Annotated in this window: 107 protein-coding genes and 1 pseudogene (2 of these 108 running past the window's edge); 45 read left to right on the plus strand and 63 right to left on the minus strand. The window is 74.7% G+C overall.

The window, feature by feature from the left end; translation table 11 throughout:
* The 3 genes in view from ACQPYN_RS21030 to ACQPYN_RS21040 are tightly spaced (at most 42 nt apart) and all read right to left on the minus strand, a layout consistent with a single transcriptional unit that may run on beyond the window.
* Window positions 1–350 carry the 5' portion of a hypothetical protein gene (locus ACQPYN_RS21030; protein WP_433027124.1) on the minus strand. Its footprint begins 61 nt before the window's first position, so 350 of the gene's 411 nt are visible here — the first part of the coding sequence; its start codon is at window positions 348–350; the stop codon falls past the left edge of the window.
* A complete protein-coding gene (locus ACQPYN_RS21035; RefSeq protein WP_433027127.1) occupies window positions 347–1,081 on the minus strand; it encodes an SDR family oxidoreductase in 735 nt (244 codons plus the stop codon). The genes ACQPYN_RS21030 and ACQPYN_RS21035 overlap by 4 nt, the downstream gene beginning before the upstream one ends.
* A 42-nt stretch (window positions 1,082–1,123) precedes the next feature.
* Entirely contained in the window at window positions 1,124–2,032 is a 909-nt protein-coding gene (locus tag ACQPYN_RS21040; RefSeq protein WP_433027130.1) for an RNA polymerase sigma-70 factor, read from the minus strand.
* Window positions 2,033–2,085: 53 nt separating this feature from the next.
* On the opposite strand from ACQPYN_RS21040, the gene ACQPYN_RS21045 reads away from it, so the two are divergent.
* The 3 genes from ACQPYN_RS21045 to ACQPYN_RS21055 all read left to right on the plus strand — a co-directional run bounded on the left by ACQPYN_RS21045 (window position 2,086) and on the right by ACQPYN_RS21055 (window position 4,287).
* Entirely contained in the window at window positions 2,086–2,544 is a 459-nt protein-coding gene (locus ACQPYN_RS21045; protein WP_433027133.1) for a MerR family transcriptional regulator, read from the plus strand.
* A gap of 167 nt (window positions 2,545–2,711) precedes the next feature.
* Complete coding sequence (locus ACQPYN_RS21050) at window positions 2,712–3,302, plus strand: hypothetical protein (protein WP_433027136.1); 591 nt, start codon at window positions 2,712–2,714, stop codon at window positions 3,300–3,302.
* 46 nt (window positions 3,303–3,348) lie between these two features.
* A complete protein-coding gene (locus ACQPYN_RS21055; protein ID WP_433027139.1) occupies window positions 3,349–4,287 on the plus strand; it encodes an EamA family transporter in 939 nt (312 codons plus the stop codon).
* A 42-nt stretch (window positions 4,288–4,329) separates the two neighbouring features.
* Here ACQPYN_RS21055 and cobN read toward each other — a convergent pair whose 3' ends face one another.
* Window positions 4,330–7,977 (minus strand): cobaltochelatase subunit CobN, encoded by a 3,648-nt coding sequence (cobN, locus tag ACQPYN_RS21060; protein ID WP_433027142.1) that lies wholly within the window; start codon window positions 7,975–7,977, stop codon window positions 4,330–4,332.
* Window positions 7,978–8,180: 203 nt separating this feature from the next.
* Here cobN and ACQPYN_RS21065 point away from each other — a divergent pair, with 203 nt between their 5' ends.
* Genes ACQPYN_RS21065 through ACQPYN_RS21075 form a run of 3 tightly spaced genes read left to right on the plus strand, consistent with a single transcriptional unit; the run spans window position 8,181 to window position 11,409 of the window.
* Entirely contained in the window at window positions 8,181–9,251 is a 1,071-nt protein-coding gene (locus ACQPYN_RS21065; protein WP_433027145.1) for a precorrin-3B synthase, read from the plus strand.
* Entirely contained in the window at window positions 9,248–9,922 is a 675-nt protein-coding gene (locus tag ACQPYN_RS21070; RefSeq protein WP_433027148.1) for a precorrin-8X methylmutase, read from the plus strand. Before ACQPYN_RS21065 ends, ACQPYN_RS21070 begins: the two co-directional genes overlap by 4 nt.
* A complete protein-coding gene (locus ACQPYN_RS21075) occupies window positions 9,919–11,409 on the plus strand; it encodes a precorrin-2 C(20)-methyltransferase (RefSeq protein ID WP_433027151.1) in 1,491 nt (496 codons plus the stop codon). The genes ACQPYN_RS21070 and ACQPYN_RS21075 overlap by 4 nt, the downstream gene beginning before the upstream one ends.
* 3 nt (window positions 11,410–11,412) lie before the next feature.
* On the opposite strand, the gene ACQPYN_RS21080 is transcribed toward ACQPYN_RS21075, so the two are convergent.
* From ACQPYN_RS21080 to ACQPYN_RS21105, 6 genes are all read right to left on the minus strand, one after another.
* On the minus strand, window positions 11,413–11,598 hold the full coding sequence (locus ACQPYN_RS21080) for a hypothetical protein (protein WP_433027154.1): 186 nt from the start codon (window positions 11,596–11,598) through the stop codon (window positions 11,413–11,415).
* A 12-nt stretch (window positions 11,599–11,610) separates the two neighbouring features.
* Window positions 11,611–11,901, minus strand: a complete 291-nt coding sequence (locus ACQPYN_RS21085; RefSeq protein WP_433027157.1) for a hypothetical protein — start codon at window positions 11,899–11,901, stop codon at window positions 11,611–11,613.
* On the minus strand, window positions 11,898–12,401 hold the full coding sequence (locus ACQPYN_RS21090) for an SRPBCC domain-containing protein (protein ID WP_433027160.1): 504 nt from the start codon (window positions 12,399–12,401) through the stop codon (window positions 11,898–11,900). The genes ACQPYN_RS21085 and ACQPYN_RS21090 overlap by 4 nt, the downstream gene beginning before the upstream one ends.
* Entirely contained in the window at window positions 12,398–12,748 is a 351-nt protein-coding gene (locus ACQPYN_RS21095) for an ArsR/SmtB family transcription factor (RefSeq protein ID WP_433027163.1), read from the minus strand. The genes ACQPYN_RS21090 and ACQPYN_RS21095 overlap by 4 nt, the downstream gene beginning before the upstream one ends.
* A complete protein-coding gene (locus ACQPYN_RS21100) occupies window positions 12,745–13,101 on the minus strand; it encodes a VOC family protein (protein ID WP_433027166.1) in 357 nt (118 codons plus the stop codon). The genes ACQPYN_RS21095 and ACQPYN_RS21100 overlap by 4 nt, the downstream gene beginning before the upstream one ends.
* A 72-nt stretch (window positions 13,102–13,173) precedes the next feature.
* Window positions 13,174–14,076 (minus strand): NAD-dependent epimerase/dehydratase family protein, encoded by a 903-nt coding sequence (locus tag ACQPYN_RS21105; protein ID WP_433027169.1) that lies wholly within the window; start codon window positions 14,074–14,076, stop codon window positions 13,174–13,176.
* A 55-nt stretch (window positions 14,077–14,131) separates the two neighbouring features.
* On the opposite strand from ACQPYN_RS21105, the gene ACQPYN_RS21110 reads away from it, so the two are divergent.
* On the plus strand, window positions 14,132–14,578 hold the full coding sequence (locus tag ACQPYN_RS21110; protein ID WP_433027172.1) for a MarR family winged helix-turn-helix transcriptional regulator: 447 nt from the start codon (window positions 14,132–14,134) through the stop codon (window positions 14,576–14,578).
* A 1-nt stretch (window position 14,579) separates the two neighbouring features.
* The gene (locus ACQPYN_RS21115) at window positions 14,580–17,363 is read left to right on the plus strand and encodes a DUF2232 domain-containing protein (RefSeq protein WP_433027175.1); all 2,784 of its coding nucleotides are present in this window, start codon (window positions 14,580–14,582) and stop codon (window positions 17,361–17,363) included.
* Between the two features lie 57 nt (window positions 17,364–17,420).
* Here ACQPYN_RS21115 and ACQPYN_RS21120 read toward each other — a convergent pair whose 3' ends face one another.
* The 5 genes from ACQPYN_RS21120 to ACQPYN_RS21140 all read right to left on the minus strand — a co-directional run bounded on the left by ACQPYN_RS21120 (window position 17,421) and on the right by ACQPYN_RS21140 (window position 21,017).
* Window positions 17,421–18,131: a cobalt-precorrin-6A reductase gene (locus tag ACQPYN_RS21120; protein ID WP_433027178.1), complete on the minus strand. Its 711-nt coding sequence runs from the start codon at window positions 18,129–18,131 to the stop codon at window positions 17,421–17,423.
* An 82-nt stretch (window positions 18,132–18,213) separates the two neighbouring features.
* The gene (gene cobM / locus ACQPYN_RS21125; protein ID WP_433027181.1) at window positions 18,214–18,957 is read right to left on the minus strand and encodes a precorrin-4 C(11)-methyltransferase; all 744 of its coding nucleotides are present in this window, start codon (window positions 18,955–18,957) and stop codon (window positions 18,214–18,216) included.
* Window positions 18,954–19,682 (minus strand): precorrin-6Y C5,15-methyltransferase (decarboxylating) subunit CbiT, encoded by a 729-nt coding sequence (cbiT, locus tag ACQPYN_RS21130; protein WP_433027184.1) that lies wholly within the window; start codon window positions 19,680–19,682, stop codon window positions 18,954–18,956. Before cbiT ends, cobM begins: the two co-directional genes overlap by 4 nt.
* Complete coding sequence (gene cbiE / locus ACQPYN_RS21135; RefSeq protein ID WP_433027187.1) at window positions 19,657–20,157, minus strand: precorrin-6y C5,15-methyltransferase (decarboxylating) subunit CbiE; 501 nt, start codon at window positions 20,155–20,157, stop codon at window positions 19,657–19,659. Before cbiE ends, cbiT begins: the two co-directional genes overlap by 26 nt.
* 47 nt (window positions 20,158–20,204) lie before the next feature.
* On the minus strand, window positions 20,205–21,017 hold the full coding sequence (locus ACQPYN_RS21140; protein ID WP_433027190.1) for a PaaX family transcriptional regulator C-terminal domain-containing protein: 813 nt from the start codon (window positions 21,015–21,017) through the stop codon (window positions 20,205–20,207).
* A 36-nt stretch (window positions 21,018–21,053) separates the two neighbouring features.
* On the opposite strand from ACQPYN_RS21140, the gene ACQPYN_RS21145 reads away from it, so the two are divergent.
* The gene (locus ACQPYN_RS21145; protein ID WP_433027193.1) at window positions 21,054–21,719 is read left to right on the plus strand and encodes a VC0807 family protein; all 666 of its coding nucleotides are present in this window, start codon (window positions 21,054–21,056) and stop codon (window positions 21,717–21,719) included.
* Here ACQPYN_RS21145 and ACQPYN_RS21150 read toward each other — a convergent pair.
* The 6 genes from ACQPYN_RS21150 to ACQPYN_RS21175 form a co-directional block, all read right to left on the minus strand.
* Window positions 21,704–21,895 (minus strand): hypothetical protein, encoded by a 192-nt coding sequence (locus ACQPYN_RS21150; RefSeq protein WP_433027196.1) that lies wholly within the window; start codon window positions 21,893–21,895, stop codon window positions 21,704–21,706. The two genes, ACQPYN_RS21145 and ACQPYN_RS21150, sit on opposite strands and share 16 nt — an antisense overlap.
* 61 nt (window positions 21,896–21,956) lie before the next feature.
* The gene (locus tag ACQPYN_RS21155) at window positions 21,957–22,427 is read right to left on the minus strand and encodes a PaaI family thioesterase (RefSeq protein ID WP_433027199.1); all 471 of its coding nucleotides are present in this window, start codon (window positions 22,425–22,427) and stop codon (window positions 21,957–21,959) included.
* A 47-nt stretch (window positions 22,428–22,474) separates the two neighbouring features.
* Window positions 22,475–23,383: an oxidoreductase gene (locus tag ACQPYN_RS21160; RefSeq protein ID WP_433027202.1), complete on the minus strand. Its 909-nt coding sequence runs from the start codon at window positions 23,381–23,383 to the stop codon at window positions 22,475–22,477.
* 54 nt (window positions 23,384–23,437) lie between these two features.
* Window positions 23,438–24,166: an esterase/lipase family protein gene (locus tag ACQPYN_RS21165; protein WP_433027205.1), complete on the minus strand. Its 729-nt coding sequence runs from the start codon at window positions 24,164–24,166 to the stop codon at window positions 23,438–23,440.
* Between the two features lie 63 nt (window positions 24,167–24,229).
* Complete coding sequence (locus ACQPYN_RS21170; protein WP_433027208.1) at window positions 24,230–24,592, minus strand: cupin domain-containing protein; 363 nt, start codon at window positions 24,590–24,592, stop codon at window positions 24,230–24,232.
* 193 nt (window positions 24,593–24,785) lie between these two features.
* Window positions 24,786–26,084 (minus strand): DUF418 domain-containing protein, encoded by a 1,299-nt coding sequence (locus ACQPYN_RS21175; protein ID WP_433038975.1) that lies wholly within the window; start codon window positions 26,082–26,084, stop codon window positions 24,786–24,788.
* Between ACQPYN_RS21175 and ACQPYN_RS21180 the strand changes: the two genes are divergently transcribed.
* Window positions 26,001–26,399, plus strand: coding sequence for an ArsR/SmtB family transcription factor (locus ACQPYN_RS21180; protein ID WP_420791810.1), 399 nt, complete (start codon window positions 26,001–26,003; stop codon window positions 26,397–26,399). The genes ACQPYN_RS21175 and ACQPYN_RS21180 overlap by 84 nt on opposite strands.
* 6 nt (window positions 26,400–26,405) lie before the next feature.
* Here ACQPYN_RS21180 and metX read toward each other — a convergent pair whose 3' ends face one another.
* Both metX and ACQPYN_RS21190 read right to left on the minus strand, forming a co-directional pair.
* Window positions 26,406–27,566 carry a homoserine O-acetyltransferase MetX gene (metX, locus tag ACQPYN_RS21185; protein ID WP_433027212.1) on the minus strand — a complete coding sequence of 387 codons (1,161 nt, stop codon included), beginning with the start codon at window positions 27,564–27,566 and terminating at the stop codon, window positions 26,406–26,408.
* Window positions 27,567–27,597: 31 nt separating this feature from the next.
* Complete coding sequence (locus ACQPYN_RS21190) at window positions 27,598–28,905, minus strand: bifunctional o-acetylhomoserine/o-acetylserine sulfhydrylase (RefSeq protein ID WP_433027215.1); 1,308 nt, start codon at window positions 28,903–28,905, stop codon at window positions 27,598–27,600.
* Between the two features lie 250 nt (window positions 28,906–29,155).
* Here ACQPYN_RS21190 and ACQPYN_RS21195 point away from each other — a divergent pair, with 250 nt between their 5' ends.
* On the plus strand, window positions 29,156–30,424 hold the full coding sequence (locus tag ACQPYN_RS21195; protein WP_433027218.1) for a cytochrome P450: 1,269 nt from the start codon (window positions 29,156–29,158) through the stop codon (window positions 30,422–30,424).
* 237 nt (window positions 30,425–30,661) lie between these two features.
* Here ACQPYN_RS21195 and ACQPYN_RS21200 read toward each other — a convergent pair whose 3' ends face one another.
* Window positions 30,662–31,462, minus strand: a complete 801-nt coding sequence (locus ACQPYN_RS21200) for a hypothetical protein (RefSeq protein ID WP_433027221.1) — start codon at window positions 31,460–31,462, stop codon at window positions 30,662–30,664.
* 312 nt (window positions 31,463–31,774) lie between these two features.
* Between ACQPYN_RS21200 and ACQPYN_RS21205 the strand changes: the two genes are divergently transcribed.
* From ACQPYN_RS21205 to ACQPYN_RS21230, 6 genes are all read left to right on the plus strand, one after another.
* On the plus strand, window positions 31,775–32,371 hold the full coding sequence (locus ACQPYN_RS21205; protein WP_433027224.1) for a TetR family transcriptional regulator: 597 nt from the start codon (window positions 31,775–31,777) through the stop codon (window positions 32,369–32,371).
* A 79-nt stretch (window positions 32,372–32,450) separates the two neighbouring features.
* Window positions 32,451–33,629 carry an alkane 1-monooxygenase gene (locus tag ACQPYN_RS21210; RefSeq protein WP_433027227.1) on the plus strand — a complete coding sequence of 393 codons (1,179 nt, stop codon included), beginning with the start codon at window positions 32,451–32,453 and terminating at the stop codon, window positions 33,627–33,629.
* A gap of 28 nt (window positions 33,630–33,657) precedes the next feature.
* Window positions 33,658–34,869, plus strand: coding sequence for an MFS transporter (locus tag ACQPYN_RS21215; RefSeq protein WP_433027230.1), 1,212 nt, complete (start codon window positions 33,658–33,660; stop codon window positions 34,867–34,869).
* 62 nt (window positions 34,870–34,931) lie between these two features.
* Window positions 34,932–35,360: a PPOX class F420-dependent oxidoreductase gene (locus tag ACQPYN_RS21220; RefSeq protein WP_433027233.1), complete on the plus strand. Its 429-nt coding sequence runs from the start codon at window positions 34,932–34,934 to the stop codon at window positions 35,358–35,360.
* A gap of 136 nt (window positions 35,361–35,496) precedes the next feature.
* Window positions 35,497–36,579, plus strand: a complete 1,083-nt coding sequence (gene sbnA / locus ACQPYN_RS21225; protein ID WP_433027236.1) for a 2,3-diaminopropionate biosynthesis protein SbnA — start codon at window positions 35,497–35,499, stop codon at window positions 36,577–36,579.
* The gene (locus ACQPYN_RS21230) at window positions 36,576–38,126 is read left to right on the plus strand and encodes an IucA/IucC family protein (RefSeq protein ID WP_433027239.1); all 1,551 of its coding nucleotides are present in this window, start codon (window positions 36,576–36,578) and stop codon (window positions 38,124–38,126) included. The genes sbnA and ACQPYN_RS21230 overlap by 4 nt, the downstream gene beginning before the upstream one ends.
* Before the next feature lie 43 nt (window positions 38,127–38,169).
* Here ACQPYN_RS21230 and ACQPYN_RS21235 read toward each other — a convergent pair whose 3' ends face one another.
* Together ACQPYN_RS21235 and ACQPYN_RS21240 are read right to left on the minus strand one after the other, a co-directional pair.
* Complete coding sequence (locus tag ACQPYN_RS21235; RefSeq protein ID WP_433027242.1) at window positions 38,170–39,504, minus strand: FAD-binding oxidoreductase; 1,335 nt, start codon at window positions 39,502–39,504, stop codon at window positions 38,170–38,172.
* 34 nt (window positions 39,505–39,538) lie between these two features.
* Entirely contained in the window at window positions 39,539–39,952 is a 414-nt protein-coding gene (locus tag ACQPYN_RS21240; protein WP_433027245.1) for a RidA family protein, read from the minus strand.
* Window positions 39,953–40,074: 122 nt separating this feature from the next.
* Here ACQPYN_RS21240 and ACQPYN_RS21245 point away from each other — a divergent pair, with 122 nt between their 5' ends.
* Together ACQPYN_RS21245 and ACQPYN_RS21250 are read left to right on the plus strand one after the other, a co-directional pair.
* The gene (locus ACQPYN_RS21245) at window positions 40,075–41,193 is read left to right on the plus strand and encodes a response regulator transcription factor (protein WP_433038977.1); all 1,119 of its coding nucleotides are present in this window, start codon (window positions 40,075–40,077) and stop codon (window positions 41,191–41,193) included.
* A gap of 151 nt (window positions 41,194–41,344) precedes the next feature.
* Entirely contained in the window at window positions 41,345–41,467 is a 123-nt protein-coding gene (locus ACQPYN_RS21250) for a hypothetical protein (RefSeq protein ID WP_433027248.1), read from the plus strand.
* Here ACQPYN_RS21250 and ACQPYN_RS21255 read toward each other — a convergent pair.
* The 6 genes from ACQPYN_RS21255 to ACQPYN_RS21280 form a co-directional block, all read right to left on the minus strand.
* Window positions 41,464–41,607, minus strand: coding sequence for a hypothetical protein (locus ACQPYN_RS21255; protein WP_433027251.1), 144 nt, complete (start codon window positions 41,605–41,607; stop codon window positions 41,464–41,466). The two genes, ACQPYN_RS21250 and ACQPYN_RS21255, sit on opposite strands and share 4 nt — an antisense overlap.
* Window positions 41,608–41,693: 86 nt before the next feature.
* Entirely contained in the window at window positions 41,694–43,112 is a 1,419-nt protein-coding gene (locus ACQPYN_RS21260) for a serine/threonine-protein kinase (protein ID WP_433027254.1), read from the minus strand.
* A gap of 79 nt (window positions 43,113–43,191) precedes the next feature.
* Window positions 43,192–44,082, minus strand: a complete 891-nt coding sequence (locus ACQPYN_RS21265; RefSeq protein ID WP_433027257.1) for a siderophore-interacting protein — start codon at window positions 44,080–44,082, stop codon at window positions 43,192–43,194.
* Window positions 44,083–44,253: 171 nt separating this feature from the next.
* On the minus strand, window positions 44,254–45,462 hold the full coding sequence (locus ACQPYN_RS21270; protein WP_328306143.1) for an amidohydrolase family protein: 1,209 nt from the start codon (window positions 45,460–45,462) through the stop codon (window positions 44,254–44,256).
* A complete protein-coding gene (locus ACQPYN_RS21275) occupies window positions 45,459–45,752 on the minus strand; it encodes a hypothetical protein (protein ID WP_433027261.1) in 294 nt (97 codons plus the stop codon). Before ACQPYN_RS21275 ends, ACQPYN_RS21270 begins: the two co-directional genes overlap by 4 nt.
* Window positions 45,739–46,173 (minus strand): Rieske (2Fe-2S) protein, encoded by a 435-nt coding sequence (locus ACQPYN_RS21280; RefSeq protein ID WP_433027264.1) that lies wholly within the window; start codon window positions 46,171–46,173, stop codon window positions 45,739–45,741. The genes ACQPYN_RS21275 and ACQPYN_RS21280 overlap by 14 nt, the downstream gene beginning before the upstream one ends.
* 57 nt (window positions 46,174–46,230) lie before the next feature.
* Between ACQPYN_RS21280 and ACQPYN_RS21285 the strand changes: the two genes are divergently transcribed.
* Complete coding sequence (locus ACQPYN_RS21285) at window positions 46,231–47,118, plus strand: LysR family transcriptional regulator (RefSeq protein ID WP_433027267.1); 888 nt, start codon at window positions 46,231–46,233, stop codon at window positions 47,116–47,118.
* Window positions 47,119–47,209: 91 nt separating this feature from the next.
* A complete protein-coding gene (locus ACQPYN_RS21290) occupies window positions 47,210–47,683 on the plus strand; it encodes a protein-tyrosine phosphatase family protein (RefSeq protein ID WP_433027270.1) in 474 nt (157 codons plus the stop codon).
* 9 nt (window positions 47,684–47,692) lie between these two features.
* Here the strand turns inward: ACQPYN_RS21290 and ACQPYN_RS21295 are convergent, their stop codons facing one another.
* Together ACQPYN_RS21295 and ACQPYN_RS21300 are read right to left on the minus strand one after the other, a co-directional pair.
* Window positions 47,693–48,598 carry a hypothetical protein gene (locus tag ACQPYN_RS21295; protein ID WP_433027273.1) on the minus strand — a complete coding sequence of 302 codons (906 nt, stop codon included), beginning with the start codon at window positions 48,596–48,598 and terminating at the stop codon, window positions 47,693–47,695.
* A 95-nt stretch (window positions 48,599–48,693) separates the two neighbouring features.
* Window positions 48,694–49,254: a TetR/AcrR family transcriptional regulator gene (locus tag ACQPYN_RS21300; RefSeq protein ID WP_433027276.1), complete on the minus strand. Its 561-nt coding sequence runs from the start codon at window positions 49,252–49,254 to the stop codon at window positions 48,694–48,696.
* Window positions 49,255–49,340: 86 nt separating this feature from the next.
* Here ACQPYN_RS21300 and ACQPYN_RS21305 point away from each other — a divergent pair, with 86 nt between their 5' ends.
* Window positions 49,341–50,240 (plus strand): oxygenase MpaB family protein, encoded by a 900-nt coding sequence (locus tag ACQPYN_RS21305; RefSeq protein ID WP_433027279.1) that lies wholly within the window; start codon window positions 49,341–49,343, stop codon window positions 50,238–50,240.
* On the opposite strand, the gene ACQPYN_RS21310 is transcribed toward ACQPYN_RS21305, so the two are convergent.
* Both ACQPYN_RS21310 and ACQPYN_RS21315 read right to left on the minus strand, forming a co-directional pair.
* A complete protein-coding gene (locus tag ACQPYN_RS21310) occupies window positions 50,200–50,553 on the minus strand; it encodes a hypothetical protein (RefSeq protein WP_433027282.1) in 354 nt (117 codons plus the stop codon). The genes ACQPYN_RS21305 and ACQPYN_RS21310 overlap by 41 nt on opposite strands.
* Window positions 50,554–50,725: 172 nt before the next feature.
* Complete coding sequence (locus tag ACQPYN_RS21315; protein ID WP_433027285.1) at window positions 50,726–51,052, minus strand: isochorismatase family protein; 327 nt, start codon at window positions 51,050–51,052, stop codon at window positions 50,726–50,728.
* 69 nt (window positions 51,053–51,121) lie between these two features.
* Between ACQPYN_RS21315 and ACQPYN_RS21320 the strand changes: the two genes are divergently transcribed.
* Window positions 51,122–51,253: a hypothetical protein gene (locus ACQPYN_RS21320; RefSeq protein WP_433027288.1), complete on the plus strand. Its 132-nt coding sequence runs from the start codon at window positions 51,122–51,124 to the stop codon at window positions 51,251–51,253.
* An 82-nt stretch (window positions 51,254–51,335) separates the two neighbouring features.
* Here ACQPYN_RS21320 and ACQPYN_RS21325 read toward each other — a convergent pair whose 3' ends face one another.
* Window positions 51,336–51,998, minus strand: a complete 663-nt coding sequence (locus tag ACQPYN_RS21325; protein WP_433027291.1) for a GntR family transcriptional regulator — start codon at window positions 51,996–51,998, stop codon at window positions 51,336–51,338.
* Between the two features lie 100 nt (window positions 51,999–52,098).
* On the opposite strand from ACQPYN_RS21325, the gene ACQPYN_RS21330 reads away from it, so the two are divergent.
* A complete protein-coding gene (locus ACQPYN_RS21330) occupies window positions 52,099–52,989 on the plus strand; it encodes an isocitrate lyase/PEP mutase family protein (RefSeq protein WP_433027294.1) in 891 nt (296 codons plus the stop codon).
* A gap of 7 nt (window positions 52,990–52,996) precedes the next feature.
* Here ACQPYN_RS21330 and ACQPYN_RS21335 read toward each other — a convergent pair whose 3' ends face one another.
* From ACQPYN_RS21335 to ACQPYN_RS21350, 4 genes are all read right to left on the minus strand, one after another.
* The gene (locus tag ACQPYN_RS21335; protein ID WP_433027297.1) at window positions 52,997–53,533 is read right to left on the minus strand and encodes a hypothetical protein; all 537 of its coding nucleotides are present in this window, start codon (window positions 53,531–53,533) and stop codon (window positions 52,997–52,999) included.
* On the minus strand, window positions 53,530–54,066 hold the full coding sequence (locus ACQPYN_RS21340) for a DUF305 domain-containing protein (RefSeq protein ID WP_433027301.1): 537 nt from the start codon (window positions 54,064–54,066) through the stop codon (window positions 53,530–53,532). Before ACQPYN_RS21340 ends, ACQPYN_RS21335 begins: the two co-directional genes overlap by 4 nt.
* A gap of 137 nt (window positions 54,067–54,203) precedes the next feature.
* On the minus strand, window positions 54,204–55,868 hold the full coding sequence (locus ACQPYN_RS21345) for a class I adenylate-forming enzyme family protein (RefSeq protein WP_433027304.1): 1,665 nt from the start codon (window positions 55,866–55,868) through the stop codon (window positions 54,204–54,206).
* Window positions 55,868–56,830: a cyclase family protein gene (locus tag ACQPYN_RS21350; RefSeq protein ID WP_345332883.1), complete on the minus strand. Its 963-nt coding sequence runs from the start codon at window positions 56,828–56,830 to the stop codon at window positions 55,868–55,870. The genes ACQPYN_RS21345 and ACQPYN_RS21350 overlap by 1 nt, the downstream gene beginning before the upstream one ends.
* A gap of 218 nt (window positions 56,831–57,048) precedes the next feature.
* Between ACQPYN_RS21350 and ACQPYN_RS21355 the strand changes: the two genes are divergently transcribed.
* The 4 genes from ACQPYN_RS21355 to ACQPYN_RS21370 are packed head-to-tail and all read left to right on the plus strand — an operon-like array spanning window position 57,049 to window position 62,002.
* Window positions 57,049–58,542 carry a class I SAM-dependent methyltransferase gene (locus ACQPYN_RS21355; RefSeq protein WP_433027309.1) on the plus strand — a complete coding sequence of 498 codons (1,494 nt, stop codon included), beginning with the start codon at window positions 57,049–57,051 and terminating at the stop codon, window positions 58,540–58,542.
* Between the two features lie 25 nt (window positions 58,543–58,567).
* On the plus strand, window positions 58,568–59,314 hold the full coding sequence (locus tag ACQPYN_RS21360; RefSeq protein WP_433027312.1) for a Crp/Fnr family transcriptional regulator: 747 nt from the start codon (window positions 58,568–58,570) through the stop codon (window positions 59,312–59,314).
* Entirely contained in the window at window positions 59,298–60,953 is a 1,656-nt protein-coding gene (locus tag ACQPYN_RS21365) for an acyl-CoA dehydrogenase family protein (protein ID WP_433027315.1), read from the plus strand. Before ACQPYN_RS21360 ends, ACQPYN_RS21365 begins: the two co-directional genes overlap by 17 nt.
* Entirely contained in the window at window positions 60,953–62,002 is a 1,050-nt protein-coding gene (locus ACQPYN_RS21370; RefSeq protein ID WP_433027318.1) for an alpha/beta fold hydrolase, read from the plus strand. The genes ACQPYN_RS21365 and ACQPYN_RS21370 overlap by 1 nt, the downstream gene beginning before the upstream one ends.
* 43 nt (window positions 62,003–62,045) lie before the next feature.
* Here ACQPYN_RS21370 and ACQPYN_RS21375 read toward each other — a convergent pair whose 3' ends face one another.
* A complete protein-coding gene (locus tag ACQPYN_RS21375) occupies window positions 62,046–62,663 on the minus strand; it encodes a TetR/AcrR family transcriptional regulator (RefSeq protein WP_433027321.1) in 618 nt (205 codons plus the stop codon).
* 64 nt (window positions 62,664–62,727) lie between these two features.
* Between ACQPYN_RS21375 and ACQPYN_RS21380 the strand changes: the two genes are divergently transcribed.
* Window positions 62,728–63,441 carry a DUF998 domain-containing protein gene (locus ACQPYN_RS21380; RefSeq protein WP_433027324.1) on the plus strand — a complete coding sequence of 238 codons (714 nt, stop codon included), beginning with the start codon at window positions 62,728–62,730 and terminating at the stop codon, window positions 63,439–63,441.
* Here ACQPYN_RS21380 and ACQPYN_RS21385 read toward each other — a convergent pair.
* From ACQPYN_RS21385 to ACQPYN_RS21400, 4 genes and pseudogenes are all read right to left on the minus strand, one after another.
* Entirely contained in the window at window positions 63,438–63,749 is a 312-nt protein-coding gene (locus ACQPYN_RS21385; protein WP_433027327.1) for an STAS domain-containing protein, read from the minus strand. The genes ACQPYN_RS21380 and ACQPYN_RS21385 overlap by 4 nt on opposite strands.
* Window positions 63,749–64,567 (minus strand): cobalamin B12-binding domain-containing protein, encoded by an 819-nt coding sequence (locus ACQPYN_RS21390; protein WP_433027330.1) that lies wholly within the window; start codon window positions 64,565–64,567, stop codon window positions 63,749–63,751. Before ACQPYN_RS21390 ends, ACQPYN_RS21385 begins: the two co-directional genes overlap by 1 nt.
* A 35-nt stretch (window positions 64,568–64,602) precedes the next feature.
* Window positions 64,603–64,854: pseudogene (locus tag ACQPYN_RS21395) on the minus strand (hypothetical protein); the annotation flags it as partial.
* Window positions 64,764–66,509, minus strand: a complete 1,746-nt coding sequence (locus ACQPYN_RS21400) for a PP2C family protein-serine/threonine phosphatase (RefSeq protein ID WP_433027332.1) — start codon at window positions 66,507–66,509, stop codon at window positions 64,764–64,766. The pseudogene ACQPYN_RS21395 and the gene ACQPYN_RS21400, both read right to left, overlap by 91 nt.
* A gap of 231 nt (window positions 66,510–66,740) precedes the next feature.
* Here ACQPYN_RS21400 and ACQPYN_RS21405 point away from each other — a divergent pair, with 231 nt between their 5' ends.
* Window positions 66,741–67,175 (plus strand): GlcG/HbpS family heme-binding protein, encoded by a 435-nt coding sequence (locus tag ACQPYN_RS21405; RefSeq protein WP_274187837.1) that lies wholly within the window; start codon window positions 66,741–66,743, stop codon window positions 67,173–67,175.
* A gap of 47 nt (window positions 67,176–67,222) precedes the next feature.
* On the opposite strand, the gene ACQPYN_RS21410 is transcribed toward ACQPYN_RS21405, so the two are convergent.
* Window positions 67,223–68,236: an ornithine cyclodeaminase family protein gene (locus tag ACQPYN_RS21410; protein WP_433027336.1), complete on the minus strand. Its 1,014-nt coding sequence runs from the start codon at window positions 68,234–68,236 to the stop codon at window positions 67,223–67,225.
* A gap of 209 nt (window positions 68,237–68,445) precedes the next feature.
* Between ACQPYN_RS21410 and ACQPYN_RS21415 the strand changes: the two genes are divergently transcribed.
* Entirely contained in the window at window positions 68,446–69,084 is a 639-nt protein-coding gene (locus tag ACQPYN_RS21415; protein WP_433027339.1) for an OmpA family protein, read from the plus strand.
* A gap of 1 nt (window position 69,085) precedes the next feature.
* Here the strand turns inward: ACQPYN_RS21415 and fdh are convergent, their stop codons facing one another.
* Window positions 69,086–72,379 (minus strand): formate dehydrogenase, encoded by a 3,294-nt coding sequence (gene fdh, locus ACQPYN_RS21420; RefSeq protein ID WP_433038979.1) that lies wholly within the window; start codon window positions 72,377–72,379, stop codon window positions 69,086–69,088.
* Between the two features lie 196 nt (window positions 72,380–72,575).
* Between fdh and ACQPYN_RS21425 the strand changes: the two genes are divergently transcribed.
* A complete protein-coding gene (locus ACQPYN_RS21425) occupies window positions 72,576–72,917 on the plus strand; it encodes a YrhK family protein (protein ID WP_433027342.1) in 342 nt (113 codons plus the stop codon).
* 6 nt (window positions 72,918–72,923) lie between these two features.
* Here ACQPYN_RS21425 and ACQPYN_RS21430 read toward each other — a convergent pair whose 3' ends face one another.
* The gene (locus ACQPYN_RS21430) at window positions 72,924–73,853 is read right to left on the minus strand and encodes an SDR family NAD(P)-dependent oxidoreductase (RefSeq protein ID WP_433027345.1); all 930 of its coding nucleotides are present in this window, start codon (window positions 73,851–73,853) and stop codon (window positions 72,924–72,926) included.
* 222 nt (window positions 73,854–74,075) lie between these two features.
* On the opposite strand from ACQPYN_RS21430, the gene ACQPYN_RS21435 reads away from it, so the two are divergent.
* Window positions 74,076–74,759: a hypothetical protein gene (locus ACQPYN_RS21435; RefSeq protein WP_433027348.1), complete on the plus strand. Its 684-nt coding sequence runs from the start codon at window positions 74,076–74,078 to the stop codon at window positions 74,757–74,759.
* 97 nt (window positions 74,760–74,856) lie between these two features.
* Here ACQPYN_RS21435 and ACQPYN_RS21440 read toward each other — a convergent pair whose 3' ends face one another.
* From ACQPYN_RS21440 to ACQPYN_RS21450, 3 genes are read right to left on the minus strand one after another with little or no spacing between them, the layout of a single operon-like run.
* The gene (locus tag ACQPYN_RS21440; protein ID WP_433027351.1) at window positions 74,857–75,873 is read right to left on the minus strand and encodes an NAD(P)-dependent alcohol dehydrogenase; all 1,017 of its coding nucleotides are present in this window, start codon (window positions 75,871–75,873) and stop codon (window positions 74,857–74,859) included.
* A 27-nt stretch (window positions 75,874–75,900) separates the two neighbouring features.
* A complete protein-coding gene (locus ACQPYN_RS21445; protein ID WP_433027354.1) occupies window positions 75,901–76,260 on the minus strand; it encodes a hypothetical protein in 360 nt (119 codons plus the stop codon).
* 28 nt (window positions 76,261–76,288) lie between these two features.
* Window positions 76,289–76,876 carry a superoxide dismutase gene (locus ACQPYN_RS21450; protein ID WP_433027357.1) on the minus strand — a complete coding sequence of 196 codons (588 nt, stop codon included), beginning with the start codon at window positions 76,874–76,876 and terminating at the stop codon, window positions 76,289–76,291.
* Window positions 76,877–77,003: 127 nt separating this feature from the next.
* Here ACQPYN_RS21450 and ACQPYN_RS21455 point away from each other — a divergent pair, with 127 nt between their 5' ends.
* Window positions 77,004–78,407, plus strand: coding sequence for an FAD-binding oxidoreductase (locus ACQPYN_RS21455; protein ID WP_433027360.1), 1,404 nt, complete (start codon window positions 77,004–77,006; stop codon window positions 78,405–78,407).
* 98 nt (window positions 78,408–78,505) lie between these two features.
* On the opposite strand, the gene ACQPYN_RS21460 is transcribed toward ACQPYN_RS21455, so the two are convergent.
* The 3 genes from ACQPYN_RS21460 to ACQPYN_RS21470 all read right to left on the minus strand — a co-directional run bounded on the left by ACQPYN_RS21460 (window position 78,506) and on the right by ACQPYN_RS21470 (window position 81,026).
* Entirely contained in the window at window positions 78,506–79,105 is a 600-nt protein-coding gene (locus ACQPYN_RS21460; protein ID WP_433027363.1) for a thermonuclease family protein, read from the minus strand.
* Between the two features lie 65 nt (window positions 79,106–79,170).
* A complete protein-coding gene (locus ACQPYN_RS21465; protein WP_433027366.1) occupies window positions 79,171–80,349 on the minus strand; it encodes a cytochrome P450 in 1,179 nt (392 codons plus the stop codon).
* Window positions 80,346–81,026 carry a TetR/AcrR family transcriptional regulator gene (locus ACQPYN_RS21470; RefSeq protein ID WP_433027369.1) on the minus strand — a complete coding sequence of 227 codons (681 nt, stop codon included), beginning with the start codon at window positions 81,024–81,026 and terminating at the stop codon, window positions 80,346–80,348. The genes ACQPYN_RS21465 and ACQPYN_RS21470 overlap by 4 nt, the downstream gene beginning before the upstream one ends.
* A 120-nt stretch (window positions 81,027–81,146) precedes the next feature.
* On the opposite strand from ACQPYN_RS21470, the gene ACQPYN_RS21475 reads away from it, so the two are divergent.
* Together ACQPYN_RS21475 and ACQPYN_RS21480 are read left to right on the plus strand one after the other, a co-directional pair.
* Window positions 81,147–82,145, plus strand: a complete 999-nt coding sequence (locus ACQPYN_RS21475; protein WP_433027372.1) for a zinc-dependent alcohol dehydrogenase family protein — start codon at window positions 81,147–81,149, stop codon at window positions 82,143–82,145.
* Window positions 82,142–83,158 (plus strand): phosphotransferase family protein, encoded by a 1,017-nt coding sequence (locus ACQPYN_RS21480; RefSeq protein ID WP_433027375.1) that lies wholly within the window; start codon window positions 82,142–82,144, stop codon window positions 83,156–83,158. Before ACQPYN_RS21475 ends, ACQPYN_RS21480 begins: the two co-directional genes overlap by 4 nt.
* Window positions 83,159–83,228: 70 nt before the next feature.
* Here ACQPYN_RS21480 and ACQPYN_RS21485 read toward each other — a convergent pair whose 3' ends face one another.
* Complete coding sequence (locus ACQPYN_RS21485; RefSeq protein ID WP_433027378.1) at window positions 83,229–84,437, minus strand: DDE-type integrase/transposase/recombinase; 1,209 nt, start codon at window positions 84,435–84,437, stop codon at window positions 83,229–83,231.
* Window positions 84,438–84,718: 281 nt separating this feature from the next.
* On the opposite strand from ACQPYN_RS21485, the gene ACQPYN_RS21490 reads away from it, so the two are divergent.
* On the plus strand, window positions 84,719–84,922 hold the full coding sequence (locus ACQPYN_RS21490; protein ID WP_274195636.1) for a hypothetical protein: 204 nt from the start codon (window positions 84,719–84,721) through the stop codon (window positions 84,920–84,922).
* Here the strand turns inward: ACQPYN_RS21490 and ACQPYN_RS21495 are convergent.
* Entirely contained in the window at window positions 84,885–85,589 is a 705-nt protein-coding gene (locus ACQPYN_RS21495) for a hypothetical protein (RefSeq protein ID WP_433027381.1), read from the minus strand. The genes ACQPYN_RS21490 and ACQPYN_RS21495 overlap by 38 nt on opposite strands.
* A 178-nt stretch (window positions 85,590–85,767) precedes the next feature.
* Here ACQPYN_RS21495 and ACQPYN_RS21500 point away from each other — a divergent pair, with 178 nt between their 5' ends.
* Window positions 85,768–86,304: a hypothetical protein gene (locus ACQPYN_RS21500; protein ID WP_433027384.1), complete on the plus strand. Its 537-nt coding sequence runs from the start codon at window positions 85,768–85,770 to the stop codon at window positions 86,302–86,304.
* Between the two features lie 30 nt (window positions 86,305–86,334).
* Here ACQPYN_RS21500 and ACQPYN_RS21505 read toward each other — a convergent pair whose 3' ends face one another.
* The 4 genes from ACQPYN_RS21505 to boxC all read right to left on the minus strand — a co-directional run bounded on the left by ACQPYN_RS21505 (window position 86,335) and on the right by boxC (window position 91,383).
* Window positions 86,335–86,511, minus strand: a complete 177-nt coding sequence (locus ACQPYN_RS21505; protein ID WP_433027387.1) for a hypothetical protein — start codon at window positions 86,509–86,511, stop codon at window positions 86,335–86,337.
* Window positions 86,512–88,128, minus strand: coding sequence for a benzoate-CoA ligase family protein (locus ACQPYN_RS21510; RefSeq protein ID WP_433027389.1), 1,617 nt, complete (start codon window positions 88,126–88,128; stop codon window positions 86,512–86,514).
* A gap of 140 nt (window positions 88,129–88,268) precedes the next feature.
* Window positions 88,269–89,696 (minus strand): benzoyl-CoA 2,3-epoxidase subunit BoxB, encoded by a 1,428-nt coding sequence (gene boxB / locus ACQPYN_RS21515; RefSeq protein ID WP_433027392.1) that lies wholly within the window; start codon window positions 89,694–89,696, stop codon window positions 88,269–88,271.
* Window positions 89,697–89,703: 7 nt separating this feature from the next.
* Complete coding sequence (boxC, locus tag ACQPYN_RS21520) at window positions 89,704–91,383, minus strand: 2,3-epoxybenzoyl-CoA dihydrolase (protein WP_433038981.1); 1,680 nt, start codon at window positions 91,381–91,383, stop codon at window positions 89,704–89,706.
* A 136-nt stretch (window positions 91,384–91,519) separates the two neighbouring features.
* Here boxC and ACQPYN_RS21525 point away from each other — a divergent pair, with 136 nt between their 5' ends.
* The 3 genes from ACQPYN_RS21525 (at window position 91,520) to ACQPYN_RS21535 (ending at window position 94,389) form a co-directional block, all read left to right on the plus strand.
* Entirely contained in the window at window positions 91,520–91,960 is a 441-nt protein-coding gene (locus tag ACQPYN_RS21525; RefSeq protein WP_433027395.1) for a GNAT family N-acetyltransferase, read from the plus strand.
* A gap of 105 nt (window positions 91,961–92,065) precedes the next feature.
* Window positions 92,066–92,854 (plus strand): SDR family NAD(P)-dependent oxidoreductase, encoded by a 789-nt coding sequence (locus ACQPYN_RS21530; protein WP_433027398.1) that lies wholly within the window; start codon window positions 92,066–92,068, stop codon window positions 92,852–92,854.
* 2 nt (window positions 92,855–92,856) lie between these two features.
* Window positions 92,857–94,389, plus strand: a complete 1,533-nt coding sequence (locus ACQPYN_RS21535; RefSeq protein WP_433027402.1) for an acyl-CoA synthetase — start codon at window positions 92,857–92,859, stop codon at window positions 94,387–94,389.
* On the opposite strand, the gene ACQPYN_RS21540 is transcribed toward ACQPYN_RS21535, so the two are convergent.
* Together ACQPYN_RS21540 and ACQPYN_RS21545 are read right to left on the minus strand one after the other, a co-directional pair.
* Window positions 94,386–95,024 (minus strand): hypothetical protein, encoded by a 639-nt coding sequence (locus ACQPYN_RS21540; RefSeq protein WP_433027405.1) that lies wholly within the window; start codon window positions 95,022–95,024, stop codon window positions 94,386–94,388. The genes ACQPYN_RS21535 and ACQPYN_RS21540 overlap by 4 nt on opposite strands.
* Window positions 95,021–95,845 carry a ParA family protein gene (locus ACQPYN_RS21545; RefSeq protein WP_433027408.1) on the minus strand — a complete coding sequence of 275 codons (825 nt, stop codon included), beginning with the start codon at window positions 95,843–95,845 and terminating at the stop codon, window positions 95,021–95,023. The genes ACQPYN_RS21540 and ACQPYN_RS21545 overlap by 4 nt, the downstream gene beginning before the upstream one ends.
* 473 nt (window positions 95,846–96,318) lie before the next feature.
* Between ACQPYN_RS21545 and ACQPYN_RS21550 the strand changes: the two genes are divergently transcribed.
* The 4 genes from ACQPYN_RS21550 to ACQPYN_RS21565 all read left to right on the plus strand — a co-directional run.
* Window positions 96,319–103,407, plus strand: a complete 7,089-nt coding sequence (locus ACQPYN_RS21550) for a hypothetical protein (RefSeq protein ID WP_433027411.1) — start codon at window positions 96,319–96,321, stop codon at window positions 103,405–103,407.
* Between the two features lie 35 nt (window positions 103,408–103,442).
* Entirely contained in the window at window positions 103,443–106,898 is a 3,456-nt protein-coding gene (locus tag ACQPYN_RS21555) for a hypothetical protein (RefSeq protein ID WP_433027414.1), read from the plus strand.
* A 95-nt stretch (window positions 106,899–106,993) separates the two neighbouring features.
* Window positions 106,994–108,280, plus strand: a complete 1,287-nt coding sequence (locus tag ACQPYN_RS21560) for a LysM peptidoglycan-binding domain-containing protein (protein ID WP_433027417.1) — start codon at window positions 106,994–106,996, stop codon at window positions 108,278–108,280.
* 77 nt (window positions 108,281–108,357) lie between these two features.
* On the plus strand, window positions 108,358–112,843 hold the 5' portion of the coding sequence (locus ACQPYN_RS21565) for a hypothetical protein (RefSeq protein ID WP_433027420.1). 3,164 nt of this gene lie beyond the right edge of the window; only the first 4,486 of its 7,650 coding nucleotides appear in the window; it begins with the start codon at window positions 108,358–108,360; the stop codon falls past the right edge of the window.

Below are 112,843 nucleotides of genomic sequence, written 5' to 3' on the forward strand. Positions count from 1 at the left end.
ACGATCTCGACGAGGAACCCCGTCTGCTGGAGCACCGCGTCGAGCAGCGGGAAGTGCTCGAGGTGCAAGGAGTGGAACACCGTGTGCGGCACGGTGAAGACCAGGAACGTGACGACGGCGGTGATCACCACCCGCCGGTCGAGCCACCAGGCCGCGAGCGCCAGCGCGACGCCCATGGCCAGGGTGCCGGCGCCGACGTCGCGCACGAGGTGCTCGTTGTACGGCGGGAGCAGGGCGACCCAGGGTGTTCCGCCGTACGGGAACGCCTCGTAGAAGGCCACGGGCAGGAACAGCGCCCAGAGGCCGACGACGAACTGGGTCGCCGCGAGGGCGCCGAGCAGGATCCTCATCGCGCGGCCTCCGCCCGGGCCGCGAGGAACTGCTCGAAGGTGACGACGCCGTCGGCATGCTCCGGCGTGAGGTGGGCGCCGTCCCGGTAGCCGCGGGCGATCGCCCCGGGCAGGCGCAGCGGGACGACGACGCGGCGCCGCCCGGAGGCGGCGAGCCAGGCCCGGGCGAGCTCGGCCATCGGCCGGATCTCGGGGCCCCCGAGGTCGCTCGCGCGGCCCTGCGCCGGACCGTCGACGAGATCGGCGAGGCGGTCGGCGACGTCGTCGGGCGCGACGGGCTGGAACGACGTGCCGGCGAGCACGGGCAGGAGTCCGGTGCGGGCGGCGGCGGTGAACATCTGCATCAGGAGGTCGTGGAACTGCGTCGCGCGCAGGATCGTCCACGGCAGCCCGGAGGACTCGACGACGCGCTCCGCGCGCACCTTCTCCCGGTAGTAGCCGAGCGGGATGCGGTCGGCGCCGACGATCGAGACGAAGACCAGGTGCGGGGTGCCCGCGCGTCGGGCGGCCGCGACGAGGTGCTCGGTCGCGGCGGCGTCACCCGTCGGGGCCGTCGCGCAGTGGACGATCGTCGAGACGCCCGCGACCGCCTCGTCGAGGCCCTCGCCGGTCGCCAGGTCGCCGACGACGCGGCCGGGCCCCGGCCGGCGGCAGAGCACGCGCGGCCGATCGAGCCGGGCGACGAGCGCGCCGCCGAGCCTCCCCGTCCCGCCCGTCACGAGCACGGTCATGATGTCCTCCCGAAGCCGTCGGGCACCTCGGTGCGGTACCCGTCAGGAAGGTCGACCGGACAGCTCCCCGGAACGTGACACCTGCCCGGCGAGGAACGTGAGCTTGTCGGGGTTGCGCAGGACGCGGACCCCCCGGATGCGGTCGCCGTCGGTGTCGACCGCGACCACGCCGACGAGCTCGCCGTCCTGGAAGCCGAGCAGGGCCGGGGCACCGTTGACCTCCGCGGCCGCGCCGGTCCCCCGCCACCGCGACGGCCCGAGGATGCCGACGAGGAACCGCGCGACGGCGTCCCGGCCGTGCACGGGGCGCCGGGCCGCGCTGACCTTGCCGCCACCGTCGGACCACACGGTGACGTCGGCGGCGAGCAGCGACTCCAGCCCCGCGACGTCACCGTTCCGGGCCGCGGCGACGAACCGCGCGAGCAGCGGCCCGACGTCGGCGCGGGGCCGGGCCGCGGGGGCCGTCGCGAGGTGCCGGCGGGCCCGGGTGTGCAGCTGGCGGGACCCGGCCTCGGTGACGTCGAGGACCGAGGCGACCTCGGCGTGGCTGTGCCCGAACGCCTCGCGCAGCACGTAGACCGCGCGCTCCGGGGGCGTGAGCCGTTCCAGCGTCGTCAGCAGCGCGAGGGACACCGACTCGCGCTCCTCGACGGTCGCGGCCGGCCCGGTCGCCGGGTCCGTCGTGAGGATCGGCTCGGGCAGCCACGGCCCGACGTAGGTCTCGCGGCGGGCGCGGGCGGAGTCGAGGCGGTTGAGGCACAGGCGGGTGACGACGGTGGTCAGCCAGGCGGCGGGGTTGTCGACGGCGTCGCCGTGGCCGGACCACCGCAGCCAGGCGTCCTGCACGACGTCCTCGGCGTCGTGGGCGGACCCGAGCATGCGGTAGGCCAGCCCGAACAGCCGCGGGCGCTGCGCCGTGAACGTGTCGGTGGCCTCCCTCACGACGACCATCCTGCCCGGGAACACTTGCCTTCGACCGCACTCGAAGTCCTACGGTCGAGGGTGTGAGCGTGACGACGGACCGTCTGCGGGACCTCATCGAGACGACGCCGGGTGCGCTGCCGCCGCTCACGGGCGAGCTGACGCGCGATCTCGACGTCACCGAGCACCTGGCGATCGCGGACGTCGCGGCGCTGACCGGCCTGTCGGCGCACACCCTGCGCTACTACGAGCGGATCGGGCTGGTGGACGTCGCGCGGGACTCGGGCGGGCGCCGGGTCTACGACCGGGACGCGGTGGGCCGGGTCGTGTTCATCACGCGGCTGCGCGACTCGGACATGCCGATCGCGTCGATCGCGCGCTACGTCGAACTGGTCAAGCAGGGCCCGGAGACCGAGCCGGAACGCCTCGCGCTGCTCGAGGCGCACCGCGCCGACGTGCTCGTGCGCCTCCGTGACCTTCAGGCGGCCCTGGCCGTCGTCGACTACAAGATCACCACCTACGGCGGGTCCTGCGGCAGCTAGAAACGGACACGACGCTCTCCCAAGAATTGTTCAAGAGCTGCCGTGAATCGTGGAAAGAATGGGCGTCGCGGTGGCGCCCGCAGAATCGTGGGCTAATCTCCTGACATCACGGCCCGGTCACGCTCCCCGGCTCCCCGACCGGCCGTCGACGGAGGTGTCCCCGCGCCATGACCGCTGCCGGCCCGCTCCCCGCCCTCCCCCGCCCCTCGCCGATGACGTCCGTCCTCGGTGTCGCGGTCGGGGCCGTCGGCGCCGCCGTGCTCGGCGGGCACGTCGCCCTGCCCGATGCCGCTCCGACCACTGCTGAGTTGCACCTGCTCGCCGGGCACAGCGCGACCCCGTCCGTCGCGCCCGTCGGCGCCGACGCGACGTCCGCGTCGGCCACCGTCCCGGAGCTGACCAAGGCCGCGCACCGCCACCAGCACGACCAGAAGATCGAGGACGCGATCCAGCGGTTCGAGTCGCGCATCGGCACCACGCGCTACGAGGGCTACTGCGAGCGCGCCGTCGAGAACGCGTTCGGGACGCAGGGCCACTACGGCAGCGCGATCCAGGACTGGCACTCCCAGGACCAGCACGGCGACTGGCGGCACGCCCCGCGGGGCGCGATGGTCTTCTACGACACGTCCTCGAACGGCCACGTCGCGCTGAGCCTGGGCGACGGCCGCGTGGTGTCGTCGAGCGACCACGGCCACGTCGGCATCGTCCCCGTGGATCACTTCCGGCGGCCGCTGGGCTGGGCGTACGCCCCCTACTGACCAGCCCTTGCCGTGTCGGTGATCGTGCTGCTCTGATCCGGGGATCATGGGCCGTGCCGGAGCCGACCGTCGTCCGACGCGCACCGCGTCCGGCCTCGCGATCGCGCTGCTCTCCGCGTTCTCGTTCGGGCTCGCCGGGCCGTTCGCCGCCGCGTTGCTCGCGGTCGGCTGGTCGCCGCTCGCGGTGGCGCTGGGCCGGCTCGCCGGCACCGCGGTCCTGCTCGGGGTGCCGCTGGCGCTCGTCGTGGCCCGCGGGTGGCGTCCGCGCGCCGGCCACCTGCGCGCCGTCGTCGTCTACGGGATCGTCCCCCTGGCCGGCGCGCAGGTCTGCTACTTCAACGCCGTCGACCACCTCTCGGTCGGCGTCGCGCTGCTCATCGAGTACACCGCGCCGGTCCTGCTGCTCGGCTGGATGTGGGCCCGCGGCGGCGCGCGTCCGACGCCGGCGACCCTGCTCGGCGCGGCGCTGGCCGTGGCGGGTCTCGTGCTCGTCCTCGACGTCGCCCGCGGCGCCGAGTTCGACGTCGTCGGCGTGCTGTGGGGCCTGGCCGCCGCGGTGTGCCTGGCGGCGTACTTCCGCCTGTCGGCCGACGCCTCCGACGAGAACGGGCCGCCCGCGCTCGTGCTCACCGCGGGGGGCGCGATCGTCGGGAGCGCCGTCGTCGTGCTCGTCGGGGCCGTCGGTCTGCTGCCGCTCACGGCGACGACGACCCCGATCTCCCTGGCCGGGTGGACCGCGCCCTGGTGGGTCGGCGTCGTGCTCGTGGCCGCGCTCTCGACGACGCTCGCCTACCTCACCGGGATCGCCGCCGTCGGGCGGCTGGGGTCGCGGCTGGCGTCGTTCGTCGGGCTCAGCGAGGTGCTCTTCGCCGTGCTCGGTGCGTGGTGGCTGGTGTCCCAGCGCCCCACGCTCACGCAGGTCGCGGGCGGCGTCCTCGTGGTCGCCGCCATCGCCCTCATCCGCTGGGCCGAACCGCCTACGTGAGCGGAATTCACGGCTATAGCCGTGAATTCCGCTCACGGGTGGTCAGGCGCCCTCCGCGTCGCCCTCGGCCTCGAGGAAGGCCTCGCGCAGCTGCTCGACCATCGCGGGGTCGGGCTCGGCCCAGAGCCCACGGTCGACGGCCTCCAGCAGGCGCTCCGCCATCCCGTGCAGCGCCCACGGGTTGGCGTCGCGCAGGAACGCGCGGTTCTCGGGGTCGAGGACGTAGTTCTCGGTGAGCGAGCCGTACATCCAGTCGCTCACCGTCCCCGCCGTCGCGTCCCAGCCGAAGAGGTAGTCGACGGTCGCGGCCATCTCGAACGCGCCCTTGTAGCCGTGGCGGCGCATCGCGGCCATCCAGCGCGGGTTGACGACGCGGCTCCGGAAGACGCGCGCCGTCTCCTCGATCAACGACCGGGTCTTCACGTTCTCCGGCCGCGTCGAGTCCCCGACGTACGCGGCCGGCGCGGCGCCGGTGAGCGCGCGGACCGTCGCGATCATGCCGCCGTGGTACTGGTAGTAGTCGTCGGAGTCGGCGATGTCGTGCTCGCGGGTGTCGATGTTCTTGGCCGCCACCGCGATCCGCCGGTACGCCGCGCGCATCTCGTCGACCGCCGACTCACCCTGGCGCCCGCGTCCGTACGCGTGCCCGCCCCAGGTCGTGTAGATCTCGGCGAGGTCGGCGTCGCCGCGCCACTCGCGGGAGTCCATCGCCTGGAGCAGACCCGCGCCGTAGGCGCCGGGGGGCGAGCCGAAGATCCTCGTCGTCGCCTGGGTCCAGCTCGACCCGGAGGCCGCGTCGGCCCGCGCGTGGGCGGCGACGAAGTTGTCCTCGTCGGCCTCCTCGAGCCCCGCGACCAGCTGCACCGCGTCGTCCATCGTCGCGACGACGTGCGGGAACGCGTCGCGGAAGAACCCGGAGATGCGCAGGACGACGTCGACGCGGGGCCGTCCGAGCTCCTCGGCCGGCGTCACCTCGAGGCCCGTGACCCGCCGCGACGCCTCGTCCCACACCGGCCGGACGCCCATGAGCGAGAGCGCCTCGGCGATGTCGTCGCCGCTCGTGCGCATCGCCGCGGTGCCCCACAGCGACAGGCCCACCGACGTCGGCCACTCGCCCTCGTGGTCCTCGCGGTAGCGCTCGAGCAGGGAGTCGGCGAGCATCTGCCCGGTCTCCCACGCGAGCCGCGACGGGATCGCGCGCGGGTCGATCGAGTAGAAGTTGCGCCCGGTCGGCAGGACGTTGACCAGGCCGCGCAGCGGCGACCCGCTCGGCCCGGCCTTCACGTGCCCGCCGTCGAGGGCGTGCAGGACCCCGGTGATCTCCTCGGTGGTCCGGTTGAGGCGCGGGACGACCTCGGTGGCGGCGAAGGTCAGGATGTCGGTGACGGTCCCGTTGCCGGCGCCCAGCACCTCGAGCGTGACGTCCGGGGCGTCGCCGATCGCCCAGGCCCGCTTCTCCATGCCGAGCACCAGCGAGTGCGCGGTCTCCTCGAAGCGGTCGGTGTCGGCGCGCGACGTGCTCCCGTCCTCCTCCATGCCCAGCGCCTCGCGCAGCCCGGGCAGCGAGTTCGTGCCCGACCACAGCTGCCGCGCACGCAGGATCGCGAGCACCATGTCGACGCGCTCCTGCCCGCCCGGCGCCTGGCCGAGCACGTGCAGGCCGTCGCGGATCTGCGCGTCCTTGATCTCGCAGAGCCAGCCGTCGAGATGCATGACGAAGTCGTCGAAGCGCTCGTCCTCGGGCTGGTCGGAGACGCCGAGGTCGCTGTCGAGCTTCGCGGCCTGGATCAGCTGCCAGATCTGGCCGCGGATCGCCGTGATCTTGCCGGGGTCCATCGCCTGGATCGACGCGTACTCGTCGAGCAACTGCTCGAGGCGGGCCAGGTCGCCGTACGACTCGGCGCGCGCCATCGGCGGGACGAGGTGGTCGACGAGCGTCGCGTGCGCGCGGCGCTTGGCCTGCGTGCCCTCGCCCGGGTCGTTGACCAGGAACGGGTAGACGAGCGGGAGGTTCCCGAGGATCGGATCGGGCGCGCAGGACGCCGAGAGCGCCGCGGTCTTGCCGGGCAGCCACTCGAGGTTGCCGTGCTTGCCGACGTGCACCAGCGCGTGCGCGCCGAACGTGGTCTGCAGCCAGCGGTAGGCCGCGAGGTAGTGGTGCGAGGGCGGCAGGTCGGGGTCGTGGTAGATCGCGATCGGGTTCTCCCCGAACCCGCGCGGCGGCTGCATCATCACGACGACGTTGTCGCGCTGGAGGGCGGCGACGGTGATGGCGCCCTCGTGGATGAACATCGAGCCCGGCGCGGCGCCCCAGTGCTCCTCGACGCCGGCGCGGAAGTCCTCGGGCAGTTCCGAGAACCACGCCGTGTACTCGTCGACGGGGACGCGCGCGGGGTTCGCGGCGAGCTGCTCCTCGGTGAGCCAGTCCTGGTCGTAGCCGCCGGCGTCGATGAGGGCGCGGATCAGGAGGTCGCCGTCCTGGACGTCGAGCCCCGGGACGTCGCCGATGGTGTAGCCGGACTCCCGCATCGCGGCGAGGAGCCGCACCACCGAGGCCGGGGTGTCGAGGCCGACCGCGTTCCCGATCCGCGCGTGCTTCGTCGGGTAGGCGCTGAGCACGAGCGCGATGCGCTTGTCGGCGTTCGGGACGTGGCGCAGGCGGGCGTGGCCCACCGCCAGTCCCGCGACGCGCGCCGCCCGCTCGGGGTCGGCGACGTACACGGGCAGGCCGTCGGCGTCGGTCTCCTTGAAGGAGAACGGGACGGTGATGACGCGGCCGTCGAACTCCGGCACGGCCACCTGGTTCGCGGCGTCGAGTGGGCTCACGCCGTCGTCGTCGCCGAGCCAGTCCTCGCGCGACCGCGTCAGGCACAGGGCCTGCAGGATCGGGACGTCGAGCGCCGCGAGCGCGCCGGTGTCCCAGCTCTCGTCATCCCCGCCCGCGCTGGCCGTCGCGGGCTTCGACCCGCCCGCGGCGAGCACGGTGGTGACCAGGACGTCGGCCTGCCGGAGCACCGCGACGAGCTCGTCCTCCGGCGCGCGCAGCGACGAGCAGAAGACCGGCTCGGGCACCCCGCCGGCGTCGACCACCGCGCGGCACAGGGCGTCGACGAACGCGGTGTTGCCGGCCATGTGGTGCGCGCGGTAGTAGACGATGGCGACGCGGGGGCGCGCCTCCTTCGCAGCGAACGCGCCGTTCGCTGCTTCTATGCGCGCGAACTCCCCGTTCGCTCCCTCGGGCGTCTCCCAGCCCTCGAGCCGGCCCCAGTTCGGCATCTCCGCGGGCGGGTCGAAGCCGTGGCCGGTGAGCAGGACGGTGTCGGAGAGGAAGTGGTGCAGCTGCGTGAGGTTCTCCGACCCGCCCTGGGCGAGGTAGAGGTGCGCCTGGGTGGCGACGCCGACGGGGACGGTCGACGACTCCATGAGCTGCGCGTCCGGGCTCTGCTCGCCACCGAGGACGACGACCGGCCGCGGCTGCGACGGCGCGAGCAGGGCGTCGAGGCCCGCCTCCCACGCCTGGCGCCCGCCGAGCAGGCGCACGACGACGAGGTCGACGCCCTCGAGCAGGGCCTCGAGGTCCTCCACCGCGACCCGGGCGGGGTTCGCCCAGCGCCAGGCACCCTCCTGCCCCGGGGTGCTGGCCCGCGCCGAGCGCAGGTCGGTGTCGGACGTCGACAGCAGCAGCAGCACCGGCGCTCCCGGGGGTCGGTGGCGGGCGCCCGGGAGTCCGGACACCTCATCTGATCAGACATCGTGACACGGGCACCGGGGTGCAGGTCCGTGTCGCCGGGCACTCTCATCTGAGCATCTGACTAGATACTGTGTCGACGATGCCCGACTCCCGACGACGTGACGGCGCCGAGCCTACGGACCCGCGCACGACTCCGCGGACCGTGCCGGACGCCTGTCCGGGTGCCTGGCGACGCCACGACGCCGCCGACGGCGCCCTGGCGCGCTTCCGCCCCGTCGGCGGTGCCGTCACCGGCGCGGAGCTCCGGGTGCTCGCCGACGCCGCGGCGACCGGCGGCTCGCCGCTGGAGCTGACCTCGCGGGGATCGCTGCAGGTCCGCGGCCTGACCGCCGAGGGCGCCGACCGGCTCGCGGCGACGCTGCGCGCGCTCGGCGGGGACGGCGCGCTGCTCGACGCGCAGGGCCGCGACGTGCCCTGCAGCGTCGTGGCCTCGCCCTCGGGGCTGCTCGACGACGCGGCCCGTGCCGTCGCCGCCGCGCTGCGCGGGCGCACCGACGTGCCCGGCCGGCTGCTCGTCGCCCTCGACGACGGCGCCGGCGACGTGGCCGCCCTCGACGGCGACGTCACGGTGGTCGACGGGGCGCTCGTGCTCGCCGGCACCCCGACCGACCTCACCGGCGACCCCGCCGCCCTCGCCCTCGCCGCGGTCGAGGCGTTCCTCGAGGTCCGCGACGGCGCCTGGCGCCTCGCCGAGGTGGGGCCCGAGCGGGTCCTCACGGGCGTTACTGGCTGGTATCGCTCGCTCAGCGAGCGATACCAGCCAGTAACCGCACGGGACGACGCCCGCCCGGAGGTCACCGAGGTCCTCCCCCGCCTCGGGGAGATCGACACCGCGACGGCGGGAGTGCTCGCCGACCTCGCCGACGAACGCGCCACGGTGCGGGTGACGCCCTGGCGCACGGTCGTGCTGCGCGACCTCGCCGACCCCGACGACGCCCTCCGGCGCCTCGCCGGCCTCGTCGAGACCGGACCGTCCCCCTGGTCGCACCTCTCCGCCTGCGTCGGCGCGCCGCGCTGCGCCCGCTCGCACACCGACGTCCGCGGCGACCTCGCCCGCGCCGTGGCCACGGGTCGCGCCGGCGGGCTCCTGCACGCGCACTGGGTCGGGTGCTCGCGGGCGTGCGGCACGCCGGCGGGTCCGGTCGCCGTGGTCGAGGGCACGCCGGACGGCACCTACCGCACGATCGTTCGAGCAGGGAGGGTGTCCCCGTGAGCGCCGGTCCCACCGAGAGATCCGCCGTCCCCTCCTACATCGCCGACGGCCCGGAGATCTACCGCCGGTCGTTCGCGATCATCCGCGCGGAGGCGGATCTCGCGCACCTCCCCGAGGACGCCCACGACGTCGTCATCCGCATGATCCACTCGTGCGGGATGGTCGACCTCGCCGCCGACACCGAGGTCTCCCCCGGCGCTGTCGCCGCCGCGCAGGACGCCCTGAAGGCCGGCGCCCCGGTGCTCTGCGACGCGATGATGGTGGCCAGCGGCATCACCCGGCGCTTCCTGCCCGCCGGCAACGAGGTCGTCTGCACGCTCAACGCCCCCGAGGTGCCGGCCCGCGCCGCCGCGATGGGCACCACCCGCAGCGCCGCCGCCCTCGAGCTGTGGCGCCCCCTGCTCGACGGCGCCGTCGTCGCGATCGGCAACGCGCCGACCGCCCTGTTCCGGCTGCTCGAGATGATCGAGGAAGGCGCCCCGCGCCCCGCGGTCGTGCTCGGCCTGCCCGTCGGGTTCGTCGGGGCGATGGAGTCGAAGGCGGCGCTGGTGGGCTTCGGGGCGGGCGGGGAAGGCACAGCCCTCGAGCACGTCGTCGTCCACGGCCGCCGCGGCGGGTCGGCGATGACCGTCGGTGCCGTCAACGCCCTCGCGCTCGGGTGCACCCCGTGACCGGACGGCTCTACGGCGTCGGGGTGGGTCCCGGCGACCCGTCGCTGATGACCGTGCGCGCGGTGGACCTCGTGCGCGGTGCCGACGTCGTCGCCTACCACTGCGCGCGGCACGGGCGCTCGCACGCGCGCTCGATCGTCGCGCAGTACCTCGGCACGCAGATCGAGGAGCAGCTGACCTACCCGGTCACCACCGAGCAGACCGACGACTACCAGGGCCGCCTCGACGCCTTCTACGCCGAAGCCGCCGCCCGGCTGGCCGCGCACCTCGACGCCGGCCGCGACGTCGTGGTGATCGCCGAGGGCGACCCGTTCTTCTACGGCTCGTACATGCACCTCCACAAGCGCCTCGCCGACCGCTTCCCCACCGAGGTCGTGCCCGGTGTGACCTCGGTGTCCGCGGCCGCCGCGTCGCTGGGACGCCCGCTCGTGGAGCGCGACGAGGTGCTCACCGTCCTGCCCGGCACGCTGCCGCCCGACGAGCTCGCGGCCCGCCTCGCCGACACCGACGCCGCCGCGGTGATGAAGCTCGGCCGCACGTTCACCGGGGTCCGCGCGGCGCTGGCGACCTCGGGACGCCTCGACGAGGCGTTCTACGTCGAACGCGCCTCCACCGAGACCGAGCGCACCGCGGCCCTCGCCGACGTCGACCCGGGCACGGTGCCGTACTTCTCCGTCGGGATCGTGCCCTCGCGGGTCCACGCCGACACGACCCCGGCCGCGCGGGCGGAGACCGCCGAGGTCATCGCCGGCCGGACGCCCGGCGAGGTCGTCGTCGTGGGGCTGGGACCGGGGGCGCGCGACCGCCTGACCCCCGAGGCGGCGGCCGCCCTGGCGTGGGCCGACGACGTCGTCGGCTACGCGACCTACACCGCGCGCGTCCCCCCGAACCCCCGCCAGCGCGTGCACGCCTCGGACAACAAGGTCGAGTCCGAACGTGCCGCGTTCGCCCTCGACCTGGCCCGCTCCGGGCACCGCGTGGCCGTCGTGTCGTCCGGCGACCCCGGGGTGTTCGCGATGGCGTCGGCCGTGGTCGAGGTCGCCGCCGGGGACTACCCCGACGTCCCGGTCCGCGTCGTCCCCGGCGTGTCCGCGGCGCAGGCGGTGGCCGCGCGGGTCGGCGCCCCGTTGGGTCACGACTACGCGATGATCTCGCTCTCCGACCGGCTCAAGCCCTGGGAGGTCGTTGAGCGCCGGCTCGCCGCCGTCGCAGACGCCGACATGGCGATGGCCCTCTACAACCCGGGCTCGCGGTCACGGACCTGGCAGGTCGAGGCGGCGCGCGACCTGCTGCTGAAGTACCGCGACCCGTCCACGCCGGTGATCGTCGGCCGGGACGTCGACGGGCCGGAGGAGTCGGTGCGCGTCGTGCGCCTCGCCGACCTCGTGCCGAGCGAGGTCGACATGCGGACCCTGCTCATCGTCGGGTCGTCGAGCACGCGGTGGCCCGCCACCGGCACGGTCTACACGCCGCGACGGCACGGGTAGGGATCAGTCGCCCGCGAGGGGGACCCACATCCAGTCCTGGTCGGTGCGGTCACGCCCGACCAGCTGCCCGCACGTCGCGCAGAACAGCTCGTTGGCACCCATGGACTCGTCGGCGACGGCCCACCCGGTCACCACCCAGGAGTGCTGGAGCCCGCCCAGGCACAGCCACCGCTCGTCGCCGTTGCTCACGGCCCGATCGTGTCAGGCGACCTGGGTCAGCGTCGCGGATTCGTACGGACGCGTCTCCCACCGGTCGAGCGGGAGGTCGCCGACGGTGGCGAACAGCTCGCCCATGCCGGCCTGCATCGCCTCGGGCGACGCCCAGATCGACAGCGCGACGATGCGCGAGCCGTCGGGCTCCTCGTAGGCCCCGATCTCGTCGAGGCCGTCGATGTGCGCGGACGTCTCACGGATGACGTCCATGGCGGCGAGCATGTCGTCGCGGTGCTCGGGCTTCGGGAAGTGGACGACCTGGAACAGGACACGGCTCACGGCGAGCTCCTCTCGGTGTCTGCGGCGGCGGCCAGGGCGGCGAGGATCGCGGCCCAGCCTGCGGAGTAACCGCCGCCCGCGGTGGTGGCGGCGGCGAACTGCTCGGCGGTCAGCTGCTCCCAGCCGCGGTGCTCGACGTCGACCTTGGTCAACGCGGGCCCCAGGGCGCGGAAGGTCAGCTCGACCTCGGTGGTGACCGGGGTGGCCTCCCAGGTCATGACGAAGCGCTCGGACGGCTGCCAGGCCAGCAGGTGACCCCACGTGACCTCGGTGCCGTCGGCCCAGGTCTCGTGGACCCGGCCGCCCTCGCGGCGGTCGAACGCGACGGCGCGGACACGCTCCCCGCCCAGCGAGTAGGGCTGCAGCGGCCACCACTCGCCGATGGTGTCGACGAAGACGCCGAAGGTGTGCTCGCGGCTCGAGCGCACGAGCGTCGACTGCCGGATCGGCGGCCGGCGCAGCGGAGTGACAGTGCTGTCGCTGCGGTCGGACGAGCTCATCCCGTCTCCTCGTGTTCGTCGTCGGCGACGGCCCGGTCGGCCTCGACGATCCGGCGCGCGCGGTCGAGCGCCGAGGCCCACAGGTCGTCGAGCATCTCCCGCAGCTCGGCGAGCCCCTCCGGGCGCGCGCCGTAGAGCCGGCGCGTGCCCTCGCGGCGCTCGGTGAGCAGGCCGGCCTCCTTGAGCACGGTGAGGTGCTGGCTGACGGCCGGGCGGGTCACGTCGAATGCGGCCGCGATCTCCCCGGCGGCCAGCTCGTCGTGGGCCACGAGCTGCAGGATCGCCCGCCGACGCGGCTCGGCGAGCGCCCGCAGCGCGCGGTCGCGAGGGTCCTCGTCAGGGCTCACGCCCACAGCCCGACGGGGTTGCCATCGGGGTCGGACACGACGGCGATGCGCCCGTAGCCGCCGGGCAGCTCCATCGGCGGGGCGAGGGTGTCGGCGCCGAGCTCGGAGGCGCGGGCGAGGCCGGCCTCGAGGTCGTCGACCCGGACGTAGAGCTTGACGCCCGTGTCGCCCGGCGCCTGGGACGGCCCGATGCCACCGCCGATGGGGTCCGGCCCCGCGCCGGTGTCGACCATCGCGTAGCCGTCCATGTCGGGGTCGGGCTCGGCCGACCACCCGAACAGCTCGGTGTAGAACCCGCGGACCTTCTCGGGTGCGGTGCTGGTGATCTCGAAGAACGCGACCGGCTGACCCATGGTGACCTCCTGCTCGTGCTGTGTTGGACATCGCTAACGTTAGCGTTTGCTTTCGTTAGCGTCAACGCACACTTACGGGGTCGCCGCGACGACCTGACCGACCTCGTCGCGGAACCGCGGGTGGCGCGGACGCCACCCCAGCTCCTCGCGGGCCCGGCGCGGGTCGATGCGGAACGAGGTGGTCAGGCTGGCCGTGAGCGTCCCGCCGAGGAACAGGGCGCCCAGCGCCGGCGGCAGGGTCCCGACGGGCCCGACGCCGCAGGCGGCCGCGGTGAGGTCGGTGAGCTCGCGCAGCCGCAGCGGCTCCTCGTCGGCGACGGCGTAGGCGGCTCGCGGCGGCGCGTCGGTGAGCGCGCCGAGGTAGGCCGTCGCGAGGTCGTCGACGTGCACGCAGCTCCACCAGTTGGTCCCGCGCCCGAGGCAGCGCAGCCGTCCGGCCCGGGCCTGGTCGACGAACGCCTGCTTGAACAGCCCGCCGGGGCCGTACACGAACCCGGGGGCGACGCGGACGGCGTCGAGGTCAGGCATCGCGTCGAGCGCCGCGGCCTGGCGGGCGTGGCCGACGCCCATCGGCGACGGGTCGAGCGGGGTGTCCTCGTCGATCCACACCTCGCCGCGGTCGCCCCAGTCGAAGCACCCGGCGGTGTAGACGAAGCGTTTTTGCTGCTCGCGGCAGGCGTCGGCGAGCGCTGTGGTCATGACGCCGTCGGCGGCGAAGACCCGCTCGGCACGCCGCCGGGTCAGCCGGCCGTCCACGGCGAGCTGGGCGGCGTGCACGACCGCGTCCACCTCCCCCACCAGCGGCACGTAGGACGCCGGCTCGAGCATGTCGCCGCGGCGCAGGTCCGCGCCCGCCGCGCGCGTCGCCCGGGCCGGGTCGCGGACCAGCCCGACGACGTCGTGACCCGCCTCGAGCGCGGCCGCGGCCACCGCCCCGCCGACGAACCCGCTCGCTCCGGTGATCAGTACGCGCATGATGGTCTCCCCCGCACGACGATTGTCAGCACTACTGACAGTAGAGGAGGTGGCCGTGACCGACCTGCCGGAGACGCTCACCGACCGCACGGCCTTCCTCCTGCAGCTCGCCCTCGGCCGGGCGCAGGCGATGGGCGAGGAGGTGCTCCTCGAGGTCGGGATCGGCGGGCGGGAGTACGGCCTGCTCGCCGTGGTCGCCCACCTCGCGCCGTGCTCCCAGATCACCGCCGCGCGCACCCTGGGCGTCGACCGCACCACGACCGTCGCACTGGTCGGCGCTCTGGAGGCCCGCGGACTCCTCCGGCGCACCCCCGACCCGGCCAACCGGCGCGCCAACCTCGTCTCGCTGACCGACGAGGGCGAGCGGGTGCGGGCCCGGGCCGCCGAGGCCCTCGCCGCGTGCGACGACCGTTTCCTCGCTCCCCTGGACGCGCCCGACCGCGAGCGCCTGCGCGCGCTGCTCGGACGGCTCGTCGCGGGCGGTGACCCGCATACTGGGTGAGATGCGGCGCTTCCGCCGGTTCCCTCCCCGCCGGCCCCTCGACGCGGTCGAGCTCGCGGAGGCGGCCGCCCTCGGTGATCTCGTCGCCGTCGTCTGCGTGCTCACCCGCCTGTTCCCGGTCGGCCCGATCGGCGTGGTCGTCGCGGCCTTCCCGCTGGCCGTGCTCTCGTCGCGGCGACCGGGGCGCGTCGGGCCGGTCGGAGCGCTCGTCGCCGTGGTCGTCGCGTTCCTCGTCGCCGGCGTCGGCCCGGCCGGCACGGCCGCGTCCGCGGCGTCGCTGGGCTGGCTCGTCGGCGTCGGCGCGCGCCGCGGGTGGTCGACGGTGCGCACCGCGCTCACCGGCGTCGTCGTCCTCGCGGTGCCCACCTCGCTGGTCGCCACCGCGCTGCTCGCCGCGTTCCCCGCCTACCGGGAGCTGGTGCTCGACCAGCTGCGCACCTCGTGGAGCGGCCTGGCGCGCCTGATGCGCGGCGGGCTGCCCGAGGTGGTGGCCGCCGGGGACCGCGCGGTGCGGGCGATCACCGACTACTGGTGGGTGACGCTGCCCGCGATCGCGGTGGTCAGCACCCTGTTCGGGGTGGCGGTCGCGGCCTGGATCCTCGCGCGGCCGCTGCGCTCGGTGCAGCGCCTGCTGCCGACCGACCTCGCCGGCCGGCTGCCCACCGCCCGTGCGGGCGCGCCGGTGGCGCCGCTGCCGCTGCACCTGCGCGGGGTCGCGCTGCCGTCGGGGCCGCCGGTGGACCTGGACCTCGACGCCGGCCGGTTCGTCGTGGTCACGGGGGCGAACGGCGCCGGCAAGTCGACGCTCGGGCGCGTCGTCGCGGGTCGTCCGCCCGCCGAGGGCACGGTGACGCGTCCGGGCGAGGCGGGGCTCGGCGTCGTCGGCGGCACCGGGATGGTGTTCCAGCGCCCCGACAGCCAGGTGCTGGGCGTGCGCGTCGCCGACGACCTGCGCTGGGGCCTGCCATCCGGTCACCCCGTGCCGGTCGACGAGCTCCTCGCCCGGGTCGGCCTCGACGGCGCCGGCGACCGCGAGACCGCGACGCTGTCGGGCGGCGAGCTGCAGCGTCTCGCCGTCGCGGCCCTGCTCGCGCGCTCGCCGGCCGTCGTCGTCAGCGACGAGAGCACGGCGATGCTCGACCCCGAGGGCCGCACCGAGGTCACCGACCTGCTCCGCAGCCTGACGCGCACCGAGGGCGTCGGGGTCCTGCACATCACCCACCACGACCCTGGCGAGGCCGACGCCGTGCTCGCACTCCCGGGCGCCCCCACGCCGCCGGGGGCGGACGGGGTGCCGTGGGGTCCGCCGCGCCCACCGGCCGGCGGATCGTTGCGCCTGCGGGGCGTCGACGTCGTCCACGACGCCGGCACGCCGTGGCGCCGCCCGGTGCTCTCCGGGGTGGACCTCGACGTCCCGGCCGGGCGGACGGTGCTGCTCACCGGCCCGAACGGGGCGGGCAAGACGAGCCTCGCGTGGGTGCTCGCCGGCCTCGCCACCCCGGCGCGCGGCACCGCGACGCTCGACGGCGCACCGCTGCGCAACGGGCGCGCCGGGGCGCTGCTGGCCGTGCAGCACGCCCGCCCCGCGCTGCTGCGCCCCACCGTGGGCGAGGAGGTCGAGGACGCCGCCGGCGTCGGCCCGCGCACCGCCGACACCACCCTCGCCGCCCTGGGCCTCGACCCGGCGATCTACCGCGACCGACCCGTCGACGAGCTCTCGGGCGGCGAGCAGCGCCGGGTCCTGCTCGCGGGGCTGCTCGGCGCCGGGCCGCGGGTGCTCGTGCTCGACGAGCCGCTCGCGGGACTGGACACGGACGCCGCGACGGCGGTGCGCGAGGCCCTGCGCGCGGCGCGGTCGGCGGGCACCACGCTGGTGGTGGTCACCCACGACATCGCGCCGCTGGCCGACCTCGGCGACGCGGTCCTGCGCGTCGAGGACGGGGCGGTGCACGGGCCGCCGGAGCTCGTGCGGCGGTCGGGCACCTCGTCGTCGTCCGGGCGGGAGCGCCGACCCCGCGCCGTCGGGGCGGTGCGCACGCTGCCGGGACCGTCGGCGCTGCACCGGAGCTGGGTGGGCACGAAGCTCGCGGCGCTCGCCGCGACGGCGCTGGCGCTGTTCGTCGACCCGACCTGGCCGACCCTCGGCGCCGCCACCCTGCTCCTGGTCGTCGGGGCGGTGGCGGCGCGCCTGCCGCGCGGCGCCGTGCCGCGCCCGCCCCGCTGGCTGCTCCTCTGGCTGCCGGCGATCGTGCTGTCGACGATCGGCACGCGCCCACCGCTGGTCGACGTCCTCGGCACCGAGCTGAGCATCGGCGGGCTCGAACGCGTGGTGCTCTTCCTCGGGACGACGCTCGTCTCCCTGCTCGGCGCGGCCCTGTTGATCGCGACGACCCCGCTCGGCGCGTTCCCGCCGCTGCTCGAGCGCCTGGCCCGGCTCGGGCGGCGTGTGCGGATCCCCCTGCGGACGCCGACGACGGCGATCGCGCTCGGGCTGCGCCTCGTGCCGCTGCTGCTCGCCGAGGGCCGGACGGCGTGGCTGCTGATCGCCCAGCGCCAACCGGTCGGGCGCGCGATCACGCCGCTGCGCGAGCAGGTGCGCACGGCCGTGCGGGCAGCGATGCAGGCGTGCGCGATGGCCACCCGGCGGGCGGCCGAGACGGGCGAGGCGATCACCGCCCGCGGGGGCCTGGGCGCCGTCGCCGGCCCGGACCAGCGCCCGGGGCGGCGGGACGTGGCCGTCCTGCTCGTCGTCGCCGCGGTCCTCGCGGTGGGGTTGTGGGTCTAGGACGAGATGTCAGCGGCGTGGCGCCGCAGACGGTGAGTGTCCGTATTCTCCCGTCGATCACAGGCGCTCGAGCACCTCGTCGACGGAGCCCACCGCCGTCACGTCCTCCGGCAGGGGCGGGCGGTCGACGAGCACCACGGGCAGCGACCGCTCGCGGGCCGCGACGAGCTTGGCCTCGGTGGCGCCGCCCGAGTCCTTGGCGACGACGACCGTGATCGCGTGCCGGTCGAGCAGGGTGCGCTCGTCGTCGAGGGCGAAGGGGCCGCGGGCCAGCAGGAGCTCACTGCGCGGCGGCAGCACCGCCGGCGCCTCGATCGCGCGGACGAGGAACCAGGCGTCGACATCGACGAACTCCGCGACGCCCTGACGACCGGTCGCGAGCAGCACGCGGGCACCCGCAGGGAGGACCGCAGCCGCCGCCGTCAACGAGGGCACCCGCGTCCAGCGATCCCCCGGTCCCTCGGTCCACCCCGGCCGGCGCAGCACGATCAGCGGCGTCCCGGCGAGCGACGCCGCGGCCGCCGCGTGCTCGGTCATCGTGTCCGCGAAGGGGTGGGTGGCGTCGACGAGCACGTCGGCGTCGGCCAGCGCGTCGGCCAGCCCGGCGACCCCGCCGAAGCCGCCGGTCCGGACCTCGCCGGCCGGCAGCCGCGGGTGGCGGGTGCGGCCGGCGAGGGAGGTGGTGACGTCGAGACCCCGCGCGGCCAGCTCCGCCGCCAGCGCGCGCGCCTCCGCCGTCCCCCCGAGCACGAGGACTCGCCGCGTCATCGAGGGCCCGCGACGTTCCGGCGAAGGGCGCCCCTCGCCGCTCTAGTCGGCCGAAGGTGCCCTTCGCGCGACAACCGCCGCCTCACGGCCGCGCGCGGGTCGCCGAGTAGAGGTGCGACTCGTCGCCGCCGGAGGTCCCGACCACCGCCCCCACCACGATCACCGCGGTCCGGCGGACGTCCGCCGCGGCGACCTGCTCGGCGATGTCGGCGAGCGTGCCGCGCAGCACCACCTCGTCGTCGCGGGACGCTCGCGCGACGACAGCGACGGGCTCCGACGCCGGCCGGTGCCTCCGGAGCGCTTCCACCACCGAGGCGCACCGCTGCACGGCCAGGTGCAGCACGAGCGTCCCGCCGGCGGCGGCCCAGACGTCGAGCGACTCCCCCGGTGGCATCGGCGTGGCGTTGGCGGCGTCGCGGGTGAGCACCACGGACTGGCCGACGCCGGGCACGGTCAGCTCGGTGCGCAGCGCGGCCGCCGCGGCGGCGAAGGCCGGGACGCCCGGCACGATCTCCCACGGCACGCCGGCGGCGTCGAGACGCCGGGTCTGCTCGGCGACCGCCGAGAACACCGACGGGTCCCCGGAGCACAGGCGAGCGACGTCGTGCCCGGCCGCGTGCGCGGCGACGAGCTCGGCGGTGATCTCGTCGAGCGTCATGCGGGCGGTGTCCACCCGGTGCGCCCCCGGTGGGCACTGCCCGAGCAGCCCCTCGGGCACCAGCGAGCCGGCGTAGAGGCAGACCGGGCTGGTGGCCAGGGCGCGCAGGCCGCGCACGGTGATGAGGTCGGGCGCGCCCGGCCCGGCGCCGACGAAGCGGACGGTCACGCGGAGGGGTCCTTCCGGTGGATCAGTTGGGTCACGCCGGCCAGGGCCCGCCACGCCGAGAAGCGGCCGACGGGCTCGGCACGCTGGATGCCGATCCGCCGCAGCGCCCCGCCGTGCGCGGCGCGGAACGCGGCGAGCGCGGCCTCGCCCTCGACGGTGACGGCGTTGGCGACGAGCCGCCCGCCGGGACGCAGCGACGAGTGCGCCGCCTCCAGCATCCCCGGCGTCGACACCCCGCCGCCGACGAACACCGCGTCCGGCGTGTCCAGCCCCGCCAGCACCTCCGGCGCCCGCCCGAGGACGACCCGCAGCCCCGGCACCCCGAGCGTCACGGCGTTGGCGCGGATGCGGGCCGCGCGGTCCTCCCGCACCTCGACCGACAGAGCCCGGCACGCCGGGTGGTGGCGCATCCACTCGATGCCGACGCTGCCCGCCCCGCCGCCGACGTCCCAGAGCAGCGCGCCGGGCACCGGACGCAGCGCGGCGACGGACAGGGCCCGGACCTCGGTCTTCGTGAGCTGCCCGTCGTGGGAGTAGGCGTCGTCGGGCAGGCCCGGCGCGCGCCCGAGCAGAGGGTCCTCGGGGAGGTCCGGGCAGGTCACGGCCACGACGGCCAGCGGGTCGCCGGGCGGGTGCACCCAGCCCGCGGCGTGGCCGTCGACCCGGCTCTCCCCGGCGCGCCGAGGGACCCGAGCACCGTCATCGTCGCGGCGCCGTAGCCCCACGCCGTGAGCGACTCGGCCAGCGTCTTCGGGGCGTCGCCGTCCGGCACGAGCACGAGCAGACGCCGGCGGGGGCCAGCGCGGCGCGGAGGGCCTCCGGCGGCCGGCCGACCGTCGAGAGCACCTCGACGTCCTGCGCGGCCCAGCCCAGCCGCGCGCACGCCAGCGCGAGCGACGACGGCGCGGGGTGGACGACCGCCGACGGGTCGTGGGCGAGCACCGCGGACCCGATCCCGTAGAACGTCGGGTCGCCGCTGGCGAGGACGACGAGCGCCCGGCCGGCGTGCTCGGCGAGCAGCCCGGGCAGCGCCGGCACGAGCGGCGAGGGCCAGGTGGCGTGCGACGCGGAGAGCGGGGGCAGCAGGGCGAGCTGGCGGGGCGCGCCGAGCACGACGTCCGCGGCCCCGAGCGCCGCCCGGGCGGGTTCCCCCAGCCCCGGCCACCCCTCGGCTCCGATGCCGACCACCGTCACGGTCACCGCGACACCTCATCACGGACCGGGGCACTCCCGTGCTGGGAGCCTCGTCACCCCCCGTGCGCGGCGACCCGGGCGTCGAGGTGCGCGCGCACGGGCGGGATCCAGCGCGCGGCCAGCGCGCCGAGGTCGGCGCGCAGGGCGTCGCCGGGCCAGTCGTCCGGACGGAGCTCGGCCGGCAGGTCCGGGTCGCGCAGCAGGTCGAGGTAGACCTCGTTGGTCAGGGACGCGAGCCGGTGGACGGTCGCGGCGGTGGACGGCGGGTCGTCGGGCTCGGCGAGGGCGGCGGCCACGGCGCGGTGGTGGGCGTGCAGATCGGCGGCGAGCCCGGGCAGGTCCCAGGCGAGGGACGCCGCGGCACGCCGGTCCGGGGCGTCCAGCGTGAGGCGGGCGTGGCGGACCCCGGCGCCGGCGGGGATCTCTCCGAGCGCGGCGTCGAGGTCGGCGGCACGGTCGGCGACGGCGATGAGCACGCCCGGCTGCAGCGCCCCGTAGCCGAGCAGGCCCGCGACCCGGCGCAGGCGGTCGCGGAACGCGCGGTGGCGCTCGGGGACGTGGTGGAGCACCGCGTGGAAGCTCCCGTCCCAGGACGGCGGGGCCGGCGGCGGCGCCCGGACCTGGTCGACCTGGGCCGCGATCGGCCCGACCAGCCGGTGGAGGGTGCGCCGGCCGACCCGGCGACCGGCGAGCTGGCCGTGCGCGCGCATCCGCGCGAGCAGCTGGCGCACCGCGGCCGGCGACAGGCCGAACTCCCCCAGCATCTCGGCGAGCACGCCACCGGGCAGCTCGGTGCGTCCCGAGACGCCGAACAGGAACGCCACGAGGCCCACCGTCGGGCTCCGACGCGCTACGCTCCGGCTCACGGTCGTGAATCCTATCGTCACGTGTATGGGGGCTTCGTGGGCAAGATCCTGCCGTGGGTGCTGACGGCGCTGCTCAGCGTCGCGGCGCCGATCGTCGTGTACGACGTGGCCACCGACCGGGGCGTCGGCGAGGTGCCCGCGCTGCTCCTCGGGGCGATCGGGCCGCTGCTCGAGCTCGCGATCACCGCGGCGTGGCGACGGCGGCTCGACGAGTTCAGCACCGTCGTCCTGATCTTCCTGGCGCTCGGCGTGGTCACGTCGCTGTTCCTCGACGACCCGCGGTTGCTGCTGCTCAAGGAGTCGGCGATCACCGGACTCTTCGGGATCGTCCTGCTCGTCACCGTGCCGACGAACCGGCCGCTGATGTTCCTGTTCGGCCGGCGCTTCGCCACCGGCGGCGACCCCGCGCGCGTGGCCTGGTGGAACGGCCTGTGGGCCTACCCGGGCTTCCGGCGCACCCAGCGCGGCCTCACGCTGATGTGGGGCGCCACGCTGCTGGTCGAGGCCGTGGTCCGCGGCGTCCTCACCTACCGGCTGGACACCGCGACGATGGTCGTCGTCAACGCCGTCGTCCCGCCCGTGGTGATCGCGCTGCTGGTCGCGGCGACGGTCGTGTGGGCGCGGCGCTCGCAGCGCGCGGGCGAGGCGCGGTCCGCGGCCGCGGGTGTGCCGGTGCCCACCGCACCTCAGCCCGGGGTGTAGCGCAGGCCCGTCATCGTCAGCACGGTGCGGTCGCGGTCGTCGCGCAGCAGCGCGCGCCTGCTGCGCAGGCGGCGCCCGTCGTGCTCGACCTCGACCTCGGTGCGCACGGTGCGCCTGTCGGCGGGGACGGCGCGCAGGAACGTCGCCGTCGCCTCGTCGGGCGGCCCACCGAGCACGTCGGCGAGGGCGCGGGCGGGCAGGAGGCCAGCGCGCCGCCCTGCACCACGGCGGCGTGGTTCACGGCGTCGGGGTCGGGGGCGGCGCCCTCGCCCACCAGCGTGTGGGCGCCCGCGCGGTGGGCGACCAGTCGGGCGTCGCCGTCCGGTACTCGGCGGCCTGCTCGTCGCGGAGCACCGCGTTGCGGCCGTGCGCCCGCGCCAGCGTCCGGCCGTCGTCGTCGGTGATCACCGCGGTGCTCAGCGCCACGTCGGGGTTGCGCTCGTCGAGGCACCCGACGGCGTGCAGGGTGCCGCGCACGTCGTCCCGCGCGACGACGTGCAGCGTGAGGCGCAGCGTGGTGATCCGCTCGCCGGCCGCGAGCGTGCTGGTGACCGCGAGCCCGGAGACGAAGTCGCCGAGCAGCCAGAGCGCACCGTCGACATCCCCGTCCGGGGCGGGCATGTCGGCCTCGGCCCGTCCCGGCTCGATGGCGCGGAGCCGCGCCCGGACGGCGGCGTGGACGGGCGCGAGCGGGACGTCCTCCGCCACGCAGCGCCGCAGGACCGACAGCGGCGTCTCCTCGGCGGTGGGCGTGCTCAGGAGCGTGCCCCGGCCCGGATGTGGGGCGTGACGCCCGTCAGCTCCGACGCGAGATCCCACAGGCGCGCCTGGACCTCGCGGTCGTGCGACGCCACCGTCGAGCCGACCGGGACCGGCGGGCCGGCGATCTCCTGGAACCCGCTCGGGCCGATGAAGGTGCCGCCCGGCAGGTCGGGCATCGTCGCGGCGTAGAGCGTCGGCTGGGCGCCGGACTCCGGGCCCTGCGCGATCACCTTGTTCATCAGGCCCATCGCGGCGTCCTGCACCGACTCGGTGCGGCTCTGCAGGTTGGTCGCGCTGTAGCCGGGGTGCGCGGCCATCGACCGCAGCGGCGAGCCGGCCGCGACGAACCGGTGCTCGAGCTCGTAGGCGAACATGAGGTCGGCGAGCTTCGACTGCCCGTAGGCGAACCAGCGCTGGTAGCGGCGGCGGCGCCAGTTGAGGTCGGAGAGGTCGATGCTGCCGAGCCGGTGCGCGACGCTCGAGAGCGTCACGACGCGGTCGGTGATCACGTCGAGCAACAGCCCGGTCAGCGCGAAGTGCCCGAGGAAGTTGGTCCCGACCTGCATCTCGAACCCGTCGGCGGTGCGCCGCTCCGGGATCGCCATGAGGCCGGCGTTGTTGATGAGCACGTCGACGGGGCCGTCGAGCTCGGCGACGAAGGCGCGCACCGAGGACAGGTCGGCGAGGTCGAGCCGGCGGACCTCGGTGGTGCCGGGGGCATCCGCGCCGATCTCCGTGGCCGCCTGGGCGCCCTTCTCGGTGTCCCGGACCGCGAGCACCACGTGGGCGCCGGCGCGGACGAGCGCGCGGGCCGCCTCGAGGCCGATGCCCGAATTCGCGCCGGTGACGACGAATGTCCGTCCGGTCTGGTTTCCGATGTCTGCAGGAGTCCACGCGGCCATGTGGCTCCCGTGCCCGTCGTACGGGTGGCCGAAACGGTGGTCCCGGAACGGTGGTCACCGTCGCACGAGGACCTCGGCGAGGTGCCGGTAGACCTCGACGTTGACACCCAGCCCGACGTGGCTGCCGCGGACCTCGAGCGCCTCGGCGTCCTCGGGGCGGCACGCCGAGGGCCGCACGATCCCGTCCTGCCCGCTCCAGATGGCGACGACGGGCGGGGCGGCGGGCGCGACGAGGTCGGCGCCGAACGGGCAGGGGCAGCGCACGGTCAGGCAGAGCGGGCGGTGCGGGCGCACGACGTTCTGCGCGACCCGGGCCCCGCTCACCGCGGCCAGGGTCAGCACCGAGGCGTCGAGCTGCGAGGCCAGCGGGCTGCCGAGCGCGACCACCCGGCGGACCAGCGACGGGCTCCGAGCCGCGAGCGCGCGGGCGAGAAGCCCGCCCCGGCTGTGCCCGATGATCGTCACCGGTGTCCCGGCGCGGTCGGCGACCTCGGCGAGGCGCCGGTCGAGGCGGCGCACCGCGGCCTCCGAGCAGTCGACGTTCCAGGCGATGCCCGAGCGGTAGGAGCGGTGGCCGGTGCGCCGCAGCCAATCGTGCAGCACGGTGAGCGTGACGTCCCCGGCGAGGAACCCCGGCACGAGCAGCACCGGGGCGCCGTCGCCGTGCGGCACGTCGTGCCCGCGCCAGGTGTCGCTGACCAGCAGCCGCGCCAGCTCGAGGTGCACCCGCGCCTCGCCGAACGGACGGCCCCACCAGCGCAGCGGGGGCGGGAGCTCGGCCACGCTCCCGACCCTATGTGAGTGATGTTCGCGGCTATAGCCGTGAACATCACTCACGGGGGTGGGTCAGCCGCGGGCGTACGTCTCCGCCGTCTTGGTCTCGAACTCCAGCCCGACGACCGGGTCGTCGCCGACGACCCACGCGTCGTGCCCGGGCTCGAGCCGATAGCTCTCGCCCCCGGCCAGGTCCGCCTCGGTCCCGTCGTCGGCGACCACGTGCATGCGTCCCGAGACCAGGTAGCCCAGGTGTGCGGCCTGGCAGCTCTGCCCGCCGACCACGGGCCTGACGCACTCGGACCACCGCCAGCCGGGCTGCAACGTCAGGCGGGCGACGGAGGCGCCCGCCAGCGAGACGACCTCGAGGGTGGTCTTGTCCGGCGTACGGACCTCGTCGGGAGCGCTCATGTCCCTGTGCTCGATCGCGGGCATCGTGGTCTCCTCTGCGTTCTCCTGTTCTCCGCGGACTCCTGTTTCCGCCACGGGCCGCTCAGTGTGACCGCGTCGATGGCGTACCGAGCCGGACATCACCTGGACGGCCCATCGACGCGCACGATGTGACGTGCCGCGACCCGTTTCGCTCACGGACGGTCCAGCGGGCGACGGCGCGGGCCGTTCCCCGCCCCTACGGTCGAGCCTGCTCACGGGGGTAGGTCAGGCGACGCACCAGCAGCTCGGCCGGGCCCCGGTGCCCGGCACGGGCGGCGAGGCCCGCGACCAGGACGCCGACGAGCCACACCAGCAGCCCGGTCACCGTGGCCGTCGTCAGCGACGCCGACGACCCCAGCCCGCCCGCCACCGTCGCGAACACGGCCACGAACACCACCGACTGGGACAGGTAGAGGGTCATCGACCAGGTGCCCGCGCCCGCGATCAGGTCGCGCCCCGGCCAGGACACGCTCGCGAGCAGGCCCATGACGCCGAGCAGGCCGAGCGCACCCGCGTAGCCCCCCGCGGTGTGCGCCGCGCCGGCGAGACCCGCGAGGACCCCCGCCGGCACCCACGTCCCGACGACCGCCAGGGCCAACGGCAGCCCGAGCACCACCGAGGCCCCGAGCCCCCGACCGCCCAGAGGGCGAGCCGCCGCCGGTGGGCCGCCGGGTCGTCGAGCGTGCCGGAGCGGGCGATGACGACGCCCACGAGCACCGCGGGCGCGGTGAGCAGCGCCGAGAACAGGGTGGTCGTGAGCCACTCCCCGGGGTGCGCGACCAGGAAGGCGCCGACGGTGGGAGCCGCGATCGACGGGACGGTCGGCACCCCCTGCGGCGTGCCCTGGCCGGTGCTCAGCAGGACCCCGAACGCCGCGATCGCCCCGGCGGCCGCGAGGAGCCCGCGGGATGACCCGGCCGAGGGCCCTGTGGCGGGCCCCGTCGCCACCACCGGCGCGATCAGCAGGATGACCAGCCCGTACGCGCCGATGATGTCGCCGGGGAAGAGCAGCACGCCGTGCAGCGCGCCGACGCCGATCAGCACCACGCCGCGCCGTCGCAACACCCCCTCCGGCGCGCGGTCGGCCAGCCGCGCCAGCCCGTAGCCGACGAGGGCCGCGAACAGCGGGTAGACGCGGCCGTCGACGAGGACCATCTGGACGACCGCCACGACGCGGTCGCCGCCGACGAGCCCCGCCGGGTAGCCGCGGTAGCCGATCGGGCGGTCGACGAGGTAGAGGTGCGCGTTGGCCACCGCGATGAGGACGAGCATCAGACCCCGGGCCAGGTCGGGGGCGGTGCGCCGCGCGGCGAGTCCCGTCGGTCCCGTCACCGCGCGCGTCCCCCTCTCCGGCCTGGCTGTGTCCCGGCGCCGCCACCCGGCGGCCGGGCGAGGATGACACGATGTGTCGGTGCACCTCACCGAGCCCCCGGACGGCACCGACGAGGACGCCGCACGGGCCGAGCAGCGCCAGCGCGCGCTCGACGAGGACCACCGGATCTGCGACGCCGTCGAGGCGCTGCCCGACGGCGACCGGATGCACGCCTGGGTCACCCGGTTCGCCCTCCTCGCCGACCCGACGCGCCTGACGCTGCTGCTGTGCATCCACGCGGCCGGCGAGATCTGCGTGTCCGACCTCGCGCTGGCCGCCGGGCTGAAGGACACCACCACCTCGCAGGCACTGCGCCTGCTGCGCGCGCAGGGTCTCGTCGCCACCCAGCGCAGCGGACGCGTGGTGCGCTACCGCCTCGACGACGAGACCGTGCACGCGCTGCTCCACGAGGTGGCGGGGCAGCCCGCGCGGCTCTGAGGAGCTCTAGGCGCGGAAGAGCTCGCCCAGGATCTGCTCGAGCCGGCGCGCCTCGATGAGGAACGCGTCATGCCCGTACGGCGACTCGATCCGGTGCACCTCGCCCGCGCCGGGGATGAGCTCGGCCAGCTCCTCCTGCTGGTGCAGCGGGTAGAGACGGTCCGAGACGGAGCCCGCGACGACGGTGCGCGCCGTGATCCGGGCCAGCGCCTCGCGCAGCGATCCCCGCCCGCGGGCGACGTCGTGACCGTTCATCGCCAGCGTCAGCGCGACATAGCTGCCGGCGTCGAAGCGGTGGACGAGCTTCTCGGCGTGGTGGTCGAGATAGCTCTCGATCGCGTAGCGCCCGCCGTCCTCCGGATCCTCGCCCGGCTGGGGCCGCCGTCCGAAGCGCGTGTCGTACTCCTCGCCCGTCCGGTAGGTGTTGTGCGCGATCCGCCGGGCGACGCCGAGCCCCACGTGCGGGCCCTGCCCGCGCGGGCGGTCGTGGTAGTCGCCGCCGTGCCAGCCCGCGTCCTCGCGGATCGCCGCGATCTGGGGAGCCGCCCAGGCGATCTGGTCGGCCGACGCCGCGGCGGGCGAGCAGAGCAGCAGCAGCCGCTCCACCCGCTCGGGCGCCATCACGGCCCACTCGAGCGCCCGCATGCCGCCCATCGAGCCGCCGAGGACGGCGGCCCAGCGGTCGATCCCCACGGCGTCGGCGAAGCGCTCCTCGACCGCGACCTGGTCGCGCACCGTCGTGCGCGGGAACCGCGAGCCCCAGGGGCGCCCGTCGGGTCCCGGGCTCGCCGGTCCGGTCGTGCCCTGGCACCCGCCGAGGACGTTGGGCGCGACGACGAACCAGCGGTCGGTGTCGATCGCCCGACCCGGCCCGATGATCGCCGACCACCAGCCCGGCGTGGGGTGCCCGAGCCCGGGGTCCCCGGTGACGTGGCTGTCGCCGGTGAGCGCGTGCAGCACGAGGACGGCGTTGGTCCCGTCGAACCGACCCCACGTCTCGTAGGCGACGCGCACGTCGGGCAGGGTCTCGCCGCTCTCGAGCGTCACCGCGCCGAGGTCGACGAAGCGACGGCCGCCGACCGGGTCCCCCTCCCGCCACGCACCGGTGGCGGGAGGGAGGACCTGGACGGACGCGTCGCCGTCGACGCGCTGGAGCGAGTCGGTCACGCAGCCAGATCTCTCACTTGGCCAAGACCTGTCACTGGGCTGACTTCGCCGCGGTGAAGCCCGCCTCGAGGTCGGCCTTCAGGTCCTCGAGGTGCTCGATGCCCACGGCCAGGCGCACGAGGCCCGGCGTGACACCCGCGGACTCCTGCTCGTTCTCGGAGAGCTGGCTGTGCGTCGTCGACGCCGGGTGGGCGATGAGGCTGCGGACGTCGCCGATGTTCACCAGCTGCGAGTGCAGGGTGGTGCCGTCGACGAACGCGCGCCCGGCCTCGACCCCGCCACGCAGGTCGAACGAGACGATCGCGCCGACGCCGCGGGGCAGGTACTTCTTGCCGGCCTCGTACCACGGGCTCGAGGGCAGGCCCGCGTAGTAGACCTTCTCGACCTCGTCGCGCTGCTCGAGCCACTCGGCCAGGGCCTGCGCGTTCTGCACGTGGCGCTCGAGGCGCAGCGACAGCGTCTCGATGCCCTGGATGATCAGGAAGGCGTTGAACGGGGCGATCGCCGCGCCGGTGTCGCGCAGCAGCTGGACGCGCAGCTTGGCCGCGTACGCGCCCGGGCCGAGGGCCTCCCAGTACTTGAGGCCGTTGTAGCTCGGGTCGGGCTCGGTGAAGCCGGGGAAGCGGTCGCCGTGGGCGCCGAAGTCGAACGTGCCGCCGTCGACGACCACGCCGGCGATCGTCGTGCCGTGACCGCCGAGGTACTTGGTGGCCGAGTGGATGACGATGTCGGCGCCGTGCTCGATCGGGCGCAGCAGGAAGGGCGTCGGCACGGTGTTGTCGACGACCAGCGGGACGCCGACCTCGTGCGCCACACCCGCGACGCCCGCGACGTCGAGGACGTTCGAGCCGGGGTTCGCGATCGTCTCGGCGAAGAACAGCTTGGTGTTCGGCCGCACGGCGTTGCGCCACTGCTCGAGGTCGTCCTGGTCCTCGACGAACGAGACCTCGATGCCCATCTTGGGCAGCGTGTAGTGGAACAGGTTGTACGTGCCGCCGTAGAGGCTCGGGCTCGACACGAAGTGGTCGCCCGCGTGGGCGATGTTGAGGATCGCGGCCGTCGTGGCCGCGCTGCCGCTCGCGAACGCCAGGGCCGCGACCCCGCCCTCGAGGGCGGCGACGCGCTGCTCGAGCACGTCCTGGGTCGGGTTCATGATCCGCGTGTAGATGTTGCCCGGCTCGGCGAGGCTGAAGAGGTCCGCGCCGTGCTGCGTGTCGCGGAAGACGTAGGACGTCGTCTGGTAGATCGGCGTGGCCCGGGCGTTCGTCGCCGGGTCCGGGCTCGCGCCCGCGTGGACCTGCTGGGTCTCGAAGGACCAGCCGGTGCTCGCGTCCGTCATGGGGTACTCACTCCATCGTGGGGGATCGGGGATTCTCGGTCGTACACGTCGCCGGCGGGGTGCTGCCCCTCAGCGACACCATTCGTCGAACGCGTCGCCGCGCCTGCTCGGCCAGAAGCCTTCGAGATCAACCCGCACCACGTCGGCGATCCTCCCGCCGCAGGGCACGGGGCACAACCGACACCCCCGGGTCACGGGTGTCACGTCGCGCGCATGGCGGGCGGCACGCGGCGTTGGCATCCTGCCAACTATGACGCTCCCGACCGTCGACCTCGGTGACCGCGAGTTCTGGGCCGCGCCCTGGGCGCGCCGGTTCGAGGCGTTCGACGCCCTGCGCGCCGACCCGGGTCTGCCGTGGTTCGCCGAGCCCGAGTTCCCCGGGTTCGAGCGGGGCCCCGGCTTCCGCGCCGTCACCCGGCACGCGGACGTCGAGTACGTCAGCAAGAACCCCGACCTGTTCTGCTCGGGCCGGGGTGCGGTCTCGATCCTCGACCTGCCCGCCGAGGCCCACGAGTTCTTCGGCTCGCTGATCAGCATGGACGCCCCGCGTCACACCAAGATCCGGCGCATCGCCGCGCAGGCGTTCACGCCGCGGCGCACGGAGGCGTTGCTGGCGGACGTGTCGCGGGTGGCCCGGTCGGTGATCTCGGCGGCGCGCGAGAAGGCGCTGGCCGGCGACGGCTCGTTCGACCTGGTCACCGAGGTCTCGGCACGGATGCCCCTGCTGATCATCTGCGACATGATGGGCGTGCCGGAGTCCCGGCGCGACGAGGTGTTCGCGCACTCCAACGTGATCCTCGCGGGCGACGACCCGGAGTACGTCACCTCGGACAACCCCCTCGGCGACTACCTCACCGCCGGCGCCGGGCTCTCGGGACTGATGACCGAGCTCGCCGCCGCCCGCGAGGCCTCCCCCACCGACGACATCACCTCGGCGCTGGTGCACGGCACGGTCGACGGCGAGCGGCTGACGCACCAGGAGATCGCGTCGTTCTTCATCCTGCTCTGCGTCGCGGGCAACGAGACCACGCGCAACGCGATCACCCACGGCGTGTGGGGCATGCACCTCGACCCGTCGCAGTGGGAGGCGTGGTCCTCGGACGTCGACGGGGTCACGCCCACCGCGGTCGACGAGATCGTCCGCTGGGCGTCGCCGATCAACTGGATGCGGCGGACAGCGGTGACGGACACGGCGGTCGGCGACGTCGCCGTCGCGGCGGGCGAGAAGCTGCTGCTCGTGTACGGCGCAGCGAACCGGGACCCCGCCGTCTTCGCCGACCCGGATCGCCTGGACCTGCGCCGCTCGCCCAACCCGCACCAGGGCTTCGGCGCCCACGGCCCGCACTTCTGCCTCGGCGCGCACCTCGCCCGTCGCGAGGTCGCGGTGCTCTTCCGCGAGCTCTTCGCCGGCATGCCGGACCTGCGCGTCGTCGGCGAGCCCGACCGCCTGTGCAGCATCTTCGTGAACGGGATCAAGCACCTCCCCGTCGCGCTCGCGGGGACCGACGCGGCGCAGTGAGCGCGGGTTCCGGGCCCGGCGTTGTTCGCGCGAAGGGCACCTTCGGCTGACTAGAGAGGCGAAGGGCGCCCTCGGCCGGAACGCCCGGGGCCGAGATCTCGGTTGGTGGAGCATGCGTTCCGCTCAGCGGAGCATTCGCTCCACGGTCCCGGATCTTGCGAGCTGACGCCGCGGTGATCGCTCCGGGCGTCTTCGGTGGCGAGAGCCGCGCTGAGCGCGGGTTTCGCCACCGAGGTCTCAGGTCGCCGGCTCGGGCTTCGGGGCGGCGGCGAGCCGGACCCGACGCAGCACCCGGTGGCGCAGGGCGAAGCCCGCGAGCGTGGAGAGGATCAGCACGCCCAGCACCGCCGGCGTCCCCAGCCCGCTCGGGAGGCCGTCGAGCGCCATCGCCTGGACGTCGCTCGACGTCGTCACCGGTGAGCCCGGGGTGACGCCGGTGAGGGTCCGCAGCGGGCTGCCGGTCGGCACCATGAGCAGGCGGGGGTCGACGGTGCCGAAGCCCAGCGCGGGCACCCGGGCGGCCAGGCCGCCGGGCGCGGAGACGGCGGGGGTCAGCAGGCCGGCCCGGACGTCGGGCGCCTGGACGCCGGACGGCGGCTGGACAACGGCCTGGGCAGGTCCGCCGGTCGACGCGGGGGCGTCGCTCGCGGTCCCGGACCCGGAGCTCGCGGACGTCCCGTTGTCGGCGCCGGTCGTGCTTGTGCTCGTTCCGCCCGAGCCGCCGGCCGCGGGGGTGTTCCCGGTGACGCCGTCGACGAGGTCGCTGACCGTGTCCACGGCTCCCGGTACGACTCCGGGCGAGCTCGTTCCTCCTCCGGCGGGGCTCTCAGCCGGCGCGCTTGACGTCGGCGGCGCGACGACCGGACCGAGGATCGCGTCGACGAGCGACCCAAGCACCGTGCCACCGGGAGTCACACACTTGTCGCCCTCGACGACGCCTTCTCTCAGCAGGACGTGGCACGGCGCGCCGTCCTCCGCCGCCCCCGCCACCCCCGCCCCCAGGGCCAGGGCGCCGGTGACGAGGGCACCGACGATCACGCTCGGCAGCAGACGACCGGATCGAACGACCATGTGCGGACCCCTTCGGCCGGACGGTGGACCACCAGGTGCGTCCGGGTGATCTGCGCAGACATCGGCGTTCGGTCAGCGTTGTTACCCGCGAGTCGGACATCCTGAGGAAGTGGGGCTGTTCGGCTCAGTGAGCCTCGGCGACTGCCGCTGACGTTGCGCCGTCCGCGACGTTTGCTCGGCCCAACGTGAGTGCGTCCTGCAGGCCAACCGGCACCACCGAGCGGGTGTGAGGGGGCTGCTCCGCGCGTCCCGCCGGTTGCGGTGAGTGACACTGACCGGATGAGCGGCGAGTCGTTGCGCCTGGAGTTCCGGCGACAGGTGCGCGAACGGGTCCTCGAGACGGCCCACCAGCACACCGTCGAGCGGGGCTGGGAGCGGGTGCGCGTCGGCGAGGTCGCGGTCGACTCCGGGGTCTCGCGCCCGACGCTCTACCGGGAGTTCGGCAACAAGGACGGCCTGGGCGAGGCACTGATGACCCGCGAGGCCGAGCGGTTCTTCGCCGCGATCGCCGACGCCCTCGATCAGCACGACGACGTCGCCCGTGCCGTCGCGGCCGCCACCCGCCTGACCCTGCAGGAGGCGGCGGACAACCCCCTCCTGCGCGCGGTGCTCACGGGCAGCCGGTCCGGCGACGCCGGGCTGCTGCCGTTCCTCACCTCGCGGTCGGAGTCGATCCGCGAGTCCGCCCGCGCTCTCCTCGCGGCGTGGCTCGGACGGCGGCAGCCGGAGCTCCTGCCGTCACGGGTCGAGGAGACCGTGGACGCGCTCGTCCGTCTCGTGATCTCTCATGTGGTCGCGCCGGCCCTCGACCCCGTCGACGTCGGGGAGCGCATGGCCCATCTGGTCGCAGCCCTCTTGGTCCATCCGCGAAACTGAGACAAAAATTGGGTATTGTCTCTGAACGCGTCACCGCGCACACTTCGTCACGAGCCGTCGTGTCGAGGGAGACAGGCCCATGAGTACCGAGTTCGTGCCGGACACCGCCCCGGGGAACGATGCCCCGCAGCGCCCCTGGCGAGACCGCAAGCGCTACCTGTGGCCGCTGGCCACCCTGATGCCGGCGATGCCGTTCGTCGGCGCGGGGCTGTCCACCGCCACCGGCTGGGCCGGCTGGTGGTGGGTCGGCCCGATGATCCTCTTCGTGATCCTCCCGGCGCTGGACATGATCTTCGGTGCCACCGACGACAACCCGCCGGAGTCCGAGCGCGAGCGCCTCGAGGCCGACCGCTACTACCGCTGGGTGACCTACCTGTTCATCCCGATCCAGTACGCGAGCCTGGTGTTCTCGTGCTGGGTCTGGGCGAGCTGGGACCTGCCCTGGCACGCGGACCTCGGTCTCGCGCTGACCATGGGCGTCGTCAGCGGCGTCGCCATCAACACCGCCCACGAGCTGGGCCACAAGCGCGAGGACGTCGAGCGCTGGCTGTCGAAGATCGCGCTCGCGAGCTCCGCGTACGGGCACTTCTACGTCGAGCACAACCGCGGCCACCACGTCCGCGTCGCGACCCCGGAGGACCCGGCCAGCTCGCGGCTCGGCGAGGGCTTCTGGATGTTCCTGCCGCGCACGGTCTGGGGCAGCCTGCGCTCGTCGTGGCACCTGGAGTCGAAGCGCCGGTCCAAGGGCAGCCACACTCCCTTCGACCACGAGATCGGCGTCGCCTGGGCGATGACCGTCGTGCTGTTCGTCGCGCTGGTCGTCGCGTTCGGGCCGGTGATCCTGCCCTGGCTGATCCTGCAGGCGTTCGTGGGCTTCTCGCTGCTGGAGGTCGTCAACTACCTCGAGCACTACGGGCTCAAGCGCCAGCGCCGCGAGGACGGCCGCTACGAGCGCACCGACCCGCGGCACAGCTGGAACGCCGACCACACCGTGTCGAACCTGCTGCTCTACCAGCTGCAGCGCCACTCCGACCACCACGCGAACCCGCTGCGCCGCTACCAGACGCTGCGGCACTTCGAGGAGTCGCCGCAGCTGCCCAGCGGCTACGGCTCGATGATCGTCGTCGCGCTCTTCCCGCCGGTGTGGCGGGCGATGATGGACCGCAAGGTGCTCGCGCACTACGGCGGCGACGTCACCCTGGCCAACATCCACCCGCGCCGGCGTGAGCAGTACCTCTCCCGCTACGCGCGGACATAGAACCGACGACGCGGGTGTTCGGTCGTGGGTGACGGCACCCGCTGACAGCCTCGACCCCGTCCGCCGCGGCCGGCTCTTCGCCGCGGTGGCCGGGGTCGTCGTGCTCTTCCTGGCCGCCTCGAGCGTCCCGAGCCCGCTCTACGTCGTCTACCAGGCGCAGTGGGGCTTCTCGGCCGCGACGCTGACGGCGATCTTCGCGGTCTACGTGGTCTTCCTGCTCGCCTCGCTCCTCGTGGTCGGCGGCCTGTCCGACCACGTCGGGCGACGGCCGGTGCTGGCGGTCGCGCTGGCCGTCCAGACCGTGGCCGTGGTGCTGTTCCTGCTCGCGACGAACGTGACGATGCTGCTCGTCGCGCGCGCCGTGCAGGGGGCGGCCACCGGCGCGGCGATCACCGCGATGGCGGCGACGCTGGTGGACCTGAGCCCGCGCCGCGCCGGGCTCGCGAACGCGACGACCCCGCTGATCGGCCTGGCGCTCGGCGCGCTGGGCTGCGGGCTGCTCGTCGAGTACGCCCCGGCGCCCACCCGCCTCGTCTACGCCGTCCTGCTCCTGGGCTTCGCCGTCGTCGGCGTCGTCCTGGCGCTGCTGCCCGAGACGGCCCCGCGACGCACCGGTGCGCTCGCCTCGCTGCGTCCGCGCGTCCGCATCCCGGCGGGCCTGCGCGCCGAGGTGCTCGCGATCGTGCCGACGCTGGCGGCGAGCTGGGCCCTCGGTGGGCTCTACCTCTCGCTCGGCCCGTCGGTGGCCGCCGAGATCCTCGGGCTGCGCAGCCACCTCGTCGGCGGCGTCGTCGTCACCCTGCTCTGCGGGGTGGGTGCGGTCACCGCCGTCGCGGTCCTGCGCCGCTCCCCCGCGACGCTGCTCGCCCCGGCGGGCGGGCTGCTCGCCGTCGGCACCCTCGTCACGCTGGGCGGGCTCGTGCTCGGTGTCCCGCTCGGGGCCGCCGCGGGCACCGTCGTCGCCGGCGTCGGGTTCGGCATGGCCTCGCTGGGCTGCTTCGGCACCCTCGCCCGGATCGCCGCCCCGGAGACCCGCGGCGAGCTCATGGCCGTCGCCTACGTCGTCGCCTACCTCGCGTTCAGCCTCCCGGCGGTGGTCGCCGGCATCGCGACCGTGCACCTCGGGCTGCGGCCCGTCGCCGAGGTCTACGGCCTCGTCGTCGTGGCCCTCGGACTGACGGCGGTGGTCGCGCGCGCCCTGGTGGTGCGCCGCCGCTCCGTGGAGGCCGGGCGCGTGTGAGATCGGGGCTCATCGAGCACTCCTGCCCGAGACCGTGCACCACCCCCCGACGAGAGGACGACATGCCCAAGCCCCCGCTGCCCGACGAGGTGCAGGAACTCCTGCGCAAGCCCAACCCCAGCGTGATCGTCTCGGTCCGTCCCGACGGCCAGCCGGTCTCCGTGCCGACCTGGTACCTCTGGGAGGCCGGCCGGGTGCTGGTCAACATGGACAGGGCGCGCAAGCGCGTCGAGTACCTGCACAAGGACCCGCGGGTGTCGATCTCGATCCTGTCCGAGGACGACTGGTACACCCACGTCAGCATCCAGGGCCACATCGTCGAGTGGGCCGACGACGACGACCTGACGATCATCGACCGGTGCTCGGAGCACTACACCGGCAAGCCCTACCCGATCCGTGACCGCGGCCGTGTGGCCGCGTGGATCGAGGTGGACCGCTGGCACGGCTGGGGCGCGGTCAAGGCCTCGGACGTCCCGGACAACGCGGGCTGACCGACCCGCCTCCGGGTCACCGTCGATCACCCGATCGGCACGCCCTCCCCCGTGGTTAGGGTTGCCTGGGTTCGGGGCGGGGGTCCTCCGCGAGGATCTCCCGCCCCGGTCCGGACACGTCGCGACGGAGGTGTGAGTGACCCTCGCCCGTGGGCCCCGACCGGGCCCCGCCGGTGACCTGGCCTGGCTCGATGCGGGGCAGCTCGACCCGGGCCCCCTCGACCCGGGCCCCCTCCACCCGGGCCCCGAGGCCGTCCACGGCTCGGTGCTCGACACGGTCGGGGCGACGCCGCTCGTGGAGCTCGGGCGGTTGTTCGCCCGGCCGGGGGTGCAGGTCCTCGCCAAGCTCGAGCTGATGAACCCGGGCGGCAGCATGAAGGACCGCTCCGCCCGCTACATCGTGGCGAGCGGGCTGGCCGACGGGTCGATCCCGCCCGGCAGCCGGCTGGTCGAGTCGAGCTCGGGCAACTTCGGCGTCGCCGTCGCGATGGCGGCGCAGCTGCACGGCCTGGCGTTCACCTGCGTCGTCGACCGCAACGCCAGCGCCGCCAACGTGACGATCATGCGAGGGCTCGGCGCGGACGTCGAGGTCGTCGACGAGCCGGACGAGGCCGGCGGGTACCTGCACACGCGCCTGGCGCGGGTGCACGAGATCCTCGCGACCACCGCCGACACCGTGTGGATCAACCAGTACGCCAACGAGCGGAACTGGCTCGCGCACTACCACGGCACCGGCGCCGAGCTCGTCGACCAGCTCCTCGTCCCGCCGACCCACCTCGTCGGGGCGGTGTCGACCACGGGCAGCCTGCTGGGCTGCGCGCGCCGGCTGCGGGAGGTGTGCGACCCGCTGCAGGTCGTCGCCGCCGACGCCGTCGGCTCGGTGATCTTCGGTGGCCGGGGCGGGTACCGGGAGCTGCCGGGCGTCGGCTCCAGCCGCGTGCCCGAGCTGCACTCCCCCGACGAGATCGACCGCGTCGAGCACGTCGACGACGCCACCGCGGCCGAGGCGTGCCGCGAGCTGCTGGCCACCGAGGCGATCTTCGCGGGCGGATCGACGGGGGCCGTCGTCACCGCGGTGGCGCGCCTGCTCGACGACGTCGTGCCGCCCGCACGCATCGTCGCGATCTTCCCCGACCGCGGCGACCGGTACCTGGACCGCGTCTACGACGACGCCTGGCTCGACCGGGCGCGGGCGAGGCGGGTGGCCCTGTCGCGGTGAGCGAGCGGCTCGTGATGCGCGACCTGCTCGACGCGGCGGTCGCCGAGGGCCTCGTGTCCGCCCCGCTGGTGTCCGGGCGGGTGCGTGTGGCGCTCCCTGACGGCCGGGAGCTCAGCTGGCCGGCGCGGCCGGGCGGGGTCCTGCAGGCCACGCGGTCCGTCGACGGCCCGGTGCTGCTCGACGGCGTCCCGGTGCCCTCACCGTCCGCGGTCCTGCGGCTGCTGGCCCCCGACGCCCCGTACCTCGACGCGGTGGCGCGGGACCTCGACACGGCCGTCGGCCACGCCCTCGACCCGCCGTCCGGGGACCTCACCGAGAACCTGGGCGAGGTGCTCGCCGCGGTGCGCGGACGGCCCTTCCACCCCACGGCGCGGGCGGTGTCCGGGTGGGGTGCCGACGACCTCGCCCGCTGGGGACCGGGGCGCACCGTCGGCGTCGATGCGGTCGCGGTCCGGGTCGACCACCTGCGGTTCGGGGCCGGCGGTTTCCCGGACCTGCTCGACGCCCCCGACGGCTACCGGGTCCTCCCCGTGCACCCCTTCGACCGCGAGCACGTGCTGCCGGTCGCCTTCGCCGCCGAGATCGCCGACGGGATCGTCGTCCCGGGGGACCGCGGGGTCACCGAGGGCCGGGTGACGTCGTCGCTGCGGACGCTCGACCTCGGCGGCGGCCGGCACCTCAAGCTGCCCCTCGGGGTGACGACGCTGGGCTCGACCCGGCTGCTCGGGGCCCGCTCGCTGGACTTCGCGCAGCGCGGCGAGCGGGTGCTGCGCGACGTGCTGGCCGCGGACCCGGTCCTCGCCGCCCGCGTCGCCGTGGCCGACGAGACCGCCTGGGCCGGCTTCGCCCGTCCCGACGGCGCCAACGAGTTCGACGACCGCCCCGGGCACCTCGCCGCGGCGCTGCGCGTGCTGCCGGCACCGACCGGGTCGCATCGGGTGCCGCTCGCCGCGCTGTCCGCGCCCGCGTGGGACGGGCCGCTGGCGACGCTCGGCGACCCGGAGGCGGTGTTCGGGGCGGTCGTGGACGCCGTCGTCGAGGTCGGGATCGGGTTCCTGCGCCACGGCGTCCTGCCCGAGATGCACGGGCAGAACGTCCTGCTCGACCTGGACGCCCGCGCGACGGGCCTCGTCCTGCGCGACCACGACGCCGTGCGCGTCCACCCCGCCTGGCTCACGGTGCCCGGGCCGGGCTACCGGTTCACGCCCGGCGGCACCCAGTCGCTGGTGCTCGACACCCCGGCGGAACTGATCGGCTTCTTCGCGACCCTGGCCGTCGAGGTCGGGCTGGGCGGGGTGGTCGACGCGCTCGTCCGGCACACGGGCACGCCGGAGCCGCGGTGGTGGGCGACGATCCGGCGCGCTGTCGAGGGCGCCGTCGCGCGGACCGCCGACCCGAAGGTCCGGGGCACCCTGCAGGCGGTCCTGCTGGACGCCGACATCTGGCCCTACCGCACGGTGCTGCGCCCGCTGCTCGAGCGCGGGCCCTCACCCGGCACGAGCATGCCCGCCGGCGTCGCCCGGGTCCCGAATCCGCTGCGCACGTGAGCGAAGTTCCCGGCTATAGCCGGGAACTTCGCTCACGGGTGGGTCAGCGCAGGCCGACCGTGCGGAACATGGCGGGCGGGTCGTACTGCTCGCGGACGGCGGTCAGGCGCGCGAGGGTCTCCTCGTCCCACAGCGCCCCGAGCCGCCCGCCGGACGCGGGCCCCTGGAAGTTCGGCAGCCCGCCGACCGACCAGGGCCGCAGCGCGTCGACCACCCCGCGGGCCGCGGCCGGGGCCACCCCGGCGAGCGGCGGGACCATCGGCGCGAGCGCGTAGAGGTTGAACGCCGCGTCCTGGCCGGCGACGGCGTCGAACGCCCGCTCCGGGCCGCGGGCGATCGCCCCGCCGAGCTGGCGCAGCTCGGCCATCACCAGCGGCGTCTCGACCCCCGGCCCCGCGACGGCCAGCAGCGCGTCGACGGCCTCGGCGGGCAGCGCCGAGAGCGTCGCCGACTCGTCCCAGATCGGCATCGGGTCGGTGGGGTCGGCGTGGATCGCGTCGATCGCCGCGAACGGCATCTCGTCGACCATGTCGGCGATCGGCTCCGCGACCGCGCGCATCGGCGCGAGCAGCGCGGCGCCCTCCTCGGCCGACCCCAGGTGCGCGAAGCGCAGGTGCACCACGAACTGACCCTGCAGCGGCGGCGGCAGCGCCGGGTCCGGGGGCAGGCGCAGCAGCGCGACCGAGCTCGAGGTGTCGGCCGGCAGCGTCGTGACCCACTCCCGCCAGGCGTGCAGCAGCTCGGGGGCCGCCGCGCCGGGGAAGAAGATCCCGCCGCCGTAGAGGCGCGCCACGGGGTGCAGCGCGATCTCGATCTCGGTGACGACCCCGAAGCCGGTCTTGCCGCCGCACAGCGCGGCGAACAGCTCGGGCTCGCGGTCGGTGTCGACGTCGCGCTCGACGCCGTCGGCGGTGACGAGGCGGACGCGGCGGACCTGGTCGGCGCCCGTGCCGAACGCCCGCGACAGCGGGCCGTGCCCGCCACCGAGGCTGAAGCCGACGACGCCGACCCTCGACGACGAGCCGCAGATCGGGGCGAGGCCGTGCGGGACGGCGGCCGCGATCACCTGGTGCCACTGCGCGCCGCCGCCGACGACGGCCGTGCGCGCCTCCGGGTCGACGCGGACGGCGTCGAGGTGGCGCGTCGACACCAGCACCGAGCCGGCGAGGTCGGAGAGCAGCTGGTGGCCGGTGGCCTGGACGGTCAGGGGACGACCCTCGGCGCCCGCCCACCGGACCGCGTCGACGACGTCGCCCGGACTGCGGGCCGCCACGACCAGATCGGGGCGTGGGGTCAGGGTCGTGACGAACGGGGCGACGGCGGCGGCGAAGGCGGGGTCGCCGGGGAGCAGGGCGGCGGGGGCGGTGGAGGTGGTCACGGGGGTCCTTCCGGGGTGGGTGTGGGGAGAGGGGTCAGCGGCCGGCGGTGGCGTCGATCTCGACGGCCATGCCGGGCAGGGCGAGGCGCGTGACCTCGACGAGGGTCGCGGGCGGGGAGGCGTCGAGGGCCTCGAGCCGCTCGGTGATCGCGCCGTAGGCCGCGAGGGCGGCGTCCATGTCGGTCACGTGGACGACGAGGCGGCTGACGTCGCGCAGGTCCATGCCGCCGGCGGCGAGGAGGTCCTCGACGTTCGCCATGGCGAGCGCCATCTGCGACGTCATGTCGCCGACGTGCAGGAGCGCTCCGTCCGCGTCGATCGAGCCCTGGCCGGCGACGGTGAGTAACTGCTGCGGTGCCGGGCGGAGTTGTGCCTGGTCGTAGCGGAAGAGTGCGTTCCAGGTCGTCGGGTTGATCCTCTGCGTGGCGAGGAGCTGCGGGTTCGGCATGAGGAGAAGCGTGCGGCGTCGAGGCGCGCCCGCCCATCCCAGCCTCCTGGTGTGCTGCCCTCCCAGGAATCTGGGATACCTCGTCCGGCCCAGTCGGTACTACGCTGGGTGACGTGACCGTGATGAGCGCCGAGCGGGTGAGCGATCAGATCGACGGGCTGGCCGCGGCGGGCCTGGACTGGACGACGTTCGGCACGGCGGCGATCGAGACGCTGCGACGGGCGCTCCCGTTCTCCGCGGCGTGCCTCGCGACGCTCGACCCGGCCACCGAGCTCGTCACGGCGACGGTCAAGTGGGGCGACGTCGACGACGACCACGACCTGCAGTGGTCGTACTACGAGTACGAGGTCGACGACGTCTACGACTTCCGGGCGGTGACCCGGCGTCCCGGCGCCGTGACGGCGCTCGGCACCGAGACCGGGGGCGACCTCGCGCGCTCCCGACGGTGGGCGGAGATGTTCTCGCCCCTCTGGGACTACTCCGACGAGCTGCGCGCCGGCCTGGCCGCGGACGGTGCGACGTGGGGCGGGATCGCGCTCTTCCACCAGGGCGGGCGCACCTTCACCCTCGCCGAGCAGGAGTTCGTCAGCTCCGTGGCCGGTGGGTTCGCCCGGGGGCTGCGGGCCGGTCTCGTCGCCGGCGCGGTCGATCTCGCGACCGCCGGGGACGGCGACGGTCCGGCGGTCCTCGTGGTCGGTGCCGACGACGAGGTCGTGTCGGCGAACGCCGGCGCCGAGGCCCGGATCTCCGAGCTCGGCGGCGGGACGCTCGGGGAGGCGCCGCTGCCGCAGATCGTGTGCGCCATCGTCGGCGCCGCCCGTCGGCGCGCGCTCGACCCGACGGCGCCGCCGCCGCGGGCGCGCCTGCGGTCGCGGTCCGGGCGCTGGGTGGTCGCGCACGCCTCACCGCTGGTGGGGCGGGGTGACCGCGGCACCGACGTCGTCGTCACCCTCGAGGACGCCCGCCCGCCCGAGGTGATCCCGCTGATCGTCGCGTCCTACGGCCTCACCGACCGCGAGCGCGACGTCGTCGGCCTCGTCCTCGCGGGCGTCGACACCGCCGATGTCGCCAAGCGGCTGCACCTGTCGGCCTACACCGTCCAGGACCACCTCAAGAAGATCTTCGCGAAGGTCGGCGTCCGCAGCAGACGGGAGCTGATCGCGCGCATCTACACCGACCACTACGTCCCGCGGCTGGTCGGGGGCGGCGGGCTCGCCCCCTCGGGATGGTTCGCGGGCTGATCCCGGCGTTCCTGTCCCGGAGGACGCCCGCGCGGTAGATTCGGGGCGACCACCCGGTGCGCAGCGCCGGAAGTCGCATCCGGGAACGACGATCGGCGCGTGAACCCCCTCGGATTCGATCCACCGTGATCCGAACCGCCGGGAGCACCCGATGTCCGACAAGTCCCCCCGCCAGTCCTCCTCCAAGAAGTCCGACAAGAGCCTCAAGGAGAAGCGGGCGATCAAGAAGGCGAAGAAGTCCGACGACGACGGCGGAGCCTTCCCGACGCGCTAGTTCGCCTGCCGCTGCCCGTCGATCTTCCAGATGCCGTCGACGAAGGCCAGCCGGAACACCGTGCGCTCGTCGACCTCGCGGCCGTCGGCGTAGCGATAGGTGACGGTGGCGTCGACCTCGTCGCCGCCGGCGGGTGACACCCCGCGCACCGTGACCTGCTGGATCGTCGCCCAGAAGCTGCGGTAGTTCTCGATCCCGCCCGCGGTCGAGGACCGGAACGAGGGCGTCAGACGCTGCCAGCCCTCGTCCAGCTGGTTCGGCAGCAGGCCGTAGTAGTCGATGATCGCCTGCTGGCGGGCCTGGTCCTCCGGACCGCCGGCGAGCGCGCCGCCGGTCCCCGCCCCCGCCTCCGCCTCCGAGGTCGTCGCGCTCCCGCCGCCGGCCTCCGGCGACGCGGTGCTCCCGGAGACCGAGGCGCCCGGCCGGCTGCCCGGAGTCCCGAGCAGGGCGGCGAGCACGACGGCCACGACCACGACGAGGACGGCCGCCACCGCGACGACCCACGGCCAGCGCCGGCGGCGTCCGCCGTCCTCGGGGGCGACCTCGTCCGGGGTGGCGTCGTCGCGGTCCCGCGCGGCGACCGGTGCCGTCGTCGCCGGCCGCGTCGCGGGCGGGACGTCGGCCGGCTCGGTGGCGACGACCCTGTCCGGGACCAGCGCAGGCGTCGCACGCCCGCCGGGACCCGACGGCTGGGGAACCCCGTGGACGGGCCGGGCGGGACGGGCGGGGGCGTGGGCGGCCCGGAGCCCGGCCCTGGACCCGGACTCATCGGGGTCTCGGGACGCACGAAGAACGGCGTGACCGGCCCCTCCTCGGTGCCGGCCTCGGCGGCGACGAGACGGGCGAGGTCGCCGCGCACCCGCTGCATGCCCGGGCGGCTCGCGGGGTCGGGCTGCAGCAGGTGCTCGATCAGCGGAGTGATCGGACCCCGCGGCGACGGCGGGGCGTACTCGCCGGAGGCGACGCGGTGCAGGACGGCGAGGGGGTTGTCGCCCGTGCCGAAGGGCGGCACGCCCTCGAGCGCGGTGTAGAGCGTCGAGCCCAACGAGTAGACGTCCGAGCGGAAGTCGGCCGTCCCGCCCCGCGCGACCTCCGGGGCGAGGTAGGCAGGGGTGCCCGCCATCATCCCGGTCGAGGTGATGGTGACGTCGTCGACGGCGCGGGCGATGCCGAAGTCGGTGACCTTGGCCAGGCCGTCGTCGGCGAGCAGGACGTTGCCGGGCTTGATGTCGCGGTGCACCATCCCGGCCTCGTGGGCGGCGGCCAGGGCGTCGGCCACCTGGCGCCCGATGTGCGCGACGCGCTCGGGGTCCAGCGGCCCGTCGGCGACCAGCGCCTCGGCGAGGCTGCGCGAGGGCAGGTACTCCATGACCAGCCACGGCTGCCCGTCGTGCTCGACGACGTCGTAGACCGCGATCGCGTGCGGGTGGTGCAGGCGGGCGATCATCCGGGCTTCGCGGAACACCCGGCGATGGGCCTGGTCGCGGGCCTCCTCGTCGGCACCCGCGGGCAGCGACACCTGCTTGAGGGCGACCTCCCGCTGCAGGCGCTCGTCCTCGGCGCGCCACACGACGCCCATCGCGCCCTGCCCGACGCGCGTACGGACGCGGTAGCGCTCGGCGATCACCTCGCCCTCGTCCGCCACCCGCCACCCCTCGCCTCGGTCCACCGTCGGTGCGGGGAGTCTGCCCGAGACGGGCGGGGATCATGTGGGGGACGTCGGTTCAGACCACCGGGAGCCGGAATCCGCCGGTCATGAGCTCGTAGCTCATCTCGTGGACGTCCTGGGTGGTGACGAGCTCGATGCCCCGGCGGGCGGCCTCCGCGCGGGCGACGCCGAAGGTCTTCTCCGAGTCCTCGTGGGAGCGGCCCTGCGTCCAGTAGCGGATGGCGTGGCAGTGGCTGCGTCCCAGGCCCCGGCCGAGGCGCAGGGTCTCGCGGATGGCCTTGACGACGTGCCCCTCCCCCGCGACCCACGCGGCGGCGCCGTCCGGGACCGGCCGGGCACGCACGACGTCGACGAGCGTCTCGCCCCGCGCGCGGTGCACCCAGCGCACCGGGCGGGCGAGCACCTGCTCGTCGAGGGCGTCCTCCACCTCGATCGCCGTGTGCACGAGCGCGTGCTTCGGCAGCCACTCGAGCAGGGCGGCGATCGCGGGCAGGGCCGCCTCGTCGCCGGCCAGCAGGACCTCCGTGGCGTCGGCGGGCGGGGTCCACCCGCCACCGGGTCCGACGATGCCGGCGGGGTCACCGGGGCGGGCGGCGGTCGCCCAGCGACCGGCCGCGGAGTCGCCGTGCAGCGCGATGTCGATCGTCATCTCGCCGCGGACGCCGTCGAGCGAGCGCACGGTCATACTGCGCGCGTAGGGCCGGGCGTGGTCGTCGGGCCAGCTCAGGCCGTAGGGCCCGGGGGTCGGCAGGACCACGGGCGCGCCGGGCTCGGCGAACAGCAGGCGCACGTGCGCGGCGGGCGGGACGGCGTCGAGCGCACGGAGAGCAGGGCTCCCCGAGCCACCGAGCGTCACGCGCTGCATGCGCGGAGTGAGGCGCTCGGACGCCACGACCTCCAGCAGCGGCAGCACCGACATCCGCGCCACGCGGTTCCCCTCCCTCACCCGAATGCGAGGAAGGCTAGCCTCACTTCATCTGTGCGTGCCACCCAGCGCCGCGATCGGGGCGCCGAGCGAGGGATCTCTCGCGCCGGGCGGGAGCGGTCACATGATCGAGGTGGATTTCCTGACGTTGAACATCAGCATGGCCCCCATGCTGACAACGACCCGCCGACCTCAGAGCCCGAACACCTTCCGGGCCGTCTCGCCGAGGATGTTGCGCTTGGCGTGGTCGTCGAGGAACGGCAGGGACGCGATGCGCCCGGGCACGTCGAAGTCCCAGTGCGGCCAGTCCGAGGAGTACATCAGCGAGTTCGGCGCGTCGATGGCCCGCAGCGTGGACTCGAGCAGGGCGTCGTCGGTCCACTCCATGGGCTGCGAGGTGTAGAACATCTCGCGCATGTAGTGCGACGGCGGCTTCGTCAGCAGCGGGGCGTCGGACTGGCGCATGTAGTACTCGTGGTCGAGCCGCTGCATCATGAACGGCACCCACGCGAGGCCGCTCTCGATCCAGATGGTCTTGAGCCCCGGGAACCGCTCGGGGATCCCGTTGATGACCCAGTTGGTCATGTGGGTCATGTTGCAGGTCACGAAGCTCATGGCGTGCGCCGAGAGGAACTTGTTCATCGTCGACGTCATCGAGTCGGCCTGGTTGGGCCCGGCGTGGAAGCCGATCGGCAGGCCGCGCTCCTCGAGCATCCGGTAGAGCGGCATGTAGGCGTTGCGGTGCACGCCCGCGTGGCGCTGGCTCGTGACGAGGAAGCCGATGACGCCCGGGTGGTCGGCGAACTCCTCGACCGTGGCCAGGCACGCGTCGGGGTCCTCGAACGGGAGGCCCAGCATGGTCTTGATGCGGGGCTCGCGCGGGAGGACCTCCGCGGTGAACCAGCGGTTGTAGGCCTGCAGCAGCGCGGTGGCGATCTGCGGCTGGGGGTGCAGGCCGGTCTCGAGCATCGGCTGCGGGAACACGATCTGGACGTCGATCGACATCGCGTCCATCGCCCGGCGCACGAGGGTGACGTCGCGGTGCGCGCCGTTGTCGGTGCCCGGGGTCTCCTCGCCCAGCGCGGCCTGGTGCGGGATGCGCCCGGAGACGTCCTGCATCGTCAGGCCCGGCGAGTGGTTGTGGAGGGCCAGCCGCGCCGCGTTCGGCCAGTTCTTCATCATCTGCTCGGCCGTGTCGCGCAGGACCGGGCTGTCGAGGTACTTCAGGATCTCCGGCCACGAGTCCAGCTCCACGTGGTGGGAGTCGACGTCGACGATGAAGTACTCGTCGAGCGCGTAGCGCTCGGTGTCGCGGGCCGCGTTCGCGAGGATCTCGCGGCTGTCGGTGTGGGTGGTGATCTCCTGCGTGGGCAGGCGACGCACATCGTCGTCGATGGTCATGACGTGCTCCTCGAGAACCACAGGGCGAGGTCGAAGGGGTTGAGGTCGTGCGCCCGCAGCGCGGCGGTGGCGATCACGACGGACTCGGTGGGCGTCAGGTCCGTCCCGGCCGGCGGGTGCGCGCCCTCCTCGGCGGCGACGGCGTAGAGCCGCCCCGCCACCGCGAACAGGCGCCGGGCGACGTCGGGATCCAGCGCGGCGATCGCGCCGTCGCCCAGCCCGGCGTCGACCTCCGTGCCGAGCTCGTCGACCAGGGTGGCGATGCGGGACGCCCGCTCAGACGGTGACACGGATCCGCCCGCCCTCCTCGTCGACCGACACCCCGCGCAGCGCGAAGTCCGGCCGGCCGGGGTGGCGCCCGGTGGTGACGTCGTACTCGAAGCCGTGCCAGGGGCAGACGATGTGCATCGTCGTCTCGTCGAACACGGTGCCGAGGCTGCGCTGCTGGTCGTCGAGCCGCTCGCGCACCCGGGAGACGATGCGTCCCTGGCAGGCGGGCCCGCCCTGATGGGCGCAGCGGTTCTCGTAGGCGTAGAGCCGGCCGCCGAAGCGGAAGACGCCGACGGTGACGGCGTCCGGTCCACCTCCGAGCGTGACGACGAGACGGCCGCGCTCGGCGACCTCGTCGGAGGCCCCGACGTCGTAGGTGCGGGCCGGCGGGGCTGGATCGGCCGTCGGGCCGCCCGCCGAGCCGTCGAGCGTGGTGGTCATGGCACCACGGTGCGCCGCGCCACATCCCTTGTAAAGTTCAGGTATGTGGGCTGATACATGAGTAATCCTGCGTATTCGCTCCGGCAGCTCGCGTACTTCGTCGCGGTCGCCGAGGCGGGCACGCTGGCCGGGGCGTCGGCGACGCTGCACGTGTCCGCCTCGGCCCTCTCGCTCGCCCTCGACGAGCTCGAGCGGGCCCTCGACGCCCAGCTCACCGTGCGCCGCCGCGCCCACGGCATCCGCCTCACCCCGGCCGGCCAGGAGACCCTGCGACGGGCGCGGCGCCTGCTGCGGGAGGCCGACGAGCTCGCCGACGCCGCGGGCGGCGACCCGGGCGAGGTGGCCGGCACCGTCCGCGTCGGCTGCTACACCACGCTCGCCCCGGGGCTGCTCCCGGCGACGATCGGTCGGTTCACCGCGCGCCATCCGCGGGCGCGCGTCGAGTTCGTCGAGGGGTCGCAGGACGTCCTGCAGCGGGGCCTGCTCGACGGCGAGCTCGACGTCGCCGTGCTCTACGACCACCGCCTCGACCCCGTCCTCGAGCTCACCGCGCTGTCGTCGAACACGCCCCACCTCGTGCTCCCGCGCGACCACCGGCTGGTGCACGGGTCGGCGCCCGTCGCGCTCGCCGACCTCGTCGACGAGCCGATGGTGCTGCTCGACCTGCCGCCGAGCTCCGAGCACGCGCTCGGCGTGTGCCTGGCCGCCGGCCTGTCCCCGCGCATCCGCTACCGCACCGTCAACGCCGAGACCGCACGGGCGCTCGTCGGGCAGGGGCTGGGGTTCACGGTGCTGGCGCAGCCCGAGCCGGGCGGTCGCGACGAGGTGGCCGCCGTCCCGATCGCCGAGGACCCCGCGCCGCTGCCGATCGTGATGGGGTGGTCGGGACGCGTGGCGCCGACGGCGACCGCCCGGGCGTTCGCGGACGCGGCCCGAGCGAGCTGAGGGTTTCGGAGCGCCCTTCGCGGCGGAACAGAGAGCGTGAGTGAACGGGCAGGGCGAGAGCACGGCGTGCGACGAGGCTGGAGGGCCACCGGTGGCGGAGCTGCGGGACGACGACTACATCCCGGCACACCTGCGTGACGACCTGACCGACGAGCCGCCGCCCTGGCCGCCGCACGAGATCGTGCCGGGCATCTGGCAGTCGGGCAGCCCCGAGCCGGGCGAGCACTGGGACGCCGTCTTCGACCTGCACGGCAGCGCGCCGCCGCTGGAGGACGTCGAGTTCTACGTGCACTGGCTGATCGAGGACGGGCCCGCGCCGTCGTTCACGACGCTGCGCAGCCTCGCCGACCTCGTCGACGACCTGCGGGCCGACGGCAAGCGCGTCCTGATCCACTGCGCGGCCGGCATCAACCGCTCCGGCCTGCTCTCCGCCGCCGCGCTGATCCGGGGCGGCTACGACGCCGACGAGGCCATCGCCCTGGTCCGCGAGGCCCGCACCGGCGCGCTGAACAACGTCAACTTCGTGGATCTGCTCCACGACCCGCGATGGTCCCCACGTGAGTGATATGGGTCGTCAGAGCGACCCACATCGCGCACAAGGGCGGAGCCCCTCGGTCCGGCCCAGCGTGGTCAGCACCGTGGCGATCTCTCCTGCGGTGCGACACGGCTCGCCCTCCACCTCCTCGGGCCCGTAGACCAGCCTGGCCCGGCCGGCCAGCTCGGCCGCGTTGCCTCGGCGCCGGTCCCGGTGTGCGACGCGACGGTCGGAGTGGAACCGCCAGCCGTCGAGTCGGACGATGAGCTCACCCGCGGGACCGGAGTAGAGGATGTCCTCGAAGAGCACGGTCCCGTCGACGACGACCGGCACCTGACGCTCGCCGCTCGGCAGGCCGTGCACCGCTTCGACCTCGAGGACGTACGTCGACTCGAGGGCCGACATCACGCCCTCGACCATCAGCATGGCGGCATCGTGCAGCGCGTCGCGGTACCGCGGAGGTCGTCGGAGCTCCAGGGCGGCGAGGAGCTGGGTGCCCGAGACACCCCCCGACAGGGCGCAGCGCTGGAGGACCGACATCGCCGAGCGTGCCGTCGGCGCGGCGATCGCCAGATCCACGGCGGTGTGGACCGCCGCGACGATCGGTGGCCCGCCGTCGGGCGGAGCCGTGATGTGGTCGAACGCGCGACTGCGGTGCACCACCAGGTCGTCGTGTCGGCTCGTCGACGCGCCGTAGCGCACCGTCACGTGCACCGGCGCTCCCGCGCGGGGCCGCGCCATGCGGTAGCGCCTCCCGGCCGACTCGTGGCTGAGCGCCGCCGGCCAGCAGGCGAGCACCGCCGCCCACTCCGCGGCCTCCGGCGTCAGCGGCCCGGTGAAGGTCGCGATCACTCCGTACCGCAACCGGCGCCACCGCTCGGCGGCGACGTGGGCGCGGATCATGCCGAGCGTCAGACCGTGCTCCAGCGCCTGCCGGCGAGACACGATGCCGTGCTGTGCGACGAGCAGAGCTCGCCATGCGTCGAGGTCCTCCATGTCCTGTTCGACGCAGCGAGGGAGCCTCCGGCTCCACGTGAGTGCTACGAGTCGTCTGGACGACCCAGAACGCTCACGTGGCCGAAGGCCCTCAACTCGTCGAACAGCGCCAGGAGCTCGCCGACGTCGGTGGGGCCGAGGCGCTGCTGGTGGCCGATGAGCACGGCGAGGGTGAGGTCGGCGAGCCGGTCGGCGCGCTCGGCGTCGACCCCCGCCCCGACCAGCGCCTCCGCGACCACGCGCCGGCGCTGTTCGTCGACGCGCGCCTGCACGACGGCCACCCGCTCGTCACCGTGCGCCCACGCCCGGATCGCGGTCTCGGCCTCGTGCGGGAACGTCAGCGCGAGGTGCTTGAGGACGTCGAGGCGCCCCTCGGGGTCGGGCTCGCGCGCGGCCAGCTCGGCGAGACGCCTCGTGTCGACGGTCTCCCAGTGCTCGAGCAGCGCGTCGACGAAGCCGTCCCAGCCGCCGAAGTGGTGGTAGAAGGACCCGCTGGTCACCCCCACGTCGCGGCAGAGCGTCGCGAGCCGCAGCCCCGAGCGGCCGTCGCGCGCCAGCAGCGTCATGGCCGCGGCGAAGAAGCCGTCGCGGTTGGTCACCGTCACGTCCCACCCCCTTGCCGCGGAAACGTAGCAGCTTCTATGTTCTCGAGCAGACGAAGATAATCGCTCTTACGTTCGGGAGGCGCGCCGTGGACCGCTTCGCCTGGCGGCGCCGCATCGCCGCCCTCGACCCCGCGCACCCCACCGAGGCCGAGGAGATCCACAAGATCACCGCGGCGATCGAGTTCCCGTGGGACGTGCGGCAGGCGCTCGGGCTCGCGCTGTTCCGCACCTACGCGGTGCCGTCGGTGGGCGAGCTCCTGGCGCGCACCGGCGAATTCACCGCCCACACGCAGAAGCGCTACGACGACACGGTCCTGCTGCTCGGCGCCACCGTCGACCGCGGCTTCGACGACCCCGACTCCCGCACCGCGATCCGGCGCATGAACCAGATGCACCGCCGCTACGGGATCGGCAACGACGACATGCTCTACGTGCTGTCGACCTTCGTCGTCACCCCGCTGCGCTGGCTCGACGAGTTCGGCTGGCGGCGCCTGCACCCGCACGAGCGCCGGGCCGCCGTGACCCACTACCGCGCGCTCGGCCGGCGCATGGGCATCCGCGACATGCCCGAGGACGAGGCGGGCTTCGCGGCGCTCATGGACGGCGTCGAGGCCGAGCGGTTCGCCCACACCGCCGGCGGGCGGGAGGTGGCCGACGCGACGCTCGGGCTGCTCGCGACGTTTCCCCCCTTCTCGGCACTACCCGCCGCCCTCGTCCGTCGGTCCACCACCTGCCTCATGGACCCGCACCTGCTGCGCGCGCTGCACTACCCGGTGCCGACCCGCGCGGAGCGCGCCGCGGCCCGGGCCGGTATGCGGCTGCGGGCCGCGGTCGAGCGCCGCATGGCCCCGCGCACGACGCCGATCACCATCGACGACCTGCCGGAGGTGCGCTCCTACCCCGACGGCTTCGACCTCGCCCGCCTGGGCACGTTCGCGGAGACGGTCAGACCGTCGTCCGCCGCGGCAGGTCCATCCCGTCGGTGAAGTGCTCGGCCGCCGCGCGCAGCCACATCTCGCGGCGCTCGTCGCCGTCAGGCACCGGGAAGCGCTCGCACGTGCGCGCCCGGCCGGCCGCCGGGGTCTCGGCCGGCCCCCAGACCTCGGCGAACTCGTAGGCGTGCGCCGCCGTCACGGCCTCCGCCACGGCGACGGCGTCGTCGTGCGTCGCGCTCCACGCGAGGCTGTGCCAGCCCTCGACGTCGCGCCGGCGCCCCGGCGGCTCCGCCCACCCCCGAACCTCCCAGGCCAGGACATCGTGCTCGTGGGGACGACGATCGGACAGGGGACGCTCGCTCACGGCGACCACGCTCCTCGCACGGACTCGGGCGGCAAGGGCGGCCCGGTCGGGTCCGACGGACCGGGTCGTCGGGGTCCGGAATACACCTCCCGGCCACCGCCGTCGAGCACGACGAACCGCACCCGCGGGGACACCGCAGGACACCCCGGCACACGGCGCCGCGGAAACGTGATCAGGTCGCGGCGCGCAGGTGGGTCCGGGCGTCGTCCAGGTCGATCACGTCGGCGTACTTGGCGTCGAGATCGGCGAGGTTCTGCTCGTGGAGCGCCGCGCTCCGGTCGGCGCAGGCGCCGGCGACGACGATCGGGCGGAAGCCCGCGGCCGACGCGTCGGTGGCGGTGGCGCGCACGCAGCCCGACGTCGACACCCCGGCCACGACGACGGTGTCGACGCCCCGGGCGCGCAGGGTGGCGGCCAGCGACGTGCCCGCGAACGACGAGGCGTGCTGCTTGGGGACGACGGGCTCCCCGGCCCGGGCGCCAGGGCGAGCTCGCCCCACCCGCCGGGCGCGCCGTCGGCGAAGGCCGCGAGCGCGGGCACCTTCACGGCGAAGAAGCCCGCGTCGCCCATGTCGGCGGAGAACCGCACGATCGTCCAGAGCACCGGGTGGCCGCCGGCGCGGGCCGCGTCGACCAGCTCCGCGCAGCCGTCCACCACCGAGGGCGCGTCGAGCCAGAACGGACCGTCGGGCTCGGTGTAGGCGCGGACGAGGTCGACGACGACCACCGCGGGCCGGGCGCCCCAGCCGACGCGGCCGGCGAAGCTCGAGCCGTGCGGGTTGCTCATCGGAGCCCCACCATCACCGCGCGGGCGTTGCCGATGTGGCTCGCCATCACCGCGGCCGCCCAGTCGCCGTCGCCGGCGCGCAGGGCCGCGACGATCTCGACGTGGTGCGCGAGGCTCCGTGCGAGCGAGGCCGGGTCGTAGGCGTGGAAGGTCCGCGTCACCACCGGCGTGTGCACGACGCCGGCGAGCGCGGCGGCCAGCGCGGGCGCCCGCGCGAGGTCGAGCAGGCGCGCGTGGAACGCCCGGTTGAGCCCGACGAGCGCGTCGAGGTCCTGGTCCGGGCCCGGGGCGCCGATCGCGAGCATGCGGTCGGCCAGCGCGGCGAGATCGTCGAGGTCCTCGGCCGTGGCGTGGTCCGCGGCGCGGGCGGTGGCGCGCGGTTCGAGGGCGCGCCGGACGTCGAAGATGGCGTCGAGGTCGTCGCGCGAGAACGACGTCACCCGGGCCCCGCGGTGCGCCGTCGTCTCGACGAGGCCCTCGGCGGCGAGCCGGGTCAGCGCCTCCCGCACCGGGGTGCGCGAGAGGCCCAGACGCTCGGCGAGCTCGACCTCGCCGAGGTGGGCACCGGCCGCGAGGTCACCGGTGAGGATCGCCTCGCGCAGGTCGGCCAGCGCGCGCTCGGACGCGCGCCCCGCCCCTCGTTCGACCGCCGTCGCCATGACCCTCCCCTCGAGTTGTACGCAACGTAGGGTGCGCGGTCGCCCGCGACAAGGCACGATCGCGAGGCCCTGTCCGTCGTTGTGCACAAGGAGCCGTGCCGTGGGAGATCTGCTCAGCCACCCCGGGAACCGCCGCGCCCGCCTGCGGGAGCTGCTCGGCTCCGGTCGTCCCGTCCTCGCCCCCGGCGCCTTCGACGCCCACTCGGCGCGCCTGGTCGAGCAGGCCGGCTTCGACGTCGTCTACATGACGGGCTTCGGCACCACCGCCTCGCTGCTCGGCCGGCCCGACGTCGGGCTGCTCGGGCAGGCCGAGATGGTCGACAACGCCCGCCGCCTCGCCGGGGCCGTCGACGTGCCGCTGGTGGCCGACGCCGACACCGGCTACGGCAACCCGATCAACGTCGTCCGCACGGTCCGCGAGTACGAGCAGGCGGGCGTCGCGGGCCTGCACCTCGAGGACCAGGTGATGCCCAAACGGTGCGGGCACCTCGCGGGCAAGGTCGTCGTGCCCTCCGAGGACATGGAGGCGAAGATCCGGGCGGCGGTCGAGGCGCGCACCGACCCGGACCTCGTGATCATCGCGCGCACCGACGTCGCGGCCGTCGAGGGTCTCGACGCCGCCATCGACCGCGCGCGCCGATTCGCCGACGCCGGCGCCGACGTCCTGTTCGTCGAGGCCCCGACCTCGGAGCAGGACATCGAGAAGGTCGCGACGGCCCTCGCCGGCCACCAGCTCGTCTTCAACTGGGCCGAGGGCGGGCGCACGCCGCCGCTGTCGCTGGAGCGGCTGACCGAGATGGGCTTCGCGCTCGTCCTGTTCCCCGTCTCGACGCTGCTCGCGGCGGACACCGCGATGCGCTCGGTGCTCGCGCGGCTGCGCGCCGACGGCACCCCCGCGGGCGTGCTCGACGAGATCGGCGGCCTCGACGGCTTCGCCGACCGCGAGGGCCTCGCCGAGATCCGGGAGATGGAGACGCGCTTCTCGAGCTGAGGCGCGACTACTCCTCGGCCGCCACGCCCCCGTCGCGGCGCCAGACGTCGCCCTCGACGTGGTCGAGATCGAGGTCCGCGGCGGCCTGCAGGGCCGCGGGCGAGCGCGCGACCAGCAGCGCCATCCAGATCGGGTAGTGCTCCTGCTGGCGCAGCGCGACCTCGTGCTGCCCAGCGATGAGCAGCCCGGGCTTCGGCGGGCGGCACCAGCAGCGCGCCTGGTCGGGCATCGTCGCGTCGGGGTGGTGGGTGCAGAGCACGACGTGGTCGAGGAGGTTCGCGACGCGCTCGCGCACCGTCCAGAGGGTGCGCACGGCGGTCTGCTCGTCGGTCTCGCCGAGCGCGACCCCGCCCTGGTGACTGAACCCGACGATCCGGCCGCCCGCGCCCTTCCACAGCCGCAGGCGCTCCACGGCGTCCGGGAAGATCTCGATGTCGAACGGCCCCCGCCACGGCCGTCCCAGGTCCTCGGGCGTCTTGCGCAGCACGCCCTCGACCTCGACGAAGAGCATCGGCACCGCGGGCCGCGACGGCGGAGGGCTCATGGCCCGGCGATGCTAGTCCTCATCGCGCGCATCGCCTCGATCTCACCGGACTGGGTGCTCTCCACGACCTGCGCGTACCGGCGCAGGGTGTCGTCGGTGCCGGTGGCGAGGTAGTCGCGGGCCATCATCAGCGCGCCCTCGTGGTGGCTGATCATGGTGTCGAGCCAGAGGCGCTCGAAGGCCGGGCCCCGCGACGACCGCAACGTCGCGAGCGTCGCCGGGTCGGCCATCCCGTGCATCATCCCGACGGCCGCCGGCGCGAGCCCCCGAGCGCGCATCAGACCCTGCATCTGGCCGATCTCCTCGACCTGCTCGCGGTCGATGCGCAGCGCCATCGCCTCGAGCCCCGGCGAGCCGCCCCGTCCCCCGACCATCGCCGAGAGCTCGAGGGCCTGCTCGTGGTGCGGGATCATCCCCGAGAGGAACGCCGCGTCGGGGCTCGACCCGGGCGCGGTCACCGGCGCGGTCACGGGCTCGTCGGCGCACCCCGTCAGGACGAGGGCGAGCAGCACGGCGGCGAGCACACGGAGCATCGCGAACGATCGTCGCGGACTCCGCGTGACGCCGCCGTGCGGGGCCGATGCCGGAGCGAACGGGGAGTTCGTGCGCCTAGAAGCAGCGAGATACCCGTTCGCTCCGGAACCTCAGGACAGAACCTCAGGACAAGCCCTCAGGACCGCAGGGCGCGCCGGAGCAGCTTGCCGGTGACGGTCTTGGGGATCTCGTCCATCAGCTCGACCTGGCGCGGGTACTTGTACGCCGACATCCGCTCCTTGCAGAACGCGATGAGCTCCTCGGGATCGACCTCCTGCCCCGGGCGCAGCGAGACGAACGCCTTCACCGTCTCGCCCCGGTACTCGTCGGGCACGCCGACGACCGCCGCCTCGCGGACCGCCGGGTGCTCGTAGAGCACGTCCTCGACCTCGCGGGGCCAGACCTTGTAGCCGCCCGCGTTGATCTGGTCCTTCTTGCGGTCGACGACGTAGAACCAGCCCTGGTCGTCCATGTAGCCCACGTCGCCGGTCTTGAGCTCGACCGAGCCGTCGGGGGCCCGCAGGGCGTTCTGGGTCTCCTCGGGCTTGTTCCAGTACCCCGGCACCACCTGCGGCCCGCGGGTGACGATCTCGCCCACCTCGCCCACGTCGGCGTCCGTGCCGTCGTCGCGCACGATGCGCACGACGGTGGAGAACACCGGCACACCGACCGAGAGCGCGCCCGACGCCGTGTCGACCGGCGCGTCGGCCTCGCGCGGCACGCCGTGGGAGGGCGAGCTGGTCTCGGTGAGCCCGTAGAAGTTGTGGATGTAGAGCCCGAACTGGTCGGAGAACGCCTTGATCGTCGACGGCGGGATCGGCGCGCCCCCGGAGTACAGCCGGGTCATCGACGCGAGGTCGTCGCGCTGCGCCCCCGGGGCGTTCATCAGCGCGATGAACACCGTGATCGAGCCGATCGAGAAGGTCGGCTTGTGCTCCCGGATCGCGTCGAGCACCACCTGCGGCTCGAAGCGGTAGGCGAGCACGAGCGGGATCGGGACGAGCAGGGCGATCGCGAGATGCCCGATGACCCCGGTGATGTGGAACAGCGGGGCGACGCCGAGCACGGAGTCCTCGGGACCCAGCTGGATCCAGTCGCGGTAGGTGCGCGCGTTGAACACCACGTTGCGGTGGGTGTTCATCGCGCCCTTCGGCGGGCCCGTCGTCCCCGACGTGTAGCCGAGGAAGGCGACGTCGTCGAGGCCGAGCTCCACCGGCTCGGGCTTCCGGTCGCCGACGGCGGCGAGCACCTCGGTCAGGTCCTCGGTGCCCTCGTGGCGCACGCGCTCGACCGACGCGAACAGCCGGGGGTCGTGGCGCGTCTGGTACTCCAGCGGGGAGGTCGTCCACGCGATGCGCAGCGACGGGATCGTCGGGACGACCTCGGCGGCGACCTGGCCGAAGAGGTCCTCCTCGGCGAGCAGCGCGGTGGCCTCGCAGTCACCGAGCAGCGTCGTCAGCTCGCGGGTCCGGCTCATCGGGTTGATGGAGACGACGATCCCGCCGGCCTTCCACGTCCCGATCACGGCGATCAGCACCTGCGGGATGTTCTGCAGGTAGGTCGCGAGGCGGTGGCCCTTCTCGAAGCCGCGGTCGGCCAGCGCGACCGCGAACTGGTCGGAGAGCCGGTCGAGCTCGCGCAGGGTCAGCGTGCCGTCGAAGTACCGGACGATCTCGGTGTCCGGGGAGCGCTCCAGCGCCGCCGAGAACATCGCCAGCGCGTTCGGGTACTCCGGCTCGACGTCGTGCGGGTAGTCGTCCCGGTAGCGCGGCAGCCAGGGCCGTTCGTCGTAGATCCCCATCAGCGGATCACCACCGGGTTGACCGGCGAGCCGGTCGCCTCGTGGATCTTCAGCGGGGCCGCGGTGTAGAGGAAGTCCCAGCGCCCGTCGGCGGCGCAGGCGTCGGCGAGGTCGTCCAGCCAGATGATCTCGGCGAGGCTGACCCCGAGGTTGCGCAGCAGCGACGCGTGCAACGGCAGCAGCACCCCGGTCTCGGGGTTCGCCGTCACCTCGTTAGCGATGGTGTCGGTGACGAGGTTCGGGATCTCCTTGTTCTGGAACCACTCCACGAGCTCGCGCGAGTAGGTCAGCCCCGGCTCGATGAAGCCCTCGTAGAACTCCTCGGCGGGCGTCGCGTAGAAGTACTTCAGGAAGCCCGTGCGCACGAGCAGGATGTCGCGGTCCTCGATCGTCGTGCCCTGCTTCGCGGCGGCGTCCTCGAGGTCGGTGTGGGTGAACGTCTCGCCCTTGTCCAGCCAGTCCTTGCCGCGGTGGCGCGCCATGTCGATCAGCACGCCGCGGCCGGCGACGCCGCGCTCCGCGATCGGGAGGATCGACGCCCAGCTCATGCCGCCGCCGTTGGTGGTGTCGGCCGAGCGCCCGTTCCAGAGCGTGTCGTCGTACCAGGCGTGGCCGAGCGCGTCGTACTGCGACGACCCCTGGAGGAAGATCTCCGCCTTGTCGTCGGTCGCGCGGATGCCGCCCGGGAAGCTCGGGCCGTTGCCCGACTCGAAGAGCTCCTGGTCCCACACCATCTCGCGCTTGATCCCCTCGCGACCCGGGAAGACGGGGTCGCCGTGCGGGTGGCCCATCGGGCACTGGAGCGTGAAGACCTGGCCGTCGCGCACGCTCGCCACGCCCCGGAGCACCTGGGCGGGGTCGAGGTAGTTCAGCGAGCCGACCTCGTCGTCGGAACCCCATTTCCCCCAGTTCTGAGGGGGGTTGTCGCCCAGCAGTTCCCGCATCGACGGGACGTCGGCCATGTGTCTTCTCCTCTTCGAGAACGCGGTCACCACGCAGGTGATCGGGACCACCGTGCCCTCTTGCCCGACGCCGGGACAAGGGGCGACACCGTCAGCCGTCGAGGGCACCGAGGGGGCCCGTGGGACCCCGCGCCGAGGGTCTTCCGTACGGTCTGGAGCGCATCTGCGACCTTTTGTCAAGACTTTTCGGGGGATCAATGACTCACTCTTTACTTCTCTTGGAGTCCACCGCCACCGCCGCCGAGCGCAGCCTCTGCCTCCTGCGCTGCCCGGACTGCGGGACCACCCCGACGTTCAGCCCGACCGCCACCCAGCCCCTGCCCGGCGGCTGGTTCGGGCTGCTGCGCTGCGACTGCCACACCGACCCCGTGCTCGACTCGATCCCGATCGTGCGGCGCGGTCACGTCGACGTGCAGGACCACGTCACCGGGCGGACCGAGGTCGAGGGCCCCGACCACGACACGCTCGTCGCGATGCTGGAGGCCGACCGCGGCCTGGACGCGCTGATCGAGATGCTGACGTTCCCGCCGGCCGTGCCGTTCGGCCTCGCGCGGCGCCGGGGCCTGCGCCTGCCGTTCACGCGCGGCCCGTGGCCGCACCTGGCCCGCGAGGCCCGTCGCGGCGAGGTCGCGGAGATGCTGGCCGACGTCGAGGCGCTGACGGCCCAGGACTGGATGGAGCTCTGCTACGCGCGCTCCTCCGAGCAGATCGCCGGCGACATCTTCCCGTACTTCTTCGCGCGCTTCGGCCAGCCGCGCTACGTCGCCTCGATCGAGATGGCCCGCCACCTTCCGGTCGGCCGCGGCCCCGTGCTCGACCTCGCCTGCGGCTTCGGGCACCTCATGTACCACCTGGGCGCCCGCGACGAAGCCGTCGAGACGGTGGGGGTCGACCGGAACTTCTTCCAGCTCTGGGTCGGGCGCCGCTACATCGCCCCCGACCAGCGGTTCGTGTGCGCCGACCGCGTCGACGCCCTGCCGTTCGCCGACGACGCGTTCGCGGCGTCCCTCTGCTCCGACGCCTTCCACCTCTTCGACGCCCAGCAGGGGGCCGCGGACGAGATGCGCCGCGTCGCCGCCGACGACACGATCATCCTCGACCGGCTCGGCAACCGGCTCCTCGAGCCGTTCGACAGCACCTTCGAGCGCTCCCCCGAGGGCTACGCCGACCTCGTCGGCGACGCCCCCGTGCGCCTGACCTCCGAGGACGAGCTGATCGGCGCCTACCGCGCCGGACGGGGGCTTGACCTCACCGGCGAGCGCGACACCGCCGGGCTCGCCGAGCAGAAGTGGCTCTACCTCGTCAGCTCGCGCGACGAGCGGGTCTTCACCGACACCGACGAGATCGCCGGCACGCCGCACGGCGCCGGCTCGCTGCGGATCAACCCGATCTTCCGGGTCGAGCGGGACGAGGACGCCGTGCACCTCGTCTTCTCCTACCCCTCGGCCTGGTACACCTTCGAGAACGCGGTGATGCGCACCTACACCTCGGCGGGCGAACGCCTCGATCCCGAGGCCTTCGAGGAGGTCGCGGCCGGGCGCCCCGTCCCGGAGACCCCGCGCCTGCTCCGCCGGTGGGTGGTGCTCGGTATGCCGCCCCGCTACGCCCGTCCGCCCGGCGCGCCGGGTGCGATCGGCTCGGTCGCCCGCGGCCTCCTGCGCGGTGCCGTTCGGCGACTGCGCGATCGGCGGTGTTCCGATCGGGTCCAATGATCGTCAGGAACGCTAAGGTTCGCCCATGCGGCCGACGGTCGAGGAGCTCGGGCAGATCGAGTGGTTCCGTCGCCTGGATCCCGGTCACCTCGCCGCGGTCGCCCGCCTCTGCACGGTCGAGACGCTGGACCGGGAGGCGGTGCTCTACAAGTCCGGTCACGTCCCGGACGCGTTCTTCGTGCTCCTGCAGGGGCGGGTCGGGGCGTGGCGGGGCGACCCGACCGATGCCGAGTCGATGCTCTACTTCGTCAGCGACCGCCGGTTCGACAGCCTGTGCCTCGAGAACGTCGTCGCGGACATCCCGTACTACGCGACGATGCGCGCCCTGGTCGACGGCACGCGCATGCTGCGCATCCCGGCGTCCGTGCTGCCCGGGCTCCTCGAGGCCGACCGCGAGCTGGGCATCGCGATCGCCCGCCACATCGCCGAGCGTCTGCAGACCTTCACCGAGCAGATGGCCGACCTCGGCTCCCTGCCCGTGACCCGCCGGGTGGCCAAGTTCCTGCTCGCCTCGCAGCAGGCCGGCTCCGACCTCATCGTCGTCCCCCTGCGGCAGGCGGAGCTGGCCAGCCGGCTCGGGGCCGCCCGGCAGTCGGTGAACCAGGCGCTGGCGGCGATCGCGGCGCGCGACATCGTCGAGCCGGTCGGGCGCGGCGTCTACCACCTGCGTGATCGCCCCGCGCTCGTCGCGCTGGCCCGCGGCGAGCCCGCGCCCGGGCCTGGCTCACGGGCGCGCGGCGTGGTCGGATCGACCCGTGCCCGCGACGCATGAGGTCTCGAACCAGGTGCCCGATCTCGTCGGCCACGACGTGGCGGCCGACCCGCCGTTGCTCGAGGGCCTCGAGCGCGAGGGCGCCGGGTGGGCCCGCGACGACCTGCACGCCGTCGGCCGGCTCGCGGGCTCGGCCGTGGCGGCGGAGTGGGCCGACGCCGCCCACCGGAACGAGCCCCGGCTGCGCACCCACGACCGCGTCGGGCACCGCGTCGACGAGGTCGACTACGACCCGGGCTACCACGCGCTGCTGACCGAGGCCGTCGGGTACGGCTTCGCCGGCGCACCCTGGGCCGACGAGCGCTCGGGCGCCCACGTCGCCCGCGCGGCGGGCTTCCTGACCTGGTCGCAGCTCGAGGCCGGGCACGGCTGCCCGATCTCGATGACCTACGCCGTGCTTCCCGCCCTGCGCGCCGCCCCCGAGCTGCTCGCGACCTACGGACCGGGGCTGACGAGCCGGACCCACGACCCCGGGCTGCGGGTGCCCTCGACCAAGCGGGGCCTGCTCGCCGGGATGGGCATGACCGAGAAGCAGGGCGGCTCGGACGTCCGGGCGAACACGACCCGGGCCGTCGCCACCTCGGACGGGACCTACCTGCTCACCGGCCACAAGTGGTTCACCAGCGCCCCGATGTGCGACCTGTTCCTGGTGCTGGCCCAGGCCGGCGGGGCGAACGGAGCGACGGGACGAGGCGGAGGAGCCGGGCTGACCTGCTTCCTCGTGCCCCGCGTGCTGCCCGACGGCACGCGCAATACGTTCGGCATCCAGCGCCTCAAGGACAAGCTCGGCAACCGGTCGAACGCGTCGAGCGAGCCCGAGTTCGAGGACACCGTCGCCTGGCGGGTCGGCGACGAGGGCCGGGGCGTGCGCACGATCATCGAGATGGTCGCCTGCACGCGGCTGGACAACGCGCTCGGCTCGGCCGCCGGCATGCGGGCGGCGGTGTCGCGCGCCGCGCACCACGCCCGGTACCGGTCGGCGTTCGGGCGGACGCTGCTCGAGCAGCCGCTGATGCGCGAGGTGCTCGCCGACCTGGCCCTCGAGTCCGAGGCCGCGGTGACGCTGGCGCTGCGGCTCGCCGGGGCGCAGGACCGGGCGCCGCGTGACGAGAACGAGGCCGCGTTCCGGCGGATCGGCGTGACGCTCGGGAAGTACTGGATCTGCAAGCGTCAGACGGCCGTGGTCGGCGAGGCCCTGGAGTGCCTCGGTGGCAACGGCTACGTCGAGGAGTCGGGGATGCCGCGGCTGTTCCGCGAGTCGCCGCTGAACTCGATCTGGGAGGGCTCGGGCAACGTCAACGCCCTCGACCTGCTGCGGATCCTCGCCCGCGAGCCGGCCTCGCTGGAGGCGTGGCGCGCGGAGGTCTCCGGGGTCGACCACCGGATCGACGCGGGCCGCAAGGAGGTCGAGGCCGACCTCGTCCACGCCGACGAGCGGGACGCCCGCCGTCTCACCGAGCGGATGGCGGTGCTGCTCTCGGGCGCGCTGCTCGTGCGTCACGCGCCGACGGCCGTCGCCGACGCCTATGTCTCGTCGCGCGTCGCCGGCGACCACGGTCAGGCGTTCGGCACGCTCCCCCGCGGGGTCGACGTCGACGCCCTGCTCGCCCGGCTGCCCGACACCTCCAGGAGCGCCTGATGGATCTCATGCCCGGGGTGCGTGCCGCCGAGGTCGACGGGCGCATCCGCACCCACTATCTCGAGTCCGGCCCGTCCGACGGCGAGCCCGTGGTGCTCGTCCACGGCAACCTCTCGACCGGCCGGTTCTACGAGCACCTCATGCCCGGCGCGCCCGAGCGCTGGCGGCTGCTGGCCCCGGACATGCGGTGCTTCGGGCGCAGCGAGGCGGCGCCGATCGACGCCACCCGCGGGCTCGGCGACTGGGCCGACGACCTCGAGGGCTTCCTCGACGCGCTCGGCATCGACCGCCCCGTGCACCTCGTCGGCTGGTCCACCGCGGGCGCCGCGATCGCCCTGGTCGCCCGGGCCCGGCGGGTCGCGTCGCTGACGTTCCTCGACCCGGTCTCGCCGTACGGGTTCGGGGGCGTGTTCCGCGACGGCCGTCCCTGCTGGCCCGATGTCGCGGGTTCCGGCGCCGGCGTGGCCAATCCGGAGTTCGTGCAGCGCCTGCGCGACGGCGACCGCTCCGAGGAGAGCCCGCTCTCGCCGCGCAACGTCATGAACGCGACGTACTGGCGCGCCGGGCACCGCGAGCCGCCCGCGCGCGAGGACATCCTGCTCGACGAGATCCTGCTGACCACCATCTCCGACGACGGCTACCCCGGCGATGCCGTGCCGTCGGAGAACTGGCCGGGCGTCGCGCCGGGCACCCGCGGCCTGCTCAACGCCCTGTCGCCGAAGTACTGCGACTGGTCGTGGCTGCCCACGCTCGCCGAGAAGCCGCCGGTGCTCTGGACCCACGGCGGCGCCGACGTCGTGGTCGCCGACAACTCGGCGCTCGAGCTCGGCACCCTCGGGGCGGGCGGCGTCGTGCCCGGCTGGCCCGGCGCCGACGTGTTCCCGCCGCAGCCGATGGTCACCCAGATCCGCGACGTCCTCGAGGCCTACCGCGCCGCCGGCGGCCGCGCCGAGATGGAGATCTTCGAGGAGTCGGGGCACGGTCCGCACGTCGACGACGCGGAGCGCTGGTCGGCGACGTTCTTCAGCTTCCTGGATTCGGTGCGCTGACGCGCATGTGAGCACTTCGGAGTGCTGGAGCACTCCGAAGTGCTCACGTGCGCGCAGCGCACCCCAGGAAGACGTCGACGGCGTGGTCGGCGATGGCGCCGATCTCCGCGTCGGACGGGGTCGTCGCCGGGACGTGGAACATGCCGTGGTCCAGCGACCGCCCGAGCACCAGGAACGCGAAGTCGCCGGCGGCACGACGCGGGTCGTCGACGGTGATCAGCCCGAGGCCGGCGAGCCGGGCGAACCCGTCGGCGAGGGCCGCCAGGACCATCGCCGGTGACCGCTCGTGGTAGGCGGCCGCGACCTCGGGGAAGCGGGCGGCCTCGCCGATCACCAGCCGGCGCAGGGCCAGGACCTGCGGGTCCATCACGGCGGCGAGGTAGCGCCGCGCCAGCGCGCGCAGCACCGGCGCCACGTCCTGCGCCTCGGAGACGTCGGCGAGGGACGCCGTGAGGTCGGCGGCGAAGGCCTCCGCGGTGGCGGCGACGCCGAGCACGATCTCGCGGAACAGGCTCTCCTTGTCCCCGAACCGGCTGTAGACCGTCTGCTTCGACACCGCGGCCGCCGCGGCGATCTGCTCGGTGCTCGTCGCCTGGTAGCCCTGGCGCAGGAAGAGCTCGGTCGCGGCGCCGATGATCACCTCGCGCTTCCCCGCGGTCACGTCGCCCTCCGCCCTTCGACGAAAACTAGACGGTACGGTACCAGGACTACTACCGTGCTCCGGCATGACCGGTCCCTCGGGAAGCCCGCTGGTCGGGCGCGGTGACGCCGACCGCCACGCCGCGGTGACGCGCTCGCTGCTCGGCTACGGGGTGCTGGCGGGACCGTTCTACCTGGTCGTGGGCCTCGCCCAGGCCCTCACCCGCGACGGCTACGACCTCGCCCGCCACGACCTCAGCCTGCTGGCCAACGGCCCGTGGGGCTGGATCCAGACCGCGAACCTCGTCGTCACCGGGCTGATGACGATCGCCGCGGCCGTCGGGATGGGGCGGGCGCTGCGCACCCTGGGCGGCGGTCCCGGCACGGTCTGGGGACCGCGTCTCGTCGCCGGCTACGGGCTGGGGCTCGTCGGTGCCGGCGTGTTCGTCGCCGACCCGATGAACGGCTTCCCGCCCGGCATCCCCGACGGGCCGCCGACCGTCGTCACGGTCGGCGGGATCGGCCACCTCGTGCTCGGGGGGCTCGGCTTCCTGTGCCTGGTCGCCGGCGCGCTGCTCCTCGGGCGCCACTTCGCCGGGCAGGGCCGCCCGGGCATGGCGTGGTTCTCCCGCGCCACCGGCGTCCTGTTCCTCGTCGCCTTCGCCGGCATCGCGAGCGGCTCGTCGTCACCCGTCGTCGTGCTGGGGTTCTGGGCCGGCGTGGTCCTCGTGTGGGTCTGGCTCGCCGTGACGTCGGTCGACCTCTACCGGCGCACGCCGCTGCTGACCCCGGCGCGCTAGCCGAACACCTGGTCCAGGCCCGTGAGCTTCAGCGCGCGGGCGGGCTGGCCCTGCGCGCCGCGCAGGACGAAGGTGGCGCCGACGTCGTGGGCGCGGGCCTGCGCGCCGAGCAGCACGCGCAGCCCGCAGGAGTCGCAGTAGGTGACCTCGGCGAGGTCGACGACCAGCCCGGACGGCGGTCGTCCCCCGTCGAGCGCGGCGTCGAGCGCCTCCTCGAGGCGGCCCTGGGAGTCGTAGTCGAGGTCGCCGCCGACGGAGACGACGGTGTCGGTGTCGGTCCGCTCGGTCCGGATGGTCAGGTCGGCCATCACGCCACCGGCGTCGGCAGGCCGCCGTGGGCGTCGCGCAGCAGCGCCGCGGTGCGGGGTGAATCGGCCAGGGCGGCGGCGAGGGCGTCGAGCACCGGGCCGACCTCGTCGAGCCGCAGGCCCGTCGGGATCGCCACCGAGCCGACCCAGCGCACGAACCCGTCGAACAGCGACGGGTCGTCGACGAAGACGGCGGCGGCCAGGAAGTCGACGAGGTGCCCGAGGTCGTCGGCGAGCTCGTCGGGGATGTCCTCGTCGCGGCGGACCGCCGTCCCCGCGACCCGGATCAGCTCCGCGCGACGGGCGTGCAGCACGGCCTGCTCCTCGCGGGCGGTGCGGTCGACGGGGGTCGCGTCGCTCGGCTCCTCGGTGAACCAGGGCCCCTCCGGATCGGCCGCGAGCATCGCCGCGGCGGCGCGGGCGTCGGGCGCCCAGCCGTCGGCGCCGACGGCGCGGGCCCAGCGGCCGTCCTCGCCGAACGCGGGCCCGCCGGCGAGCACGGGCGTGCCGGTGGCCCGGCAGGCCTCGACCATCCGGCGCGCCGCGGGCAGCCGCGAGGCCAGCGAGCTGGAGATGGCCACGACGTCCGGGCCCGCGCGGTGGACGTGGGTGGCGAGCTGCGCGGCGGGCACCGAGGCGCCGAGGAACTCCACCCGCCAGCCGTGGCGGGCGAGCACCTCGGCGAGCAGGCGCGCCGGCAGGCCGTGCCACTCGCCGTCGAGGCAGGCGACGGCGACGGTGTCCGCGCCGGTGGGCGGGGGCGCCGGGGCGTGCCGCGCGACGGCGGCCACCACGCGCTCGCTGATGTGGGTCGCCACGTGCTCCTGGACGACCGTCCACTCCCCGCCGCCCAGCGCTCGCCGACCTCGCGCTGCGCCGCGGCGACGACGTCGAGCAGCACGACCTCGGGGTCGACCCCGGCGTCGAGCGCGTCGACGGCCACCGCGATCGCGCCGGCCTCGTCGGAGACGGCGACGCGCTCGAGGTAGGCGACGCGCAGGGCGTCGGGGGTGGTCACGCGGGGGCCTGGACGGCCAGGAGGGCGACGTCGTCGTGGTCGTGCCCGTCGAGCCACTCCACGACCGTTTGCTCCAGGTGCTCGCACACCACCGCGGCGGGCGCACCGGCGCAGGCGGGCAGGGCCGCGGCCAGGCGTTCCTCGCCGAAGAAGTCGCCGGGGCCGCGCGCCTCGACCACCCCGTCGCTGTAGAGCAGGCAGGTGTCGCCGGGACCGAGCAGCACCTCGGCCTCGCCGAACCGGGCCTCGCGCAGGCCGCCCACCAGCATCCCGGCCACCGGCACCGTCTCGACGCTCCCGTCGGCGCGCAGCACCAGCGGCGGCGGGTGGCCGCCGGTGGCGAGCCGCAGCGCCACCGTGCCGTCGTCCTGCGGCCGGGCGTCGCCGAGCACCATCGTCGCGAAGCGCGGGCCCTCGTCGCGGGTGGCGACGGCGTCGAGCAGCGCGGTGTTGAGCAGCGGCAGCAGGCGGGCCGGGCGGTCCTCGAGCAGGCGCAGCGCGTGCCACGACTGGCGGACCCGGCCGGAGAGCACCGCGGCCTCGATCCCCTTGCCGCACACATCGCCGAGCAGGAACGCCGAGCGGCCCTCGGGCCCGCGCGGCCCCACGACCTCGTAGAAGTCGCCGCCGACGCGCATCGTCTCACGGGCCGGGCGGTAGGCGGCGCCCCAGACGACGCCGTCGGTCTCGGGCAGGCGCGGGGCGGCGAGGCTCTCCTGGAGGACCGCGCCGAGGTGGGCCTGCTCCTCGTGCAGCGCCGCGGCGGCGAGGGCGGCGCCGGCGCGCGCGACGCAGGAGGAGAGCAGGTCCTCCTCGGGATCGGTCGCGTCGCCGTCGGCCGCGCGGGGGCCGGCGAGCACCACGAGCGCGTCGACGACGCCGGTGACGGGCACCGGGCAGGCGCGCAGCGGCGCCCCGGAGCCGGGGGCGTCGAGGCCGGTCAGCGTGGCGAGCTCCTCGGCGAGCCAGGGGTCGACGTCGACGCCGCCGCCCTCGTCGGCCAGCGCCGCGGCGACGCGCGGGACCCGGGTCAGCGCGGACGCGGCGGCGTGCCCGAGGCGCGGTCGGCCACCGCCGAGCTCGGTGGCCGCCCAGGTGACCCGGTCGTCGTGGCGCATCACGAGCACGGCCCCGGTGGCCAGTCGCGGCACGGCGAGCGCGACGACGCGGCGGGCCGTCCGGTCGAGGTGCAGGACGCCGTGCAGGGCGCGCCCGGCCTCGGCGAGGAACGCGGCACGCTCCTGGGCGGCGAGCAGGGTGTCGGTGCGGGCGTGCTCGCCGGTGACGTCACGCAGGAACCAGGTGGAGTCGCCCTCGCCGGGCTCGGGCGGCGGGGGCGGCGTCGGCCCGAGCACCGGGCCGCGGCGGCCGCGCACGTGGCGCTCGCCCTCGGGGTGGTCGACGACGGCCTCGAAGCTGCCCGTCCCCGGGCCCTCGCCCCGGACGGCGCGGGCGAGGACCTCGCAGCGGGCGACGTCCACGACCTCGCCGACGCGCAGGTCGGGCAGCAGGGCGCGGGCGGCGGCGTTGGCGGCGCGCACGACGCCGGCGGGGTCGCAGACGACGACGCCCTCGTCGAGCCCGTCGATCAGCCCGGGGCCGACGGTGGCCGGCGGGGCGGGGGCCGGGGCCGGGGCCGGGGCCGGGGCCGGGGCCGGGGCCGGGGCCGGGGAGGAGGTGTCGGCCGCGGTGGTGGTGCGCACCTCGGGGACACGGGTGGGGACGCCGTGACGTCCGTCCATCGCCGTCGCCTCCCTCCGTGACGGTCGCGAAGACACTAATGGATGCCGATCACCACCGGCCCGGCCCACGCGCGGCGGCACGACGAACCGTCGGCGAGGAACCGACGAGCGGTGGGCGTACGGAGATCGCCGGGACCGTCACCCGATCGCGCACGGCGACCGGCCGGTGACGCGGCGACGTCGCGCGGCGTCTGGTGTGATGGCCGGGCGCACGGTGGGTACCGGCCCGCCATGAGCATCCACCTCGAGCAGGCCCAGAGCATCGTGTCCGCCGCGCTCGCCCACGCCCGGGCGCAGGGCTTCAAGCCGCTCACCGTCGTCGTGCTCGACCCCGGGGGTGCGCCGGTGGCGCTCGGACGCGAGGACGGGTCGGGGTTCCTGCGCCCCGACGTGGCGACGGCCAAGGCCTACGGGGTGCTCGGCCTGGGCATGGACAGCCGGGCCATCGCGGCGCGGGCGGCGGACTCGGCGGAGTTCTTCACCTCGGTCGCCTCGCTGACCGGCGGCAAGGTGTTCTCGGTGCCCGGCGGGGTCTTCATCCACGACGAGGCGGGCGAGCTGCTCGGCGCGGCCGGGGCCAGCGGTGACGCGTCCCTGGCCGACGAGGAGGCCGTGGTCGCCGGCATCCGCGCCGCGGGCCTGGTGCCCCGCACGGGCGCGGAGTAGCCCCACGTGCGTGATCTTCTGAGCCATCACTCAGAAGATCACGCACGTCAGGGCTCGAGGACCGTGCCCAGGTCGCGGGCCAGGGCGGCGTCGTACACGTCGGCGGCGAGGGCGACGTCGAGGACGCCCATGCCGAAGGGGTTGCTCAGGACGACGTCGGTGTCCTTCGCCCGCCCCGGGTGCCGGCCCGCGACGACGTCGGCGAGCGTCGCGTCGACGGCGCGCGCTCCCGGCGCCGACTCCCCCGGCCCGCACAGCGTTCCCTCGCGCAGCATCCGCCCGAACAGCCGGCGGTCGTCGGCGGCGATGAGGGGCCAGTCGTCGACGACGACCAGGTCGGCCCCGGTGGCGACCTCGGGCAGCACGTCGTCGAGGGACACGTGGGCGACCAGCGCGCCGGGCGCCAGCCAGTCGAGCGCGATGTAGCCGGTGGTGGTCGTGGTGGTGCAGACGACGAGCCCGGCGCCCTCGACGGCGGTGCGCGGGTCGTCGGCCACCTCCGCGCGCCGCAGCGCCGCCAGCGACCGTGCGCGGGCGGGATCCTGGTCGAACACGACCACCGCAGCGTCCGGGTGGTCGACGCGCAGCAGGTCGAGGTGCGACTCGGCGAGCGCGCCGCAGCCGAGCACCGCGATCCGGTCGAGGCCGGGCGCGGCGAGCCGGCGCGCCGAGAGCACCGTGTAGGCCGCCGTCCGGGTCGCGGAGATCCACGCCGCGGACAGCATCGCGATCGGGCGGGCGGTGTCGGGGTCGAACAGGAACGTCCAGCCCTGCGCCCGGGGCAGCCCCCGCGACGGGTTGTCGAGGCTCGAGTTGATCACCTTGAGGCCCACGGCCGGCCGGTCGCCCCACACCGCGCCGGGCAGCGCGAGGCTGCGGGCGAAGGCGCCCGACGCCGTGTGCCACGGGAGGTAGGCCTCGTCGGGCAGGGTCGTCGCGCCGCGCGCGTGCAGGAGCAGCGTCGCCTCCACGCTCGCGACGGGGTCGACATCGACCGCCGCCGCCAGCACGTCGTCGCGGCGCAGCACGCGCAGGGCCGGTTCGGAGCTCGGGGTCGACACGACCGGCGATCCTCCTCGCCCCCACGTCTCCCGTCACGCACCCCGCCCCCGTGAGCGAAGTTCCCGGCTATCGCCGGGAACTTCGCTCACGTGCGCCGTTCGGCCCAGCCTCGGGAGCGCCGTCCGGCCTCTTTCCGTCCGGACCCGGGCGAGTCGGGCACCGGACCGGGCACAGTGCGTCACGACTGCGGAGGAGGTGGCGAGGTCCGGTGACGGGCGGAGGCGGCGGGCTGCATCGCGGGCGCGTCACGGGCGGGCCCGGCACGGGCGCGCACTGGTGGGGCGGCCGGGGCCCGGCGGGTGGCGGCACCCACGCGGCGCGGGTCGGCGGACGGCGGGGCGTGCTCCTGATCGCCCTGCTCGCGGTGCTGCTCCTGGGCGGGGTGGCCGCCGCGGTCGCGCTCACGCGGACATCCGGCACGCCCTCCCCGGCCGCGGCCTCGCCCGCCGCACCGCCCCCCGGGACGCCCACCACCTCCCGCGCCGCGGGTGCCCCCGACGTCGCGGTGCTCCAGCAGACGATCGACGAGGTCCTCGTCCTGACGCCCCTGCGCTTCCCCGCCGACAGCGCCACGCCGAACGCCGAGGCGACCGGCGCGGTCGACCGGCTCGCCGCCGTGCTGAAGGCGAGCCCCGGGCCCTCGGTCACCGTCGAGGGCCACACCGCCCCCACCGGCGAGGACACCGGGGACGCGCAGGTGCTCTCGCAGCAGCGGGCCGAGGACGTCGTGCGCCGGCTGGAGGCGGCCGGGGTCCCCGCCGGGAGTCTCACCGCCGTCGGCGTCGGCCCGCGGGACCCCCTGGGCTCGCTGGAGGCCAGCCGGCGGGTGGAGCTGCGCGTGGGGTAGGTCAGCCGGTCCCGTCGATGAGCCCGGCCCTCCTCCGGTACCCGTCGACGAAGGACAGCAGGTCCTCCCCCCGCGGGCGGCGCCCGGCCACCACGTCGCAGGTGCCGGTCTTGGTGTCCATGATGTGGACGTTCGGGTCGAGCGAGATCCCGATGATCTCGTTGGCCGCGTCGCCGGTGACCAGGCCGTTCGGGCCCCAGTGCCACGGGAGCCCCACCTGGTGGATGGTCTCGCCGGCGATGCGCAGGGGCTTCATCCGCTCGGTGACCACCACCCGCGCCTCGATCGCCGACCGCGCGGTCACGATCGTCGCCCACCCCGTGTGCTCCAGGCCGCGCTCGGCGGCCAGCGCCGGGGAGACCTCGACGAACATCTCCGGCGCCAGCTCGGCGAGGTAGGGCGTCCACCGGCTCATCCCGCCCGCCGTGTGGTGCTCGGCGATGCGGAACGTCGTGAACGCGAACGGGAAGACCTCGGAGCCCGGCTGGTGGTCCGACGGGTTGTAGAGGTTGTCGGGCCGCTCGAAGCGCTGGCGGGCCGGGTTCGACCGCGTCTTCGGGTGCAGCGCGTTGCGGGTCGGGGCCTCCTCCGGCTCGTAGTGCACCGGCATCGGTCCGTCGGCCAGGCCCGTCGGGACGTAGAGCCACACGCGGCCGTCGGCCTGCATGATGAACGGCTCGTCGCCGCCGATCGCGTCCTCCGCCTCGGCGACGACCTCCTCTCTCCCCGTCTCTTCGTTCGCCCGGGTCGGCGGGCGGTACGACGGCGGCTTGTCCACCTCGAAGTCGGGCACGTCGTGGCCGGTCCAGCGCTGGGACTCCTCGTCCCACCAGACGTAGGCCTTGCGCTCGCTCCACGGCCGGCCCTCGGGGTCGGCCGAGGCGCGGTTGTAGAGCACGCGCCGGTTCATCGGCCACGCCCAGCCCCACTCCAGCGCGGCCGGACTCTCCCCGCCCGCGGGCACCCGCCGCGCCGCCTGGTTGACGCCGTCGGCGTAGACCCCGGAGTAGATCCAGCATCCGCACGCCGTGGAGCCGTCGTCCTCGAGCGCGGTGTAGCCCGGGACCGGGTCGCCGTGCTCGTCGACGCCGCTGATCTCGCGGAGGACCGCGTGCGCGTCGGGGTCGCCGTGCGGCCCCTCGGTGGGGTAGTCCCAGGTCAGGTTGAGGATCGCGCGGTCCCTGTCGAGCTGCGACCCGGCCAGCCGCGCGCGGATCCGCCGGCCCAGCTCCCACACGAACCACAGGTCGCTGCGGCAGTCGCCCGGTGGCTCGACGGCCTTGTGCCGCCATTGCAGGAGCCGCTGGGTGTTGGTGAAGGAGCCGGCCTTCTCGATGTGCGTCGCGGCCGGGAGCAGGAACACCTCGGTGTCGATGTCCTCGGTGCGCAGCTCCCCGGTCTCGATCTCCGGCCCGTTCTTCCAGAACGTGGCCGTCTCGATCTCCTGCAGGTCGCGCACCACGAGCCACTTCAGGGCGGCGAGGCCGTGGCGCTGCTGCTTGGAGTTCGTCGTGCCGACGGCCGGGTTCTCACCGAGCACGAAGTAGCCCTCGCACTGCCCGTCGATCATGTTGAGGACGGTGGTGAACGTGGAGTGGTCGCCGGAGATGCGCGGCAACCAGTCGAAGCCGTAGTCGTTCTCCCGCGTCGCGGCGTCGCCGAACCACGCCTTGAGCAGGCTGATGACGTAGGCGGGCATGTTGCCCCAGAAGCCCTTGGTGGCCGAGTCCGCCGCCAGGTACTCGGCGAGGTGCATCTCCTTGTGCGCGTTCGGCATGGGGATGTAGCCGGGCAGCAGGTCGTAGAGCGTCGGGATGTCGGTGGAGCCCTGGATCGTGGCGTGGCCGCGCAGGGCCATGATCCCGCCGCCGGGCCGGCCGACGTTGCCGAGCAGGCCCTGCAGGATCGACGCGGCCCGGATGTACTGGACGCCGACGGTGTGCTGGGTCCAGCCCACCGAGTACACCCACATCGTGGTGCGCTCGCGTCCGGAGTTGGCGCAGATCGCCTCGGCGACCTGCATGAACTGGGCGGGGCTCATCCCGCAGACCCGGGAGACCATCTCCGGGGTGTAGCGGGCGAAGTGCCGGCGCAGCACCTGGTAGACGCAGCGGGGGTGCTGCAGCGTGTCGTCGCGGTGGGGCTCGCCGCGGAACGTCGCCCCGCCCGAGCCCGCGCTCTCCGACTGACCGAGCAGGTGCGAGACCTTCTGGGCCTCCTGCGAGTCGGCGACCCGCGACCAGTCGTCGCGGTTGCCCGATGCCGCCGCGACCTCGGCGCCCTCGTACTGCCAGGTCGAGGTGTCGTACGACCTGGTCTCCGGGTCCCACCCCGAGAACAGGCCGTCCTCGTCACCGGCGTCGACGAACTCCTCGCGCACCAGCATCGGGGCGTTGGTGTACGCGACGACGTACTCGCGGAAGTCGCGCTCGTTCTCCAGCACGTAGCGGATCAGCCCGCCGAGGAAGGCGATGTCGGTGCCCGGCCGGATCGGGACGTGCGTGTCCGCGACCGCGCTGGTCCGCGTGAACCGCGGGTCGACATGGAGGATCTGCGCTCCGCGGGCCTTGGCCTCCATCACCCACTGGAAGCCGACCGGGTGCGCCTCGGCCATGTTCGAGCCCTCGAGCACGACGCAGTCGGCCTGCGCGATGTCCTGCTGCGTGTTGGTGGCGCCGCCGCGACCGAAGCTGGTCCCCAGACCGGGGACGGTGGAGCTGTGTCAAATGCGCGCCTGGTTCTCCACCTGGACGGCGCCGAGCGCGGTGTAGAGCTTCTTGAGGAGGTAGTTCTCCTCGTTGTCCAGCGTCGCGCCCCCGAGGTGCGCGAGCCCCAGGGTGCGGTGGAGGACGCGGCCCTCGTCGTCGGTGTCCTGCCACGTGCGGGAACGGGTGTCGACGACGCGGTCGGCGATCATGTCCATGGCCGTGTCGAGGTCGAGGTCCTCCCAGTCGGTCCCTCCCGGTCGCCGGTAGCGCACCTTCGTGATGCGCGACGGCGAGGTCACCAGCGACAGGCTCGACGAGCCCCGGGGGCAGAGCCGGCCGCGGCTGATCGGCGAATCGGGGTCGCCCTCGATGTGGGTGACCCGGCCGTCCTTGGCGTAGATCTTCTGCCCGCAGCCGACGGCGCAGAAGGGGCAGACCGAGCGCGTGACGGAGTCGGCCTCGGTCGTGCGCGCGCGCCACCCGGGCCCGGAGGACTCGACGGCGGCGCCACGGCCCAGCGGGTCCGGGCCGGTCAGCTGGCGCACCAGCGGCCAGGAGCGTACGAGGTCAGCGGCACGACGGGGCAGGCTCACGGCGCCTCCGGAGGACGGTCCGGGTGGTGGGGCGCCGGCTGTCGCGTGAACCGGTGCGACCACCGTGTCACCACCGGAGTGAGCCCGCAAACGGACCGACGAGGTTTGGCGAGCCCACGGATCACCCACCTCTGAGGCCGACACGTGGGGGACGACGCACCCCGCCGGACACACCCGGAGGCAGGCCGCGATGAGCCAGGACACGAGCAACCAGGCCGAGGGCGCCGAGGACCAGCAGGACCCCGACGCCGGCCACGAGGGCCAGCCCATCACCCTGACGCTCGGGAACCAGGAGCTCGTCCTGCGGCAGCGCTACGAGCTGCTCAGCATCATCAACGACATCGGCATCTTCGTCTTCTTCACCGTCGGCAGCATCGCCTTCTACTGGCACGAGCTCTTCAACGTCGGCGTCACGCTGTTCGTCATCGGCAGCGTCCAGCTCGGCATCCGGCCGCTGATCCGGCTCACCCGCCGCATCCGGCTCCGGAGCCTCACCCGGGGCACGCCGAACGAGGTGGCACGGGACTTCTGACCCGCGTCAGCGGCGCGGCGTCTCGTCGTCGTGCTCGTGGTGACGGACGGCCGCGCGGCGGTCGAGGCTCGTGAGCATGCGCTGCCACCGCGGCTGCTCGGGCAGCGTGTGTCCGGGCCGCGGCGGGTCCTCCCCCGGTGCCGGCAGCAGGCGGTCGAACAGCGCGAGGGCCCGCTGCGTCAGCCCCGGTGCCAGCCCGTGCACGCGGAGGCCGATCTTCGCCGCGGGCGTGAGCACGACCTCGGGACGGCCGGCGAGCCCGGCGGCGACGATCCGCCGGGCCGCCGCGCCGGCGTCCATCGACAGCACCGGCAGCGACGCCGGCGCGGTGAACCACCGCAGCTCCGCCTCCCGGTCGCCGCCGACGAGGGCGTTGCGCGTCGAGCCGGTGCGCATCAGCCCCGGCACCGCGGTGGTCACGGTGATCCCGTCGCGCCCGGCCTCGGTGCGCAGCGACTCGGCGAACCCGACCGTCGCGAACTTCGCCGCCGTGTACGGCAGCAGCCGCGGCGTGGGGACCTTGCCGCCGATCGAGGTGATCACCACGATCCGCCCGCCGCCGCCGCGGCGCAGGACCGGCAGCGCCGCCATCACCGGGTACACGGCGCTCCAGAAGATCGCGTCGTGGGCGTCGACGACGTCCTGCACGTCGAGCGCGGCCACGGGCGCGACCTGGATGATGCCGGCGTTGGCCACCACGACGTCGAGGCGCCCGAACCGCTGCGCGGCGGTCTCGACGACGGCCTCCGCGCCGGGTCGCGACGACAGGTCTGCCGGCAGGGCGAGCACCGTCGCCCCCGTGGCCTCGAGGTCGGGCCGTGCCGCCTCCAGGCCGTCGGCGGAGCGGGCGACGACGGCGAGGTCGTGGCCACGCCGACCCAGCTCCTGCGCCAGGAGGAAGCCGAGCCCCCGGCTCGCTCCGAGGACGAGCGCCACCGGGCGCCCCTGGTCTGCGGAAGGCTGCACGCGGGCGGCTACCCGCGTCCCCGACGTGGCTACCGACACCGTGACGGCGGTTTGCCCCGCGGCGCACCGGATAGCCCGACCCCAACGGGTTGAGCAGCTCAGCCCCGTCCGGCGGTCCGTCCGCCACCCCCCGTCACGACATCCGCGGTGACCCCGCGGAGCTCTGACGTGTCCGGACACCAGGGAGTCCTCATGAGCACACGCAACACCGTCCTGCACGCCATGCACGACGTCGGCCTCGCGGCCTGGTTCGGCGGCTCGCTGTTCGGCCTCGCCGGCCTCAACGCCGCCGCCGAGGAGTCGGGGGACCGCCGCACCGCCGACCGCGTCTCCAGCATCGGCTGGGCCAAGTGGAGCCCGGTGAACGCCCTCGCCATCGGCGCGCACGTCGTCGGCGGCGCCGGCCTGCTCGCCGAGAACCGCAAGCGGGCCGTGGCGCAGAAGGGCCACGCGGGCACCGTCAACGCCAAGCTGGCGCTGACCGCGGCCGCCCTCGCCGCCTCGGCCTACACGCGTCTCGTCGGCAAGAAGGTCGAGGACGCCGTGGTCCACCAGTCCCCCGGCGTCCCCTCGTCCACCACCTCACCGGTGCCGTCGGGCACCGCCGAGCAGGGCGGGGCGAGCGGCGCGACCGAGGCCGTCCGCGAGGCCGACAAGCGCATCGGGCAGTCCGTCAGCGCCGCGGCCGAGTCGCTGCCCGTCGACGTCGCCCGCGCCAACCGGCAGCTGCACGCCCTGCAGTACGCGATCCCCGCGCTCACCGGCGCGATCGTCGTGCTCTCCGCCCAGGCCAGCGAGCAGCAGCGTCCCGGCGACCAGCTCCGCGGCATCGCCCGCCGCGCGTCCGAGGTCGTCAGCAACGCCGTCGCCGCCTGACCCTCCGCGACACCCCACCTCCGGCCGGGACCGCCACGCGCGGCCCGGCCGGAGGTGTGTCTCAGTCCGGACGGACGACTCAGTCCGGACGGACGACTCAGCCCGGACGCACGACCGCCTTGATGGCGTCGGGGTCGCGGCGGGCGGCGAGCAGCGCGTCGACGGCGCCGTCGAGGTCGTGGTGCGAGGTCACCATGTCGTCGAGACGCACGGCGCCGGACGCGGCGAGCGCGATCGCGGCCGGGTAGACGTGGGCGTAGCGGAACACGCCCTTGAGCACGAGCTCGCGGGACTGGACGACGTCGAGGGGCAGCGTGACCTGCGCGCCCGTGCCGACCAGGACGACGGTCGCGGCCGGGGCCGTCGCGGCGACCGCGAGGTCCACGGCCGGCTGCACCCCGCTGCACTCGAGCACGACGTCGACCGGCGGCACGTCCTGCGCGGTCTGCACGGACGGGTCGAGCACGGCGTCGGCCCCGAAGTCGCGGGCGACCGCACGCCGGCGCTCCACCGGGTCGGACACCGTCACGTGCCCGGCGCCGCGGGCCCGCGCCACCTGCAGGCACAGCAGACCCACCGGGCCGCCGCCGGTGACGAGCACCCGCGTCCCGGGCCCGATGTCGGCCTTGCCCGCCGCGTGCACGGCGACGGCCAGCGGCTCGATCATCGCGGCGGCGTCGTCGGAGAGCGCGTCGGGCACGGGGTGGGCCCGGTTCGCGGGCACGACCACGTACTGCGCGAACGACCCGTCCACCGGGGGCGTCGCGAAGAACGCGATGTGCGGGCAGAGGTGGTAGCGCCCGCGCACGCACTGCTCGCAGCGGCCGCAGTTGCGCTGCGGCTCGACGGCCACCCGCGTCCCGACGACCGGTTCCTCGACGCCGTCGCCGACGGCGCTGACGACACCCGACGTCTCGTGGCCCAGCACCAGCGGGGCGTGCATGACGAACCCGCCGATGCGCCCGTGGTCGTAGTAGTGCACGTCGGAGCCGCACACGCTCACGGCGCGGACGGCGACCTGCACCTCGCCCGGGCCCGGCGTCGGCACCGGGCGGGTCTCGACGGTCATGTGCTCGGCTTCCTGGAGCACGGCCACGCGCTGCTCGTCGCTCATGTGACCCTCTTACACGGCCGTCGGGGCTCAGTCGACGGCGGCGCGGACCTTCCGGGCCGGTGTGAAGATCCGGAGGTCGAGCAGGCCCGGCGGCTCGGCCACCCCGGGACCGCCGGCCTCGACCCACGCGACGACCTCCGCCTCGGTCTCGTCGTCGAGCACGCCGAAGAGCCACACCGGGCGGGCGCCGGCGGCGCGGCCGGCCTTCGAGGGCGACACCACGACGACGTTGGAGTAGGCGCAGGCGTCGAGGCAGTCGCTGACCCGGAGCCGCCCGGGGGCGCCGCGGAAGCGCTCGAGCTGGGCGCGGTGATCGACGCCGGGGTGCTTGCGCGAGGTGCCGCAACAGCAGTCGCGGCAGACGGTCAGGGTCGGTCCGGCGTTCATCGAGCGGGAACGCTAGCCGCTGGGGCGGTCAGCGCCAGGTCGATGTGAGGCACGCCAGTCGCCCGCCCGCGGTGCCGGCCTGGCCCGGGGCGGTCGCCGTCATCTCCTTCTCGTGCACCACGACCGAGGCCGGCGCCCGGTCGGGGAACGCGAACGGCACGGTGGTCGTCGCCGTCCCGGCGCCGTCGCCGTCGGTGCGCAGGTCCAGCCAGACCTCGTTCTGCGGGTTGGCGTAGGCGGGGTCGGACGACGGGGCCTGCGGGGTCGCGGCCGGGTCGACGCGGTTCTGGAAGTGCGGGCCGGCGTCGCTGCCGGAGGTCCCGCACGGGCGGACGTGCGCGTGCACCGCGTAGCCGCGGTCCGGGAGCATCCCCGTGACGCGGAAGGTCGCCGTCGTCGACCCGTCACCGGGCACGACCTCGAGGGCGACCTGCGCCCCCTCGGGTGCGGTGGCCGGCGCGTAGGTCATCGCGGGCCCGCCCTGTGCGGGCGTGGCGAGGACGCCCTCGGTCACGAGCGGGCCGGCGGCGTCCGCGGAGCCGGAGCAGGCGGCGACGAGGGCGGCTCCGCCGACGAGCACGGCGAGGCGGGCGAGACGGGCGATCGTTCGCGACACGGGACGATCCTGGCACGCTGCGTGTCTGCGCTCTCACTCGGAGTATCCGGGCGCGTCGCGTCGACCCCTCCGGCGGACGCCCGACGGCGGTTACCGTGGACCGACCGACCCGACGAAGGGGCGCGCCATGAGCACCACCGCCGTACCTCCGGCCGCGACACCGGCTCCCGTCGTGGGGGCGCTCCTGGCGGCGCTCCCCGCCGGCCGCGTGCTCGACGACCCCGACGTCCTGGCGAGCTACGCCCACGACGACGCGGAGTGGGCGCCGCACGCGGTGCCCGCGGCGGTGGCGCGTCCGCGCACGTCCGAGGAGGCCCGGGCCGTCGTGCACGCCTGCCTGGAGCACCGCGCGCCGCTGGTGCCGCGGGGCGCCGGCACCGGTCTGTCGGGCGGGGCCAACGCGAGCGAGGGCGCCGTCGTGCTCTCCACCGAGCACATGACCGACATCGTGGAGATCGACGGCTCCGAGCGTCTCGCGGTCGTGCAGCCCGGGGTGGTCAACGACGACCTCCGCGCCGCCTGCGCCGAGCGCGGGCTCTGGTACCCGCCGGACCCCGCGAGCTCGCCCTGGTCGACCATCGGCGGCAACGTCGCCACGAACGCCGGCGGGGTGTGCTGCGTCAAGTACGGCGTCACCCGCGACTACGTGCTCGGGATGCAGATCGTCAACGGGCTCGGCGAGCTGGTGCGCCTGGGCCGGCGCACCGCCAAGGGTGTCGCGGGGCTCGACCTCGCCGGGCTGATGGTCGGGTCCGAGGGCACGCTCGGGGTGATCACCGAGGTCACCGTGAAGCTGCGTCCCGCCCGCGCGCCCGAGCACACGGTCGCGGGCTACTTCGACTCCGTCGTCGACGCCGGGCGGGCCGTCGCCGCGATCACCGCGGCCGGGCTCACGCCGTCGGCGCTCGAGCTGGTCGACCGCACGTGCCTCGAGGCCGTCGACGCCTGGAAGAACATGGGCCTGGCCGCCGAGGCCGACGTCGTGCTGCTCGGGCGTTCCGACGCCCCCGGCGCGGCGGGCGACGCCGAGGCGGCGGAGATGCTGGCGCACTTCGAGGCGGCGGGCGCGACGTTCGCCGCGCAGGCCGCCGACGCCGAGGAGGCCGACGCGCTCTTCGCCGCCCGCCGGCTGGCGTACCCGGCGCTCGAGCGCCTCGGCCCGGTGCTCACCGAGGACGTGTGCGTGCCCCGGGCGGCGGTGCCCGAGATGCTGGGCCGCATCCAGGACATCGGGCGGCGCTACGAGACGACGATCGCGAACCTCGCCCACGCCGGCGACGGGAACCTGCATCCGCTGCTGATCACCCCGGTCGGCGACGAGCCGGCCCGGCGGCGCGCCCAGGCGGCGTTCGAGGAGATCCTCGCCGACGCGCTGTCGCTCGGGGGCACGGTGACGGGCGAGCACGGCGTCGGGCTGCTCAAGCGCGAGGGGCTCCAGCGCGAGCAGAGCCCCGAGGTGCTGGCGATGCAGCGCGCGGTCAAGGACGCCCTCGACCCGCACGGGATCCTCAATCCGGGCAAGGTCCTCTGAGCGCTCCCGAGCGGCGGCCCGCGACGATGCGGCCCTATCGGCGTGCTCCCCTTGAGCTGGCACTGGGTGCAAGCGAAGCCGCAGGGCTTGCACGAGGGTCAGGAGCCGCCGGTGCTCGTCTCGGCCGGCGAGGGCGTCTCGGCCCCGCGGCAGGGCTCGCCCCACACGCCGCGCTCGGCCAGCCGCGCGCGGTCCTGGGCCGCGCGGACCGGGGCCATGGCCTCCGGCCGGGCGTCGGCGGCGTAGGCGCGGGCGATGCCCGCCTCGGAGGCGAGCACCGCGTAGTCGGCGCCGCCGACCAGGGACACGGCCGCGAGCCTGCGGTCGAAGCGGTCGGTCGCGGGTCCCGCCCCGGCGCCCAGGATCACCGCGCGGCCGTCGAGCACCTGCGCCGCGAACGCCCGGGCCTGCGCGCCGTAGCAGGCGCCGGGCGGCTGCACGCCCAGGGCGCGCACCCGCACGACCGGCCCACCGTCGGGCAGGCGCGCGTCGAACGTGACCGCGTCGACCACCGTCTGCACGACCACCCGCTCCCCCACCGGCGCGGCCGCCGGGCCGCTCAGCACGGCGGCCGGATCGGGTGCCGGCACAGCGGCCACCACGGGCCCGCGCAGGGTCACCAGGGTGAACACGGCGGCCGAGGCGCACACGGCGACGGCGACCCCGAGGACGAAGCGCGCGAGCGCGGCACGGGACACGCCGTCATAGTGACTGATCGTGATCCGTAATCGACGTTCGGTCACTGGGGATGGCGGTCACCCGATCAGGTCGCGACCACCGGCAGCCGCCGCGTCCCGAGCACACGACCCGTGCACGGACGTTGCTCCCCCTCGCCCACGGACAGCCCAGCCCACCGGGACGTCATCTCCTCGAGCGCGACGCGCGCCTCGAGTCGGGCGAGCGGGGCGCCGAGGCAGAAGTGGATGCCGTGCCCGAACGCGAGCTGCGAGCCGCCGCCGATGCCGGCCCGCGTCGGGTCGAAACGCTCGGGGTCGGGATGGGCGTCGGGGTCGTGGTTCGCCGAGAGCAGCCAGGGCATGACGATCGACCGCGCCGGCACCGTCGTCCCCGCGATCTCGACGTCGCGGGTGGTCGCGCGGCCGGTCATCGGGAACGGCGGGCGCAGCCGGAGCACCTCCTCGATGGCGGCCGGGATCGTCGAGGGGTCGGCGCGCAGGCCCGCCCAGGTGCCCGGGTTCTCGTCGATCACCCGGACCGCGTTGCCGAGCAGCAGCGTGGTGGTGATGTGCCCGGCGAGCAGCAGGAGCATCGAGAAGTTGGCGGCCTCCTCGTCGTCGAGGCGACGCCCGTCGACCTCGGCGGTGACCAGCGCGGAGATGAGGTCGTCGGTGGGGTCCGCGCGCCGTGCCCGGCACCAGTCGCCGAGGTAGGAGGTGATCTCGCCCATCGCGTCGCGGACCTTCGGGTCCACGACGGCCTCCTTCGGGTCGTCGACCTGCATCGAGAACAGGCCCTCGGCCCAGCTCCGGAAGCGGGGACGGTCCGAGGCGGGCAGCCCGAGCATCTCGGCGATCACCGTGACCGGCAGGGGGAACGCGAGCGTGTCGACGAGGTCGAACGACGCGCCCGCCCCGTCGAGCATCGACCGCGTCAGCTCCCGGATCCGCGGCTCCAGGGCCGCCACGCGCCGGGGCGTGAACGCGGCGCTGACCAGGTGCCGTAGGGCCTTGTGCTCCGGCGGGTCGAGCCGCGTCAGCATCCCCTTGCTCATCGCCTCGGAGCCCGGCATGACCGCCGAGAAGTCGGAGCTGAAGGTGGCGACGTCGTGCAGCACGACCTCGACGTCCGCGTGCCGGAAGACGTGGTGCAGGCCGTAGCGGTCGCGCCAGACGGGGGCGTCGGCGCGGCGGTCGGCGAGCCAGTCGAGCAGGACGGGCAGATCCGCGACGTCGGGTGGCAGGTCGAGAACGGTGTGCGTCATGGCTCCTCCGGGAGGGCCGCGGTGAGGTGGTGGATGGTGCGCTCGTAGAGCGCGGCGAGCTCGGGCGCGGCCGCGGCGAGCGCGGCCGGGTCGGGCTCGCCCGGCGGGGCGAAGCCCGCGCGGACGAGGGTGGCGAGGGCGTCGGCCCGGGCCACGAGACCCATCCCGTCGGTGGGCACGAGGTCGTCGAGGAAGAAGCCGAGCACCGCCGCGCGCAGCCGGTAGGTCAGGTCCGGCGTCGTCGCGGGGTCGTCGGCGAGCAGGCCGTGGCGGTGGAGCATCGCGAAGTGCTCGGCGGCGAACTCCGTCTTGTCGGTGACGACCTCCAGGCCCGCCTTGGTGTCCGTCACGACCGCGCCCAGGATCTCGACGTCGCCGGTGTGCAGCGCCCGGCTCAGGGGCCGGCGGTGCACGGCGAGGAACGTCGAGCGCAGGGTCGCGTCGAGGGCGGCCTCACGCGGGTCGGCGTGCAGCGCGGCCAGCAGGTCGCGCGTCGTCCCGATCGAGTCGCGGACGAGGACCCCCGCGAACAGGTCGAGCTTGCTCGCGAAGTGCAGGTACACAGTGCCCTTGCCGACGCCGGCGCGGCGCGCGACGTCCTCGATCGTCACCCGATGGTAGCCGTGGGCGAGCAGCAGCTCCCCCGCCGCGTCCAGCATCCGTGCCACCCGGCTCACGCGGGCCCTCCTCGTGACTCGTGACCGAAATTCGTTTCCGGTCACGAGTCACGTTAGACCCGCGCAGGGCGCGGCGACAGACCGTGCGTCGTGATCGTCGAGGCGGCAAGCTCTGCGGTCATGACGCGGACGGTGCGGTTCTCCGAGTTCGGCGACCCCGACGTGCTGCGGATCGAGGAGGAACCCGACCCGACACCGGGGCCCGGCGAGGTGGCCGTCGACGTCGCCGCGATCGGCCTCAACCGGGCCGAGTCGATGTTCCGGCGCGGCGAGTACATCGAGGCCACCCAGCTGCCGGCCCGCCTCGGCTACGAGTGCTCGGGCACCGTCGCGGCCCTGGGCGAGGGCGTCACGCGCTGGTCGGTGGGCGACCGGATCAGCGTCGTCCCGGCGTTCTCGATGAACGACTACGGCGTCTACGCCGACCGCGCCGTCGTGCCTGCCCGCGCGCTCGTGCCGCTGCCCGAGGCGACGAGCTGGGTCGACGGCGCCGCGGTGTGGATGCCGTTCCTCGTCGGCTACGGCGGGCTGGTCGAGACGGGCGGCCTGAAGGCCGGCGACCACGTCCTGATCACCGCCGCCACGTCGAGCGTGGGGCTCGCGGCGATCGCGGTGGCGAACCGCGTCGGCGCGGTCCCGATCGCCACCAGCCGGTCGAGCTCGAAGGCGCCGCAGCTGCGCGACGCCGGCGCCGCGCACGTCGTCGCCACCGGCGAGGAGGACCTCGTCGACCGCGTCCTGGAGATCACCGACGGCCGGGGCTGCGAGCACGTCTTCGACGCCGTCGCCGGCCCCGCCGTCGCCGACCTGGCCCGGGCGACCGCGGCGGGCGGCATCCTCACGATCCACGGCCTGCTCTCGGGGCAGCCGACGCCGTTCCCGGCCGAGACGCTGCCCGATCTGTGGATGCGGACCTATACGTTGTTCGCGATGACCCACGATCCCCAGCGCCTCCGCCGCGCCGGCGCCTTCGTCGGCGCAGGCCTGCGTGACGGCTCCTTCTCCCCGCAGGTGGACCGCGTGTTCGACGGTCTCGACCAGGTGGTCGACGCGCACCGTCACCTCGAGTCCAACATCCAGGTCGGCAAGATCGTGCTGCGCCCGGGCGGTGCGTCGTGAGCGCCGAGGAGGTCCCCGACGTCGTCGTGCGCTGGTTCCGCGAGCACATCGACGAGATCGAGGGCGCGCTCGAGTTCACCCGCATCACCGGCGGGCGCTCCAACCTGACCTACCGCGTCACCGACGAGGCCGGGCACGCGTGGGCGCTGCGACGGCCGCCGCTGGGCGGGGTGCTGGAGACGGCCCACGACATGAGCCGGGAGTGGCGGTTCCTCTCCGCGCTCAACCCGACGGACGTCCCCGTCCCGACGCCACGCGCGTTCTGCGACGACCACGACGTCTGGGGCGCCGACCTCTACGTCATGGACTTCGCGCCCGGGAAGGTCCTCAACGACACCGAGTCCGGCGAGAAGGTGCCGCAGGAGGCGCGCGCGGTCGTCGGCACCTCGACGATCGACGTCCTCGCCGCCCTGCACGCGGTGGAGCCCGGCGCGGTGGGGCTCGACGACCTCGCCCGGCCCGGCAACTTCGTGGCGCGCCAGCTCAAGCGCTGGCACCGCCAGGCCCACTCGTCGGCGATGGAGGACCTCTCCGCCCTCGACGCGGCCCACGACGCCCTCGCCGCCCGGGTCCCCGAGGGCGCGGTCGGGATCGTCCACGGCGACTACCGGCCCGGCAACATCGCCTACTCCCCCGAGGGGCAGGCCGTCGCGGTCTTCGACTGGGAGCTGGCGACGATCGGCGACCCGCTCTGCGACCTCGGGCACCTGCTCGTGTCGTGGAGCGAGCCGGGCGACACGGTGCCCGAGGCCCTCCCGAGCCCGACCCCGGCCGGCGGCTACCCCACCCGCGGCGAGCTCATCGAGCGCTACACCGCGGCGACGGGCACCGAGGACGTCGACATCGCCTACTACCTCGCCTTCGCGCGCTGGCGGGCCGCGTGCATCCACGCCGGTGTCTGGACCCGCTACCGCGCGGGCGACATGGGCGCCGACGCCGACCCTGACGAGGTCACGGGGCCCGAGGCGATCATCGTGCAGGCCGAGACCGCGCTGGCGGAGCTGGACGGCTGACCCCCTCCGTGAGCGAAGTTCCCGGCTATAGCCGGGTGTGATGTCTCAGCACATCTGACACAGGTCTGTCTCAGCACATCGGAGACAGGTTGGTGGTCCGCTGGTAGCGGACGCTGCGGTCGAGGGTAAGGCTGGCGGCGACGGTGTCGTTGATCAGGATGGTGACGCGGTCGCCTTGCCAGAACACCTCGGCGGTGGCGCCGGTGTGGCGTCGGCCCACGCTGATGGAGGTGCCGCTGAACCCGATCACCCCGGTGGAGGAGACGGCGCGGGTGACGTGCCCGGCCACCCGTGGTGCGGGCCCGGCGGGTCGGGCGCGTGCGGTGGCGTGGAAACGCTGGTGCGGGGTGTCGCCGTCGAGGGCCTGGTGACGGCGGCGGTTGTAGCCCTTGCGGTAGGCCTCGAGCAGGGCCTGCAGCTCGAGCAGGGTGTGCGGGGCGGGTCGGGCGGCGAGCCAGCGTTGCAGGGTCTGGTGGGCGCGTTCGTTCTTCCCGCAGGTCTGGGGGTGACCGACCGAGGACACGATGGTGGTGATCCCCAGCGCGGCGAGGTGCCGCTCCATCTCGACCAGGGGCCATTGGCGGCGGCGCCCGGAGAAGGCGGCGCCGTTGTCGGAGAGCACGCAGGCCGGGTGCCCGTAACGCTCGAAGCCGGCGCTGAGCGCCTGCCAGACCGCGTCGCTGTTCTCGCCGCTCGCGGCGTGGCAGGCGATGTCGAGGCGGGAGTGGTCGTCGATGACCTGCACGATCGTGGCCCGGGTGCCGGTGGCGAGCAGGGTGGTGGTGCCGTCGATCTGCCACACCGCGTTCGGGGCGGGATGGACGAACCGCCGCCCACGGTGAGGACGTTTCCGCGGCGCCGGGGTGATCTGGCCGCGGTCGAGCAGGATGCGGTGGATCGTGGCCCGCGACGGGACCTCGCCGAGGTCGGGCACCGGCCCGCCGGTGGGGTGGACACCGGTGGCGGCGATGTCGAGCAGCCGCCAGCGGATCGTCTGCGCGCCGTGGTCCCAGCCCAGCTCGGCGAGCTCCTTGCGGGCCCGCACCACCGCCTCGCCGACATGGGCGGGCGTACTCGTTGGGCGGGTGCGCGGAGCCCGCGAGCGCGGCGCCAGCCCGGCGCTGCCGTGCTCACGGAACCGGTCGAGCTTGCGGTAGAACACCGCCCGGGACACACCGTGCTGCCGGCACAGCCCACTGACATTGATCTTCTCACCGGCAGCGGCCCGGGCGACCGCGGCAACGAGCGCGGGATCCATCTCGAACCCTGTTCTGCCCACCCCGGCAGGCTGGCCACAAACCGCAGCCAGCCCGGCCGGAGGAAGCTAGTCAGTGTCCGCGATGTGCTGAGACATCAACTGTCTCCGATGTCCTGAGCACGAGCACCCGGCTATAGCCGGGAACTTCGCTCACGGGTACGGGCGCGCGTCACAGGGTGGGCGCGGTCACGGGACGGGATCGCGCGGGCACGTTCGGGCACCACACTCACGGGCGGTCCCGCGCTCAGCGTCGACGCGACGGGGTCGTTCCCCCGAGATCGCCGACGTGCCGGAGTTCCCCCATGATCACTGGCGAGTGCCACTACTGCGAGTCCGTGCGGGTCTGGAAGCTCTACCCGATCCGCCACGAGGACGGCTGCCCCACCGGCGGACGCCCACCGCAGCGCCTGAGCCCCGACGAGTCCCTGCTCTTCGGGCACCCCGACCTGGCCGAGCTCGACCTCACGGTCAGCGCCTGGTACCCCGAGCTCGCGTCGGCGCTCTGAGCGCGTCGTCGGGCAGAGCCTCGGCCAGGCCCACGAGCAGGTCGGCGGCCCCCGCCGCCGCGTGACCGGTGAGCTCGCCGGTCCACGAGACGCGCGGGCCGGAGCGGTCGATCGTGACCCGCCACGCCGGCGGCAGCGTGGCCGTGCGCAGGAGGTCGTGGGCACCGAGCAGGAGCTCGTCGGCCGCGACGGGGTCGTCGGCCTCCACCCAGACGCGGGCGTCGAGGTCGTCGTCGAGCAGGTGCACGCGACGCTCGGGTCGCCGCACGCCGGGGTTGACGACGACGGGCGTGCACGTGAGGGGCAGGTCCACGGAGCCCCGCACCTCGGTCCACCCGCTGCTCTCGCTGTCCGGCGCCGGGTGGCGCCGCTCGGTGAGGAGCACCGGGAGGCCGTCCCGCTCGGTCTCCAGGACGTGCTCGGCGAGCGGGTCGCCGTCGACCCCGGCCGACTCGGCGGTGTGGTCGACCCACGGATGCCCGCGCAGGACCCAGGCGCGGGTCCGGTAGGTCCACCCGTGCTGCTCCGCCCAGCTCCCGAGCGCGGCGGTGCGGCTCCGGACACGGGCGCGGGCGAACGCGGCGACGACCCAGCACAGCGCCAGGTAGAGCAGGCCCACGACGAGCACGCTGCCGACCATCGCCAGCACGACGAGGAATCCGACCACCCCCGCAGAATAGGCACACTGCGTGACCAACCTCAGGTCTGAATGGGTGATGATCCGAGAGCGCCCGCCCAGTATGTCGCACCTTCGAGGGGTTTCCCCGATGCAGAGAGCGAGTGACCCTCTCTACCGTCCGACGACGACGACCCCACGGCGGGCCGTTGGGGCGAGGGGGGCATCGATGGGGGACGACGATCAGGCGGTCCAGCACCGGGAGGTGGCGGTCCCGCACCCGCGTGCAGCCGTGGACGACGCGGCCGGCCACACCTCCGCGCCGCCCGGCACGCGGCGCGAGTGGGTCGGGGCACTCGGGCAGGTCTCGGGACTGCTGCTCGCCCTGCGCGAGGCGGAGGCCGACGGCGCGATCCCGCCGGACCCCCTGGCGGGCGGCCTGGCGCTACGGGCCTGGAGCGCGCTCACCCGGCCGGTCCTCCGCGACCCCGACCGCATCACGATCACCGACGCGCGGCCCGAGGCGCTGGCCCTCGTGGGGCGCACGGCCCGCGTGCTCGCGACGTCGCTGTGCCGCTGGCGGGTGAACGGCGTCGCCGACCTCGTCACGGCGGTCCTGCGCGTGGAGGCGGCCGTCCACGAGCGCGAGCCGGAGTGGCTCGTCGCGCAGGTCGCCCGCGTCCACGGCGTCCTGTCGGCGCCGGACGCCGTCTCGGCCGGGGTCGTGTGGCACGCCCTGGACGACGAACCCGAGGGGACGACCTGACGACGCGGATGAGTCGGCAGGCCGGCCGGGTCAGCTCTCCGGTTCGGGCTCCGGCCCGTCGATCGGTTCCTCGTGGTCGGACCCCTGCACCGCGCCCGGGACGTCGCCACCCGGCTCGATCGTCGGGCGGTAGGCGGACTCGCCCTCGGTCGGCGGCTGATCGGCCGTCGCGAGCGGATCGGTCCGGTCGCTGCGGTCGCCGGCCATCTAGAGCGCCGCCTGCAGGGCGCGGCCCTCGCCGACGCGCTCGGCGGCGAGCTCGCGCAGCCGGTAGCGCTGGACCTTGCCGGTCGCGGTGCGCGGGACCTCGTCGATGGCGATGACGTGGCGCGGGCGCTTGAACGACGCCAGGCCCTCGCGGCACCAGGCCACGAGCGCCTCGGGGTCGACGGTGTGGCCCTCGCCCGGGACGACGCACGCCACCGGGACGTCGAGGCCGTCGTCGTCCGACACCGCGACCACCACGACCTCGGCCACGCTCGGGTGCGCGACCAGGCGCTCCTCGACCTCGGCCGGCGTGACCCAGATGCCGCCGACCTTGAGCACGTCGTCGGTGCGCCCGAGGCAGGTGTAGGTGCCGTCGGCGTTGCGGATGTAGGTGTCGCCGGTGCGCAGCCACTCCCCCTCGAACATGAGGCGGTTGGTGGCGGTGCGGCACCAGTAGCCGGTGCAGATCGAGTCGCCGCGCACGTAGAGCGTCCCGGTCTCGCCGTCGGGGACCGGCCTGCCGTCGGTGCCGCGGATCTCGACGTCGTACCCGGGGACGGGCACGCCGGACGTCCCGGGCACCACCTCACCGGGCCGGTTCGACAGGTAGATGTGCAGCGCCTCGGTGGACCCGATGCCGTCGAGCACCTCGACGCCGAACACCGAGCGCATCCCGTTCACCATCCGGGCGGGCAGGGCCTCGCCCGCCGACGCGCCCCGGCGCACGGTGGCGAAGGCCGCCGCGTCGATCTGCCCGGACTCGGCGGCGGCCAGCAGCGGGCCGTAGGAGCTCGGGGTGCCGAAGAACATCGTCACCCGGTGGCGGGCGGCGAGCTCCGCGAGCAGCGCCGGGGTCGGCCGCGACGGCTCGAGCACCACGGCGGCGCCCACCGACAGCGGGAAGAACATCGAGTTGCCGATGCCGTAGGCGAAGAACAGCTTGGCCACCGAGAGGCAGAGGTCGTCGGGGCGGATGCCGAGGACCTGCTGGCCGTAGGTCTCGCACACCGTGCGGATGTCGGCGTGGCGGTGCATCGCGGCCTTGGGCTTGCCGGTGGTGCCCGAGGTGTAGAGCCACAGCGCCTGGGACTCGTCCCACGTGTCGTACGCCGGCGGGGTCCCACCCAGCGCGTCGCCGGCGGCGAGCATCTCGGCCCACGTGCGCGCGCCCACCTCGGGACCGAAGCCGGACGGGTCGTCGCCGGTGACGACGACCTCGCCGACGTCGCCGCCCCGCTCGCGCGCCGCGAGCACCGCGGCGCGGGTGACGTCGGCGAAGGTCTGCGAGCAGAGCACGAGCCGGCTGCGCGAGTCGGCCACGAGCACCGAGAGCTCGGGGCCGCGCAGCATCGTCGACACCGGCACGGCCACCGCGCCGAGCCGCATCGTCGCGAGGATGCCGGTGAACAGCTCGACCTCGTCGACCATGCACATGACGACCCGCTGCTCGGGCTGGACGCCCAGCGCCGCGAGCCCCGCCGCCACGCGCCCGACCTCGGCATCCAGCTCGGCGTAGGTCAGCGTGCGCGAGGGCGCCCGCACCGCCACCCGGTCGCCCTCACCGGCCGCCAACCGACGACCGACGAGGTAGTCCGTGGCGTTGAACGACTCCGACATGGGCGCCAGCTCCGTGGTGGTCGGCGTGACGGGTGGTGACGGCGAGGATGTGGCTTTCCTGACGTCCAGTGCAAGCATGGGGGCCACGCTGGCACTCAACGACAGGAAAGCCCCCAGCTCGCCCCGGGCTCCGGTGACGCTCAGTTGAAGTGCACGTACTCGAAGTCCATCGGCTTGTCGTTGATCCCGTTGGACGGCGGGGCGATCCAGCCGGCGATCTTCCCCGGCTCGAGGACGGGGTGCATGAGCCCGCGCACGTGGGTCTTGTCCACGTCGGTGGGCAGCCACTTCGACTCCTGGGCCTTCCAGTCCTCCGCCGAGATCATCTTGCCCTCGGGGGTGATGTGGCTGCCGGCGAACGCGCCCACCTGGCGGTTGAAGCCGACGTGCGGCAGGGAGAGGCGCGCGTCGATCCCGTGCTTCTCGAGGATGCGGTTCCACCGCTTGAGCCCGCCGCGGCAGTCGCTCATGTACTCGCTGCGCAGGTCCTGGTTCAGGGCCAGCAGCGCCGGCACCTCGGTGCTGGTGATCTGCCCGTCGCGCACGGCGTCCACGGCGCCGGCGTCGTCGGTCAGCAGGTGGTCGTCCTTGCGGCGCTCCTCCTGCCAGCGGCCCTTGATGCCGGCGGTGAAGTAGTTCGCGGCGTTGGTGGACGACTCGTTGCCGAAGAGGTCCAGCGACACCGTGTAGTGGAAGTTGATGTACTTCTGGATCATGTCCAGCGGGATGCCGCCGGCCCCGGCGACCTCCTCGGAGTCGTGCTCGTTCATCAGCTGCGCGGTGCGGGTCACGACGCGGTCGATGCCGGTGGTGCCCACGAACATGTGGTGGGCCTCCTCCTTGAGCATGAACTCGCAGGTGCGCGAGAGCGGGTCGAAGCCCGACTCCTTCAACGTCCCGAGCTGGTACTTGCCGTCCCGGTCGGTGAAGTACGTGAACATGAAGAACGACAGCCAGTCCGGGGTCTCCTCGTTGAAGGCCCCGAGGATGCGCGGCGAGTCGTCCGAGCCGGAGTTGCGGGCCAGCAGCTGGTCGGCCTCCTCCCGCCCGGCCCGGCCGAAGTAGGCGTGCAGCAGGTAGACCATCGCCCAGAGGTGACGGCCCTCCTCGACGTTGACCTGGAACAGGTTGCGCATGTCGTAGAGCGACGGCGCGGTGGCCCCGAGGAAGCGCTGCTGCTCGACCGACGCGGGCTCGGTGTCGCCCTGGATGACGATCAGGCGCTGCAGGTCGGCGCGGTACTCCCCGGGCACTTCCTGCCACACCGGCTCGCCCTTGTGCTCGCCGAAGGCGATCTTGCGGTCCGGGTCGTGCTCGGAGAGGAACACGCCCCAGCGGTACTCGTTCATCGGGACGTGGTCGAAGTGCGCCCAGCCCTCACGGCCGACGTCGACCGCGGTGCGCAGGTAGACGTCCTTGGTGTCGACGGCCGGGCCCATGTCGCCCCACCAGTCGAGGAAGTTCGGCTGCCAGCGCTCGAGGGCGCGCTGGAGCTTGCGGTCGGACGCGAGGTCGACGTTGTTCGGGATCTTCGCGTCGAAGTCGATCTTCGGGCGTGCGGAGGTCATGGTGTCGTCACACTCGCTTCTGGTCGAAGTCGGCCTTGCGTCCCGTGCCGTAGCGGCGCAGCGCGCCCTCCGGTCCCGAGGCGTTGGGTCGGATGAAGATCCAGTTCTGCCAGGCGGTCAGGCGGCCGAAGATCCGCGTCTCCATCGTCTCCGGGCCGACGAAGCGGTGGTTCGCCTCCATGCCGGTGAGGGCGTCCGGGCTCAGGGAGGCGCGCTCCTCGAGGAGGATGCGGATCTCGTCCTCGTAGTCGATGTCGTCGGGGGCGTCGGTGACCAGGCCGGCCTCCTCGGCCTGCGCGCCGGTGAAGCGCGAGCCGGACTCGAGCGCCGCGAGCGTCTCGTCGTCGCCGTAGAAGCGGGACTGCAGGCGGGTCAGGCCGTTGCCCATCGGGAACGTGCCGAAGTTCGAGGCGGTGAGGACGAGCTGGGCCGGGTCCTGCTCCTCGTCGTGGTCCTCGAACGTGCCCTCGAGCATGTACTGCCGGTCGCACGCGAGGGCCAGCTCGAGCAGGGCGCCGGCGAAGCAGCTGCCGGGCTCGATCAGCGCGATCAGCGTGCGGCTCGTGACGTCCAGGCGCTTGAGCGTCCGCTTGAAGTAGTGGCGGATCTCGTTGACGAGCCAGTCGGAGCCGGAGTGCTCGGCGATGACCCGCTCGAACGCGAGCGCGCCCTCGATCGAGCCCTGGGTCTTCACCAGCCAGGTGCCGATCTCGAGCTCGTTGGTGCGCAGACGCAGGATCAGGTCGTCGAGCTCGCGGGTCATCGCCAGCGGCCAGAAGTCGGCGCCGAGGGCGTGGATGCGCTCGAGCGACTCGGGCACGGCGTGGGGCTCGGGGCCGAGCACCGTGATCGTCGCGGTGCGCGCGCCGCGGTCGATGTCGCAGCGCACGTTGGGGTAGCGGATGGAGTCCTCGGTGACCTCGCGGGCCAACGGCGGCAGGCTGATCCCGTGAGCAGTCGGGTCGTCGGAGGGGACGGGGCGGTGCGACCCCACCGCGGCCTCCGCCGCGCGCTCGCGCACCGTGGCGTCCCACTGCTTGCGCGACACCGTCTCGTCGACGAGCTTCCAGTCCACGGCCTTGGGCCCCTGGAAGCCCTCGGACTTGGTGGCGAAGATGTCGGCGCGGTCCTTGCGGACGTGGCGCTTGTCGGTGACGCGGGTGAGGCCGCCGGTGCCGGGCAGGACGCCGAGCAGCGGCACCTCGGGCAGCGCGACGGCGCTGGACCGGTCGTTGACCAGCAGGATCGTCTCGCACGCGAGGGCCATCTCGTAGCCGCCGCCCGCCGCGGTGCCGTTGAGCGCGGCCACCCAGGTCTGCCCCGAGTTCGCGCTCATGTCCTCGATGCCGTTGCGGGTCTCGTTGGTGAACTTGCAGAAGTTCACCTTCCAGGAGTGGCTCGACTGGGCCAGCATCCGGATGTTCGCCCCGGCGCAGAAGTTGGACTCCTTGCCGCTGGTGAGCACCACGCTGCGCACCTCGGGGTGGGAGAAGCGCAGCCGCTGGGTGAGGTCGTAGAGCTCGATGTCGACGCCCAGGTCGTACGAGTTGAGCTTGAGCTCGTAGCCGGGCACCAGCCCGCCGTCCTCGGCGACGTCGAGGTAGACCCAGGCGGTCTCACCGTCGACCTCGTACCGCCAGTGGCGGTAGCGCGTGGGGTCGGTGTCGAAGTCGACCTGCGGCGGGATGTCGGCACCGGCACCCTGCGGGGCGGCCGGAGCGTCCTCGAGAACGGTCACGGTGGTGGTCCTCCCTTGTCGTGCGGACCACACTCTACGAGAATTCGACGCCAGTGCATAGAGCTGTAGAACGTTGGAGGACCGGATGACGTGGCAGTGGATCGCCGAGCAGGAACCCCGCTGGGACCAGGGCAAGGCCGCGGCGCTGGGCGACCTGCCGCCGACCCTCTTCGGGCTCGGCTACCCCGAGGTGGGCCAGCACCTCGGTGACACGTGGTGGCGCGTGGAGGACGACGCCGGCGCGGCCGTCGGCTACGGGCGCCTCGACGACACCTGGGGCGACGCCGAGATCCTGATCGTGGCCGCACCGCAGGCGCGCGGCACCGGCGTCGGGACGTTCGTCCTGGAGAACCTCGAGCGCGAGGCCGCGTCCCGGCAGCTCAACTACGTCTACAACGTCGTCCCCACCCGCCACCCCGAGGGCGAGACCGTGCGGGAGTGGCTCGGCGCGCACGGCTTCACGGCCACCGAGGTCGGCGAGCTGCGCAAGAAGGTCGCGTCGGGGGCGGCGCCGGGCGGGGCGTGACCGACGGCCGGGCCCGGGAGATCGGGTGGACCTTGTCCCCGTGGCACGGACGTCCCTACGTTGTGATCTGCGTTGCACCGGCGGCGTACGACGAGGGGACAACGGATGAGTGACCAGCTCGCCGGCCGGAGAGTGCTGATCACGGGCGGCGCCCGCGGGCTCGGCGCCGGGATGGCGACGGCGATGGCGGCCGCCGGCGCCTCGGTGATGCTCGCGGACGTGCTCAAGGACGTCGGCGAGCAGACCGCGGCCGAGATCGGGGGCGCGCGCTTCGTCGAGCTCGACGTCACCGACGACGCGCAGTGGGAAGCAGCCGTCGCGCACACCGTCACCGCGCTCGGCGGGCTCGACGTGGTGGTCAACAACGCCGGCATCGAGATCACGTCGCTGCTCGTCGACACCGAGCCCGACGACGTCCGTCGGATGCTCGAGATCAACCTCCTGGGCACGATGCTCGGGATCAAGCACGCGTTCCGCGCCATGCGCCCCGGCGGTGCGGCCGGGCACGGCGGGTCGGTCATCAACATCTCGTCGGTGGCCGCGACCATCGCCTTCCCGGCGATCGCGGGGTACTCGGCCACCAAGTCCGGCGTCGACCGGCTCACCCGCGTGGCCGCGATGGAGTCGGGCAAGCTCGGCTACGGCGTGCGCGTCAACTGCCTCTACCCCGGGCTGGTGCCCACCGACATGGGCGTGAAGCTCGCGGTCGAGACCTCCGCGCTCGGCCTGTTCGAGAGCCCCGACGCGGCCGTCGGCGCGGTCGTCGAGCTCACCCCGTCCGGGCGCCTCGCCGAGGTGTCCGACATCGCCGACGCCGCGGTCTTCCTCGCCTCGGACGCGTCCCGGTTCGTCAACGGCGTCGGCCTCCCGGTCGACGGCGGGATGGGCATGTAGTCGTGGCCCTGACGTCCTGGCTGGACAAGGGGGCGTCGCTCGGGCCGGACGCCCCCTGCCTGACCCTCGACGGCACGTCGCTGTCCTACGGCGACGTCGTCGACCTGAGCCACCGTGTCGCCCGGGCGCTGCGGCGCTCGGGCGTCCGGCCCGGGGACAAGGTCGGCATCCTCTCGGCCAACGACCCCGTCGCGTTCGCCTGCGTCTTCGGCATCGCCCGCGCCGGCGCCGTCTGGTGCCCGATCAACCCGCGCAACGCCGGCGACGAGAACCGCGAGCTGCTCGAACTGTTCGACTGCGCGGCCCTGATCTTCCAGAGCGGGTTCGGCGAGCTCGTCGAGTCCATCGCCCCGGCGCTCCCGCAGCTGGGGACGGTGGTCTGCCTCGACGGACCACGATCCGGGGCTCCGTCCTTCGCCGACTGGCTGGCCGCCGCCGACGGCGACCCGCCCGCCGAGGCCGAGCCGCCGGGCGAGGTCGTCGCCCTCGTCGGCACCGGGGGCACCACCGGGCGACCGAAGGGCGTGATGCTCACCGACCGGAACCTCGAGGCGATGTCGGCGATCACGCTGATGAGCTATCCGTTCGAGGGACGGCCCGTCTACCTGGCGCTCGCCCCGCTCACCCACGCCGCGGGCGTGCTCTGCTTCCCGGTGATGGCGCTCGGCGGGGAGATCGTCGTGATGGCCACACCCGACGTCGGCCGGTTCCTCGCCCTCGTCGAGCACCACCACGTGACGCACACGTTCCTGCCGCCGACACTGATCTACATGGTGCTGGGGCACCCCGACCTGGACCGGACGGACCTGCGCTCGCTGCGCTGCTTCTGGTACGGCGCCGCGCCCATGTCGGTGGCGCGCCTGGAGGAGGCGCTCGAGCGGATCGGGCCGATGGCGCAGCTCTTCGGGCAGTCCGAGGCGCCGATGATGGTCTCGACGATGTCGCCCGCCCAGCACCGTCGGCGGGACGGATCCGTCGCGCGGTCCCGCCTCGCGTCGGCGGGCCGGCCGTCGCCGCTGGTGACGGTGGGGATCATGTCGGACGCCGGCGCGTTGCTGCCGGCCGGCGAGCGCGGCGAGATCGTCGTCCGCGGCTCGCTGGTGATGGCCGGCTACTACAAGAACCCCGAGGCCACCGCGGAGGTCTCGGCGCACGGCTGGCACCACACCGGCGACATCGGCTACCTCGACGACGACGGCTACCTCTTCATCGTCGACCGGGCGAAGGACATGGTCATCACCGGCGGGTTCAACGTGTACTCCGCCGAGGTCGAGCAGGCCCTCATGGCGCACGAGGCCGTCCGCGACTGCGCGGTGATCGGCCTGCCGGACGAGAAGTGGGGCGAGCGGGTGACGGCCGTGGTCGAGCTCGTGCCGGAGCGCTCGGTGTCCGGCGACGACCTCGTCGCGTTCGTCAAGGCGCGGATCGGCAGCGTGAAGGCGCCCAAGCAGATCGAGTTCTGGGACGCCCTGCCGCGCTCCACCGTCGGCAAGATCCTGAAGACGGACGTGCGGGCGGCGCTGACGACCTCCTAGCTCTGCCGTTTCCGGTGTGCCCGGAGCTGATCCGGGGTCGGACGGAAGACCGCGCCGTCGTTGTAGCGGCGCTCCAGGTCCGCGGCGACCTCCTCCATGTACTCCTCGACGCCTGTGGACATGTTGTCCGGGACGCCGGTGGCGTCGGGGCGGCGGGCGGTCCAGTAGACGGCGGCACGGAAGCGGGCGAACACCGCGTCGTTGACGTAGAAGCTGCGGTAGCCGTTGCCGTCGACGTCGATGGCGGGGTCGTCGAGCGCCGTCGCCCAGCCGTGCCCGGCATCCGCTCCGCGTCGTCGGGCGCCGCGGGCCGCGGCGGAACCCGCGCGGGGCTTCGCGGGCTTGTCTCTTGCGGGCTCGACCTTGGCGGAGCCGTCCGTTGCCGGGCCGTCCTTCGCGGACGTGCTCGAGGTCGTCGGGGTGGGCTTCCGGGTGGTCGGGGTGCCCGGGTCGGGGGCCGGCGACGGCGCAGGGGCGGCGTCCGCGGGCGCCCGGTCCGGAGTCGGCTCGGGTGGCGGGGTCTCGCTCTCCGGTGCCGTCGCGGCGGGTCGCCGCGCCGCCCGGCGGGGCGACGGTGCCGGTGCGTCGGGGTCGATGCTCATCCGGCGCCGCAGTTCGCGCGCCTTGCTCGTCATGCGGACGCCTCGGTGCTCGCGTCGCTCTCCGACCCGGCGCGGCGCAGCTCGAGCATGAAGTCACGGAAGAGCACGGCGAGGTTCGACGACGACACGTCGCGGCGATCACCCAGTCGCTCGCCGAGCTGGAACGCCTCGTGCACCGTGGCCCGGCGCGGAACGACCGCGCGGATCTCGTCGCCGAACTCCTGGCGCGCCTCCTCGTAGATCGCCTCGTCCATTCCCACGCGGAGGTCGAAACCGCTCAGCACGACGCCCGCCCATTTCAGGGGGTGCGCGCGCTGGATGCGTCCGACGCGATTGCGCGCCTCGAGAGCCTTGCGGACGGCGTCGCGCGTGGGGGCGATGGGCGCGTAGGCGACATCGGCGGCGTACATGGCCTGGGCGACGAGGGACCCGGTGCGACCACCCGTGTCGATGAGCACCAATCCGTACGACGACGAGATTCCCGCCCTTTCCAGCAGATCGCGGAGCAACCACGTGTCGATGAGGCTCGCCTGCGCCACGGCCCCGAGCGAGGATCCGGCGGGAACGAGATCGACGTCCTCCCACTGGGTGTCGAGCACTTCCTCGCCGAGACGTTCCGCGCCGGCGTCGATGTCGAGCTCCGCGGAGCCCTCGAGCGCCCCGGCCGCCTCGAACACGTCGCCGAGCCCGCTCGACTGCGCGGGGACGCCGAACTTGGTGCTCGCGTTGCGCTCCGGATCGGCGTCGACGATCAGCGTGGGGATGCCGAGCCGCGACGCCTCGCCGGCCATGAGCACCTGCCACAACGTCTTGGCCACCCCGCCCTTCCCGCTGAGCACCGTCACCGCGGTCATGTGTCGCTCCTGTCTCTTGCTAGAGAGGCGTTGCTGGCAAGGATGGCGTCCGAGGCGTTGCTCGTATGTGTGGCCTCTCGGACGTTCCGGGCCTGACGAGCGAGAGACGTCTCGGACGCGTCCGACCGTACGACGGCGGGCCCGCCGAATGGGCGCACTAGCAGGAACCCGTGGCGGTGATCATCGGGACACGCCGGGGCCGGCGCCGTCGTCACCCGTCGGCTTGACGCGGTGGCGAGCGTCCGGCTAACTTCCTGCCCGTCGTGGTGCTGGGGACTCGCACCGACGATGAACCGCAGGACCCGCCGCGTGAGCTCCGGCCGCGAGCGACCTGCCCAGCAGGACCGGTGCGACCCACCGCGTGAGCTTCGGCCGCGGATGGCGACGACACCGTCGGTGTTCGCTCTCTCCTCCCTTCCGTGTTCCGGTGCCGATCTCTCGGCCAGCCGGGCTTCTCGCAGGAGCGCCTCTCCATGTCCCCCGCCGGTGTCCGCAGTGGCACCCAGTGCGTGCTCGACGGTCTCGTGACCGTCGTGCTGCGCGCGCTGGTGTGGTCGCTCGGGCTCGCCGCCGGGGCGCTGGTCCTCTGGTTCGCGTCGAACGTGCTCGCGCCGATCCCGGCCACGGCCGCCACCCGCGAGGTGGCGCTGACCGCGAACGCCACCCCGCTCGTGGCCACCGGACCGCCGAACCCGAAGCCCGCAGGTGTCGTCTCCGGCGGCTCGGACTCCTCGAACTCCGCCCCCGCGGCCAACGGTGCCGACACCACCGGCGGCGGCTCGGACGCGTCGAACTCCGCCCCGGCCGCCAGCGACGACTCGGGCGGGACCACGGACTCGGCGAACTCGGCCCCCGCGGCCCAGGACGATTCCGGTAGCGACTCCAGCAGCAGCGAGAGCAGCGACTCCGGCGGCGACTCCGGTGGCGAGGAGGCAGCGGCATCGGACGACTCTTCGGGCGACGATTCCTCGAGCGACGACTCCGCGAGCTCGGACGACTCCGGTGGCGAGGAGGCCGCGGCATCGGACGACTCCTCGAGCGACGACTCGGGCGGCGAGGAAGCCGCAGCGTCCGACGATTCCTCCGGCGACGATTCTTCGGGCGACGACTCCGCGAGCTCCGACGACTCCGGCGGCGAGGAAGCTGCCGCGTCCGACGATTCCGGTAGCGACGACACCGCCGAGGCCGACGATTCCGGCGACGACCAGCCACAGGCCACCGTGAGCGACGGCTCGAACAACAACGACGGCGACCCCACCAACGACGACACGACCGCCGACGGCGGCTCGGTCCCGGCCGGCGGCGAGAGCAGCGACACCGAGAACGGTGACGCCGGCACCGACGAGGCCACCGGAGACGACGATTCCGCCGAGGCCGCCGATTCCGCGGAGGCCGACACCGCGGACCAGCAGGAGAACGCGGCCGTCAGCGACGGCTCGAACAACAACGACGGCGACCCGGCCAACGACGACACCACCGCCGACGGCGGTTCCGTCTCTGCCGGCGGCGAGAGCACCGACGCCGAAACCGCGGACGCTGAGACCGATGAGGCCACCGCGGGCGACGACTCCGGCGACTCCAGCGAGGCCGACGATTCCGCCGAGGCCGACACCGCGGACCCGGAGAACGCGACCGTCAGCGACGGCAGCAACAACAACGACGGCGACCCGGCCAACGACGACACCACCGCCGACGGCGGCTCAGTCCCCGCCGGTGGCGAGAGCAGCGACAACGACGACACCACCGCGGGTGAAGACGCCGATATCCGCGAGGCCGGCGATTCCGGCGGGACCGACACCGACGACCAGCAGAACGCCGCCGTCACCGACGGGAGCAACAACAACGACGGCGACCCCACCAACGACGACACCACCGCCGACGGCGGCTCCGTCCCCGCGGGCGGCGAGAGCAGCGACGCCGAGGCCGCCGATGCCGGCACCGATGAGACCGCCGCCGGCGACGACGCTCCCGCGGGTGACGACGCCAGTGGTCACGACGCCGGCGATGCGAGCGAGACCGACACCAACGACCAGCAGAACGCCGCCGTCACCGACGGCAGCAACAACAACGACGGCGACCCGGCCAACGACGACAGCACCGCCGACGGCGGATCCGTTCCCGGCGGCGGTGAGCCCGAGGCCACACAGGACGATGCGAACGCGATCGCCGACCACGAGGGCGCCGACGGCACCCGTCCGGCGACCACGGAGGACGACAGTGCCGGCTCGGCATCGGCGACCGCGGCCGACCGGGGACTCGACACCGGACGCTCCGGCGACGACGGCGAGATCTCACCCGGGGCCGGTCAGGCCGACGCAGGACCGGACTACACCGACACGGAGGGCGACGGCGACCGGGCCGCCGATCCCACCGATGCCGACCAGCACAGCGACGAGAACGCCGACGCCCACCCGATCAACGGGCCTCCGAACCAGGACGCCGAGCACCAGACAGCCCTCGCGGTCTCCGACAACAACAACGACGGCGACCCCACCAACGATGACACCACCCCGGACGGCGGATCCGTCGACACCGGCGGCATCCCCGCGGCCCTCCGAGACGACCAGCCCCAGGGCACTCCGGCGGACACCGCCGAACAGGCCGGGCTCTACACCCCGCAGACCCTCGACGACGACGCCCTCACCGACACCGCGACCGGCGACGACGGCAACAGCACGCCGGCCGACACCCGGACCGCGACCGGACAGGGCGACGCCGCCACCGAGGACCCCGCCACCGGGGACGCGACCTCCGGTGACGCCGAGGTGGGCGGCGCGGACGAGGGGCTCGGGCCGAACGGCGAGCCGTGGGACGAGAAGTACGTCCCCGATCCCGACGCCGGCACGGGCGAGCCCTTGCCGAACGGCAACGGCGAGGTCATCGGCGTCAACAGCCGCGGCGACCGCATCGTCGAGTACGAGGGCGCCGGGCGCGGCACCGTCGACAACTCCGGTGCGAGCAACGACATCGTCGGCATCGAGGGCAACTCGGCCGACGAGGTGCCCGCCGACGTCCAGCAACGGGTCGCGGACTACCAGAACGGTGTCACCCGTCCGGACCCGGACGACCCCGCGGACCCGAACACGCCGGCGGACAGCGGCTGCTCCGCGTCGAGCGGCGTCACCAGCTGCAGCGCCTCGGTGACCGGCCCTGACGGCGAGGAGCAGACCGACCAGACCGTCGGCGGCACCCTCATCACCGGCGACCCCGAGCCGGCGCAGGTCGACGTCCCGGTCGTGGGCACCGCGCAGTGCGACGCGGGCGCCAACAGCTGCTCGAGCGCGGCGCACGGAGCGACCGCCGAGTCCGGGGGTCGCGACGAGCACGACAACGCGATCACCCTCGACCCCACGAGCGGCGCCGTCGAACCCCGCTACAGCGGCGACGGACGCGCGACCGACGCCGAGGGCCGGGTCGTCGACACGAACGACGGCGGCCAGGTCGACCACCTCGACGATCTCGGTCCCGGCGGGCCCGTGGTCGCCGCCGGCGGCGGCACCGGGGAGATCACCGACAGCCGCGGCAGCACCGCCCAGGTGCACGGCACGAACGAGGACGGCACCGGCGGGAGCAGCACCCTCACCGAGGGCGCGGCGAACGGCGCGACGACCTTCGCCACCGACGGGCCCGACTGGGGCGTCACCACGCCCGTCGGCGACCGGCAGGACGCCATCGCCGGCGCCCGCGCCACCGACGCCGAGGTCCGGCTCCGGGGACCGAACGGCGAGGCGGCCCGGGTCGATTGCCAGGACTGCCGCGCGCAGTTCGCCGAGGGCGAGGGCGGCAACGCCCCGAACGGCCGGCTCGACGCGCAGAGCCGCGACGCCGACGGTGCCCGGGCCCGTGTCGACACGACCGGGCGCGACTCCGAGGTCCACGACGCGACCGGCCGTCACTACGAGAACCGCACCGAGGACGCGGGCCGGCTCGCCCTCGTCGGTACCGACGCCGAGGGCTGGGGCGGCAACGCCACCTGCGTCGGTGACTGCTGGGCCACCGACCGCACCGGCGCCACCGTGCACGCCGGCACTGCGGACGTGACCGACCCGATGAACCCGACCAACGAGGACGGCACGCCGCGGCGCGAGCACCAGATGGGCACCATCAACCACCGGTTCGCCACCGGCGCGGACGACGGCGGCGAGTGGACGGCCGGCAACCTCTGGAGCGAGACGAGCTCCACGGTCCCCGAGGGCGGCTCGGTCTCCTACCGCCCGACCCACGGCGGCGGCGGGAGCTTCACCCAGTTCTTCCCCGACACCGTCGATCGCGGGGGCGCAGCCTGCAACTTCGGCTCCGGCGGGAACTGCTCGGGCGCCAGCGCCGACGGTCAGCACCGGGTCTCGATCAGCGGCCCGACGACCATGGACCCGCCGCCCGGGGTCGAGGCCGACCAGCGGGGCGTCCGGCTCTCCTACGACGGCGGCTGGAGCACGTCCGAGCTGGGCGTGGGCTCCGACCAGAGCAACGACGCGCCCGACGCCGAGCGGATGCCCTGGCTCGCGGTGCCCGATGACGCGGTGACGGGGCTGGACGACCAGTACACCCACGGCGCCGAGCGACCCGTGGACACCCGCGACGGGCAGGTCGCCGGCCAGTCGGACTCCGGTCTCCCGGCACTGACCGTGAACGGTCCCTGGTTCGAGGGGGCCCGGGACTCGCTCGGCATGAGCACCCTGCGCAGCCAGGTCGGTGAGCAGCAGTCCGCCACCGCGGTGGGGCCGCAGTTCGACGGCGTCGAGCGGCAGATGCTCGACGGTCTGGCCGACGGCACCCTCTCGCCCGACGAGCGGCGCGGGATCGTCGACGGTGTCGGTGCCATCGAGGAGCAGAACCCCGGCGTGATCGACCGCTGGGGCGACGACCGCGGTCTCGTCGACACCATGACCGCCTATCAGCAGGCGCAGCCGGAGTACGCGCAGTACCTCGCCGGCCGCTCGCCCGAGGTCACGTGGCAGGCGCTCGGCGTGCCCGAGGGCGACCCCCGTCGCGCCCAGGCGCCCACCGGCGACGACGTGCGGGCCGCGGCGGACGCGATCGTCGCCCAGCAGCGCGGCGTGATCGACACCCGCACCCGGCTCGCCGACCTGGCGGACTCGCCGCAGTCGCAGGACCTCGCCCGACGCACCGGGGAGTTCGAGGACCAGCTCGCCGCCGCCCAGCAGGACGGCGTCACGCAGGCCGAGGCCGACGCCCTCAACGCCGCCCGCGACGGGATCCTCACCGATGCGGTGCCGCTGGACGCCCAGCAGCGTGACCTGCTCGCCCAGGTCCGCGACCAGCAGGGCGATCTGCGGGATCTCGACATGGCGCTCGCCACGACCTCCGGTCTGGCCGGCGTCGACACGATCCCGGACCCCGCCTACGCCGCGGGGCTCGCGCTGCCCGGGGGCACGCTCGACCTGGTCGACCACCTGCAGGACGGGCTGCCTGCGCCCGCCGACGCGGAGTCGGCGGAGTACCAGACCGCGCTCGGCGACATCAGCCGCATCGCGGATCTGCAGTACCGCGGCGCGGTCGACGACGACCGCGACATCCTCAGCCCCCTGGGCGCTGCCCGGCTGCCGTCCACCACCGTTCCCGACGTCCCCGGCGCGATGCGTCTCGGCGTCACCGTCGACGAGGAGCTCGGCCGGCCGACCGGTGCCCTGACCGACGACTACTACCGACGCCTGCTCGACCCGACCACGGCGCAGCAGCGCCCGACCCCCGACCAGGCGCAGGTCGACCACGACCCGAACTCCCTCATGCGCCTCGCCGCCGCGGCCGGCCCGGACCCGTACGGCGCGACCTACGACCCGAGCGGCGTCCGCGACGCCGCCGACCGCCTCGTCCTCTCCGACCCCGGGGGCGTCCTCGCCGCGCACTACGCCACGCAGGTCGACCAGGACCCGACCGGCCGGCGCGGAGCGGCCGGAACGTGGTTCGACCAGTCCTGGCTCAAGCCCGACGACTGGGACGCGTGGACCGCTCAGTTGGACGAGCAGGGCCAGGACGGTCTGGCGGACGTCCAGGACCGGGCCAACAAGCCCTTCTGGGACGCGGTCGCCGGCCGGATCAGCGACAGCCAGAACCGGGCGAACGGCATCGACCCGACCGAAGCACGGGTGAACCCCGGCGCCAACGAGGCCGTGGCCCAGGGCCTGGTCGCCTTCCCGAAGCTCGCCGAGTCGCTGTGGACCGAGGTCGGCTACGTCCCCTCGGGTCTGGGCGCCCCCGACTGGATGCTCACCGAGGAGACGGTGCGCGCCCGGGAGCAGGGCCTCCCGGCCTCCGAGGTCCGGCCGTTCAGCGACGGCATGATCCACATGGTGCAGGGCACGTCCGGCCGCGTCACCGGTCTCGTCTCCGGTGCCTGGGACGCCGCCTCCCGCGGCTACGTGGGCGACCAGCTCGACGCCGACGGCAACGTGGTCGTCGATCTCGTCAGTGGGCGCCCGGTGCAGGCCAACCCGTGGATGACCGCGATGGAGGACCTCGGGACGGCCAGCCTCGTCACGGGTCCGGTCGGCGGGGCGATGGGCCGCGGCGCCGCCGGGCTCTCCACCCGGGCGGGCGCGTTCACCGAGGAGGCGTCCGCTCTCCGCGCCGGTCTGCGCGACACGCCGGACGCCGACGTCGTCCTCGACGGGCGGACCTACAAGCCCGCCGAGGCCCGGCAGCGCGCGGACGCGCTGGACGTCATGGCGCGGAACTACACCGGCTACGCCGCCGGGATGTCCCGCGACGCCCGGATCGTCAACGGCGTCACGCAGGCCGGCGCCGCCCCGATCCTGCTCTGGACGCGCGGCGGGCGGGTACTCGCCGACGCGGCCGGGCGCGGGGTCCAGGCCGGCGGCGACGCCCTCATCCGCGCCGGCGACCGGCGGGCCCCCGTGGCCGAGGACGGGAACGTCACGCGACCCGGGTCGGCGACGACCCTCGACCGCGCGGGACGCGGTCTCGGCCGCGCCGGCCAGACGCTGCGCGACATCGGCGAGGGCGGGGCCCTCCAGCCCGTGCGCTGGCGCGACCAGACCGCCCGCGACCGCGACCTGCTCGGCCTCGAGCGCACCGCCGACACCGAGGGCATCGCCCGCGCCCACGCCGAGTGGCAGGGAGCGCATCCCCGGCCCGAACGCGGCCCCGACGAGTCCGCCGCCGACCACGCGTGGAACGAGTCGCGGGCGCGCGCCGAGTCCGGCGAGGCCACCCGCGCGGCCGGACGCCTCATCGACCGCCGCACCCGGACGCGCGCCGAGGGCGTGCCCGCGAGGGACGGTGAGCGGGGTGCGGACACGTCCCCGGACGCCTCCCCGACGACACCCGACGAGCCCGTGACGCCCCAGGCCCCCGACGGGCCCGACGGCATTCCCCCGACGCCCGGGGAGCCGGCGGCTCCTCAACGGGAACGCGGGCGGCGGCGGTCCCGGGGCGGCGCGCACGGCGCCGCCGCGGACACTCCGGGCGGCGCGACGGGTGGCCGGCCCGACGGCGACGGGGGCTCACGCCCGACGGCGCGCGCGAGCACGTCCCGCGGCCGGACGGGTCGCGGACCAGCGGCACGGACCCGCCGGTCCTGACGCCCGATCAGCTCACCACCCGGAGCGCCCGCCCCGTGCGCGAGCTCGCCGAGCAGATCGGCGTCCGCGAGCAGACCCTGCGCGACCTCGCCGCCCGCGACGAGGCGACCGGCATCGAGCTGGTCACCGACGAGGCCGGCACGAGCCACATCGCCCGGCGCGAGATCACCCCCGAGACCACCCCCGCTACCCCCGTGGCCGGCACGGCCGCGACCCGGGAGCCGACGCTCGCCGAGCTGGCCGAGCGCCACGGCCTCCCCGAGAGCACCGTCCGCGAGCACCTCGAGGGCGACCGGTTCGAGATCGTCGCCGACGAGGCCGGCGCCGAGCGGGTCGTCCCGCGCGACCGGCCCGACGGCGACGACATCGGCGTCGTCCGTGCCGACCCCGACCTGCGGGTGCGCGCCGCCGAGGTCCGCCGCGCGGCCGACGCGATGACGGAGCGCTCGGCCGAGGACATCCTCGCCGAGCTGCGCGCCGACCCCTCCCCCGACCGGGTCGTCGCGGCGGTCACCGCCGTGCACGACCGCGCGGCCGAGGCGTACAACGCGACCCACCCCGAGGCGACGCGGCGCGAGCCGGTCACGCCGGAGATGATCGAGGCCGACCTCGCACTGCTCGACGGCTTCCACGTCCAGAAGGAGACCGGCGGCCGGAAGACCCAGATCGGGATGACCTACCTGGCCACCCGCCTGGTCCGCGCTCACCTCACCGGGCAGCCGCTGCGCGGCGGTACGGACCTGGTGGTGCACTCCGCCGAGACCGCCGGCGACGCGGTGCGCGGCTACACCGACTTCCTCGATGCGGTGAACGCCCGTTTCGGCACCGAGTTCACGCTCGGGCACCTGCGGTTCGGTGGCGACGGGGCCACCGCCCGGGCCGCCGCCCGCGCCGCCGACATCACCGTCGGCACCATCCACGACTTCGGCTTCGACGACGTCCTGCTCGACGCCCAGCCCCGAACGCGGGGTACCGGCCGCTCCGAGGTGCGCCTCGTCGACGAGGCCGACCTGATCATGGATCACGAGGGGCAGACGCCGCTGCGGGTCTCCGGCGAGCAGGGCCGGCGGGTCGCCGTCCGGGACGTCGTCGCCGCCGACGACATGGCCCGCGCCCTCGCCCACCAGGACCACCTCACCGACGGCCAGGTCAACCGGGCCGGGCTCGAGCACCTCCGGCGGGCCTTCGGTCTCGACCTCACGCTGCCCCGGAACGCGGCTCTGCGCGCCCGCCTCGATCGCGCCGTCTGGGCCCGCCACACCCTCCCCCGCGGTGCGTGGAAGGTCATGGACGACGGACGGCTCGTGCTCGTCGACGAGATCGCCGGGCGGGCCCTGGAGGGCCGCACCTACCAGGACGGCTATCAGTCCGCCCTGGAGTACGTCGCGTTCCACGATGCCGCCCGCATCACCGCACCGCGCCGCCTCGTCGGCGAGACCACCGCGCAGGACGTCCTCGGCGGCACGACGGAGGTCGTGGGGATGTCCGGCACCCTCAGGACGTCGAGCCGCGTCCTGCTCGAGCGCTACGGCCGGCGGGTCTACCTCGCCCCGCGGAACAAGGAGTCGCAGCTCACCGGACCGGCCGAGCCCGTCCAGCACGCGGGTCAGGACGCGAAGATCCAGGCGGCCGCCGGCGAGATGCTGGACATGGCCCGGACCGGCCGGCCGCAGCTGGTGTTCTCCTCCCACACCCGGCAGGGCGACCTCATCGCCGCGCTCGAGGCGCACAACGCCCGCGTCCGTGAGGAGGCGCTGGACGCCGGGCTCGACCCCGCCGAGGCCCCGGTCCTGCACTACGAGGTCATCGACCCGTTCATGCCCGAGACCGGCGAGGGCAGCGTCGCCGAGGTCGTCTCCCGCGCCGGCGAGCCGGGCAGGATCACGCTGGCGACGAACCGCGTCGGCCGCGGGACCGACGTGTCGATCGGTCCCGAAGCCGAGGCGCTCGGCGGCCTGCACGTGATCATCACCGACACGGTGCCCGCCTGGATGTTCCAGCAGCTGAGCAGCCGGGCCGGCCGCAACGGTCAGCGGGGTTCCTACTCCCAGCACGTCGCGCCCGACGACCTCGCCTACCGCACGCCCGACGGCTACGTGCTCGCCGCCGACGCGCCTCCCGCGCTGACGAGCCCCGAGCTCGGCCTGCTCCTCAAGGCCCAGCAGCGTCTGGGCCAGGGTGGGATCGAGGCCGCCTTCCGTCGCGACGGTGCGACCGGATCGGTGGTCCCCCGGGGCGGTGTCGTCCGGGACGGTGTGTGGACGGCGCTCCCCCAGGACGCGGCCGGCATCGACCTCCCCCGGTACGCCATGGCCCGCGCCGGCCAGCGCGTCGACGGCCTGACGGACGCGCAGTGGACCGAGCTGCAGGACCTCGCGACGCGGGTCGGCGCGGTCCCGCAGGGCACGCCGGAGGCGGGCCGGGTCGCCGAGCTCATCCCCGAGCGCCAGGTCCACTACGACGCGGCGCGCGCGGCACGGGGCATGGCACAGGCGGCCGCCGGACTGGAGCGGGCCGAGGCGGTCGGCGCCGAGACGGGCATGACGCCCGCGCAGGTCGCGGACACCCTCCTGGTCGCCGAGGGCCTGCAGCTCCGCGGTGCGGCGATGGAGCCTGGCGCCGACCTGGCCCTCGCCCAGCTGCCGGAGAACGAGCGCCAGGCCCTGATCGACCACCTCCGCGGGCGCGCCGGGGTCGACGCGGCCGCGCTCGACGCCGCGCTCTTCCAGCTGCGGGCGGGGCAGGAGGGCGTGCCGGGTGCGGGCCGTGCGGTGCTCACGCCGTCCGCCGCCCGCGAGCAGGCGCTCGCGCAGCTCGCCACCGAGGGGACGCCGGCCACGCCCGAGGCCGTGCACGAGCTGATGGGCGAGCTGTTCGAGGCGCTGCACCCGACGGAGCAGGCGCTGTGGAACCGGCAGAACGAGATCGAGGGCCTGCTCGTCGGCCTCGACCTCGACGCCCAGGGCCGCGAGGCGCTCTCCGCGGCGCTGCAGCAGGAGGGCGTCGGCACCGTCGCCGGCCTGCTCGCCCGCGGCGACGAGGGACTCGGGGACGCGGGCGCCGCCGCCGTGACCGCCGCGCGCGCCCGCCTCACCGAGCACCCGCTCGCTCCGCTCGACTGGCGCCGCGAGCACCGCGACGGCCTGGCCGCCCAGCCGCTCTGGGGCGACGAGCAGGTCACCGGCGTGGCGGCGGAGCTCCTCGCCGACGTCTACGGCGGCTCCGTCGGCGAGTGGGCCGACGTGGTCCGCCTGCCGCTCATGCTCCGGGCGCTCGGGCTGCCCTCGGTCGTCGACCTGCTCGCGCGGATGCACGCCGTCGGGATGCTGCCGGCCGAGCTCGACGCCATGCTGGGGCGCGCCACGCGCGGCGAGCTCACCCCGCCGACCTCGCGGTCCTCGTCCCCCGCGCCGCCGGCGCCACCCTGCGCGACGCGCAGGCCCCCACCGAGCGGCCCGGGCAGCTCCTCGCGCTCGCTCTCGTCGACCTGAACCTGCGGGCGCAGCACGGCGAGCGGGCGCTGCAGCCCGGTCCCGGAACCGCGCGGATCGACCAGCTCCGCGCCTCCGGCGCCCCGGCCGCCGCAGTGAACGACCTGGTCGACGCGCTCGAGGGGCCCGCTCGCGCGCTGGCCCCCGCCGCGCTCGACGAGCTCCTCCTCCAGGCCGGGGCGGACCCTGACCACCTGCGCGAGCAGGTGGACACCTTCGCCACGGAGAACGGGCTCGCCTGGGACGACGGTGTGCGCGACGGCGTCGCCCGCGCGCTCGGGGACGCGACCCAGTCGCAGGGCGCGACCGGCGGCGGCACGCCAGGCACTGGCGGCACCGGCACTCCGGGTGCTCCCGGCACCGGCCCTCCTGGCACGGGCACTCCCGGCACCGGCACTCCTGGCGCCCCGGCCACGCCGGGCGGGCCTTCCGTCACGGCCGGGACCGCACCGGTGACCGGCGGCGGCGGTGCCGGGGCGGCCGGTGCGCCCGACGGCGACGCGACCGCGGCCCCCGCGGAGACCGGCACCGCGGGCGCGCTCCAGACCGCACGACTCGGACGCTGGATCGCGACGGCGTGGGCGCGCGGACCCCCGGCCTTGGGACGCTTCCTCGCCGCACTCGGCGTCGGCACCCTGATCGCGCTCGGCCCCCTCGGTCTCGCCTCCGAGACCCTCACGGGTCCGGTGGCCGAGCAGGCCGCGACATCCACGCTCCGCGATGCCGGAGCGACCACCACTCTCCCGCTTGCGGTCCCCGCGGCCGACACGCAGCGCCCGACGGTGCTGTGGCTCCGGGAGGGCGACACGCTGGGCCGGATCGCCCGGTCCCTCGGCGTCGGGCTCGACGAGCTCGCCGCCGCCAACCCGACCCTCACCGACCTCGACCGTGTCGCGGCCGGAGCGCCGATCGCGCTGCCGGAGACCTGGCAGGGCACCTGGAACGTGCGCCGCGGAGACACCCTCGGCGCCATCGCCGGGCGCTTCGGGCTCACGCCCCCGCAGGTCGGCGCGCAGGACCCCGAACGCTTCGGCGGCCGGAGCCTCGACCTCATCCGCACCGGCGAGACCCTGCGGCTTGGCCCGGCCCCGACCACGCCCGGCGCGGAGCAGCCGAGCACGCCCCAGCCCGGCCAGGCCGGCCAGCCCACGACCCCCACCCCCACGGCGGCGCCAGCCCCCACGACGCCCGCCCCGACCACCACCACCCCGACCACCACCTCGCCCGTGGCGCCCCCGGCCCCTTCCCCGGCGCCGAGGCGCCCGCCGCGACGAGCACCTGGTGGCCCTGGGTCCGCGGCGGCGCCGCCGTCCTCGGCGCGACGGCGCTCGGGATCCTCGGACGGACCGCGCTCGCCCGCTGGCGGACCGCACGCACCCTGACCGGCTCGACGCCGGGCCGGCTGCTCCTCGCCGCGCCGCCCGTCGGGCCCTCGTGGCGCGAACGCCCGCTGTGGCGGGTGGCGGACGCGACGGACCGCCAGCGCCGCGAGATGGCGAGCTACGAGAAGCGCACGCAGGTGGTGCCGTGGCTCGCGGCCCGGCTCGCGGCGCTCGAGCCCGGCTGGGACCAGGGCCGCGTGCACCGCGAGATCGCCGGCGCGCTCGGCGTCGACGCCCGGACGGTCGCGGACCTCCTCGCCGGCACCCCGCGCATCACCCAGCCCTCGGACCCCGAGCTCCCGCGGCAGACGACGGGCGCCGCGACGCTCGCCCGCGTCACCAGGCACGCCGCCGGCCTGCGCCACGACGTCGACCGCGCCACCGAGCGCGTCGAGGATGCGCTCGCCGCCGCCCGCGACGCCGGGCACGGTCCGCGCGCCGTCGCCGCCGCGCTCCGTCTCGACCGCGCCCGGGCCCGCGCGCTACTTGCCGGCCTGCCCGACGTGGCGGCCCGCCAGCAGGAGGCGCTCGACCGTCTCGCCGCGGCCCCCGCCGGCGTGCCGCGCCCGGACCTCGCGGAGCAGGAGCAGCGCCTCCGGGAGCTGCTCGACCGGATCACCGCCCTCGTCGCGGCGAACGCCCCGACGGCGCAGGTGGACCGGGTGCGCGAGCAGGTCGTCGACCAGGCGCGCCGCCTGCGCGACGCGCGCTACGGCGACGGCCCCGCGGGCCGCGACGGGTTCCAGCGCCGGCACGGGGCCGACGGTCCGGCGGTCGCGCGGCCGACGACCACGCCGATGACGGACCGGCGCCGCCGTGGGCTCGCCGAGGCCCTCGCGGAGCCGGCCACGCTGCCCGGCGCCCCGAGGTCGGCGCGCGAGCTCCTGACGCTGGCCACGGCGGTGACCCGCGAGCTGCTCGACCCGTCGCTCGGGACCACCGCCCGTGACGCCTGGACGGCCCGCTTCCCGCAGGGCGCCCTCCCGGTCGCCGTCGCCTGGACGACGCTGCCGGTCGGGCACGCCGCGCCGTCGGCGCACACCTGGCGCAACGGCACGCTCGAGGTCGAGGTGAACCTCGGGCAGGGCCCCGGCGCCGCCGTCCACGAGATCACCGAGGCGCTGCTGGTCCGCGCCGGCTACCGGGACGCGGCGGCCCACCGCATCGCGACCTTCGCCGAGCGCGCCGTGCCCGCCCAGGTCGTCGCCGGGGACTCCTGGCTGACGGTGCGCGGCCGCCGCGACGTGGCCGACCTGCGCGAGGCCGGGCGCCACGACGAGCTGCAGGTGATGCTGGACCGCGTCGACCTGCTCCGCGGCGAGATCGCCGAGACCGGCCCGCACGGCCGGTGGACCGGGGTGCCCGACGCCGGCGCCTGGCGCGCCGTCGACGCCGCGTACGCCGAGGCCCTGGCCACGGAGATCCGCCGCGTCGGGGACGCCGAGCGCCGCCGCGGGGCGCTCCGACGGGTGGGTCGCGGCCTGCTGCGTCTCACCGGTGTCCCCCAGGTGTCGCTGCACCGCGCGGCCCGCGCCGCCGCGACCCGCGACGACGTCGGTCTGGTCGCGGCGCTCGACGACCACCACCGGGCGCTGGACGCGCTCGGGCAGGCCCGCACGGCCTACGCCCGTCGCGAGCGGTGGTTGCCCGCGCTCGTCGAGCGGCTGCGCGCCGACGGCCACGCCGACCCCGTCGGGGCGGTCGCCGCGGCCCTGCGGCTCGACCCCACCACCTCCCGCGCCCTCCTGGTCAGCGGCCGCGCCGAGCCCCCGGCGTTCCTGCCGATCGGGCTGCCGGCCACGGGCGTCCTCGGCGTCGTGCGCCGGGAGACCGACCGGCTGGCCACCGTCGTCGACGACCGCACCGCCGAGGTGCGGGCGGCCGCGGCCGAGCTCGCCGCGGCCCGCGACGCCTTCCGCACCGTGATGGCGGACCCGTTCACGCAGGGCGTGCGCCGCGGCCTGACGCACCGGTCGATGGCGCTCTGGACGGAGCCGCGCACCTCGATCGTGGTCTCGCACCTCACCCCGCTGATGCGGGTCGTGGACGGCGCGACGCTGGCCGACCGCGCCGACGCGGTGGCCGCGCTGACCGGCCGCTACGAGCCCGGTCTCGCCGAGCGTCTCGACGTCGTCGACCCGCTGCTCGGCCTCGTGAGCGGGACCCAGCGCGCGGCCCGGCTGGCGACCCGGCGGAGCCCGACCCCGGGCGCGGCGACCTCCCTCGCGGTGGCGTTCGCCGCGGTCGACGTCACCGTCTCCCCCGACGAGCTGGCGCACAGCGTCGCCGCGCTGCGCGTGCCGCGCCGGGCGGCCCAGGAGATCGGCAACCCCCGGCCGGCGTACGGCGCGACGTGGGACATGCACCTGCACCACGGCGACTACTCCGACCCGCGCTACACCCGCCTGACCGACCTCCTCGGCTGGCTGCGCGACGCCGGGCACACCGGCCGGGTCGTCCTGTCCCCCATCCCGCAGCGCGGCCGGGGCCTCGCGACCGCGGGCGGCGGCTTCTACTACGCCAACACCGGCGAGCTGCGCCAGGGCATCACCTTCGGCAACGCGATGCTGACGATGCGCGGGAAGTTCCCCGACGTCCGGCTCTTCGACGCGATCCGCGCCCTGCCCGACGACCTGCGCTGGCGAGCCCTGCCCGGCATCTCCGGAGCCCGCATCGACATCCCCGGCGCCCAGGGCTACCTGACGACGATGCTGCTGCTGAACCCGGACCTGGCCCACGTCGTCGCCGAGACGACGCTGGCCAAGGAGGCCGTCACGCGGCTGCTCGGCCCGCAGGCGGCGCACGTCCTGGCCCCCGAGTACGTCCGCTACGTCCGGCGGCTGAACACCGCCCTGCGCCTGATCAGCGACGAGGTCGGCGACCCGGCCGGTCAGATCGACCTCGTCGACCTCCGGCTGCTCTCCCCCGAGCTCGCGGGCCTGGTCACCGGCACCGGCCCCCGCGAGTACGTCGAGGTGCTCACCCGGCAGGCCGAGAACATCCGGGTGGTCCTCGAGGGTCTCGGGCGCACGGCGGAGGCCGACGCGCTGCGGACGCGCGACGCCGACGGCCGCCTCGCGCCCACCGCGACGCCGCCGGACCGCTACAGCCCCCACGTGCGCGAGCTCCTCGCGGCCGCGGAGCGCACGGGCCAGGTCGTGATCCTCCACAACGACGCCGGCGAGGCGATCCTGGACGCCGACGGCAAGTACGTCGCCGCGAGCCCCGACGAGCGCCACCTGCGTCCGCTGGTCGCGCTGTTGCGGAAGTACCCGGCTGCTCAGGTCTCGCTGTCGCACCTCGGGGTGGGCAAGTGGACCGAGCTGACCGTCGACCACCTCGGGGTGCTGCGCGAGGTGCTCACCCAGGAGGTGCACCGCCTCGAGGCGACGGGCCTCGGCCGGGAGGCCTTCCCGCGCCTGGTGTTCGACGTGTCCTGGAACGACCTCGCCCAGCACATCGAGCGCTCGGCCGACGTGCGCCGCGAGGTCATCGCCCTCGTCCGCGACTTCCCGCAGCACTTCGTCTACGGGTCGGACTCGGTGAAGTCGCCGTCGCTGCCGAACTACCTGCGCCACTACTACGACATGGCACCGATCCTGGCCGACGTCGCCACCGACGCCGCGGGTGCGGACGCCGTCGATCGGCTCCTGCACCGCAACGCCGAGGCGATGGTGGGCGAGGCCGCCCGCCGGGGTCGGAAGTTCGCGTTCGCCGAGCTCGCCGCCCCCGACGGCTTCTACGCCCAGCTGGTCGGCGCCGGCGTCCTCACCCCGGCGCGGCGTGCCGTCGTCGACGGCTGGCTCGCCGCCCGCGCGGCCGAGGGGATGACGGTACCCGGCCCGTCGGCCCGACCCCGGACTGGACGCCGGGTGCCGGGCGCGCCGCGCTGGACGCCTACCTCGCGCAGCACGAGCAGGTCGGCAACGCGATCGCCTGGCACAACGCGGTGGACCCGGCCGTGGTCGCCGGCCGCGACACCCCGACCCTGCGCTCCACCAACCGGCGCATCCAGCGGGCCGACCGCGACGCCGACCGCACCGACGCCGCCACGCGGGCCGCCGAGGATCGGCGCCTGGCCGCCCTGCCCGAGGGTCCGGTCGAGGCGCCGAGCCGGTGGCAGCGCCTGCGCGGACGCCCCGGGCAGCCGCGGGGCCGCCCGGCCGGGCCCTCGTCACCACCGCCGGTGGCACCCCTACACCCTCGAGGCGCTCATCAGCGCCCGCGAGGCCGACGCGATGTTCGCCGGTGGGCCCCTGGGCGACGCCGGACGCCGGGTTCAGCAGGACATGGCCCTGCGCCAGGTGCAGGCGTCCCAGACGCGCCTGGAGCGCTCGGAGACCCAGATCGCCGCCACGCGCGACGCCCTGCGCCGCGGCGCCCGCACCGGGCGCTGGGGCCTCGGCGCCGTACTGAGCGCCGGCGCGGGGGCGACGACATGGGCGCTCACCACGGGTCCGCTCTCCGAGCCCGGCAGCCTCGTCGGGGCCACGGTGGCGACGACGACGGTGGGCGCGATCCTCTCCGCCGTCGCGTTCGTCGTCCGCGGACTCGCCCTCACCC

The sequence above is a fragment of the Actinomycetospora sp. CA-053990 genome, assembly GCF_050948445.1.
GTDB classification, from domain to species: Bacteria; Actinomycetota; Actinomycetes; order Mycobacteriales; family Pseudonocardiaceae; genus Actinomycetospora; species Actinomycetospora callitridis.

What these genes read in the sequence shown, in the direction of transcription:
- ACQPYN_RS21320 (WP_433027288.1), top strand. Translation starts at nt 51,122, where the DNA reads ATGTCGGCGGAGAACCGCACGATCGTCCAGAGCACCGGGTGGCCGCCG.
- ACQPYN_RS21205 (WP_433027224.1), top strand. Translation starts at nt 31,775, where the DNA reads ATGAGCGGCGAGTCGTTGCGCCTGGAGTTCCGGCGACAGGTGCGCGAA.
- ACQPYN_RS21465 (WP_433027366.1), bottom strand. Translation starts at nt 80,349, where the DNA reads ATGACGCACACCGTTCTCGACCTGCCACCCGACGTCGCGGATCTGCCC.
- ACQPYN_RS21115 (WP_433027175.1), top strand. Translation starts at nt 14,580, where the DNA reads ATGCGGCGCTTCCGCCGGTTCCCTCCCCGCCGGCCCCTCGACGCGGTC.
- ACQPYN_RS21510 (WP_433027389.1), bottom strand. Translation starts at nt 88,128, where the DNA reads ATGTCGGAGTCGTTCAACGCCACGGACTACCTCGTCGGTCGTCGGTTG.
- ACQPYN_RS21445 (WP_433027354.1), bottom strand. Translation starts at nt 76,260, where the DNA reads ATGAACGCCGGACCGACCCTGACCGTCTGCCGCGACTGCTGTTGCGGC.
- ACQPYN_RS21405 (WP_274187837.1), top strand. Translation starts at nt 66,741, where the DNA reads ATGAGCATCCACCTCGAGCAGGCCCAGAGCATCGTGTCCGCCGCGCTC.
- ACQPYN_RS21325 (WP_433027291.1), bottom strand. Translation starts at nt 51,998, where the DNA reads ATGGCGACGGCGGTCGAACGAGGGGCGGGGCGCGCGTCCGAGCGCGCG.
- ACQPYN_RS21435 (WP_433027348.1), top strand. Translation starts at nt 74,076, where the DNA reads ATGAGCACACGCAACACCGTCCTGCACGCCATGCACGACGTCGGCCTC.
- ACQPYN_RS21195 (WP_433027218.1), top strand. Translation starts at nt 29,156, where the DNA reads ATGACGCTCCCGACCGTCGACCTCGGTGACCGCGAGTTCTGGGCCGCG.
- ACQPYN_RS21090 (WP_433027160.1), bottom strand. Translation starts at nt 12,401, where the DNA reads ATGAGCTCGTCCGACCGCAGCGACAGCACTGTCACTCCGCTGCGCCGG.
- ACQPYN_RS21220 (WP_433027233.1), top strand. Translation starts at nt 34,932, where the DNA reads ATGCCCAAGCCCCCGCTGCCCGACGAGGTGCAGGAACTCCTGCGCAAG.
- ACQPYN_RS21050 (WP_433027136.1), top strand. Translation starts at nt 2,712, where the DNA reads ATGACCGCTGCCGGCCCGCTCCCCGCCCTCCCCCGCCCCTCGCCGATG.
- ACQPYN_RS21040 (WP_433027130.1), bottom strand. Translation starts at nt 2,032, where the DNA reads ATGGTCGTCGTGAGGGAGGCCACCGACACGTTCACGGCGCAGCGCCCG.
- ACQPYN_RS21505 (WP_433027387.1), bottom strand. Translation starts at nt 86,511, where the DNA reads ATGGCCGGCGACCGCAGCGACCGGACCGATCCGCTCGCGACGGCCGAT.
- ACQPYN_RS21250 (WP_433027248.1), top strand. Translation starts at nt 41,345, where the DNA reads ATGTCCGACAAGTCCCCCCGCCAGTCCTCCTCCAAGAAGTCCGACAAG.
- ACQPYN_RS21170 (WP_433027208.1), bottom strand. Translation starts at nt 24,592, where the DNA reads ATGCCCGCGATCGAGCACAGGGACATGAGCGCTCCCGACGAGGTCCGT.
- ACQPYN_RS21545 (WP_433027408.1), bottom strand. Translation starts at nt 95,845, where the DNA reads ATGACCGCGGTGACGGTGCTCAGCGGGAAGGGCGGGGTGGCCAAGACG.
- ACQPYN_RS21425 (WP_433027342.1), top strand. Translation starts at nt 72,576, where the DNA reads ATGAGCCAGGACACGAGCAACCAGGCCGAGGGCGCCGAGGACCAGCAG.
- ACQPYN_RS21440 (WP_433027351.1), bottom strand. Translation starts at nt 75,873, where the DNA reads ATGAGCGACGAGCAGCGCGTGGCCGTGCTCCAGGAAGCCGAGCACATG.
- ACQPYN_RS21245 (WP_433038977.1), top strand. Translation starts at nt 40,075, where the DNA reads ATGAGCGCCGAGCGGGTGAGCGATCAGATCGACGGGCTGGCCGCGGCG.
- ACQPYN_RS21280 (WP_433027264.1), bottom strand. Translation starts at nt 46,173, where the DNA reads ATGACCACCACGCTCGACGGCTCGGCGGGCGGCCCGACGGCCGATCCA.
- ACQPYN_RS21345 (WP_433027304.1), bottom strand. Translation starts at nt 55,868, where the DNA reads ATGGGGATCTACGACGAACGGCCCTGGCTGCCGCGCTACCGGGACGAC.
- ACQPYN_RS21335 (WP_433027297.1), bottom strand. Translation starts at nt 53,533, where the DNA reads ATGAGCCCTCCGCCGTCGCGGCCCGCGGTGCCGATGCTCTTCGTCGAG.
- ACQPYN_RS21035 (WP_433027127.1), bottom strand. Translation starts at nt 1,081, where the DNA reads ATGACCGTGCTCGTGACGGGCGGGACGGGGAGGCTCGGCGGCGCGCTC.
- ACQPYN_RS21285 (WP_433027267.1), top strand. Translation starts at nt 46,231, where the DNA reads ATGAGTAATCCTGCGTATTCGCTCCGGCAGCTCGCGTACTTCGTCGCG.
- ACQPYN_RS21525 (WP_433027395.1), top strand. Translation starts at nt 91,520, where the DNA reads ATGACGTGGCAGTGGATCGCCGAGCAGGAACCCCGCTGGGACCAGGGC.
- ACQPYN_RS21350 (WP_345332883.1), bottom strand. Translation starts at nt 56,830, where the DNA reads ATGGCCGACGTCCCGTCGATGCGGGAACTGCTGGGCGACAACCCCCCT.
- ACQPYN_RS21380 (WP_433027324.1), top strand. Translation starts at nt 62,728, where the DNA reads ATGACCGGTCCCTCGGGAAGCCCGCTGGTCGGGCGCGGTGACGCCGAC.
- ACQPYN_RS21105 (WP_433027169.1), bottom strand. Translation starts at nt 14,076, where the DNA reads ATGCGCGTACTGATCACCGGAGCGAGCGGGTTCGTCGGCGGGGCGGTG.
- ACQPYN_RS21210 (WP_433027227.1), top strand. Translation starts at nt 32,451, where the DNA reads ATGAGTACCGAGTTCGTGCCGGACACCGCCCCGGGGAACGATGCCCCG.
- ACQPYN_RS21340 (WP_433027301.1), bottom strand. Translation starts at nt 54,066, where the DNA reads ATGCTCCGTGTGCTCGCCGCCGTGCTGCTCGCCCTCGTCCTGACGGGG.
- ACQPYN_RS21120 (WP_433027178.1), bottom strand. Translation starts at nt 18,131, where the DNA reads ATGACGCGGCGAGTCCTCGTGCTCGGGGGGACGGCGGAGGCGCGCGCG.
- ACQPYN_RS21100 (WP_433027166.1), bottom strand. Translation starts at nt 13,101, where the DNA reads ATGGGTCAGCCGGTCGCGTTCTTCGAGATCACCAGCACCGCACCCGAG.
- ACQPYN_RS21530 (WP_433027398.1), top strand. Translation starts at nt 92,066, where the DNA reads ATGAGTGACCAGCTCGCCGGCCGGAGAGTGCTGATCACGGGCGGCGCC.
- ACQPYN_RS21385 (WP_433027327.1), bottom strand. Translation starts at nt 63,749, where the DNA reads ATGGCCGACCTGACCATCCGGACCGAGCGGACCGACACCGACACCGTC.
- ACQPYN_RS21500 (WP_433027384.1), top strand. Translation starts at nt 85,768, where the DNA reads ATGGGGGACGACGATCAGGCGGTCCAGCACCGGGAGGTGGCGGTCCCG.
- ACQPYN_RS21550 (WP_433027411.1), top strand. Translation starts at nt 96,319, where the DNA reads ATGTCCCCCGCCGGTGTCCGCAGTGGCACCCAGTGCGTGCTCGACGGT.
- ACQPYN_RS21190 (WP_433027215.1), bottom strand. Translation starts at nt 28,905, where the DNA reads ATGACGGACGCGAGCACCGGCTGGTCCTTCGAGACCCAGCAGGTCCAC.
- ACQPYN_RS21240 (WP_433027245.1), bottom strand. Translation starts at nt 39,952, where the DNA reads ATGCCGAACCCGCAGCTCCTCGCCACGCAGAGGATCAACCCGACGACC.
- ACQPYN_RS21055 (WP_433027139.1), top strand. Translation starts at nt 3,349, where the DNA reads ATGGGCCGTGCCGGAGCCGACCGTCGTCCGACGCGCACCGCGTCCGGC.
- ACQPYN_RS21540 (WP_433027405.1), bottom strand. Translation starts at nt 95,024, where the DNA reads ATGACGAGCAAGGCGCGCGAACTGCGGCGCCGGATGAGCATCGACCCC.
- ACQPYN_RS21270 (WP_328306143.1), bottom strand. Translation starts at nt 45,462, where the DNA reads ATGACCATCGACGACGATGTGCGTCGCCTGCCCACGCAGGAGATCACC.
- ACQPYN_RS21455 (WP_433027360.1), top strand. Translation starts at nt 77,004, where the DNA reads ATGAGCACCACCGCCGTACCTCCGGCCGCGACACCGGCTCCCGTCGTG.
- ACQPYN_RS21400 (WP_433027332.1), bottom strand. Translation starts at nt 66,509, where the DNA reads ATGGACGGACGTCACGGCGTCCCCACCCGTGTCCCCGAGGTGCGCACC.
- ACQPYN_RS21490 (WP_274195636.1), top strand. Translation starts at nt 84,719, where the DNA reads ATGATCACTGGCGAGTGCCACTACTGCGAGTCCGTGCGGGTCTGGAAG.
- ACQPYN_RS21475 (WP_433027372.1), top strand. Translation starts at nt 81,147, where the DNA reads ATGACGCGGACGGTGCGGTTCTCCGAGTTCGGCGACCCCGACGTGCTG.
- ACQPYN_RS21160 (WP_433027202.1), bottom strand. Translation starts at nt 23,383, where the DNA reads ATGGCCGCGTGGACTCCTGCAGACATCGGAAACCAGACCGGACGGACA.
- ACQPYN_RS21360 (WP_433027312.1), top strand. Translation starts at nt 58,568, where the DNA reads ATGCGGCCGACGGTCGAGGAGCTCGGGCAGATCGAGTGGTTCCGTCGC.
- ACQPYN_RS21370 (WP_433027318.1), top strand. Translation starts at nt 60,953, where the DNA reads ATGGATCTCATGCCCGGGGTGCGTGCCGCCGAGGTCGACGGGCGCATC.
- boxB (WP_433027392.1), bottom strand. Translation starts at nt 89,696, where the DNA reads ATGACCTCCGCACGCCCGAAGATCGACTTCGACGCGAAGATCCCGAAC.